Annotated in this window: 111 protein-coding genes, 1 pseudogene and 2 CRISPR repeat arrays (1 of these 114 cut by a window edge); of the genes and pseudogenes, 80 read left to right on the forward strand and 32 right to left on the reverse strand. The window is 64.4% G+C overall.

Features of this window, described 5'->3' with window-relative positions; translation table 11 throughout:
• Positions 1-334 carry the 5' end (the start) of an HD-GYP domain-containing protein gene (locus tag pbN1_RS09600; protein WP_169202655.1) on the reverse strand. It extends 923 nt beyond the left edge of the window, so 334 of the gene's 1,257 nt are visible here — the first part of the coding sequence; the start codon lies at positions 332-334; the stop codon falls past the left edge of the window.
• 387 nt (positions 335-721) lie between these two features.
• Here pbN1_RS09600 and pbN1_RS09605 point away from each other — a divergent pair, with 387 nt between their 5' ends.
• Positions 722-1,198 carry a hypothetical protein gene (locus pbN1_RS09605; protein WP_169202654.1) on the forward strand — a complete coding sequence of 159 codons (477 nt, stop codon included), beginning with the start codon at positions 722-724 and terminating at the stop codon, positions 1,196-1,198.
• A gap of 56 nt (positions 1,199-1,254) precedes the next feature.
• On the opposite strand, the gene pbN1_RS09610 is transcribed toward pbN1_RS09605, so the two are convergent.
• The 4 genes from pbN1_RS09610 to pbN1_RS09625 form a co-directional block, all read right to left on the reverse strand.
• Positions 1,255-2,196 carry a ribose-phosphate diphosphokinase gene (locus pbN1_RS09610; protein WP_169202653.1) on the reverse strand — a complete coding sequence of 314 codons (942 nt, stop codon included), beginning with the start codon at positions 2,194-2,196 and terminating at the stop codon, positions 1,255-1,257.
• Positions 2,197-2,282: 86 nt separating this feature from the next.
• Positions 2,283-3,503, reverse strand: coding sequence for an exo-beta-N-acetylmuramidase NamZ family protein (locus tag pbN1_RS09615; RefSeq protein ID WP_169119293.1), 1,221 nt, complete (start codon positions 3,501-3,503; stop codon positions 2,283-2,285).
• A complete protein-coding gene (locus pbN1_RS09620) occupies positions 3,500-4,102 on the reverse strand; it encodes a DOMON-like domain-containing protein (RefSeq protein WP_169119292.1) in 603 nt (200 codons plus the stop codon). Before pbN1_RS09620 ends, pbN1_RS09615 begins: the two co-directional genes overlap by 4 nt.
• An 8-nt stretch (positions 4,103-4,110) precedes the next feature.
• Positions 4,111-6,126 (reverse strand): TonB-dependent receptor plug domain-containing protein, encoded by a 2,016-nt coding sequence (locus pbN1_RS09625; protein ID WP_169202652.1) that lies wholly within the window; start codon positions 6,124-6,126, stop codon positions 4,111-4,113.
• Between the two features lie 357 nt (positions 6,127-6,483).
• Here pbN1_RS09625 and pbN1_RS09630 point away from each other — a divergent pair, with 357 nt between their 5' ends.
• On the forward strand, positions 6,484-6,708 hold the full coding sequence (locus pbN1_RS09630) for a glycine zipper 2TM domain-containing protein (RefSeq protein WP_169119290.1): 225 nt from the start codon (positions 6,484-6,486) through the stop codon (positions 6,706-6,708).
• A gap of 131 nt (positions 6,709-6,839) precedes the next feature.
• Entirely contained in the window at positions 6,840-7,604 is a 765-nt protein-coding gene (locus pbN1_RS09635) for a TerC family protein (protein ID WP_169202651.1), read from the forward strand.
• A gap of 98 nt (positions 7,605-7,702) precedes the next feature.
• On the opposite strand, the gene pbN1_RS09640 is transcribed toward pbN1_RS09635, so the two are convergent.
• On the reverse strand, positions 7,703-7,960 hold the full coding sequence (locus pbN1_RS09640) for a hypothetical protein (protein WP_169202650.1): 258 nt from the start codon (positions 7,958-7,960) through the stop codon (positions 7,703-7,705).
• Positions 7,961-8,111: 151 nt separating this feature from the next.
• On the opposite strand from pbN1_RS09640, the gene pbN1_RS09645 reads away from it, so the two are divergent.
• Positions 8,112-9,797, forward strand: a complete 1,686-nt coding sequence (locus pbN1_RS09645; protein ID WP_169202649.1) for a peptide chain release factor 3 — start codon at positions 8,112-8,114, stop codon at positions 9,795-9,797.
• Between the two features lie 146 nt (positions 9,798-9,943).
• Here pbN1_RS09645 and pbN1_RS09650 read toward each other — a convergent pair whose 3' ends face one another.
• Complete coding sequence (locus pbN1_RS09650) at positions 9,944-11,878, reverse strand: putative bifunctional diguanylate cyclase/phosphodiesterase (RefSeq protein ID WP_169202648.1); 1,935 nt, start codon at positions 11,876-11,878, stop codon at positions 9,944-9,946.
• Positions 11,879-12,658: 780 nt separating this feature from the next.
• On the opposite strand from pbN1_RS09650, the gene istA (pbN1_RS09655) reads away from it, so the two are divergent.
• From istA (pbN1_RS09655) to pbN1_RS09665, 3 genes are read left to right on the forward strand one after another with little or no spacing between them, the layout of a single operon-like run.
• On the forward strand, positions 12,659-14,158 hold the full coding sequence (gene istA, locus pbN1_RS09655) for an IS21 family transposase (protein ID WP_169204279.1): 1,500 nt from the start codon (positions 12,659-12,661) through the stop codon (positions 14,156-14,158).
• Complete coding sequence (istB, locus tag pbN1_RS09660; RefSeq protein WP_169204280.1) at positions 14,145-14,897, forward strand: IS21-like element helper ATPase IstB; 753 nt, start codon at positions 14,145-14,147, stop codon at positions 14,895-14,897. Before istA (pbN1_RS09655) ends, istB (pbN1_RS09660) begins: the two co-directional genes overlap by 14 nt.
• Positions 14,894-15,121: a hypothetical protein gene (locus pbN1_RS09665; protein WP_169204281.1), complete on the forward strand. Its 228-nt coding sequence runs from the start codon at positions 14,894-14,896 to the stop codon at positions 15,119-15,121. Before istB (pbN1_RS09660) ends, pbN1_RS09665 begins: the two co-directional genes overlap by 4 nt.
• 100 nt (positions 15,122-15,221) lie before the next feature.
• Here pbN1_RS09665 and pbN1_RS09670 read toward each other — a convergent pair whose 3' ends face one another.
• Together pbN1_RS09670 and pbN1_RS21145 are read right to left on the reverse strand one after the other, a co-directional pair.
• Positions 15,222-16,430, reverse strand: a complete 1,209-nt coding sequence (locus pbN1_RS09670) for a GAF domain-containing protein (RefSeq protein ID WP_169204296.1) — start codon at positions 16,428-16,430, stop codon at positions 15,222-15,224.
• Positions 16,431-16,500: 70 nt separating this feature from the next.
• Positions 16,501-16,665: a type I-F CRISPR-associated protein Csy2 gene (locus pbN1_RS21145; RefSeq protein ID WP_169204295.1), complete on the reverse strand. Its 165-nt coding sequence runs from the start codon at positions 16,663-16,665 to the stop codon at positions 16,501-16,503.
• Between the two features lie 273 nt (positions 16,666-16,938).
• Positions 16,939-17,332: a CRISPR direct-repeat array (repeat unit 29 nt; unit sequence GGGCCTATCCCCGCGGACGCGGGGGAAAC).
• A 262-nt stretch (positions 17,333-17,594) separates the two neighbouring features.
• Between pbN1_RS21145 and istA (pbN1_RS09680) the strand changes: the two genes are divergently transcribed.
• Both istA (pbN1_RS09680) and istB (pbN1_RS09685) read left to right on the forward strand, forming a co-directional pair.
• Positions 17,595-19,157 (forward strand): IS21 family transposase, encoded by a 1,563-nt coding sequence (gene istA, locus pbN1_RS09680; protein ID WP_210147730.1) that lies wholly within the window; start codon positions 17,595-17,597, stop codon positions 19,155-19,157.
• Positions 19,158-19,179: 22 nt separating this feature from the next.
• Complete coding sequence (gene istB, locus pbN1_RS09685) at positions 19,180-19,914, forward strand: IS21-like element ISAzo4 family helper ATPase IstB (protein ID WP_168954115.1); 735 nt, start codon at positions 19,180-19,182, stop codon at positions 19,912-19,914.
• 217 nt (positions 19,915-20,131) lie between these two features.
• Positions 20,132-25,653: a CRISPR direct-repeat array (repeat unit 29 nt; unit sequence GGGCCTATCCCCGCGGACGCGGGGGAAAC).
• 67 nt (positions 25,654-25,720) lie between these two features.
• Here istB (pbN1_RS09685) and cas2e read toward each other — a convergent pair.
• From cas2e to pbN1_RS09740, 11 genes are all read right to left on the reverse strand, one after another.
• Positions 25,721-26,005, reverse strand: coding sequence for a type I-E CRISPR-associated endoribonuclease Cas2e (gene cas2e, locus pbN1_RS09690; protein ID WP_244857228.1), 285 nt, complete (start codon positions 26,003-26,005; stop codon positions 25,721-25,723).
• A complete protein-coding gene (gene cas1e, locus pbN1_RS09695; RefSeq protein WP_169203896.1) occupies positions 25,989-26,882 on the reverse strand; it encodes a type I-E CRISPR-associated endonuclease Cas1e in 894 nt (297 codons plus the stop codon). Before cas1e ends, cas2e begins: the two co-directional genes overlap by 17 nt.
• Positions 26,876-27,613, reverse strand: coding sequence for a type I-E CRISPR-associated protein Cas6/Cse3/CasE (gene cas6e, locus pbN1_RS09700; RefSeq protein WP_169203895.1), 738 nt, complete (start codon positions 27,611-27,613; stop codon positions 26,876-26,878). Before cas6e ends, cas1e begins: the two co-directional genes overlap by 7 nt.
• On the reverse strand, positions 27,610-28,344 hold the full coding sequence (gene cas5e / locus pbN1_RS09705) for a type I-E CRISPR-associated protein Cas5/CasD (protein ID WP_169203894.1): 735 nt from the start codon (positions 28,342-28,344) through the stop codon (positions 27,610-27,612). Before cas5e ends, cas6e begins: the two co-directional genes overlap by 4 nt.
• 1 nt (position 28,345) lies before the next feature.
• Positions 28,346-29,545 carry a type I-E CRISPR-associated protein Cas7/Cse4/CasC gene (gene cas7e, locus pbN1_RS09710; protein ID WP_169203893.1) on the reverse strand — a complete coding sequence of 400 codons (1,200 nt, stop codon included), beginning with the start codon at positions 29,543-29,545 and terminating at the stop codon, positions 28,346-28,348.
• A 21-nt stretch (positions 29,546-29,566) separates the two neighbouring features.
• Entirely contained in the window at positions 29,567-30,151 is a 585-nt protein-coding gene (casB, locus tag pbN1_RS09715; protein ID WP_169203892.1) for a type I-E CRISPR-associated protein Cse2/CasB, read from the reverse strand.
• Positions 30,138-31,736: a type I-E CRISPR-associated protein Cse1/CasA gene (casA, locus tag pbN1_RS09720; RefSeq protein ID WP_244857229.1), complete on the reverse strand. Its 1,599-nt coding sequence runs from the start codon at positions 31,734-31,736 to the stop codon at positions 30,138-30,140. Before casA ends, casB begins: the two co-directional genes overlap by 14 nt.
• Before the next feature lie 23 nt (positions 31,737-31,759).
• Positions 31,760-34,369 carry a CRISPR-associated helicase Cas3' gene (gene cas3, locus pbN1_RS09725; protein ID WP_169203890.1) on the reverse strand — a complete coding sequence of 870 codons (2,610 nt, stop codon included), beginning with the start codon at positions 34,367-34,369 and terminating at the stop codon, positions 31,760-31,762.
• Positions 34,370-34,383: 14 nt separating this feature from the next.
• On the reverse strand, positions 34,384-34,563 hold the full coding sequence (locus pbN1_RS09730) for a hypothetical protein (protein ID WP_169203889.1): 180 nt from the start codon (positions 34,561-34,563) through the stop codon (positions 34,384-34,386).
• 303 nt (positions 34,564-34,866) lie between these two features.
• Positions 34,867-35,682, reverse strand: coding sequence for an IclR family transcriptional regulator (locus tag pbN1_RS09735; RefSeq protein ID WP_169203899.1), 816 nt, complete (start codon positions 35,680-35,682; stop codon positions 34,867-34,869).
• Between the two features lie 50 nt (positions 35,683-35,732).
• The gene (locus pbN1_RS09740; protein ID WP_210147695.1) at positions 35,733-36,545 is read right to left on the reverse strand and encodes an IS5-like element ISAzo23 family transposase; all 813 of its coding nucleotides are present in this window, start codon (positions 36,543-36,545) and stop codon (positions 35,733-35,735) included.
• A gap of 176 nt (positions 36,546-36,721) precedes the next feature.
• Between pbN1_RS09740 and pbN1_RS09745 the strand changes: the two genes are divergently transcribed.
• The 5 genes from pbN1_RS09745 to pbN1_RS09765 all read left to right on the forward strand — a co-directional run bounded on the left by pbN1_RS09745 (position 36,722) and on the right by pbN1_RS09765 (position 41,301).
• Positions 36,722-37,684, forward strand: a complete 963-nt coding sequence (locus pbN1_RS09745) for an MBL fold metallo-hydrolase (RefSeq protein WP_169204058.1) — start codon at positions 36,722-36,724, stop codon at positions 37,682-37,684.
• Between the two features lie 99 nt (positions 37,685-37,783).
• Positions 37,784-39,463, forward strand: coding sequence for an FAD-dependent oxidoreductase (locus pbN1_RS09750; protein ID WP_169204059.1), 1,680 nt, complete (start codon positions 37,784-37,786; stop codon positions 39,461-39,463).
• 11 nt (positions 39,464-39,474) lie between these two features.
• Positions 39,475-39,699, forward strand: coding sequence for a DUF2783 domain-containing protein (locus pbN1_RS09755; protein WP_169204060.1), 225 nt, complete (start codon positions 39,475-39,477; stop codon positions 39,697-39,699).
• Positions 39,700-39,724: 25 nt separating this feature from the next.
• Positions 39,725-40,276, forward strand: coding sequence for a VOC family protein (locus pbN1_RS09760; protein ID WP_169204061.1), 552 nt, complete (start codon positions 39,725-39,727; stop codon positions 40,274-40,276).
• Complete coding sequence (locus tag pbN1_RS09765; RefSeq protein ID WP_169204062.1) at positions 40,273-41,301, forward strand: fumarylacetoacetate hydrolase family protein; 1,029 nt, start codon at positions 40,273-40,275, stop codon at positions 41,299-41,301. The genes pbN1_RS09760 and pbN1_RS09765 overlap by 4 nt, the downstream gene beginning before the upstream one ends.
• A gap of 3 nt (positions 41,302-41,304) precedes the next feature.
• Here the strand turns inward: pbN1_RS09765 and pbN1_RS09770 are convergent, their stop codons facing one another.
• The 5 genes from pbN1_RS09770 to pbN1_RS09790 form a co-directional block, all read right to left on the reverse strand.
• On the reverse strand, positions 41,305-41,649 hold the full coding sequence (locus pbN1_RS09770; protein ID WP_169204063.1) for a DUF1840 domain-containing protein: 345 nt from the start codon (positions 41,647-41,649) through the stop codon (positions 41,305-41,307).
• 11 nt (positions 41,650-41,660) lie between these two features.
• On the reverse strand, positions 41,661-42,218 hold the full coding sequence (locus tag pbN1_RS09775; protein ID WP_169204064.1) for a hypoxanthine-guanine phosphoribosyltransferase: 558 nt from the start codon (positions 42,216-42,218) through the stop codon (positions 41,661-41,663).
• Positions 42,219-42,388: 170 nt separating this feature from the next.
• Positions 42,389-42,715, reverse strand: coding sequence for a YqjK-like family protein (locus tag pbN1_RS09780; RefSeq protein ID WP_169204065.1), 327 nt, complete (start codon positions 42,713-42,715; stop codon positions 42,389-42,391).
• Entirely contained in the window at positions 42,712-43,095 is a 384-nt protein-coding gene (locus pbN1_RS09785) for a phage holin family protein (RefSeq protein WP_169204066.1), read from the reverse strand. Before pbN1_RS09785 ends, pbN1_RS09780 begins: the two co-directional genes overlap by 4 nt.
• Positions 43,096-43,101: 6 nt before the next feature.
• Positions 43,102-43,416 (reverse strand): ElaB/YgaM/YqjD family protein, encoded by a 315-nt coding sequence (locus pbN1_RS09790; RefSeq protein WP_169204067.1) that lies wholly within the window; start codon positions 43,414-43,416, stop codon positions 43,102-43,104.
• Between the two features lie 210 nt (positions 43,417-43,626).
• Between pbN1_RS09790 and pbN1_RS09795 the strand changes: the two genes are divergently transcribed.
• The 3 genes from pbN1_RS09795 to pbN1_RS09805 all read left to right on the forward strand — a co-directional run bounded on the left by pbN1_RS09795 (position 43,627) and on the right by pbN1_RS09805 (position 46,025).
• Positions 43,627-44,385, forward strand: coding sequence for a GNAT family N-acetyltransferase (locus pbN1_RS09795; protein WP_169204068.1), 759 nt, complete (start codon positions 43,627-43,629; stop codon positions 44,383-44,385).
• Positions 44,386-44,546: 161 nt separating this feature from the next.
• Positions 44,547-45,224, forward strand: a complete 678-nt coding sequence (locus pbN1_RS09800; protein WP_244857230.1) for a lysophospholipid acyltransferase family protein — start codon at positions 44,547-44,549, stop codon at positions 45,222-45,224.
• A 210-nt stretch (positions 45,225-45,434) separates the two neighbouring features.
• Positions 45,435-46,025, forward strand: coding sequence for a hypothetical protein (locus pbN1_RS09805; RefSeq protein WP_169204069.1), 591 nt, complete (start codon positions 45,435-45,437; stop codon positions 46,023-46,025).
• Between the two features lie 272 nt (positions 46,026-46,297).
• Here the strand turns inward: pbN1_RS09805 and pbN1_RS09810 are convergent, their stop codons facing one another.
• On the reverse strand, positions 46,298-46,579 hold the full coding sequence (locus pbN1_RS09810) for a phosphatase PAP2 family protein (RefSeq protein WP_244857256.1): 282 nt from the start codon (positions 46,577-46,579) through the stop codon (positions 46,298-46,300).
• 20 nt (positions 46,580-46,599) lie between these two features.
• On the opposite strand from pbN1_RS09810, the gene pbN1_RS09815 reads away from it, so the two are divergent.
• Positions 46,600-47,673 carry an IS630-like element ISAzo30 family transposase gene (locus pbN1_RS09815; RefSeq protein WP_169204322.1) on the forward strand — a complete coding sequence of 358 codons (1,074 nt, stop codon included), beginning with the start codon at positions 46,600-46,602 and terminating at the stop codon, positions 47,671-47,673.
• Here the strand turns inward: pbN1_RS09815 and pbN1_RS09820 are convergent.
• Both pbN1_RS09820 and pbN1_RS09825 read right to left on the reverse strand, forming a co-directional pair.
• Entirely contained in the window at positions 47,655-48,119 is a 465-nt protein-coding gene (locus tag pbN1_RS09820) for a phosphatase PAP2 family protein (protein ID WP_244857231.1), read from the reverse strand. The two genes, pbN1_RS09815 and pbN1_RS09820, sit on opposite strands and share 19 nt — an antisense overlap.
• Before the next feature lie 55 nt (positions 48,120-48,174).
• A complete protein-coding gene (locus pbN1_RS09825) occupies positions 48,175-50,049 on the reverse strand; it encodes an LTA synthase family protein (protein ID WP_244857232.1) in 1,875 nt (624 codons plus the stop codon).
• On the opposite strand from pbN1_RS09825, the gene pbN1_RS09830 reads away from it, so the two are divergent.
• From pbN1_RS09830 to pbN1_RS09840, 3 genes are all read left to right on the forward strand, one after another.
• Positions 50,048-51,088: an IS630 family transposase gene (locus pbN1_RS09830; protein WP_169204321.1), complete on the forward strand. Its 1,041-nt coding sequence runs from the start codon at positions 50,048-50,050 to the stop codon at positions 51,086-51,088. The two genes, pbN1_RS09825 and pbN1_RS09830, sit on opposite strands and share 2 nt — an antisense overlap.
• Positions 51,089-51,347: 259 nt before the next feature.
• Positions 51,348-52,031 carry a response regulator transcription factor gene (locus pbN1_RS09835; protein ID WP_011237690.1) on the forward strand — a complete coding sequence of 228 codons (684 nt, stop codon included), beginning with the start codon at positions 51,348-51,350 and terminating at the stop codon, positions 52,029-52,031.
• Positions 52,021-53,289 carry a sensor histidine kinase gene (locus tag pbN1_RS09840; RefSeq protein WP_169204131.1) on the forward strand — a complete coding sequence of 423 codons (1,269 nt, stop codon included), beginning with the start codon at positions 52,021-52,023 and terminating at the stop codon, positions 53,287-53,289. Before pbN1_RS09835 ends, pbN1_RS09840 begins: the two co-directional genes overlap by 11 nt.
• A gap of 321 nt (positions 53,290-53,610) precedes the next feature.
• Here pbN1_RS09840 and pbN1_RS09845 read toward each other — a convergent pair whose 3' ends face one another.
• Positions 53,611-54,393: an exodeoxyribonuclease III gene (locus tag pbN1_RS09845; protein ID WP_169204130.1), complete on the reverse strand. Its 783-nt coding sequence runs from the start codon at positions 54,391-54,393 to the stop codon at positions 53,611-53,613.
• A gap of 32 nt (positions 54,394-54,425) precedes the next feature.
• On the opposite strand from pbN1_RS09845, the gene pyrE reads away from it, so the two are divergent.
• The 37 genes from pyrE (at position 54,426) to pbN1_RS10025 (ending at position 89,260) form a co-directional block, all read left to right on the forward strand.
• Positions 54,426-55,073, forward strand: a complete 648-nt coding sequence (gene pyrE / locus pbN1_RS09850; RefSeq protein ID WP_169204129.1) for an orotate phosphoribosyltransferase — start codon at positions 54,426-54,428, stop codon at positions 55,071-55,073.
• Entirely contained in the window at positions 55,051-55,686 is a 636-nt protein-coding gene (locus pbN1_RS09855; RefSeq protein ID WP_169204128.1) for a DUF4124 domain-containing protein, read from the forward strand. Before pyrE ends, pbN1_RS09855 begins: the two co-directional genes overlap by 23 nt.
• Before the next feature lie 91 nt (positions 55,687-55,777).
• Entirely contained in the window at positions 55,778-57,862 is a 2,085-nt protein-coding gene (locus pbN1_RS09860; RefSeq protein WP_169204127.1) for a molybdopterin-containing oxidoreductase family protein, read from the forward strand.
• Entirely contained in the window at positions 57,855-58,637 is a 783-nt protein-coding gene (locus pbN1_RS09865) for an NAD-dependent deacylase (protein WP_169204126.1), read from the forward strand. The genes pbN1_RS09860 and pbN1_RS09865 overlap by 8 nt, the downstream gene beginning before the upstream one ends.
• A gap of 38 nt (positions 58,638-58,675) precedes the next feature.
• Complete coding sequence (locus pbN1_RS09870; protein WP_210147708.1) at positions 58,676-58,885, forward strand: hypothetical protein; 210 nt, start codon at positions 58,676-58,678, stop codon at positions 58,883-58,885.
• 90 nt (positions 58,886-58,975) lie between these two features.
• Positions 58,976-59,107, forward strand: a complete 132-nt coding sequence (locus pbN1_RS20945; protein WP_280516181.1) for a hypothetical protein — start codon at positions 58,976-58,978, stop codon at positions 59,105-59,107.
• Positions 59,108-59,149: 42 nt separating this feature from the next.
• Positions 59,150-59,398, forward strand: coding sequence for a hypothetical protein (locus pbN1_RS09875; protein WP_169204125.1), 249 nt, complete (start codon positions 59,150-59,152; stop codon positions 59,396-59,398).
• Between the two features lie 115 nt (positions 59,399-59,513).
• A complete protein-coding gene (locus pbN1_RS09880) occupies positions 59,514-60,296 on the forward strand; it encodes an ArnT family glycosyltransferase (RefSeq protein ID WP_210147709.1) in 783 nt (260 codons plus the stop codon).
• Complete coding sequence (gene istA, locus pbN1_RS09885) at positions 60,220-61,779, forward strand: IS21 family transposase (RefSeq protein WP_169204294.1); 1,560 nt, start codon at positions 60,220-60,222, stop codon at positions 61,777-61,779. The genes pbN1_RS09880 and istA (pbN1_RS09885) overlap by 77 nt, the downstream gene beginning before the upstream one ends.
• Positions 61,780-61,846: 67 nt before the next feature.
• The gene (istB, locus tag pbN1_RS09890) at positions 61,847-62,581 is read left to right on the forward strand and encodes an IS21-like element helper ATPase IstB (protein WP_169204293.1); all 735 of its coding nucleotides are present in this window, start codon (positions 61,847-61,849) and stop codon (positions 62,579-62,581) included.
• Positions 62,582-62,963: 382 nt separating this feature from the next.
• Positions 62,964-63,725 (forward strand): molybdate ABC transporter substrate-binding protein, encoded by a 762-nt coding sequence (gene modA / locus pbN1_RS09895; protein WP_244857233.1) that lies wholly within the window; start codon positions 62,964-62,966, stop codon positions 63,723-63,725.
• Between the two features lie 18 nt (positions 63,726-63,743).
• Positions 63,744-64,415, forward strand: coding sequence for a molybdate ABC transporter permease subunit (modB, locus tag pbN1_RS09900; RefSeq protein ID WP_169203468.1), 672 nt, complete (start codon positions 63,744-63,746; stop codon positions 64,413-64,415).
• A 12-nt stretch (positions 64,416-64,427) separates the two neighbouring features.
• Complete coding sequence (locus pbN1_RS09905) at positions 64,428-65,129, forward strand: ABC transporter ATP-binding protein (protein ID WP_169203467.1); 702 nt, start codon at positions 64,428-64,430, stop codon at positions 65,127-65,129.
• Between the two features lie 110 nt (positions 65,130-65,239).
• On the forward strand, positions 65,240-67,273 hold the full coding sequence (locus pbN1_RS09910; protein ID WP_169203466.1) for a TonB-dependent receptor plug domain-containing protein: 2,034 nt from the start codon (positions 65,240-65,242) through the stop codon (positions 67,271-67,273).
• 9 nt (positions 67,274-67,282) lie between these two features.
• On the forward strand, positions 67,283-67,846 hold the full coding sequence (locus pbN1_RS09915; protein ID WP_169203465.1) for a DUF2478 domain-containing protein: 564 nt from the start codon (positions 67,283-67,285) through the stop codon (positions 67,844-67,846).
• A complete protein-coding gene (locus pbN1_RS09920; protein WP_169203464.1) occupies positions 67,843-68,895 on the forward strand; it encodes an iron ABC transporter substrate-binding protein in 1,053 nt (350 codons plus the stop codon). The genes pbN1_RS09915 and pbN1_RS09920 overlap by 4 nt, the downstream gene beginning before the upstream one ends.
• Positions 68,892-69,977, forward strand: coding sequence for a FecCD family ABC transporter permease (locus pbN1_RS09925; protein ID WP_169203463.1), 1,086 nt, complete (start codon positions 68,892-68,894; stop codon positions 69,975-69,977). The genes pbN1_RS09920 and pbN1_RS09925 overlap by 4 nt, the downstream gene beginning before the upstream one ends.
• Positions 69,974-70,771, forward strand: a complete 798-nt coding sequence (locus tag pbN1_RS09930) for an ABC transporter ATP-binding protein (protein WP_169203462.1) — start codon at positions 69,974-69,976, stop codon at positions 70,769-70,771. The genes pbN1_RS09925 and pbN1_RS09930 overlap by 4 nt, the downstream gene beginning before the upstream one ends.
• Positions 70,768-71,565: a class I SAM-dependent methyltransferase gene (locus pbN1_RS09935; RefSeq protein WP_169203461.1), complete on the forward strand. Its 798-nt coding sequence runs from the start codon at positions 70,768-70,770 to the stop codon at positions 71,563-71,565. The genes pbN1_RS09930 and pbN1_RS09935 overlap by 4 nt, the downstream gene beginning before the upstream one ends.
• A 71-nt stretch (positions 71,566-71,636) precedes the next feature.
• Positions 71,637-72,719, forward strand: a complete 1,083-nt coding sequence (locus pbN1_RS09940; protein WP_169203460.1) for a radical SAM protein — start codon at positions 71,637-71,639, stop codon at positions 72,717-72,719.
• Between the two features lie 21 nt (positions 72,720-72,740).
• On the forward strand, positions 72,741-74,969 hold the full coding sequence (locus tag pbN1_RS09945) for a TonB-dependent receptor (protein WP_169203459.1): 2,229 nt from the start codon (positions 72,741-72,743) through the stop codon (positions 74,967-74,969).
• A 7-nt stretch (positions 74,970-74,976) separates the two neighbouring features.
• Positions 74,977-76,035, forward strand: a complete 1,059-nt coding sequence (locus pbN1_RS09950) for a FecCD family ABC transporter permease (protein ID WP_244857234.1) — start codon at positions 74,977-74,979, stop codon at positions 76,033-76,035.
• Entirely contained in the window at positions 76,026-76,790 is a 765-nt protein-coding gene (locus pbN1_RS09955; protein WP_169203458.1) for an ABC transporter ATP-binding protein, read from the forward strand. Before pbN1_RS09950 ends, pbN1_RS09955 begins: the two co-directional genes overlap by 10 nt.
• Positions 76,791-76,803: 13 nt before the next feature.
• Positions 76,804-77,826: an ABC transporter substrate-binding protein gene (locus pbN1_RS09960; protein ID WP_169203457.1), complete on the forward strand. Its 1,023-nt coding sequence runs from the start codon at positions 76,804-76,806 to the stop codon at positions 77,824-77,826.
• 31 nt (positions 77,827-77,857) lie between these two features.
• On the forward strand, positions 77,858-78,931 hold the full coding sequence (locus pbN1_RS09965) for a hypothetical protein (protein ID WP_169203456.1): 1,074 nt from the start codon (positions 77,858-77,860) through the stop codon (positions 78,929-78,931).
• Positions 78,932-78,942: 11 nt separating this feature from the next.
• A complete protein-coding gene (locus pbN1_RS09970; protein WP_210147710.1) occupies positions 78,943-79,827 on the forward strand; it encodes a DUF364 domain-containing protein in 885 nt (294 codons plus the stop codon).
• A complete protein-coding gene (locus tag pbN1_RS09975; protein ID WP_169203455.1) occupies positions 79,827-80,600 on the forward strand; it encodes an energy transducer TonB in 774 nt (257 codons plus the stop codon). Before pbN1_RS09970 ends, pbN1_RS09975 begins: the two co-directional genes overlap by 1 nt.
• Before the next feature lie 8 nt (positions 80,601-80,608).
• On the forward strand, positions 80,609-81,319 hold the full coding sequence (locus pbN1_RS09980) for a MotA/TolQ/ExbB proton channel family protein (protein ID WP_169203454.1): 711 nt from the start codon (positions 80,609-80,611) through the stop codon (positions 81,317-81,319).
• A 41-nt stretch (positions 81,320-81,360) separates the two neighbouring features.
• Positions 81,361-81,780 carry an ExbD/TolR family protein gene (locus pbN1_RS09985; protein ID WP_210147711.1) on the forward strand — a complete coding sequence of 140 codons (420 nt, stop codon included), beginning with the start codon at positions 81,361-81,363 and terminating at the stop codon, positions 81,778-81,780.
• Positions 81,781-81,845: 65 nt separating this feature from the next.
• Entirely contained in the window at positions 81,846-82,517 is a 672-nt protein-coding gene (locus tag pbN1_RS09990) for a nitrogen fixation protein NifQ (protein WP_169203452.1), read from the forward strand.
• The gene (locus pbN1_RS09995) at positions 82,492-83,304 is read left to right on the forward strand and encodes a TOBE domain-containing protein (RefSeq protein WP_169203451.1); all 813 of its coding nucleotides are present in this window, start codon (positions 82,492-82,494) and stop codon (positions 83,302-83,304) included. The genes pbN1_RS09990 and pbN1_RS09995 overlap by 26 nt, the downstream gene beginning before the upstream one ends.
• A 188-nt stretch (positions 83,305-83,492) precedes the next feature.
• Positions 83,493-84,401 (forward strand): LysR family transcriptional regulator, encoded by a 909-nt coding sequence (locus tag pbN1_RS10000; protein ID WP_169203450.1) that lies wholly within the window; start codon positions 83,493-83,495, stop codon positions 84,399-84,401.
• Positions 84,402-84,584: 183 nt separating this feature from the next.
• Positions 84,585-85,010: a TIGR03757 family integrating conjugative element protein gene (locus tag pbN1_RS10005; RefSeq protein ID WP_244857235.1), complete on the forward strand. Its 426-nt coding sequence runs from the start codon at positions 84,585-84,587 to the stop codon at positions 85,008-85,010.
• Positions 85,007-85,954, forward strand: a complete 948-nt coding sequence (locus tag pbN1_RS10010) for a TIGR03756 family integrating conjugative element protein (protein ID WP_169203449.1) — start codon at positions 85,007-85,009, stop codon at positions 85,952-85,954. Before pbN1_RS10005 ends, pbN1_RS10010 begins: the two co-directional genes overlap by 4 nt.
• A 10-nt stretch (positions 85,955-85,964) precedes the next feature.
• The gene (locus pbN1_RS10015; protein ID WP_128701159.1) at positions 85,965-87,371 is read left to right on the forward strand and encodes an integrating conjugative element protein; all 1,407 of its coding nucleotides are present in this window, start codon (positions 85,965-85,967) and stop codon (positions 87,369-87,371) included.
• The gene (locus pbN1_RS10020) at positions 87,368-87,721 is read left to right on the forward strand and encodes a hypothetical protein (RefSeq protein ID WP_169203448.1); all 354 of its coding nucleotides are present in this window, start codon (positions 87,368-87,370) and stop codon (positions 87,719-87,721) included. The genes pbN1_RS10015 and pbN1_RS10020 overlap by 4 nt, the downstream gene beginning before the upstream one ends.
• 15 nt (positions 87,722-87,736) lie before the next feature.
• Entirely contained in the window at positions 87,737-89,260 is a 1,524-nt protein-coding gene (locus pbN1_RS10025; protein WP_169203447.1) for a conjugal transfer protein TraG N-terminal domain-containing protein, read from the forward strand.
• Positions 89,261-89,267: 7 nt separating this feature from the next.
• Here the strand turns inward: pbN1_RS10025 and pbN1_RS10030 are convergent, their stop codons facing one another.
• Positions 89,268-89,633 (reverse strand): DUF3742 family protein, encoded by a 366-nt coding sequence (locus tag pbN1_RS10030; protein ID WP_425305761.1) that lies wholly within the window; start codon positions 89,631-89,633, stop codon positions 89,268-89,270.
• A gap of 229 nt (positions 89,634-89,862) precedes the next feature.
• Between pbN1_RS10030 and pbN1_RS10035 the strand changes: the two genes are divergently transcribed.
• From pbN1_RS10035 to pbN1_RS10130, 21 genes and pseudogenes are all read left to right on the forward strand, one after another.
• The gene (locus pbN1_RS10035) at positions 89,863-90,621 is read left to right on the forward strand and encodes a type IV toxin-antitoxin system AbiEi family antitoxin domain-containing protein (RefSeq protein WP_169203469.1); all 759 of its coding nucleotides are present in this window, start codon (positions 89,863-89,865) and stop codon (positions 90,619-90,621) included.
• Complete coding sequence (locus pbN1_RS10040) at positions 90,614-91,534, forward strand: nucleotidyl transferase AbiEii/AbiGii toxin family protein (RefSeq protein ID WP_169203445.1); 921 nt, start codon at positions 90,614-90,616, stop codon at positions 91,532-91,534. Before pbN1_RS10035 ends, pbN1_RS10040 begins: the two co-directional genes overlap by 8 nt.
• A gap of 356 nt (positions 91,535-91,890) precedes the next feature.
• Positions 91,891-93,459, forward strand: coding sequence for an IS21 family transposase (istA, locus tag pbN1_RS10045; protein ID WP_210147712.1), 1,569 nt, complete (start codon positions 91,891-91,893; stop codon positions 93,457-93,459).
• A 22-nt stretch (positions 93,460-93,481) separates the two neighbouring features.
• On the forward strand, positions 93,482-94,216 hold the full coding sequence (istB, locus tag pbN1_RS10050; protein WP_011235905.1) for an IS21-like element ISAzo4 family helper ATPase IstB: 735 nt from the start codon (positions 93,482-93,484) through the stop codon (positions 94,214-94,216).
• Between the two features lie 207 nt (positions 94,217-94,423).
• Positions 94,424-94,516 (forward strand): annotated as a pseudogene (locus pbN1_RS21150) (Rieske 2Fe-2S domain-containing protein); the annotation flags it as partial.
• A gap of 138 nt (positions 94,517-94,654) precedes the next feature.
• Positions 94,655-95,482, forward strand: coding sequence for an RHO alpha subunit C-terminal catalytic domain-containing protein (locus pbN1_RS10055; protein WP_280516182.1), 828 nt, complete (start codon positions 94,655-94,657; stop codon positions 95,480-95,482).
• Between the two features lie 106 nt (positions 95,483-95,588).
• Positions 95,589-96,143: an aromatic-ring-hydroxylating dioxygenase subunit beta gene (locus tag pbN1_RS10060; protein WP_076600362.1), complete on the forward strand. Its 555-nt coding sequence runs from the start codon at positions 95,589-95,591 to the stop codon at positions 96,141-96,143.
• Between the two features lie 71 nt (positions 96,144-96,214).
• On the forward strand, positions 96,215-96,661 hold the full coding sequence (locus tag pbN1_RS10065; RefSeq protein WP_076600361.1) for a BphX family protein: 447 nt from the start codon (positions 96,215-96,217) through the stop codon (positions 96,659-96,661).
• A gap of 41 nt (positions 96,662-96,702) precedes the next feature.
• A complete protein-coding gene (locus pbN1_RS10070) occupies positions 96,703-97,032 on the forward strand; it encodes a non-heme iron oxygenase ferredoxin subunit (RefSeq protein ID WP_076600360.1) in 330 nt (109 codons plus the stop codon).
• Positions 97,029-98,003: an NAD(P)/FAD-dependent oxidoreductase gene (locus tag pbN1_RS10075; protein ID WP_169204274.1), complete on the forward strand. Its 975-nt coding sequence runs from the start codon at positions 97,029-97,031 to the stop codon at positions 98,001-98,003. Before pbN1_RS10070 ends, pbN1_RS10075 begins: the two co-directional genes overlap by 4 nt.
• Before the next feature lie 67 nt (positions 98,004-98,070).
• Positions 98,071-99,372 (forward strand): IS1182 family transposase, encoded by a 1,302-nt coding sequence (locus pbN1_RS10080; RefSeq protein ID WP_169204311.1) that lies wholly within the window; start codon positions 98,071-98,073, stop codon positions 99,370-99,372.
• Positions 99,373-99,531: 159 nt separating this feature from the next.
• A complete protein-coding gene (locus pbN1_RS10085) occupies positions 99,532-99,792 on the forward strand; it encodes an oxidoreductase C-terminal domain-containing protein (RefSeq protein ID WP_280516186.1) in 261 nt (86 codons plus the stop codon).
• 58 nt (positions 99,793-99,850) lie between these two features.
• On the forward strand, positions 99,851-100,684 hold the full coding sequence (gene bphB, locus pbN1_RS10090) for a cis-2,3-dihydrobiphenyl-2,3-diol dehydrogenase (protein WP_076600531.1): 834 nt from the start codon (positions 99,851-99,853) through the stop codon (positions 100,682-100,684).
• Between the two features lie 26 nt (positions 100,685-100,710).
• The gene (locus pbN1_RS10095) at positions 100,711-101,646 is read left to right on the forward strand and encodes a VOC family protein (RefSeq protein ID WP_210147713.1); all 936 of its coding nucleotides are present in this window, start codon (positions 100,711-100,713) and stop codon (positions 101,644-101,646) included.
• A gap of 171 nt (positions 101,647-101,817) precedes the next feature.
• The gene (gene dmpE, locus pbN1_RS10100) at positions 101,818-102,600 is read left to right on the forward strand and encodes a 2-oxopent-4-enoate hydratase (RefSeq protein ID WP_076600529.1); all 783 of its coding nucleotides are present in this window, start codon (positions 101,818-101,820) and stop codon (positions 102,598-102,600) included.
• Positions 102,601-102,794: 194 nt separating this feature from the next.
• The gene (locus pbN1_RS10105; protein WP_076600358.1) at positions 102,795-103,742 is read left to right on the forward strand and encodes an acetaldehyde dehydrogenase (acetylating); all 948 of its coding nucleotides are present in this window, start codon (positions 102,795-102,797) and stop codon (positions 103,740-103,742) included.
• 16 nt (positions 103,743-103,758) lie between these two features.
• Positions 103,759-104,793, forward strand: a complete 1,035-nt coding sequence (dmpG, locus tag pbN1_RS10110) for a 4-hydroxy-2-oxovalerate aldolase (protein ID WP_076600357.1) — start codon at positions 103,759-103,761, stop codon at positions 104,791-104,793.
• A 50-nt stretch (positions 104,794-104,843) separates the two neighbouring features.
• Entirely contained in the window at positions 104,844-105,701 is an 858-nt protein-coding gene (bphD, locus tag pbN1_RS10115) for a 2-hydroxy-6-oxo-6-phenylhexa-2,4-dienoate hydrolase (protein WP_076600356.1), read from the forward strand.
• A 180-nt stretch (positions 105,702-105,881) separates the two neighbouring features.
• Positions 105,882-107,258, forward strand: a complete 1,377-nt coding sequence (locus tag pbN1_RS10120) for an OmpP1/FadL family transporter (RefSeq protein ID WP_169202469.1) — start codon at positions 105,882-105,884, stop codon at positions 107,256-107,258.
• Between the two features lie 99 nt (positions 107,259-107,357).
• On the forward strand, positions 107,358-108,182 hold the full coding sequence (locus pbN1_RS10125; protein WP_076600354.1) for an alpha/beta fold hydrolase: 825 nt from the start codon (positions 107,358-107,360) through the stop codon (positions 108,180-108,182).
• Positions 108,183-108,766: 584 nt separating this feature from the next.
• Positions 108,767-109,666: a LysR family transcriptional regulator gene (locus pbN1_RS10130; protein ID WP_076600353.1), complete on the forward strand. Its 900-nt coding sequence runs from the start codon at positions 108,767-108,769 to the stop codon at positions 109,664-109,666.
• A 27-nt stretch (positions 109,667-109,693) separates the two neighbouring features.
• On the opposite strand, the gene pbN1_RS10135 is transcribed toward pbN1_RS10130, so the two are convergent.
• A complete protein-coding gene (locus pbN1_RS10135; protein WP_050417855.1) occupies positions 109,694-109,987 on the reverse strand; it encodes a helix-turn-helix domain-containing protein in 294 nt (97 codons plus the stop codon).
• A 103-nt stretch (positions 109,988-110,090) separates the two neighbouring features.
• Between pbN1_RS10135 and pbN1_RS10140 the strand changes: the two genes are divergently transcribed.
• Positions 110,091-110,732: a LysR family substrate-binding domain-containing protein gene (locus pbN1_RS10140; protein WP_076600352.1), complete on the forward strand. Its 642-nt coding sequence runs from the start codon at positions 110,091-110,093 to the stop codon at positions 110,730-110,732.
• Positions 110,733-110,817: 85 nt separating this feature from the next.
• Here the strand turns inward: pbN1_RS10140 and pbN1_RS10145 are convergent, their stop codons facing one another.
• Positions 110,818-112,686 (reverse strand): tyrosine-type recombinase/integrase, encoded by a 1,869-nt coding sequence (locus pbN1_RS10145; RefSeq protein WP_076600351.1) that lies wholly within the window; start codon positions 112,684-112,686, stop codon positions 110,818-110,820.
• Positions 112,687-112,721 lie beyond the last annotated feature (35 nt).

Here is a 112,721-nt window from a genome sequence, read left to right on the forward strand (position 1 = left end):
CGTGCGAAGGCAGCTGTTCTTCAATCGCTTTGCCCTCCTCGGTCATTGCCTGAGCGAGCTTCACTCCCTCTTGATTGTAAATTTCAGCAATGTCGAACAGTCCCCCTGCAAGGGCATCTGCGGCCTTGCGGGCCTTGTCGTCGGCATCCATGCCGCTCAGCGTAATAGCGCCGAAGTGATGCAGAAGGCGGCGTGACTCGTCGAGTGCAAGCCATACCGTTCCATCCTCGGTACGTTTATACGTGACCAACCACGCGACAGGACTGGCCAGCGCAGCGAGCAGCGCGCTGACGAGCGCAATCCGTACTGCGGTTCGCTTGTTGAACGAGTTCATGTTCTGCTCCCGACGAGTGGCTGTGCGCAGCCCGGCCGAAGACGTACCGGCCAAAGATTCCGATTTTTTCTAGCCGGGCGCGCCGTCTCGAATTCTTGCCGACTTCCGTGCCTGGGGCTTGTTGGATGGCGGCTAGCCGCAGCGTGTGAAGGGGCATGAAGCCTGCGCACGTAGCGGCGCTCACCGTTCATTTTGCGTTCAGCGTGAGCAGCGTAACGTTCAAACCTGATTCCACGGTAACTGGAAAACGTCATGAACTCGAAGGTCCGAAAGGCAAGAACGGGGAGTCGGTTTGCGGCCGCCGGCTCACCCGTTTCATCCCAGACCGCTTCCAGGCGGGCCCGAATTGCGGGACGGCCTTCAGTGGCAACAGAAAGGAGACAGGAAATGAACGCGAAATCTGCAAGAAAACTGGTCGTCGCGTGCGCGCTCGCGCTGAGCGGCGTTGCGGGCGTAAGCATCGGAGCAGTCGCTGCAGACTTTCAGGCACCGTCCACGCAGGCCGACGTCAAATGGCAAACTGACCCGGCGCTCGAGCAAGGCATGCTGAATATCCGGGCAGTCGTGGAACAGAGTCTCCCGCGGATTCGGGCGAACCAATTCGGCGACGAACACTACAATGCCCTGGGCCAGGCGATCGAAACGCAGGCCGCATACATTGTGAAAAACTGCAAACTCGAGCCTGCGGCAGACGCCGTGTTGCACGATCTTCTGCAGGACGTGTCGAGCGGCATCGACCGGGTCACCGCGAGGACGGCCGAGAACCAGCGCACCCACGGTGTCAGTTACATCATCGCCGCGCTGGACAACTACGGTCGCCATTTCGACCACGCCGGCTGGACGCCGATTAAGGTCGTGCCCTGAGGCGGCGGTCGGTGCCCGGCAGGACGGGCGCCACCGGTCGATCGCGGCCGTTTCCCCTACCCGAACAGCGCGCCGACGCTCTCGCCGCTGTGGATGCGTTCGATCGCCGCCGCGAACAGCGGCGCGACGGTCAACTGCGTGATCTTGTCGAGCCGCTTGGCCGGCGGCACATGCACGGTGTCGGTGACGACGATCGATTCGATCGGCGCATTGCGCAGCCGCTCGATCGCCGGTCCGCACAGCACCGCGTGCACCGCGCCGGCGTGGATCGAACGTGCGCCGGCCGCGCGCAGCGTGTCGATCGTCGCCAGCAGCGTGCCGCCGGTCGAGATCTCGTCCTCGAAGATCACCGCATCGAGCCCGGCGACCTCGCCGACGACGCGGCCCTGCTTGACGTCGGTGTCGCTGACGCGGCGTTTGTCGATGATCGCCATCGGAATGCCGAGCCGCTCCGAGAAGCGGCCGACGCGTTTCGCGCCGCCGGCGTCGGTCGCCACCGCGACCATCCGCGACAGGTCGTAGTGCTGGCGGAAATGCTCGGCGATCGTCGGGATCGCGGTGAGGTGATCGACCGGCACGCTGAAGAAGCCGTGCACCTGGTCGGCGTGCAGATCCATCGTCAGCACGCGGTTCGCGCCGGCGGTCGCGAGCATGTCGGCGATCAGCCGGCCGGTGATCGAGATGCGCGGCGCGTCTTTCTTGTCCGAACGCGCATACGAATAATACGGGATCACCGCGGTCACCCGCCGCGCCGAGGCGCTGCGCAAGGCGTCGAGCGTGATCAGCAGTTCCATGATGTGCTCGCTGACCGGCTCGGTGAAGGACTGCACGACGAAGACGTCGCGTTCGCGCACGTTGTCGAGGATCTGGACGCGCAGGTTGTCGTTCGAAAAACGCGAGATGTCGACGGGGCTCAGGCGCATGCCGAGGTGCTCGCAGATTTCCCCGGCGAGTGCGCGGTTCGAGTTGCAGGCGAAAATGCGGAGGGCGTCGTTCATCGCGTTTCTCGCTGGAAGCTGACGCGCGGATTGTAGGCTTTTCGGCTCGCGCCGCAAAAATTGTGCAACAAACCTGCGAGCCGCCGTCAGCGGTACAGCACAAACGCTTCGCGCTCCTGTTGCCACGCGGCTTCGTCCGGCTGCGCCAGCGCTTCGAGGTCCGCCGGGGTCGCGCCCGGATCGTCGACCCAGTCGCGCAGCAGTTCGCTGCCGTTGATCAGGTCGATCGCGAGGCGGTCGTGCTCGTATTCGTACGCGAAGTCGCGCCATAGCGGGTAGTCGGGCCACAGCAGGCGCAGCACCTTGAACGCGAGCGCCTGCAGGCGCCACGGGCGGAACGCGGCGTGGTCATAGTGTGCCGGGTCGTCGACGTGGATCTGCAGGCCGCTGCACAGGCGGCCGGCGTGCTTGTGGAAGGTCGGCTCGAACCAGCATTCGCGCAGCACGCAGCCGGCGAGCCAGTCGGGCGCGAGCGCGCGCATGCCGGCCCGCAGCGCGCGGGCGTCGATGTCCGGCGCGCCGAAGAGTTCGAGCGGGCGCGTCGTGCCGCGGCCTTCGGACAGCGTCGTGCCTTCGAGCATCACGGTGCCGGCATACGCGCGCGCCATCGACAGGCTCGGCGCGTTCGGGCTCGGGTTGACCCAGCTGCGCTCGCCCGCCGGCCAGCCGAAGCCAGGCGCGGCGTCGGGCTCCCAGCCTTGCATCGTGACGACCTCGCAGTCGACGTCGAGCCGCAGCGTCGTGATGAACCAGCGCGCGAGCTCGCCGATCGTCAGGCCGTGGCGCATCGGCAGCGGCCCGGCGCCGACGAAGCTTTCCCAGCCGGGGCGCAGCAGCAGGCCTTCGACCGGCCGCCCGGCGGGATTCGGGCGATCGAGTACCCACACCGTCTTGCCGTGCTCGGCAGCGGCTTCGAGCACGTAGCGCAGCGTCGTGATGAAGGTGTAGATGCGGCAGCCCAGATCCTGCAGGTCGACGAGCAGCACGTCGAAGCTGTCCATCATCGCGTCGGTCGGCCGGCGCACTTCGCCGTACAGGCTGAATACCGGGATGTGATGCAGCGGGTCGACGAAATCGGGCGACTCGACCATGTTGTCCTGCTTGTCCCCGCGCAGCCCGTGCTGCGGCCCGAAGGCGGCGCTCAGCTGCAGGTCGGGCAGGGCGGCGAGCGCGTCGAGCGAATGGACGAGGCTGCGGGTCACGGAAGCGGGATGCGCGAGCAGCGCGACACGGCGTCCGGCGAGCGGGCGGCGCAGCGCCGGGGTGTCGAGCAGGCGGTCGAGGCCGAACTGGATCGAGGGTTTCATGGGGTCCTTTGACGCAGCCGCGGAATGGCCGCGGCGGCGTGTCCGAGCGTGAGTGCGAAGCCCCCGCGAAGGTGAAAGTCGGGGGCCGCGCCGGGATGGCGCAGCGCCCAGTACGAGCACACGCCGTCGATGTCTTCGATGACCGCCGTCAGCCCGAGTTGCAGGCCGTCGATGCTGCCTGCGGGCAACGCGGCGGCGTGAACGTGGACGTCGAGATCGAGCCGGCCGCCGTCCGCGTGCATGACGATGCGCGGCGCGACCGCCGCCAGCGCGGGCGCGACCTCGTCGTCGCGCTCGCGGTAGGCGCGAAACGCATATGCCGCCCATTCGCCGGACGGCGAAAAATTGAATTCGCGGTAAGCCCCGGTGCCGGCCGCGGCGACGAAAAATTCGAAGCACGTATGCGCCCACAGGCCGTCGACGCGGGCGGCGGGGCGCGGCGACGGAATGCGCAGCCGCGCCAGGTCGCCTTGCAGCCGGTAGCGCAGGCCGAGCATGCCATCGGGCGCGACGCCGACCCGCACATCGAGCGCTTGGACTGCCGCGCACGGCGTTCGCGGATGGGGGAACAGCGCAATGGAATCGCCGGCGACGCTCATCGCGGCTGTCAGTCGAGCGCCAGCGCGATCGAGAGATAGACCTGCCGCGTTGCCGGATTGGCCACGCGCCCGCCATGCAGCATCTGCTCGCTGCCGTTCGCGATCTCCTGGTGGCGTGGCCCGAGGTTCAGCGCGCTCAGCGCGAATCGCAGCGGTTTTCCGCCGAGTCGCGTCTCGTAGCTCAGGTTTGCGTCGACCGTCGTATAGGACCGGGCGACGTAGCGCAAGCGCGGCACGTAGCCCTCGCCGCCGGCGAGCGGCCCGATGCGCAGCACGCTGAGCATGCTTTTCCAGCCCGTGCCGTAATCCTGCAGCCAGCTCAGGCTCGCGGTGTAGGGCGCCGCACGGGCTTCGAGGCCGCGGTCCCCGGCGTCGCGGTCGATGAGGCTGTGCGCGAGACGCAGTTCGGTTCCGCTACGCGGCCGCGCGACGAGCTGGTATTCGACGCCGCGCAGCGTGACCGGCCGGTCGAGGTTCTCGTAGCGTGTCGAGCCGAGAAAGCCGGCGAGGACCGGCGCCGGCAGCAGCTCGGGCTGCGGCACGCGCACCACGAAATCGTCGATGCGCTCGTTGAAGAGGCGCACGTCGAGCTTCGTGTTCCACGTTGCGAAGCGGCCGAAGTAACCGAATTCGACGGTATCGACGCGCGCCTGGCGCAGATCCCGATGCGGCAGGAACGGGCGGGCGAGGAGTTCGCCGCTGGCCGGGTCGATGGCGCGGATGTCGCCATGGCGTTCGAAGAGATTGTGCTGGCGCCAGGCGCGCGAATAGCCGCCGCGCAGCGTGTCGGTGTCGGTCGCCTGCCAGTTGGCGAACGCGCGCGGGCTGAAACGCGCCGGCGCGGTGGAATACTTTTCCTGGGCGCCGCCGAGGTTCAGCGTCAGTCGCGGCAGCGGGCGCCATTCGGCGTTGCCGAACAGGCGATACAGGCGTTGCGGAGCGGGGTTGCCGGTGAAGAACAGGAACGGCGCGTCGACCTCGTCGCGCCGCGCCCCGGTGCCCCACACCAGTTGCAGGGCCGGCGACGGCCTGCTGCGATGCTGCAGTTCGAGGTGGTTGCGCACGCTGTGCCGGTTGCGGTCGAGCGGTACGAGCGGGTAGCCCGGCGCGCTCGCAATCCATTCGTCCCGCACCCGTTCGTCGGTGCGGTAATAATTCAGCAGCCATTCCTCGCCGTCGTCGACGCCGTGGCGCCCCTTCAGGTGCAGCGTCGTGGTTTCGCTGCGCGCGTTGCGCGGGCCGTTGTTGCCGAACACCGAATCCGCGTAGCCCTCGCCGCGCAGTCCGGCGCTCGCACCGGCGCGCAGCATCACGCTGTCCTGCGACGACAATTGCCAGTCGCCGCGTACCGTGGCGATATCCATGTGGCGCGTGTCGTGCAGCCCGTCAAAGCCGTCGTCGCGCTGCGAAGCGGCGTTGATCCGCAGCGAAACCGGCGAGCCGCCGTTGCTCGTCCAGCCCGCTTCGGCGTCACGCACGCCGCCGCTGCCCAAGCGCAGCGCGCCGCGGGTGCCTGCGCCTTCGGCGCTGTGGCGCGTGATGATATTGATGACGCCGAGAAACGCATTGGCGCCGAAGCTCGCGGCGTTGGTGCCGCGCACGATCTCGATGCGGTCGATTTCGTCGAGGGTCAGCGGCAGCGCGCTCCAGTCGACGCCGCCGAACGCACTCGGCGTGATCACCGAGCGCCCGTCGATCAGCACCTGCATCTCGGTCGGGAAATCGTTCGACAGGCCGTGGTACGTGACCCACTGGGCGTGGCCGCGCTCCTGCCCGACCTGCATCCCGGGGACGAGCCGGAACACCCTGGCGAGGTCGCGGTAACCGGTGGCGGCGAGCAGTTCGCGGTCGATCACCGTGACGGCGCCGGGCGCCTCGTGCAGCGGCTGCGGCAGCCGCGACGCGCTGAGCACGTGCGGCAGTTCTTCGAGATAGGGCAATTCGCTGCCGGCGCCCGCGCACGTCGCGATGGCGCAACTTGCGAACGGCACCCAGAGGCATTGGGCGGTACGGGAAATCGTCATCGTGGTCGGGGCGGAGGGCTGCACAGCCGGCGGCAGCACGGCGCGAAGGATACCGCTTCTACTACGTCGAAGGTATGGGCGGCCGCCTCCCCATCCGTATTCGCACAGGCGCAGGGGGGCCGGCGTGACAAGAATAATGTAAATGTTGATTTCCTGCGCCGACCTCCGCGCGCCGCCCGGAGGCGCGCACGGGTCGCTGTATACCGCCGGCCGGAGCGCGAGTCCCGGAATTTCTGGTAACAAAAGCGGCTGGAAAACGGGAACGGCGTGTTTCCGCGTTCCGTCCGAAAAAGGAGCGGCGCGGATTGGGTCGACCGTCGCCGCCTGAAAACCTGCTTTTGCAGTCAGGAGGTCATCATGAACATCCGAACCGGTGTTTCGGCAATAGTGCTGGCGATCGCCGCCAGCGGTTGTGCAACGTGGGACAACATGTCGTCGCGCGAAAGGAGTGCCGTGATCGGCGCGGGTGTCGGCGGCACGGCCGGGGCAGTCATGAGTGACGGCGGGGTCCTCGGCACGGTCGGGGGTGCGGCGATCGGCGGTGTGATCGGCGACCAGATCGGCAAGCGGCGCCATCCTTGAGGTTTTCGCCGCTTGCGCGAAGGTGCGGTTCCGGCGCCGACCACGGGTGTCCGGCGCCGGGACCCGCGGTTCGGCATTTTCGACGACAACGTGTTGTATAGTCGGGCGCCATCGCATCCGCATGACACGCCATGATCGAACTCCTGACCGACCCGCAGCTGATATTCGCCTTCCTCACCCTCACCGTTCTCGAGTTGGTGCTCGGGATCGACAACATCATCTTCATCTCGATCCTCGTCGACAAGCTGCCGCCCGAGCGACGCGCCTTCGCCCGGCGGCTCGGCCTGTTCCTCGCGATGTTCATGCGCCTCGCGCTGCTGTCGCTCCTCGCCTGGCTCGCCGGCCTGAACACGGCACTGTTCGAGCTGTTCGGGCATGGTTTCTCGGCGCGCGACCTGATTCTGTTGCTCGGCGGCCTGTTCCTCGTGTGGAAGAGCACCGGCGAGATCCACCAGCTGATGGAAGGCGAGGAGGGCGAGGCGTCGAGCGCGGTCAAGGCGACGTTCGCCGCGGTGATCACGCAGATCATCGTCATCGACCTGGTGTTCTCGCTCGACTCGATCATCACCGCGATCGGCATGGTGAACAACCTCGCCGTGATGGTCGCAGCGGTCGTTGCGTCGGTCGGGCTGATGATGGTCGCTTCGGCGCCGATCGGCGATTTCGTCTCGGCGCACCCGACGGTGAAGATGCTGGCGCTGTCGTTCCTGATGGTCGTCGGCGTCGTGCTGATCGCCGAAGGCTTCGGCCACCACGTGCCGAAAGGCTACATCTACTCGGCGATGGCGTTCTCGGTCGTCGTCGAGATGCTCAACATCCGCATGCGCAAGCGGGCGGCGAAGCCGGTGGTGCTGCACGAGCCGTATGTTGCCGGCAAGGCGGGGGAGCGGGCCTGAGCGAAGCGGCGGAATCCCGCGCCCGGAGGGAGTCCCTCTGCGGCGCGGGGCGGGCCGGGGGATCCCGCCGCACAGCCGGCGGTGGCGATGTGGCGTCGTTAGCGCTGATCGTTCGCACCGCGCTGTTCGCGCTCCTCGCGGGCGACGGCCGACAGATCGCGCAAATACCACGCCGCGTACGCGAACCCCGCGACCGAGACCAGCGCCGTGAACAGCAGCGTGCGGTCGAACGGCAGCCCGGCGGCGAGATTGGCGATGATGACGTAGCCGAGGTAGCACGCGGCGACGAGGCCGGCGAGGATGCGGGTGAGGGCGAAGATCTTGCGCTGGCGCAGCGTCGGAGTGGCTCGGGACATGACGATATCGTCGAATTGCGGGAGGGCCGCATCATCGCAGATTTCCGCCCGCCTGCGCCAATCTGCTGCGATCCGGTAATTACTTGATAGAATTGGGCTTGTCCCCGCCCGGCCGCTCGGCTCGGCGGCTTTGTTTTTTTGCGAACCGACCATGGCCGACACTCCCTCCGCCACGCCCTCAGTGACCCCTTCAGCGACCCCCTCAGCGATCCCTTTTCCGCCTGAATTGCTGCGCGACGTCGAACGCCGCCGCACCTTCGGCATCATCTCCCACCCCGACGCCGGTAAGACCACGCTGACCGAAAAGCTGCTGCTGTTCGGCGGCGCAATCCAGCTCGCCGGCACCGTCAAGGCGCGCAAGAGCGCGCGCCACGCGACCTCCGACTGGATGGAAGTCGAAAAGCAGCGCGGCATCTCGGTGAGCAGCTCGGTGATGCAGTTCGATTACGCTGGGCACACCATCAACCTGCTCGACACGCCCGGCCACCAAGACTTCTCGGAAGACACCTACCGCGTGCTGACCGCGGTCGACGCGGCGGTGATGGTCATCGACGCCGCGAAAGGCGTCGAGACGCAGACGATCAAGCTGCTCGAAGTGTGCCGGCTGCGCAACACGCCGATCATCACCTTCGTCAACAAGATGGACCGCGAAGTGCGCGAGAGCTTCGATCTGCTGCAGGAGATCGAGGAGGTGCTGAAGATCGACTGTGCGCCGATCACCTGGCCGATCGGCATGGGCAAGACGTTCCGCGGCGTCTATCACCTGCTCGAAGACCGCGTGCTGCGCTTCGCTCCCGGCGAGGAAAAGCGCAGCGAGGCAGAAGTCATCAAGGGCATCGCCAACGCGCAGCTCGACGAGCTGTTCCCGCTCGAAGTCGGCAAGCTGCGCGAGGAAGTCGAGCTGATTCAGGGCGCGTCGCACCCGTTCTCGCTCGGCGACTTCCTCGCCGGCAAGCAGACGCCGGTGTTCTTCGGCTCCGGCATCAACAACTTCGGCGTGCAGGAGATCCTGCAGGCGCTGCTCGACTGGGCGCCGCCGCCCCAGCCGCGAGTGGCAGGCGTCACGGCGGCTGGCGTCAATGCGGCGGACACCCGCCTCGTGATGCCGGCCGAAGCACCCTTCACCGGTTTCGTGTTCAAGATCCAGGCCAACATGGATCCGAAGCACCGCGACCGCATCGCGTTCTTCCGCATCTGCTCGGGCCGCTACAGCTCCGGCATGAAAGTGAAGCACGTGCGCATGGGGCGCGAGATGAAGCTCGCCAACGCGCTGACCTTCATGGCCAACGAGCGCGTGCTGATGGAAGACGGCGTCGCCGGCGACATCATCGGCATCCACAACCACGGCCAGCTGCACATCGGCGACACGCTGACCGAAGGCGAAAACCTCGGCTACAAGGGCATCCCGTATTTCTCGCCCGAACTCTTCAGCGCCGCGCGCCTGCGCGACCCGCTGAAGTCCAAGCAATTGCAGAAAGGCCTGCAGGAGCTCGGCGAGGAAGGGGCGATCCAGGTGTTCGAGCAGGAAGGCGGCAACATGCTGCTCGGCGCGGTCGGCCAGCTGCAGTTCGAAGTCGTCGCCCAGCGCCTCAAGGACGAGTACAAGGTCGACGCGGTCTTCGAGTCCGCCGACATCCACACCGCGCGCTGGCTGACTTTCCCGGACGAAGTCACGCGCCGCAACTTCGAGCGCGAACAGGGCATGCGCGTCGGCAAGGATGTCGACGGCAACCCGGTGTATCTGGCGACGAGCCGCTACAACCTCGAAGTGACGATGGAAAAGTGGCCGAAAGTCGGCTTCCACGCGACCCGGGAACACGGCGAAAAGCTGAGCTGAAATCCGCGGCGCGTGCGATGGCGCGCCGCATGACGATCTTCATCAGCGCTCCGCGCTCAGACACGCCGCGATGCTGGTCGCGATTTCGCCGGCCATCAGGTCGGCCGTGCTCGCGACAGGAAGCGCATCACGCCAGCGCGCGCGAGTCACGAGACGACGCGGGCAGCCGGCGCGGACGCGCGGGGCGGTGGCCCGCCGCAGGGTACGAACAGCCGCTCGAAGGCTTCGGCGCTGAGGGGGCGATGGAAAAGGTAGCCCTGCCCCATCTCGCAGTGCTGATCCTTGAGGAATGCCAGCTGGTCTTCGGTCTCGATGCCTTCCGCGAGCACCTGCATCCCCAGTGCATGCGCCATGTCGATGATCGCGGTAATGATCGAGCGTTTGTTGGCCTCGCCGGCGATACCCCGCACGAAGCTCTGGTCCACCTTGAGTTCGTGGATCGGCAGGCGGCCGAGATAGGCCAGGGATGAATAGCCGGTGCCAAAATCGTCGATGCTGATGGCGATACCGTGCTCGGTGAGCCGGGACAGCATCTGGCTGGCGCCTTCCAGGTCTTCCATCAGCGACCCTTCGGTCAGTTCGAGACAGATCGCTGCGGGCGGCACCCCGCGGGTTTCGAGTAGTTCGCAGACGTGTTCGACGAAATGCGGTTCGCGCAGCTGCTGGGCGGCGACGTTGATCGAGATCCGGGGCGGCATGAGACCCTGACGGCGCCACAGGGCAATCCGGCTCAGCACCTTGGCCAGCACCTGCTCACTCAGCGTGACGATCAGTCCGGCTTCCACCGCCGCGGGAATGAAGCGCGCCGCGGGGACGTCGCCGAGGACTGGATCCTTCCAGCGCAACAGGGCCTCGGCGCCCACCAGCTCGCCGCCGGCCAGCGCGGTCTGTGGCTGATAGACGACCTCGAAGCGGTCGTTGTCGATCGCCGCCCGCAGGCCGGCTTCCAGCGTCATGCGCTGCTGCACCAGGGCCTGCATCTCCGCCGCGAAAAACCGGAAGCGATTGCGGCCCTGCGCCTTGGCCTCGTACAGCGCGGTGTCGGCGTTCTGCAGGAGGCCGGTCGCGGTATCGCCATCTTCGGGGAAGAGGCTGATCCCGATGCTGGCGGCGCCGGACAGTTCATGCCCCCGAATGCAGAAGGATCCCGACAGATAGTCGAGGGTATGCGCCGCGAGGCGACGGATCTCGTCGATCGTGAGGCTGCGCACGATGACGGCGAACTCGTCGCCGCCGGCACGGGCCAGGGTGTGGGCATCGCACAGGCAGCGCCGCAGGCGCTCGGCCACCTGTTGCAGCAACAGGTCGCCCACGTCGTGGCCGAGCGAGTCGTTGATGTCCTTGAAGTTGTCCAGGTCGATGAGCATCACCGCAAGGCTGTCCCGCCGCCGCCGCGCGTCGGCGATGCAGTCCGACAGGCGCTCCATCAGCAGCTTGCGGTTGGGCAGGCCGGTCAGCCCGTCGTGCATCGTCATGAACTCCACGCACTGCCGCGCGCTGCTGTCGCCGAAGATCGCGATGTAGCTCTGCACCTCCCCGTCGGCGCCCTTCACCGCATAGATCGTCAGCCATTCCGGAAAAATCTCGCCGCTCTTGCGCCGGTTCTGGATCTCCCCCTGCCAGCGGCCATGCTCGGCCAGGCTGAGCCATAATCGTTCGTAGAACTCCTGCGAATGGAGCCCGGACTGCAGGATGCTGGGAAGCTTGCCCGCGACGTCCTGGAGGCTGTAGCCGGTGATCCGCGTGAAGGCGGCGTTGACGGTCAGGATCACGCCCCGCGCATCGGTGATCATGACCCCTTCGTCGGCACGCCCCATCGCATCGGCCGCGCTCGGCGCCGTGGCCTGCAGGCCGGGGCGGCCGAGTTCGGTCGCCTGCGTGCACAGCGCCGTGATCCGACCGGCTTCGTCGAAGATCGGGAAGCGGACCGCAGCCAGGCGGACCTGACGGTAGCCGAGGTCGATCTCCTCCGCCGATTCGCTGTGGACGGTCCGCTCGACGGCCTCAAGATCCCGCGCGCGCATCTGCCGGGCCTGTTGTGAATGGCGGTCGAAATGCGCGTAAATCTGGCGCCGTGACATTGGCGGCGGAGCCGGTAGCGGTGTTTTGATTTACCGGGGATTCCGGTTTCAGGCGTGGTTCTGAATGGTGCGGCAGAGGGCGCGTTGGAAGGAGCCCGTAGGGCGACTGGAAACGCGCCCTTTGCCGCGCGGCCCCCGACGGGGAGCGGCAAGCGACAGGGATGACAGCTGAGTTCGAGATGCGGTAGAAAGACTCCGCCGAAGAGAACAGGCACGACGCCGGCCCAAACCGCCAAGTTCACACCGATGTCGTGCCCCACACCGTGCCGGGCACGGGTGCAGGGTGAGTATTCCACGAGTCGGAAGCCCCTGTCGACAGCTCCTTGGCGTGACTTGGACCGCCAATGGAATCCACGGGCCGATTCTTCCTCTGCGCGCGCTGCCGCGTGCAGGTATTGATTTGCAGCCCCTGCGACCATGGCCAGATCTACTGCGCCGGCGGCTGCGCGCCGACGGCGCGGCAGGACTCGATCCGCAGAGCGGGTCGGCGCTACCAAACGAGCCGCCATGGCCGCTTCACCCATGCCGAACGCAGCCGTCGCTACCGTGCGCGACAGAAGAACGTGACGCATCAGGGTTCCCCCGCGCCGGCGGCCGATGATCTACTGGCCGTGAGCTCGACGCCCATGGCGACGGCGTCATCGAAGGTGATCCAGACGACGTCCACGTCACAACACTGTCATTTTTGTGACTGTCCGTGTTCGGCGTTGGTCCGAATCGGCCCCTTGCGCCGTCGAGTTCCTCACACCGTCTGCCGACTAGATCGAAGAGGAACTGACCGTGACCATAGCCCCTGAGCTCGAAGCGCATATCCTTCGCTACTACCACGTCGAGAAATGGCGAACCGGCACGATCGCCCGCCAATTGCGCGTGCATCACGGCACGGTGCGCCGCGTCCTGGCGCAAGCCGGGCTGCCCAGGACCGGCGGCGTGCAGCGCCCGTCGCAGCTCGACGCCTACCTGCCCTTCATTGGCCAGACGCTGGAGAAATTCCCGACGCTGACCGCCAGTCGCCTGTACGCGATGGTGCGCGAACGCGGCTATGGCGGCGGCCCCGACCACTTTCGCCACCTGATTTCCCTGCATCGGCCTCGGCCGAAAGCAGAAGCCTTCCTGCGCCTGCGCACACTCGCCGGTGAGCAAGGGCAAGTCGATTGGGCGCACTTCGGTCACCTCGAGATCGGCCGTGCCCGCCGGCCGCTGATGGCCTTCGTCCTGGTCCTGTCCTGGTCGCGGCGCATCTTCCTGCGTTTCTTCCTCGATGCGCGCATGGAGAACTTCCTGCGCGGCCACGTCGGCGCCTTCGCCGCCTGGCAAGGGCTGCCGAGAGTCCTGCTCTACGACAATCTGAAGAGCGCCGTGCTCGAGCGCCAGAATGACGCCATCCGCTTTCACCCGACGCTGCTCGCGTTCGCCGGACACTACCGCTTCGAGCCGCGGCCGGTCGCCGTTGCGCGAGGAAATGAGAAGGGGCGGGTCGAACGGGCGATTCGTTATGCCCGCGAGAGCTTCTTCGCCGCCCGCAGCTTCGCGGACCTCGATGATCTGAACGCCCAGGCGCAAGCCTGGTGCGACGGCCAGGCGGCCGATCGGCCTTGCCCAGAGGAGCGCTCGATCAGCGTGCGCGAAGCCTTTGCCCGCGAGCAGCCCCGCCTGCTCGCGCTGCCGGAGAACCCCTATCCGACCGATGAGCACTTGACGGTGACGGCGGGCAAGACGCCGTACGTGCGCTTCGACCTCAACGACTATTCGATTCCGCACACGTATGTGCGGCGGCTGCTGACGGTCCGCGCCGATCCCTCGCGCGTGCGCGTCCTCGACGGCGGCGAGGTGCTCGCCGATCACCCGCGCAGCTACGATAGCCGAGACCAGATCGAAGATCCGGCCCACATCAAGACGCTGATCGAGCTCAAGCGCGAAGCCCGGCATCACCGCGGTCAGAACCACCTGGCTCAGGTCGCACCGGCGAGCCGGGACCTCTTGCTCAGCGCCGCCGAACGCGGCGCCAACCTCGGCACGATCACCTCGGGTTTGCTGCGGCTCCTCGATCGCTACGGCGCCTCGGAATTGCAGGCGGCCATCGTCGAGGCGCTGGCCGGTGGCGTGCCGCACCCCAACGCGGTGCGCCTGGCGCTCGAGCGCCGGCGGGAGGCGCGCCACGAGGCGCCCCCGGTCGCCACCTGCCTGCCGCCGCACGTCAAAGACAAGGACGCACCGGTCCAGCCGCACCGACTCGATACCTACGACACCCTCACTGGAGAGGACGATGAGCACGCTTGAAGCGTTGCGCCAGCGCGCGCACGCGCTGCACCTCCACGGCCTGCTGGCGCACTGGCCGGACGCGGCCACGGCGGGCTGGGTCGAGCCGCTGCTGCAGTGGGAAGAGGACGAGCGCAGCCGGCGCAGTCTCGAGCGCCGGCTCAAGGACGCGCATATCGGCCGCTTCAAGCCGCTGTGCGATTTCGATTGGCTCTGGCCCCGGCGCTGCGACCGCGCGGCGATCGAGGAACTGATGGCGCTCGACTTCCTCAAGGAATCGGCCAACGCCGTGCTGCTCGGCCCCAACGGCGTCGGCAAATCGACCTTGGCGAAAAATATCGCCCATCAGGCGCTGATCCACGGCCGCACCGTGCTCTTTACGACCGCCGGCCAACTGCTCGGCGATCTGGCCGCGCTCGATAGCGATTCGGCACTGCGCCGGCGACTGCGCCACTATGCCGCGCCGGATTTGCTGGCCATCGACGAGGTCGGCTACCTCTCCTATTCGAACCGCCACGCCGATCTGCTCTTCGAGCTGATCAGCCGCCGTTATGAGACGAAGAGCACGCTGGTCACCACGAATCGACCGTTCGCCGAATGGTCCGAGGTCTTTCCCAATGCCGCCTGCGTCGTCTCGCTCGTCGATCGCCTGGTGCACAACGCCGAAGTCATTGCCATCGACGGCGACTCCTATCGCCTGAAGGAGGCCAAGGAACGCTCGGAGCAACGGGCAAAGCAACGACGGAGGGCGAAATCATGAAGCCCTGGCTCCTGCCCTCCGGGCACCAGCGCGGCATCCCCTTCATCGTGCCCGACCACTGGACGCCCGAGCAGGCACTGGCCGTCGTCGAGTTGCTCGACGATCTGCGCGAACGCATCTGGGCGCATTACCAGATCCCGCTTCACGAGCTTATGCGTGAGGAGTACGCACCAACCCACGCCCCTGATCTGCGCCACACCGATACCGACGACCCGCCATTCTGACGACTGCCCGGCATCGCAACGCCAAACCACAAGGGGCCTACGAAGGCCCCTTGTGCTCTTTGCCGTCCGCACAGCATTTCGTCGCCAAGTAGCAGCGGATTTACACCGCCGCTAACACCTGTTCCCGCTCGAACAGCTGCGCATCGGTCCGACCCACGATGTCGGCGGATTTCATGCCGAACACCTCTTCGAAGCGGCGGTTCACGAATTCGTAGCGGCCATCCAGGTCCTTGAGAGAAACCAGCGAGGCCGTCTGGTCGATCATCGTCGCCAGCATCGCTTGCTGGCCGCCCGACTCCCTGGCCGGCACCGGCGCCGTTTCGGCCGAGGCGTTGCCCGGCGTCTGCGGCGAGACGGCGGGCAGCGGGATGGAGACGACGAATCCGAGCAGCCCGGCGCCCCGGAAGACGGGTTCGATGCGACTGGCGACGACCCAGTCCGGCAGTTGCGGCGGAGCCATCTCGGACGGTCCGCTGCCGACCGGAATGCGGGTGTCCGTACTCAGCGTGACTCCCCATGCGGCCAGCGCCGGCGCCGCCCGCTCGTTGACTTTGACCAGCCGGCCGCGGCCATCGAAGACGATCACGCCCTCCGCGGCGGACAGCCGCTGCACGGTCGCCTCCAACAACTGGAAGCGCCGCTCCAGTTCCATCTGCGCCAACCGGGCTTCGATGCTGTTCGCGGTGGTGGCGATCAACGGCAGGCTGTGCTGGCTGTAGTCGCGCCTGAGGCCGGAAAGGTCGAGCACGCCGAGGACCGATGCATCCACCGGGTCGCGGATCACGGCGGCGGCGCAGGTCCACCTTTGGACTTCTTCACAGAAGTGCTCGGACGCATGGACCTGGATCGGCTGCCCGAGGGCCAGGGCGGTGCCGATGGCATTGGTGCCCATGCTCGACTCCTGCCAGTTGTGGCCCGGCACCAGCCCCGCGCGCTGGATCGGGTCCCGCAGATGCGCGTCGCCTTCCACGTCGAGGATCGTGCCCTCGGGGTCCGTGAGGATCATCACCGTGCCGGTGTGGGCGAGAAATTCCCGGGCCTGGATCATGAAGGGGGCGCTGGCCGAGATCAGGCGTTCATTCCGGTTGCGCAATGCCTCCAGTTCGCCGCGCTCCACCGGCGGCCGCGCCCCGCCGCGCCCGGGATCCACCTGCCCGACGAGGCAGCGCCGCCACGAGTCGTCGATCGCGGGGCGCAGCGCGCGGGTCGTGCCACGGAATTGCCCGCTCAGGAGCTTCTCCCATGCGGCCTTGATCTGGGGATTGTTCTCCGGGTGAGACAACGAACTTCCCTGGATTGCTTTTTTCACGGTGTCACCCCGGCCGCTTGAAGCTGCCCTTCGATGAGATTGATGGCCCGCCGACGCTTCGGAAGAAGCATCATCCCTCGCGCAATTCGAACGCCGTCCGCAGCGGAAATTCCCTTGCTGCCCGGCAGCCTTGCGGGGGGAAGCCGCGCGTGAGGGAGCTGGAGATCGCGTTGGCGTTCTGCGTGCGCAGACGGGGAAGCACAAGCAGGCCTTGGCTTTCAGGAAATGTGCTCATCACGTCGCCTCACGCCCCTCGACATCTCCGCGCGGCAGCGGTTGCCCCAGTTCGGCGTTCAGCCAATTACCGAAACGCCTGCCGATCTGCGCAGGTCAGTCCATGTGTGAGGCCATGCGGAGCGAAAGTCGGCGTCGCCATCCTGCATCCATTCGAGCCGCGAGCGTTCATCCATGCGCAGCCCCAATATGCCGATCACGGACTGACCTCAATGTGCCGGTCATGAGGTGGCTCCAATGTGCCGGTCGGTGACACTCGATGACCGGTACCGGGCGGCCTATCCCCGCGGACGCGGGGAAACTCGGCCGAGCGGGCGACCACGCAGCCATCGTTGGGCCTATCCCCGCGGACGCGGGGGAAACACGCCCACATGCAACGGGGAATGTCTGCTGACGGGCCTATCCCCGCGGACGCGGGGGAAACTGGGCCTGGACGAATCGCGCGGGACTGCAAAGGGGCCTATCCCCGCGGACGCGGGGGAAACGAGCGGGCAGGGGATCGCGGCGGCTCGGGAAGGGGCCTATCCCCGCGGACGCGGGGGAAACGCCATCCGCGACCGGGAGCAGAAGACCGGAAAGGGCCTATCCCCGCGGACGCGGGGGAAACGCGCGGGCGTCGTCAGCTGGGGAGGGCAAACCGGGCCTATCCCCGCGGACGCGGGGGAAACATGGCAATATCCCGGTGCCGAACAGTACTGCGGATTCCGACCCAACGTGACCGCTGATTCCGAAATAGTGTGACCGGTGAATCCGCGGGTCGTGACCGCGGATTCCGATTTGATCGTGACCGATTTCGGCGAGTTGTCGGAATGGGCGGTCACGATGTCGGAATCGTCGGTCACGATCAAATCGGAACGGGTTTGTGAGGCCAAGCGTGGCAACGTCGTTTGTCAGGCCGGCTACCCTCGCGCGCTTTGCGCGGAGACGGGAATGCCGGCGGAGCGGATTGCCATGCACAAGATCAGGGAGCTGTTACGGCTCAAATACGACTGCGCGCTGTCGCATGAGCGCATTGCCCGCGCGCTGTCGATTTCCAAAGGCGTGGTCGCCAAGTATGTGAAGGCGGCCGAGGAGTGCGGCCGGCCGTGGGCCGAGTTGTCGGCGGCCGACGAGGCAGAGCTGCGCCGGGTGCTGGGGGTCGCCCGGCGTGGACGTGGCGCGAGCGTCGCGAATGTGCCGCCGGATCTGGCGGCGGTGCATCAGGGGCTCAAGCGAAAGAACGTCACGCTGGCGCTGCTGTGGGAAGAGTACGTGCAGACGGCCGGCGGGCCGAGCTATCAGTACTCGCGCTTTTGCGACCTGTACCGCGCGTTCGCCCGCACGCTCAAGCGCTCGATGCGCCAGGTGCACCGCGCCGGCGAGAAACTCTTCATCGATTACGCTGGCGACACGGTGCCGATCGTCGACGCCGACACTGGCGAGATTTCGCGCGCGCAGATCTTCGTCGCGGTGCTCGGCGCCTCGAGCTATACGTTCGCCTGCGCCACGGCGACGCAGTCGCAGGCCGACTGGCTGGGCTCGCTTGCCCGGGCGCTGGCCTTTATCGGCGGCCTGCCCGAGCTCGTGGTGCCCGACAATACGCGCTCGCTCGTCGGGCAGGCCGACCGCTACGAACCGCAACTGCAGCGCACCACCGCCGAGTTCGCCGCGCACTACGGCGTGGCGATCCTGCCCACGCGCCCCTACAAGCCGCAGGACAAATCCAAGGTCGAAGTCGGCGTACAGATCGTGCAGCGCTGGATTCTGGCGCGGTTGCGGCATCAGCGTTTCTTCTCGCTGGTGGAGCTCAACGGTGCGATCGCCGCGTTACTCGAGCCGCTGAACACGCGTCCCTTCCGGCGCCTGCCAGGCTCGCGCCGCGAAGCGTTCGAGACGCTCGACCGGCCGGCGCTGCGCCCGTTGCCCGCCACCGCGTTCCAGTTCGCCCAGTGGAAACGGGCCAAGCCCAATATCGATTACCACGTCGAGTTCGACGGGCATTACTACAGCGTGCCGTATGCGCTCGCCGGCCAACCGGTGGAGTTGCGCATCACCGCGAGCAGCATCGAATGCTTTGCCGCAGGCCGTCGCGTCGCGGTGCATGCGAGAAGCCACCGGCCCGGCGTCTACTCCACGCTCACCGAACACATGCCCGCATCCCATCAGGCGCATCGCCAGTGGTCGCCCGGCAAACTCATCGCCTGGGGCGCCACCGTCGGCCCGCACACCGAGCAGGTGGTCAGCCACCAACTCGAACGCATGCCGCACCCCGAGCAGGGCTACCGGGCGTGCCTCGGGCTGATGCGCCTCGGTCGCCAATACGGCAACGAACGGCTCGAAGCCGCGGCGACCCGCGCCGTCACCCTCGGGGCGATGCGTTACCGCAACGTCGCCTCGATCCTCAAGAGCGGGCTCGACCGCGCACCGCTCCCCACTCCCACTGCCGCTAGCCAAACCGAACTGGCGCTCCCCGCCGTGCACGAGAACCTGCGCGGGGCGCGCTACTACCACTGATTCCACCCACCGGAGAACATCGATGCTGATACAACACAGCCTGCAACAACTGCGCACCCTGCGCCTGGAAGGCATGGCCCGCGCCTTCGAGGAGCAGCTCACCCAGCCCGCCATCACCGCGCTCAGCTTCGAGGAGCGCTTGGCGCACCTCATCGATCGGGAGTGCCTGCTGCGCGACGGCAAACGCATCGATCGGCTGCTCAAGGCCGCCCGCATCAAAGCCGCTGCCGCCTGCCTGGAGGACGTCGACTACCGCGCCGGCCGGGGCCTCGAGCGCAGTCAGATCGCCGCGCTCGGCACCGGTCAATGGATTCGCCATCACCAGAACTGCCTCATCACGGGGCCCACCGGCAGCGGCAAGACCTGGCTCGCCTGCGCGCTCGCCAACGCAGCGTGCCGGCAGGGCCTCGCGGCCTACTACGTGCGTCTGCCGCGGCTCTTCGAGGAACTGCGCATCGCGCATGCCGACGGCAGCTTCAGCCGACGCCTGATGCAGCTCGCGCGCATGGATCTCATCGTCATCGACGATTGGGGCCTGGCCGCGCCGTCGGCGCAGGAGCGAAGCGACCTGCTGGAGCTGCTCGACGACCGGGTCGGCACGCGTTCGACCGTGATCACCAGCCAGCTGCCGATCGAGCACTGGCACACCTACCTGGGCGACCCGACCTTCGCCGATGCGATCCTCGATCGCGTCGTGCACGCCGCGCACAAGCTCGCCCTCAAGGGCGAGTCGATGAGAAGAAAGGAAAAGGCATGAGGCCGTGCGCGCGAGACGCCTTACCCACAGGCGCCCGCCCGCCAGCGCATGAGGCGCACTGGCGGCCGCCTGTGGATAAGCCTGCGCCGTGCCTCGAATCGAGCGTCATCGTGACCGACGCGGTTAGAATCTGAACACCACGCTTCGCGCGCAGACCCCACCGGTCACGTTCGTCGGTGCAGGCGGTCACGTTCGTCGGAATGCGCACAGTACAAGCGGGCCTATCCCCGCGGACGCGGGGGAAACACCGAGTAATACCCCGTCGAGTGCTCGCGCCCGGGCCTATCCCCGCGGACGCGGGGGAAACAATCCGTCCTTGACTCAGGCACGTGCGACGACGGGCCTATCCCCGCGGACGCGGGGGAAACGCCGGCTGCGATACGCTCATCTCGGTGAACCAGGGCCTATCCCCGCGGACGCGGGGGAAACAGGTAGATCGGTCCGCGGGCCGGCGCAGTGCCGGGCCTATCCCCGCGGACGCGGGGGAAACGCGATGGTGGGGAGCGCGCGGAGGCGTCGGCGGGGCCTATCCCCGCGGACGCGGGGGAAACGATCGGCGGTTGATCGCCGATGAAGGATTCGAGGGCCTATCCCCGCGGACGCGGGGGAAACTCATCTCGTCGTACGTCCGGGTCGCCGTGCCGGGGCCTATCCCCGCGGACGCGGGGGAAACAAGGCCGGCTTCATCGAAAGCCGCGCCGCGCAGGGCCTATCCCCGCGGACGCGGGGGAAACTCGACCTGATGGTCAATATCGTCGCGGACCTGGGGCCTATCCCCGCGGACGCGGGGGAAACAACGGTCAAATCGATCCGGGCGGCGGCGAAGGGGGCCTATCCCCGCGGACGCGGGGGAAACGCCTGCGGTGCGCTGTACGTCACACGCCGGTCGGGCCTATCCCCGCGGACGCGGGGGAAACACTGCCCTGCGACCTGGTTGGCCTTGTTGATGGGGCCTATCCCCGCGGACGCGGGGGAAACGAGGAATGGGCGCTGAAAGCCGGCTGCTTTCCGGGCCTATCCCCGCGGACGCGGGGGAAACGCTGCCGGCGATCTCGGCGCGGTAGTTCTCCAGGGCCTATCCCCGCGGACGCGGGGGAAACACCGCCATCCAGGCACCTCCTTGAGCGATCCAGGGCCTATCCCCGCGGACGCGGGGGAAACGGTTGGGCGGCGAGCCTGACGAGTGCTCGGGCGGGCCTATCCCCGCGGACGCGGGGGAAACGAGGCGCGCGCGCAGACGGCGCTGGATGATGAGGGCCTATCCCCGCGGACGCGGGGGAAACGCGATCTGGCTGCAGCGGGCGTGGGGCGTGGAGGGCCTATCCCCGCGGACGCGGGGGAAACATCATCGACAACGCTGGCGCCGAAGTCGGCGAAGGCCTATCCCCGCGGACGCGGGGGAAACGTGCGCGGCGGTAACGAATTGCTCCCAGACAGGGGCCTATCCCCGCGGACGCGGGGGAAACTTCATCCACTGTTTTTCAACTTTCTATAGGGGGGGCCTATCCCCGCGGACGCGGGGGAAACGCCAGATCGTCGATGATCATGCCGGGGGCGAAGGGCCTATCCCCGCGGACGCGGGGGAAACTCCCCCAGCCATCTGCCGCCGGGTTTTTCGGGGGGCCTATCCCCGCGGACGCGGGGGAAACTTGATATAGGCCACCGCATTGCCGAGCTTCAGGGGCCTATCCCCGCGGACGCGGGGGAAACGATCGGCAGGCGCTCGCGCTGGCGGGCTAATCGGGCCTATCCCCGCGGACGCGGGGGAAACTGACGGTTGCGCCTGAGATGTGCGCGAAGATCGGGCCTATCCCCGCGGACGCGGGGGAAACGGGAAGGTTGGGAAGTAGCAGTGTTTGTGCGGGGGCCTATCCCCGCGGACGCGGGGGAAACACCGCCAGCGTGCCGCCGCGCATCATCGACTGGGGCCTATCCCCGCGGACGCGGGGGAAACTCCAGATCCCGACGCAGGTGATCGATCAGCCGGGGCCTATCCCCGCGGACGCGGGGGAAACGCCTTATCGCCGACGCATGATCTTGGCCACGTGGGCCTATCCCCGCGGACGCGGGGGAAACCTCGGCGCGGTCGCGCTCTTCCTGCCCGTGGAGGGCCTATCCCCGCGGACGCGGGGGAAACGCCGAGCAGATGGAAGTGGCGCACCTGGTCGAGGGCCTATCCCCGCGGACGCGGGGGAAACACACGGCGCGTAACGAGCGCGCTTTTGCTCCAGGGCCTATCCCCGCGGACGCGGGGGAAACACCGCCTGGGCCGTCGGCCGCGGCGAAGAGATGGGCCTATCCCCGCGGACGCGGGGGAAACATCAAGCCGGCGCCTTGCCTCGATCTGGCCGAGGGCCTATCCCCGCGGACGCGGGGGAAACCCGTCGCCTATGCCAACGATGCGAACGCCCGCGGGCCTATCCCCGCGGACGCGGGGGGAAACGCGGCCTCGCGGGACATTCTTGGGACGCTGCCGGGCCTATCCCCGCGGACGCGGGGGAAACATCCCGCATGAACCGTTTCACGGCGAGCGCATGGGCCTATCCCCGCGGACGCGGGGGAAACGAAGAGCAGCGATTGCTCGCGCCGATTCGGCAGGGCCTATCCCCGCGGACGCGGGGGAAACACGCACGGATATTCCGGGTGACGCAGCATCGGGGGCCTATCCCCGCGGACGCGGGGGAAACCTCGCCCCGCGTGCGCCGGTCACCATCGCGACGGGCCTATCCCCGCGGACGCGGGGGAAACACACGGCGCGTAACGAGCGCGCTTTTGCTCCAGGGCCTATCCCCGCGGACGCGGGGGAAACATTTGGTTTCGGCGTTCATGCTGCTTCCTTGAGGGCCTATCCCCGCGGACGCGGGGGAAACTCTCGCCCGCCAGCTGCCGACGCTGTGGTCACGGGCCTATCCCCGCGGACGCGGGGGAAACCCGGAGCAGGCCAAGCGGGGGATGCCGGAGCCGGGCCTATCCCCGCGGACGCGGGGGAAACATCTGCTCCAGGTTGTCCCGCAATCCATCGAGGGGCCTATCCCCGCGGACGCGGGGGAAACAGCCACAGGGCTCAGCGCATCGGCCATGGACTGGGCCTATCCCCGCGGACGCGGGGGAAACGTCGCCCGGCTATGGCCCGGCAGCGAGGGGATGGGCCTATCCCCGCGGACGCGGGGGAAACCGTACGGCGCCATCATGTTCAATGCCGTGCTTGGGCCTATCCCCGCGGACGCGGGGGAAACAAGGACGAACGGCTCGCCGTGCTCGCGGTCGGGGGCCTATCCCCGCGGACGCGGGGGAAACGCGACGGTCTCGCCGAGCAGCATCAGCTTGAGGGGCCTATCCCCGCGGACGCGGGGGAAACGGGCGATGGTGAGTTCATAGTCGGCGGCCTCCGGGCCTATCCCCGCGGACGCGGGGGAAACCATAAAGCCGCGCCAGTCGCCTCACCTCCAGCGGGCCTATCCCCGCGGACGCGGGGGAAACTCGCCCACCTCGACAAGCACAAAGCGATCGGAGGGCCTATCCCCGCGGACGCGGGGGAAACCGCTCGGAGCCGAGGAGATGCTCGAGCTTGGTGGGCCTATCCCCGCGGACGCGGGGGAAACTGGACGCCGAAATCTTCAAGGACTGCCTGCAGGGGCCTATCCCCGCGGACGCGGGGGAAACTTCGTCGGCAAGCTCGCTGCCGTGCAGCGCGAGGGCCTATCCCCGCGGACGCGGGGGAAACTCGCGGCGAGACGCCGAGCATCTCAGCGAGACGGGCCTATCCCCGCGGACGCGGGGGAAACAAATGGAAACTGGTATTTCCGCGAACGGTCGCGGGCCTATCCCCGCGGACGCGGGGGAAACCTCGGCCGGAATCAGCTTCCCGCGGCGCTCCGCGGGCCTATCCCCGCGGACGCGGGGGAAACGAAGTACAGACGTCTGGACGGGAGCGGCCGACGGGCCTATCCCCGCGGACGCGGGGGGAAACACTTCTACAACTTTTCGCATATGGACAGCCTCGGGCCTATCCCCGCGGACGCGGGGGAAACGGGGGATTTGTCGTTTGGCGGTGGCACGTATCGGGCCTATCCCCGCGGACGCGGGGGAAACAGGCGGCGCACACTCGCCGTTTTCATTGATTACGGCCTATCCCCGCGGACGCGGGGGAAACCGCGGTATCGGTCGCGCCGGCGCCGCCGCCCAGGGCCTATCCCCGCGGACGCGGGGGAAACGGCATGACCCGCATGGAAACACGAATCCTGTCGGGCCTATCCCCGCGGACGCGGGGGAAACGACGGCGTCGATCTCTGCGTGCGTCTTGGAGAGGGCCTATCCCCGCGGACGCGGGGGAAACGATTGCAGGAATTTGCCCGCGAGCATGGGCCGGGGCCTATCCCCGCGGACGCGGGGGAAACTTGAAACCTGCAAAGAGCATGGAATTGCGATGGGGCCTATCCCCGCGGACGCGGGGGAAACACATCCGCCTGGGCGCCGAGGAGCGCGGCGGCGGGCCTATCCCCGCGGACGCGGGGGAAACCACGGGTGATCGCCTGCAGTGCCGGGCTTCCAGGGCCTATCCCCGCGGACGCGGGGGAAACGTCGGTGAATTCCTGCCAGTCGGGAATATTGAGGGCCTATCCCCGCGGACGCGGGGGAAACTTCCGTTGTCGTGGTGCTACTCGACCCGTCCGGGGCCTATCCCCGCGGACGCGGGGGAAACACCGGAAAGGGGGTGCCGGAGTGCATCGCGAAGGGCCTATCCCCGCGGACGCGGGGGAAACTCGACCAGACCGGACCGGTACAGCTCCGGCCAGGGCCTATCCCCGCGGACGCGGGGGAAACAATGTCGCCGGCTAGTCCAGATTAAACGAACGGGGCCTATCCCCGCGGACGCGGGGGAAACGGATCGAGTGCGGTTTGAATGATGCCGTGCTCGGGCCTATCCCCGCGGACGCGGGGGAAACGGCGCCGCGCACGCAGCGCAGCGCGACATCCAGGGCCTATCCCCGCGGACGCGGGGGAAACTTAGGGTTTGGGAGGCGCAGCGGGTGCCGCGCGGGCCTATCCCCGCGGACGCGGGGGAAACGTGGTGGAGGATTGACAGACGGTGACCCGCCACGGCCTATCCCCGCGGACGCGGGGGAAACGACACGAGGCCGACGAAGCCGGACACGATGATGGGCCTATCCCCGCGGACGCGGGGGAAACCATACAACCGCTTCATGTCGTACTCCGCGCCCGGGCCTATCCCCGCGGACGCGGGGGAAACATTCCAACCCGCAGAATCTGCACCGCGATTTTGGGCCTATCCCCGCGGACGCGGGGGAAACTTCGAGGATGCTTTCCGGCGTAGCCTTTTCCGGGGCCTATCCCCGCGGACGCGGGGGAAACCGCTCACCGCTTTCTTTGCCACGAAAATTCCGGGGCCTATCCCCGCGGACGCGGGGGAAACCGTTAACAAACCTACGGGGTGACGAAATGAAAGGGCCTATCCCCGCGGACGCGGGGGAAACTGCACCCGACCACGTACTGCCAAACGCATACGGGGCCTATCCCCGCGGACGCGGGGGAAACCAACAGCGTCAGCCTGATAGCCGGAAATCGTGGGGCCTATCCCCGCGGACGCGGGGGAAACGGTCGGCCCGGGACGTGTCCAGAAGGTGAAACGGGCCTATCCCCGCGGACGCGGGGGAAACGAAGTCGGGTTCGTCACGACGGACGACGGCCTGGGCCTATCCCCGCGGACGCGGGGGAAACTCTTGTGGATAGTATTTTGATCCAAAAGGAGAAAACGGAAAACTCATTCAAGTTTTTAAAGTGCGGATTACAACATCTTTTTCACCAACCACGTGCCGTCGACTTCTATGAGTTGGCGAGGCGGTTCGCCCAAGGATTCTATTCCGACGCCGCCCGTTTCATTGACGTCGCGCCACACCATCGTGATGCTCCCGCGTGGCTCTTCACTGTGCCAACTCGACAACACGTCCCACGTTCTGCTGCGAACACCCGGGTTCATGCGAGGCGACACATACACGGCCGGTGCCACTTCGAGCATGATCGACGCCAAGAAGCCGCGATAGCGGTCGGCGACGTCACGAGTCACGATCATCACCAACGCCATCGATTTCCTCAGTGCGTAAGACTTGTTTGATCTTGTCGATCATGGCCGGAATGACGGACTGCTTGCGAAACACCGTTGACGCCTCTCGCCTTACCAAGCGATCTATGCTGTCCGTGTGTCCAGCCAACGCCTTCTGGGCAGCCGAGAAAGCGATTTGTAGCGTGACGGTGTCGCGGAACAGATCGGCAATATCGAGAACGAAGGCTTGCCCCGAATCTTCATGAATAAACCCGAGTTGTGGGATCGCCGCGAGTGACTGCACCGCGATCGCGGCGGCGCCTTGTACTGCTGTCGCGGCGTGGTTGATTGCTTGATTGGGGATATCAGCCGCGAGGGGATTGTTCCGGTCATAGTGCCGCCCATCCCAGTCGATTCCGTATTTTTCGGCCATCAAGCGGTAGATCGCCTTGACTCGGGCGCCTTCGATACCCCGTAGCGTGTCCAGGTCGCGATGAGGAAGAACCTCGCCGAGACGCAGCGCGTACATGTGACGGGCGACGCTGACGCGGCGGCGAGGGGCGCCCCATAGTTCGGCTTGGCGTCGGGCAACATCGGAACGATCCGGTAGCAAGGGAGGCGCCGTATAGGTGCGCACGCCGTCCTGTCCCACGGCGGCCATCAGCGTGCCGTGACGTGCCAGCAAGCGCAGCGCGTCGTGAGTGACACTGCTTCCCGGTCCGAGCAGGATCATGGACACGGCTTGATGAGGCACCTGGAGAATGTGGGGCGTCAGGGAGTCCTTGCCGGCTACGAAATGCAAGCAGCCATCCACCACGCAGAGTTCTCCGCGTTCCAGCCAGATCAGGCCGTGTCGATCCGCATGCGGAACGCGGGCTGTTTCCAGCCCGAGTCGTCCCTTCAACATGTAGACGCAGGTCTGAGGAGCAGCATGCCAAAACCGAACGCCCGGTGGCGGCCGACTCCCCGTGCCAGCAAGCCTGCGAAAGCTTCCACGTCGCCCACCTCCAACTGGCCTTTGAACACGGTATCCGGGCCGCAGACGAAGCGCGTATGGCGTTTGCCGGTGCCGTTTGCACCCGTTTTTCGCATTACCCGGGTGAGTCGAAATGCGTCCATTCGGGCTTCGATGATTCGCGCCGCACCGTCCGGCGAAAGCTGCTTCGCCAGCCAGCCGGTGTAGATCGTTGCCCGCTCGGCGAGCGTGTCATGTTCCGCGGTTGGCGCAGATTCCGAATCCTCGCCGATGGCGTGCAGGAATGCATCCCGCTCGCGTCCGTCCTTGGCGCGGACCACGGGGCGTACCCGCACTTCGAAAGCCAGACGTTGCCCCGTGTTCCAGACGGTCGGAAAGGGGCGGGCGTCCAGTTCATCCAGCCCAAGGGCGCGGGCGACATCCGGTGCGGCCATTTGCGCGTGCAAGCGCAAAGCGTCAAGGTCGGCGGACGTGTATGCGAGCAAGCCCTGTCGGCCGCCCAGGTAGCGAAGTGGCTTGGGGGCCAGCTCGCCGAAGGCGGCGTGGAGCAGCGCGTGGAATGCGTAGCCGTAGTCGCCGTCCGGGGAGAGCAATTCGTGGCGAGTCGCCCAGGTGGCCAAGGCTGCGGGGTCCGGTTGCAGGCGCAGTAACTGGAAGGTCATTGACGGACTCCGGATGCTGTAAAGCTGCCTTCTCGTACAGGGCGCCATCCGCCGTGTACGCCGCTGACCCAATTGCGCTCGTCGCACAGATCGATTCGGCGGTCTCCGGCCAGCGTGCCTTCGCCGTCGGGCCATTGCAGTCGAAAGCGAAGGTCGAGATCGGGAAGTTGAGCAGTTTGCAAGGCGTGCAGCATGTTGTCAGCTTCCTGCCAGCCGGCGAAAACCCGGCAACTGGGCAGGCAGCTTTTGCGGCCGATGAACAAGGGGCGGGCAGGACGATCGAGCGCGTCGGCCAGTTCGCCCAAGGTCGGCGACTCGTCAGCCGACTCCAGGCGCAGCGCAACAAGGACGTTCAGGCTGGCGTGATAGTCGCGATAACGTTGCCAAGTGAGTGATTTTCGCCCGTCCGGCTGCATCGAATAACTGGGACTCGCAGCGCGGCCTTCCGGCTGGCCGAAGGTTGTCCAGCCCTGGTCCTTTTCGAAAAGCTGGGCGGTTTGGTATTCGCGCATCCGCTGAACGTCACTATCCAGCCGAGCGCCGACTATCAGCCGGCTCTGCAGCCGATCGTGCCGTTCACTTTCCTCCCGCCGCCAGCCCAAGGCATTGGCGAGCAGACCGGTGATCATCGAAAGCGCGGGAAACTCGCGAATCACGCCGTAGTTGTCGATGGTCTCTCCGCCGAAAGCCATCAGCGGCGCCTGCAGACGCATGAGCAGATGCCGCGACATGTCAGCATTCCCCTTGCTGCACGATATCCCTTGCCCAATCGGCCAGTTTGTTCAGGTTGGTCCGTTCGGCGCCAGCCACTTCAACCGGGTCGAGCGCCAGGAAGCGGCGGGCCAATGGTGCGCCGTAGGCTTCGTCCATGGCGGCGATTTCGTCGGACAGGCGGGCGACGGTCCGCTGCCGGATGGTGCCGGAGTTGTGTTTGTCCTCCAGCGGCAGCGCGTCATGAAAGGCTCCGGCCAGGCTGCGGGGTTGCCAGTCGCCGGCCTCCACGAGGACGAATTTCGCCCAGTCGAAGGGTGCGGTAGAGCCGCGCTTCGCGCCGGGGCTGACGGTGGCGATCAGGTGCAGCAGATGTTGCACGACGCGTCCCGCCAGCTCGCGGCGCGCCGGCGGCGTGTCTGGAGAAAAGCAGTCCTGGACGGCGATGCCTTCCAGGTTTTCAATCAACTGTGGAACGTCCACGACGACGTAGCCGTAGTAAAGGCCGGAAGCGAGTTCGGTGTCGAAAATGCCGGCAGAGCCCAGTTCGCCGGCTTCATGAAGCAGGTCGTCAACTACGGTGAAATAGTCGTTCTCGACTTGCGCTGGATGAACGGTGAATGCATGGGCGACATAGATGGAGGCATCACGGCTGGCCAGTATATCGGACGTCACCATGCGCCCGAACAGCGCGGATTCCAGCCCGCTGCCGTGCTTGAGCGCCTCGATGTTCTTCTTCTCGTCCTTCAACGCCTTGGCGACGTCGGTCTTGAGTACTTGTTCGTCTGCCGCGGATTCGGCCAGTTCGGTGCAGCGCTTGACCAGATAGTCAATTTCGGCCTTGCCTAGCAGGACGGCCTGTCCGGTCTTCAGTGCATCTTCCCCCTTCTTGTCTTTACCGCCTTTGTCGAGCAGGCCCGCATCGCGCAGCGCTTCGGCGGCCGCCTGAGCCATTGCCGCAGATATTCCGTTTTCCTGAACTCGCTTGCTGATATGTTCCAGCGTGGCACGGGAGCGAATCGCCATCGGTACGTCGAGACGAGACAGCGCGAACTTGTCGTCCGTGACCCGCCAATGCCGCTTGAGGCACTGCGAGGAGATACGGGTGCGCACCGCATTGCCGAGGGGCAGACGCTTTGCGAGCCCTGCGTCGTCACGGTTGAGCAGTGCGGCGGGGTAGGTGTGCAGGGTATGAATCTGAATGAAGCGGGGCAGGCGCATGATCTGACTCCAGTCCGTCGATTAATGTTTGGGTTTTCTTGCTTCGGCTGAAAAATAACGTCCGGCGATTCGCAATCGGATGGCCTCGGCCTCTTCCTCGTCGCGTCCCTGGTTCAGGATCAGGCCGCCCAGATCGTGCCAATTGGGGGCCTTCTCCTTGCTGGCCAGCAGGCGCAACAGGCGCGGAAGCAGTTGCCGGAACGCATCATCACGAGCGGTCAGCAGCTTGGTGACGCGGGATTCGGACACACCGGCATCACTGAGCTGGATCCCGAGGCTTCGGCTACCGTCGTGCCCGGCCAGAGCAATGCCGTGAGCAATCAGCGCCCACCGTTGCCAGGTGTCCGGGTGCCAGTTTTCGGGGGCCAGATCGGCGTATATAAGCGCCCGCGACAGGGCAGCGATTTCATGCGGACGCAGTTCTCCGTCCGGATCCAGGCGGGCCAGGGCTGCGCGTTCGCCGTTGTCGAGCCCATGTGAATCGCCCTGATAACAAGCCGAGCGTCCCACTATTCTGGCCAGTCGGGAGATCGGACCTTCCGTCCGTGGCGTGGCCCCGGTATCGGACTGAGGTTGGCCCCGTGGATCGGCGTCATGCGTGCTCATGTGCAGGCTCCTTGTCGATGGATGGTTGGCGGAGATGGTTGGCGAGGACCGGCAGTGCCTTGCTGTTCCTGAGGCCCGCGTGGAAACGCGACAGGGCCGCCGCTCGGGCTCGATAACGCTGTTCGCAAGCCTGCGGTCCTGCTGTAAAGGCACTTATCAAGACGACTTCGGCACGTTCGGCCATGGAGAGGAGCCATCGCAGGTGTACTTCGTCAGGGGTCTCGGATTCGATTTCGTCATTGAGCGCATTAAAAAACCTGGCGTCCTCGCCTTGCTCAAAGGACTTGATCAAAGCGGCTGCCTTCTTGTTGGTGCTTTCTGGAATGTCGCTGGGATTACTGCGCTGCTTGCCGCCATCGAACAAAGTGATAACGGAATTCCTGAGTAAGTACGCCATCTGCCCAATAGCCTGAACTCGCTCTTCAGCAACTTTCGCGAGACGATCGCGTTGCTGTTGAAGCAGCATCTTGTGGACCGTGGGTGAAATCGGTATGCGACGCTCGTGGTAACCCTCTGTCTTCCCCTTGCCGCGCGTTACTCCTTGCGCCAACACCTCCAAGCCCTTAGCTCCGTCACTTGTCACTGGAATTTGTGCGATTGGACGTGTGAACTTGGCACCAAACATCAACTCGGCGGCTAATCGGTAGTCGAAGCCACGCGAGCTGATTGAGAGCGCCTTACCTTCGACCGTATTGATCGGTGTCCAAGGATCGCCGGTCATGCCGTTACGCTGGTCGGCGGCTATCCGGGCAGACTTGCTGCCTGTCGTGATCGCGAAAATCGCTTGGTTGTGATCCCCGAGGGTAAGGCGGACTCGACGGCAAATTTCAATGTAGAAGGGATCCAAAGAGGCAAAGCTCCGACTGCTTTCGCCGCTCCACACTTCCAGCCATAGAAGACCAACACCGTCTTTGTCCTGTAAACCATGGTGCTCGACGACTGAGGCTCGATTTGCCAACAGGGTCCGGACATCCCTTTTCCAGCGCTGTCCCCAATCGCCTTTGGGCACTATGCCGATCGCAGGTCGGTTGGCGAATCCGCCAAACATGCGGGAAATGCCGTAATTGCCCGCGCCAAGGAAACCCTCTTGTGTTTGAAGGCTGATCAGGGCCATCAACCAATCGTCGACTTTGGCTTGTCGCATCCGAGCCGATTTCAGATCGTGGTTCTTCGAAGTGACCAACATGTCCAGCTCGTCGGCGGCATGGATAACGTTTTTCCAAGCATCGACGTTTCCATTCGGAACCGGCGCCTGCATGAAAGCCGGCCTGTCATGCGGCGCGACCAGGCACCAGGCGGCACCATCCGGGTGGTCGGGTGTAAGGTCGAGCAGCGCAGCCTTCCATTCGCCTTCGGTCCGGAACGGCTCGTCCGCCCCCAGACGATGCAGCGCCATTGCGGCTAGTTGCACGAGGAAGGCGTGCCACGGATGGCGTTGATGGGGGCGCAGGGCAGGGAAATCCCGGATCTCGTCATGTACCAACGCCACCAACAATCCCGGCAGGCTGTATGCCCGAGGCTGGCCGTTGGCGATCAGCCGTGTGCGGATCAGCGGCTCGTCAAGCAAGTTGTATTGCAGTGTCACGGCGGATCTCCTGCAGCAAGCGTTCATTTGTCATTGATGCGTTCCAGCCCCAGGCGGCTATAGCTGAATCGGGCGTCGCCCAGCCGAAAGGTGATGCGGTTTTCATTGCAGATAATGCCACTTGGTTCGGTGTCGGGAGGCAATTTTTTCGGGAGTAGGTGATGGCGTATCGGCAGCTCCCTGAGGGGAAAGCCGAAGGGGCCTTGATCGATCTTGAAATGGACGAGGCGGTCCTGGGCACCGAGCCGGGTGGCAATCCGGACGTCCGAAGGGAACGAAAATTCGCCAAACACTTGCTCGACATCCAGGGCGTGTAGATGCGCCACCGCCTTTTCTGCGCTCGTGTCCCCTTCGATCTGCTGGCCCACCTTTTTCCAGGCCTCGCCTTTTTGTTCCTGGAGAATATTCAGCTTTTCGGGGTGAGTGGCGGCCTCGACGAGGTAGCGGTTGTCATCCGGGATGGTCACTTCAGGCCGTTCCGCGATGAGTGCGCGGGTAGCTTCGAGAATGCGGAGATCATCATAGATACCCCCTCCATTGTGAAAACGTCCCAGCCCGTGCCGAGATCTAATCAGCATAGGGGCTAAATCGTGGCTGGCCGGCGTCAATATGCAGGCTTGGGCGGACCGGAAGGGGGCGGGGCGTTCCGCGGCGGATCGCACGTGACGGTGCAGGCGGCCAACGCGCTGCAGCAGTACGTCCATCGGACACAGATCGGTGATCAGCAGATCGGCGTCGATATCCAGGCTCTGTTCCAGCGTTTGGGTGCCGACGACAATGAGCGGGCCGGCGGGGCGTGTCTTGCCAAGCTGGGTTTCGATCGCCGCATCGAGCGCCGGGCGGTCCTGGCGGCTGAAGCGGCTGTGATGCAGCGTCGGGATGCCGTTGAGGCTGAATAGCCAGTGCTGATCGGGTATGCGTTGCTCGAGCGCAGTCAGCGTGGCGACGGCCGCAGGAACCGTATTGCGGATGATCAGTACTTTTGCACCTTGCGTGGCCGCCGCGATCGCCACTTCAGCGATTTGCTCTGGAGTGTCGATGATGTCACGAGGTGTCCAACTGACCTTCTTGGACTGGCCGGTTGGCGCAGCACAGCGGATAGCCCGATTGTCGGAAAGCGCTGGGTACGGCGTCACGCAGGCCGCCTCGAACGACATCCGTTCGGACGGTCGCCGTTGCGCGTGGGTGCCCAGCGCAAGGTAGCGGCTGCGGGCACTTGAACCCAAGGTGGCGGAAAGCAGCAGCGCATGGCCGCCGCTGTTCAGGTGCGTCTTGAGGAGATGCTCCAGCAATACTGTCATGTACGCGTCGGAAGCGTGGACCTCATCAACCACCAACAGACTGCGGGCAAGGGTCGCGGAGCGCAGATGGGCGTGGCGAACTTGCAGGGCGCCAAGCAGTGCCTGGTCGATCGTGCCGACCGCAACCGGTGCCGCGAGAAAGCGCTTGGCGGATTCGGCAGCCCAGCGCTGGTGGGCCTTCTGGTCGGCCGGATCGTCGTTCCATTGAACTTCGAAATCGGCGAGGAGTGAGGCTTCGGCTCCATCTGCACTGATGTAGCCGGGCAGGGCACGGACGGCGAGTGGTGGATTCTCCGGCCACAAGCGCCGGAGGGTGTTCTTCACGCGCTCGTAGATTTGGGTCGCGGCAACCCGGGTGGGGAGGGCAAAGTACAGGCCGTCCACCAACCCCGCCTGGAAAAGGTGGACGTAGCGCCACAACGCGGCTTCGGTCTTGCCACTGCCGGTTTCTGATTCGAGGATAAGGAGCGGGCCGAGCGTGTCGTCGCTCATCTTTTCCTGAATAGGGCGCGGCGCGGGTACGTCGAAAGTATGGGTAAAGCTTGGGGCGCAGGCGGCCAGTGTGCTGCGCCATGCTTCGCCGTCCAGGCCGATGGTAGCGATGGCCTTCGCCGACATGGCGGGGGCTTCGTTTGCCCGATTTTCGCCTGCCTTGGTAAAGGGGAAAAACCGGGTGTCGGAGCCGAGCCAATCGGCCAATTGCACAAGACCCGCGAAAAGGTGTGCGAACGCGGGCGGGTCGGGAAGCGATTTTCCGCCCGATTCGAACGCTTCGGGGCTAAACGCCAACGCGCGGGCAGCGATTTCCGCCAGCGTGGCGACGGGGGAGTACGTGTCCGGGATGGATTTCCATATTGCGGGTAACCGCGTGGCGGTATCCTTGATCGGGCGCCCGTGATGGCTAATGCTGGCGATCAGCAAAGAATTGCAGGCGTCGCCCCACAGACATATCTGCTCCGTCAGCGGCGCAAGCGCCTCGCTGGCTGCAGGTTCGTCAAACAGCTTGAACGCTTCGACGCCATGGCCTGCGTGAACACGGACAGGCCAACCAGGTGGGATGTCTCGTTCGTTCTTCCAGCGCTTGGCCTGGAAACCGCTGTTAGCTTTGCCGATGTCATGGAGAAAGACCAATGCCGCCAAACGAGCAATATCCTGGTTGGTGAGCTTGCGGGTAGCGGCCGCCTCGAGTGCCCTGCGAACTGCACGGCAACGACATAGAGCGACGAAGCAGGCAGCCACATCTGTCATGTGATCGATAAGCGTATGCGTCCCAGTAATTTGGCCGTGATCGTCACGGTCAAGCTTGCCAAATGCCTCGATCCTTACTGCCATGTCTGGACTTCCTGTCAAATAACGGAAAAGCGGTCGATATATCGCAAAAACATATGTTCTGCGCCGATCCGCCTCGCGTGTTCCGGGCTGAAACGCAGCTTTGCCCGCTGCGGTTCGTTGGCCGCGAACATGCCGGGGCCGAGGCCGGTGTTGAGAGTCTTGTTCGGGACGTTTTTGGCAGCAGTTTCGAGCACTTCGACTGCCCGGATGCTGTCCGGCGAAGTTGCGCCGCGCGCCGCGCAGGCGACTCTAGGCGGCGCAGCAGGGCCGAGCCGCTGTTCTTGAAGAGGATGAGCGTCGTGCTGCGCTGGCCGACGCCGATGATCAGCACGCGGCAACGGACCCCAACGGCGCGCCGCTGGTCGAGCAGCGCGCGGATGCGGACGATGCGATCGGTCTGGCTCACGGCAACCTCGCGGGTGGGGTTGCGTGATCGTAGCGATTCCTACGGCATTTTGCGATGACTTATGGCTTTGCTCTTTGCATAGATGTGCGAGTCAGCCTTCCGTCTTCCCAAGCCGCGCCGAGATCGACTCCGCGCAGCCCCGCAGTTTCTCTGCCAGCGGGCCGTGCCAGTCCGCATCGAAGTTGTCGGCGGCGCCCATCGCGGTGATCGTCAGCGCGATGTGGCCGTTGTGGTCGAAGACCGGGGCGCAGAATGCGTTGATGCCGGGGATCGGCTGGCCGACGGCGCGGGCGAGGCGCTGGCGGCGGATTTCTTCGAGCTCGTCGTCGAGCTGTCTTCTCGTCAGGCGCAGCGACGGGTCGGCGGCGCGGGCGAGATGGGCGAGCTCTTCGGCGATCAGCGTTTCGGTCAGGCGCGCCGGCAGGAATGCGGCGAAAACGCGGCCGGTCGCGGAGGTGACGAGGTTCATCACCGTGCCGACGCGCATGTTCACGTGCACCTGGCGGCTGCATTCCTCGATGCTGACGACCGTCGCGCCCTGGTTGCCCCAGACGGCGATCGCGACGTTCTGGCCGATGTCGTCGGAGAGCTTCGCGGCTTCCGGCGTCGCGACGCGCAGCGGGTTGAGGCCGTGCAGCGCCGACAGGCCCAGCTGCAGCGAGAACGTGCCGAGCCCGTAACGGCCGGTGAGCGGGTCCTGTTCGATCAGGCCGAGCTTGCCGAAGCTGACGAGGTAGGGGTGGGCCTTGGCCGGCGGCATGCCGGCTGCGCGGGCGAGGTCCTTGAGGATCATCGGTGCGCCGTGGCGCACGAGCGCCTGCAGCAGCGCGCCGCCGACTTCGATCGACTGGATGCCGCGGCGGTCGCCGTTGCGTTCCGCAGGGCGGGTGGCGATCGGCTCGGCCATTTGCTCGTCTTTCACTGTTCTCTCCTGTGCGGCGCGAATCTTAGTGCGTGTTATGAACTTGCTTCCAGTGCCAGCCAGAACGCGGCCTTGGGCAGCATGAGGATGCAGAAGACGACGAAATGCAATCCGGCCAGCACTTGCGGCATCCGCTCGAAATCCCGACTCAGTCGTCTGAATCGGGACAGCCACCCGAAACTGCGCTCGACGACCCAGCGCCGGGGCAGCAATACAAATCCCTTCTTCGCCTCGGGAAGTTTGACGATTTGAAGATCGATACCCGCCGCCTTGGCCGCTTTCCGAGCTTCGTCGCCCGTGTAGCCTTGGTCGGCCCACGCCACTTTGACCGTTTCACCCGTGGCTTGCTGCACCGCCTCGCACAGGTCCTTGACCTGCGCGCGCTCCTGTTCATCGGCCGGCGTGACGGTCAGCGCAATGAGTTGCCCCAGCGTATCCACGGCCATATGTACTTTGCTGCCCCGACGCCGCTTGTAGCCGTCGTAGCCGGCACGCGGCCCGCTTTCGCAGCTGCTTTGCAGCGTTCGCCCATCGAGAATCACGGCACTGGGCTGGGCCTTGCGACCGTCGCCGACTCGGATGATCGAACGCATGTCGCTCACCATCGCCTCGAAACAGCCCGCATCGTTCCAGCGGCGAAACTGCTGATACACCATCTGCCAGGGCGGAAAATCATTCGGCAAGAGTCGCCATGGCGCGCCGGCCCGAGCCAGCCAGCGCAACGCGTTGAACACTTCGCGCAAGGGGTAGCTGCGCTGCGGCGCCTGCTCGGTCATCAGCGTCAGATACGGCGCCACGAAATGCCACTCCTCTTCACTGACATCGCTCGGGTAGGGTTTTCTGCTCACAGTGATCAAAAAACATCAACTATATCAGCTGCATAAGTTCATAACACGCTCTAGCAGCGAGGGCGGAAAAGACGTGCCCTCCGGCGTGGGTAAATTTAACAATAGCGAATCGATTGACTAATAACAAATCGTCGACTACGCTTTGTCCATCCCGCCGCACTTCAAGGAGTCCGTTCATGAACACCAAGGTTTTCGCTTCGCAAGCCGACCTCGAAGAGAAGCAGATCAGCTTCGACCAGCTTTCCGATCACGCCTGGGCCTACACCGCCGAAGGCGATCCGAACACCGGCATCATCGTCGGCGACGACGGCGTGATGATCATCGACGCGACCGCGACACCCGTGATGGCGCAGGGCGTCATCGCGAAGGTGCGCGAGATCACCGACAAGCCGATCAAGTACGTCGTGCTGACGCATTACCACGCCGTGCGCGTGCTCGGCGCGTCCGGCTACAAGAGCGAGGGGCTCGAGCAGATCATCGCCAGCCGCGACACGTATGACCTGATCGTCGAGCGCGGCCAGCAGGACATGGATTCCGAGATCGGCCGCTTCCCGCGCCTGTTCGACGCGGTCGAGAGCGTGCCCGGGCTGACCTGGCCGACGCTCACGTTCCAGGGTGAGATGAGCCTGTGGCTGGGCAAGCTCGAAGTGAAGATCATGCAGGTCGGCCGCGGCCACACGAAGGGCGACACGGTGGTGTGGCTGCCGCAGGACGGCGTACTGTTCTCGGGCGATCTCGTCGAATACGACGCGGCGTGCTACACCGGCGACGCGTATCTGGCCGACTGGCCGGCGACGCTCGACCGGCTGGCCCAGTTCGGTGCGGCAAAGCTCGTGCCGGGCCGCGGTCCGGCGCTGAAGACGCCGGAGCAGGTCGAGCAGGGGCTCGCCTACACGAAGGCTTTCGTCATCGCCTTGTACCGCAGCGCGCAGGAGGCGGTCGCGCAGGGCATGGACCTGAAGGCAACGATGGAACTCACGCGCAAGCACATGGATCCGCATTTCGGCGAGGTGTTCATCTACGAGCACTGCCTGCCGTTCGACGTGACACGCGCGTTCGACGAGGCGTCGGGCATCCGTGATCCGCGCATCTGGACCGCCGAGCGCGACCAGCAGATGTGGCACGCGCTGCAGCAATAGCCGCCGCACCCCCGCCCCGACAGACGAGACAGACGACAGGCCGGTGACCGCCCGCAGAAGGTGGCGTCGGCCGATCAAAAGCAGAGAGGAGGAGAACCCGTGCTCAGCACGTACAACTATCCGAAGTTCGAATACCGCAGGCCGCCAGAGCTTGCCGGGCAGCGCGACGGGCATTATCCGGTCGTCGTCGTCGGCGCCGGCCCGGTGGGCCTTGCCGCAGCGATCGACCTGGCGATCCAGGGGACGCCGGTCGTGCTGCTCGACAATGACGACACGGTGAGCATCGGCTCGCGCGGCGTGTGCTATGCGAAGCGCGCGCTCGAGATCATGGACCGGCTCGGCTGCGCCGAGGAGATGGTGCAGAAAGGCGTGTCGTGGAACGTCGGGCGCACCTTCTTCCACGAGGAAGAAGTGTTCAACTTCAACCTGTGCCCGCAGCCCGACCACCACCGCCCGGGCATGATCAACCTGCAGCAGTACTACCTCGAGGAATACCTCGTGCGCCGGGCGCAGAGCCTGCCGAACATCGACCTGCGCTGGAAGAGCAAGGTCATCGGCGTGGCCGACGACGGCGAGCGCGTCGCGCTGCGTGTCGAGACACCCGACGGCGCATATTCGCTCGACGCCGACTGGCTGGTCGTCGCCGACGGCGCGCGCAGTCCGATCCGTCACATGATGGGGCTGGAAGTCGAAGGCAAGATCTTCATGGACCGCTTCCTGATCGCCGACGTCGTCATGAAGGCGGATTACCCGGCGGAACGCTGGTTCTGGTTCGATCCGCCGTTCCACCCGAACCAGTCGGTGCTGCTGCACAGCCAGGCCGACAACGTGTGGCGCATCGACTTCCAGCTCGGCTGGCACGCTGACCCGGAAGAGGAGAAGAAGCCCGAGAACGTGATCCCGCGCATCAAGGCGATGCTCGCAGCGAAGGGTAATGAGGAGCGCGAGTTCGAGCTCGAATGGGTCAGCGTGTATACCTTCCAGTGCCGCCGCATGCACGAGTTCCGCCACGGTCGGCTGCTGTTCACCGGGGATGCCGCGCACCAGGTGTCGCCGTTCGGCGCGCGCGGGGCGAACTCGGGCATCCAGGACATCGACAACCTGGTGTGGAAGCTGAAACTGGTGCTCGACGGCAAGGCGCCGCAGACGCTGCTCGACACGTATTCGGAAGAGCGCGTGTTCGCCGCCGACGAGAACCTGATGAATTCGACGCGCTCGACCGATTTCATCACGCCAAAGAGCGCGGTCAGCAAGACGTTCCGCAACGCGGTGCTGGGGCTGGCGAAGGACTACCCGTTCGCCCGCGCGCTGGTCAATTCCGGCCGCCTGTCGGTGCCCAGCTTCCTCACCGAGTCGCGCCTCAACACGCCCGATGCCGATGCCTTCGCCGGCGTCATGGTGCCGGGCGCGCCGCTCGACGACGCGCCGTGCGAGACGCCGGGCGGCGAGCAGTGGCTGCTGCAGGCCACCGGCAACCGCTTCCAGCTGCTCTATTACATGCCGGACGCAGCCGGCATTCCCCCTGCGGACGCGGCGGCCCTGGCTGCGCTGGCCGACGCGCCGGTCCCGATCGAAGCCCTCGTCGTCGCCGAGCGCGGCACCGCCCCGGGCGGCCTGAAGACGCTGATCGACAGCCGCGGGCGCATTCGCGAGCGCTACGACCTGCAACCGGGCACGACCTACCTCGTGCGGCCCGACCAGCATGTCGCGGCGCGCTGGCGCACGTTCGACGCCGGCCTCGTTCGTGCCGCGCTCGACCGCGCAACCTGCAACGCCTGAAGGAACGAAACATGAGCCTCAACACCGATTCGAACTTCTTCACTCCCGGCAAGCGCTATTTCCGTGCGTTCAGCCCCGGCGACGACTTCTACGAGGCGCTGATCGAGACGCACCGCGACCTCACCGCCGAGCAGAGCGCGATGGTCAATGCGCGTCTGATCCTGCTGCTCGCGAACCATATCGGCGACATCTCGGTGCTGCGCGAAGCGATGAAAATCGCCCGTGACGGCGCGTGATGCGCCTTCCGCCCAGGAGAACCTTATGCTGATCAAGAAAATCCACCACGTCGCGTACCGCTGCCGCGATGCGAAGGAAACCGTCGAGTGGTACGAAAAGCACCTCGGCATGAAGCTCGTGCTTGCGATCGCCGAGGACGAAGTGCCGTCGACGAAAGCGCCGGACCCGTACATGCACATCTTCCTCGACGCCGGCCAGGGCAACGTGCTGGCGTTCTTCGAACTGCCGACCAAGCCGCCGATGGACCGCGACCGCAACACGCCGGACTGGGTGCAGCATCTGGCGATGGAAGTCGGCTCGGTCGAAGAGCTGCTCGCGGCGAAGGCACGGCTCGAAGCCGCCGGCATCGAGGTCGTCGGCCCGACCGATCACACGATCTTCAAGTCGATCTACTTCTTCGACCCGAGCGGTCACCGGCTCGAACTCGCGGCGAACACCGCCACGCCGGAAATGCTGCAGAAGCTCGACGCGGTCAAGCGGGAGATGATCGAGGAATGGTCGCGCACCAAACAGGCGCCGCAGCACGCACGCTGGATGCACGACGGCAGCATGAACCGGGAAGGGGGCGCACGATGAAGCTCGCGACGCTCAAGCGCGGCGGGCGCGACGGCACGCTGGTCGTCGTCAGCCGCGACCTCACGCGCTGCCAGCCGGTCGCCGCCATCGCGAAGACGCTGCAGGCGGCGCTCGACGACTGGGACGCCGTCGTCGACGACCTCGATCTGGTCTACGACTTGCTCAACCACGGGCGGGTCGGAAAATTCGGCCGGCATGTGATCCCGTTCGACCCGGCGCAGTGCCATTCGCCGCTGCCGCGCGCGTACCAGTGGGCGGACGGTTCGGCGTACGTCAACCACGTCGAGCTCGTGCGTCGCGCCCGCGGTGCCGAGCTGCCCGAGTCGTTCCAGACCGATCCGCTGATGTACCAGGGCGGCTCGGACAGTTTCATCGGCCCGCGCGATGACATCGTCGCGGCGAGCGAGGACTGGGGGATCGACTTCGAGGCCGAAGTGGCGGTCATCACCGGCGACGTGCCCCTTGGCGCCTCCGCCGACGAATGCGCGCTGAAGATCCGCCTGCTGATGCTCGTCAATGACGTTTCGCTGCGCAACCTGATTCCGGCCGAGCTCGCGAAAGGCTTCGGTTTCTTCCAGTCGAAGCCGGCCTCGGCGTTCTCTCCGGTCGCGGTCACGCCGGACGAGCTCGACATGGCGTGGCACGACGGGCGCGTGCATCTGCCGCTGCGCGTGACGCACAACGGCCAGCCGTTCGGCTGCCCGAACGCCGGCGTCGACATGACCTTCAACTTTCCGCAGCTGATCGCCCATGTCGCGAAGACGCGCGAGCTCGAAGCCGGCTCGATCATCGGTTCGGGCACCGTGTCGAACAGGCAGGGCGGGCTGCACGGTTCGAGCATCGAACACGGTGGCGTCGGCTACTGCTGCCTCGCCGAAGTGCGGACTTACGAGACGATCGAAACCGGCACGCCAAAGACGCCGTTCATGCGTTTCGGCGATCGCGTGCGGATCGAGATGCTGACCGCGCGCGGCGAGGACGTGTTCGGCGCGATCGAGCAGACGGTGGTGCCGCTCGATCGCTGACGGTCAGACGCCCCACACGACCGGTACGCCGTCCTTCAGCGACGATTGCAGCATGTCGAGCAGCGGCCACGCGCGCTGGGCGAGACCGACCGGCGCGCCCATGCCGGTCTTGCCCGCGGCGGCGGCGGCCTCCTTTTCTTCCTCGGTCTCCTCGTCACGCGCAGCCTGCCGTGCCTTGTCCTCGTCGATCGCGACGCGCAGCCGCTCGATCGCGTCGGGCAGTTGTTCGACGGTGACGATGCCTTTCACGTCTTCCGGATCCTTGCCGAGGATCGCGACCAGCTTCTTCGCGACGTCGGCGAACATGATGACGTCGGCGGCGGCGTCCGATTTGAATGTGTACAGCATCGCAGATCTCCTCAAAGTCCCTTCACTGCGTATATCCCCGGCGCGTTGCGCCAGTAGCCCTTGTAGTCCATGCCGCAGCCGAACAGGAAGCGGTCGGCGACGTCGATTCCGGTGAAATCCGCCCGCATCCCGGGGTAGGCCTTGCGGTCGTGCACCTTGTGCGCGAGCACCGCGGCCAGCACTTCCTTCGCCCCTTCGGCGCGCAGGTACTGCAGGATCGCGTGCAGCGTGTGGCCTTCGTCGAGGATGTCGTCGAGCACCAGCACGGTGCGCCCGCGCAGGTCGGACGTCGGGCGCACGCGCCAATCGAGCTGCGTGCCCTTCAGCGCATGGCCGTAGCGCGTCGCGTGCAGGTAGCTGACTTCGAGCGGGAAGGGCAGCCGCGGCAGGATGCGACCGGCGAGGATCAGTCCCCCGTTCATCACCGTGTACACCATCGGATTGCTGCCGGCCAGCTGCGCGGTGATTTCCGCCGCCATGCGCGCAAGCGCAGCATCGACCGTAGTGGCGTCGGCGAGGCAATCGGCCTCCTCGCGGGCGCGGATGATTTCGTCCATATCGACCGGCATTGCAGCAGCCTCCTGAAGCATTACGAAAACGTCGGATCGGCCATTCTACCGGGCGATGGCCGCGGTTCCCGGTTCAGCGCGGGCCAGCGGGCGGCTCCTGCCTGACAAACCGGTCCGCTACGTGAGGCTGCAGCCGGCACCGGAAGTTTCGCGGGCGGGAGCCCAAATCGCTACAGGCGGGCGGCGCGCCAGCGCTCGAACGCCCCGAGCGCGGGTGCGAACCGCTGGCCGAGCTTCCTGAAAACGATCCAGCCGAGCCACGCCCGGCGCGCCACGCGCAAGGTCGCGCGCGGCCTGACGAGCGCCACGATCAGCACCACGGAAGACAGCAGCGGGACGTGCTCGCGCGCCCAGCGCACCTGGTCGCGCGCCCGGTCGACGAGGTCGAGCGCGGATTCGATGCCGCGCAGGTGCCGGAGCATTTCCGTGCGCTGCTGGTCTGCCCGGATCTGCAGCCGCTGCTTCTTCAGCGCCAGTTCGACGAGCTTGGGGTTCATTCCTTGTGCCGCACCGCTTCGCGATCGCGCGCGAGTTCAGCGAGGCTGGCCGCGAACAGCCGGGTGCCGCGCCGCAGATCGGCGGCGGCGTTGGAGGCGGTGAACAAGCCCGCGCCGAACAGGGCCGCAGTGCCGAGCCCGAGGGCGAGGAGGCGATGCTCTTCCCAGAACAGGACGGTGAGGAAAATCGCCAGGAACACGATGCCGAATCCGACCAGCACCGCGGTGAGCACGATGTTCAGCAGCAGGCTGGCGAGGCGCAGCTTTTCTTCCTGCACCTCGACGACGAGCAGTTCGAGCCGCGACTGGACGATCCCCAACCCCGAATCCAGGAGGCCGCGCAGGCTGGCGGCCAGACGCGGCCTCGAATCCTCCGGCATCGGGTATCAGCGACGCCCGGCCAGCAGGCCGAGCAGGAACGCGATGCCGGCGGCGACGCCGACCGATTGCCAGGGATTCTTGTGAACGTAGTCGTCGGTCGCAAAGGCGACTTTCTTCGTCTGTTCGCGTAGCGCGGATTCGGCATCCGCGATGCGGTCCTTGGCCGTGACCAAGCGGTCGCCCAGCCGCGTGCGTACATCGGTGAGCTTCTCGCCTGCCTGGCCGGCGGTCAGTTTCAGCAGTTCCTCGGCATCCGCGATCACCACCTTGAAGTCTGCGACGAGCTTGTCGCGGGACACCGTATCGGTTGTATTCAGCATGTTGCTATCCCCTCTTCAGGTCATGACATCCGCGCGGACGCGCGAGCTAAGTACACGCTAGCTCCATTCCCAAATGAAGGCAAATCGTGAGTGAAATGATGCATTCGGGGAGTGCGCCGGATTGACGTCACGCGACCGTAACGGCCGCGTCACTGCGCCGCAATGCACGGTTTCGAGAATGCCGGCATCGAACGGCAGGAGGTCAGCGTCATGCTCCAGAAACGGCACGTACCCGCGAAGCGCGCGGCCCGCAATCTCCATGTCGGGCTCGCCGGCTGCGAGACCGAGATCATCGAGGCGCAGAAGCTGCGCTACCGGATCTTCGCCGACGAGATGGGCGCCCGCCTGTCATCCCGCACGCCGGGCGTCGATCGCGACCTCTACGATTCCTTCTGCGAGCACCTGATCGTGCGCGACGAGGATGCCGGTCGCATCGTCGGCACCTACCGTATCCTGTCGCCGTCGGCAGCGCGCCGCGTCGGCGGTTACTATTCCGAGAACGAGTTCGACCTGACGCGTCTGCACCATCTGCGCGACCGGCTCGTCGAGATCGGGCGCTCGTGCATCGATGCCGAATATCGCACGGGCGCGGTGATCACGCTGCTGTGGGCGGGTCTCGCGCGCTACATGCAGGAGAACGGCTACGATTATCTGATCGGCTGCGCGTCGGTGAGCATGGCCGACGGCGGCCACGGCGCGGCCAGCCTCTATAATCGGCTCAAGGACGTGCATGCATCGCCGCTCGAATACCGTGTGTTCCCGCGCTGCCCGCTGCCGCTCGATCGGCTGCGCGGCGACCTCGACGCCGAAGCGCCGGCGCTAATCAAGGGGTATCTGCGCGCCGGCGCGTGGATCTGCGGCGAGCCAGCCTGGGACCCCGATTTCAACACCGCCGACTTGCCGATCCTGCTGCCGATGAACCGCGTCGACGGCAGATACGCCCGGCACTTCCTGGGACGCACAGACTGAACGCTTCCACCTTTCCCGTCCCGACGAGCCGCCTCGTCCGCGCGTGGCGGCTCGTCCGCGTCGGGCTTCATCTCGCCAGCGGCGCGGCGACCGTCCTGACGGTATTTCCGCTGGTCGGCGCCTCGACCCGGCTCGCGCTTCGGCAGCGCTGGTCGCGCCGGATGCTGGCTGTCCTCGGCATCGAGCTGCGCGCCCACGGTGCCGCGATCGAGCCGGGATGCCTGCTCGTCGCGAACCACATCTCCTGGCTCGATATCTTCGTGATCAACGCGCTCGTGCCGTCGGCCTTCGTCTCGAAGGCCGAGGTGCGCGGCTGGCCGCTCTTCGGCTGGCTCGCGGCGAAGAACGAGACCGTGTTCCTGCGCCGGGGCAGCCGCGGCCACGCGAAGATCATCAACGCCGAGATCGGCGCGCTGCTCGACGCCGGGCGCAATGTCGCGATCTTCCCCGAAGGCACGACGACTGACGGCAGCCAGGTCCTGCATTTTCACGCCGCGCTGCTGCAACCGGCGATTGCATGCGGCCACGCGGTGCAGCCGGTCGCGATCTCCTACCGCCGGCCGGACGGCACGTTCAGCCGCGCGCCGGCCTACGACGGCGATGTGACGCTCGGCCAGTGCCTCGTCGCAATGCTCGCCGAGCCGCGGATCGTCGCCTGCACGCTCGCTGCCGAACCGTTGCCGTCCGGTCCCGGCTCGGATCGTCGCAGCCTCGCGCAGGCCGCGCGCGCTGCCGTTGTCATCGGTATCGGGCGGGAATACGCTCCGATCGAACGCCCGCCGCGCGTCGAGGAGCGAAGCCATGACCGGGTTTCCGGCGGAAGTCCCGTTCAACCCTGAGGCGCGCAGAAGCAGAGTCAATGGTCTGACTCCGGCGGGCATTATGCAGCAGGGGGTGTCCGGTCGAGGCCCCGGCCACCGTGACGTCCCGCGTCGCCCCGAGACTTTCGCCCGCGCCGCGTTTATCATCGCATCGGCATAATGCCGCTCGCACACGCCCGCCCGCTGCGGCGCTCTTTTGGTCCACCGTCCGCCAGAAGGAAAAAGAACATGTCGAAACGCAAGGCCCTGCTGCTCGCCGTCGGCCTGCCCTTGTCCGTCACCGCGCTGGCCGCCGCGGCCGAGGCGCCGGCTTCCGCGCTGTGCGTCAAGGGCCGGGCGGTCAGCGTGCTGTACGGCGGCGACTGGTATCCCGCCAAGGTGCTCGACGGCCCCGACCGCATGGGCACCTGCCTCGTCTCCTACGACGGCTACGGCTCCAACTGGGACGAATGGGTCAATGCGAAACGCATGCGGTCCGCGGCAGCCAGGCAGGCGCAGACCGTTTCGACCGACCCCGCGACAGCGCCGGCAAGCGCCGGGTCGGACGCCGTTCCCGCCGGAAAGTACGGCTGCTACACCTTCGACAACGGCCAGCTCAACTATGCCTATACCGACGTCGTCATTCAGGCGGACGGCCGCTACGCGGTGGGCGACAAGGGCGGGCGCTATACCCTGTCCGACGGCGGCGCGATGCGCTTCACCGGCACCATGGCAAACGCCACCGGCAAGTTTACGGTGAAGAATGGCGGCAAGCCGCAGATCGATCTCGTGTTCAACGGCGACGCGCGGGCGTCGATGAGCTGCCCGAAGGCGCGCTGAGCGAAGGTCCGACATGCAGCACTTCGCCTCGCGGCGCTTCCTGTTGCCCCTCGACATCGCGACTGCCCTGCCCGTGCCGGCTGGCGCAGGCGCCGAACCCGCTGGGCGTCGAGTGGGCCGGCATCACCGGACGCCTCGAGCTGGTCATGCTTGCGGCCGATGCGTTCGCCGCATCGGATAAATCGTGGTTCGAATCCGGCCAGACAGGCTACCTTCCAGGCGCTTTTTTTACCCGCCCATGAAGCGGGTCGTGCATCGCCAGCTGTCGTACCCTACCGGGTGGGAACCGGGGCTTGGGCAGGGCGGTACAGAACCAGTCGATAGGTTCCCAGGCAAATCACCCAATCGAACAATAGTGTCCAGATGTTATGGGATAGGAAGTGAGCGCCCTGCATCATGCGCCCCACCGAAAATACTGTTCCCAGGCTCAAGGCCAGAGCAAGCGCATATCTGGCCGCACGCGGCCGACGGTCACGCAGGAAAAAGAACACGGCGATCAGCGAGAAGCCTGCGGAAGCGCGGCCACCCGGCCAGCAGCGTCCGGGTTTACTCAGAAGGCGGGAAGTAAGGCGACATGGTGGGGAACTTTCGCCGTCCTGGCGATCCGATGAGGATGAAACGAGACGGACGAAAACTGGATCACGGGACGCTGGAAACGATTCGTAGGATGGCCATTGAGCGGGTGCGGGAAGGCGAAGCGCCGAGCCAGGTGATCGCCAGCTACGGATTTCATCGCAGCGTGATCTATCGCTGGCTGAAAGCGGCGGCGGGCCGCGGCCATGGGCTGCGGGCGCTGGCGTCGCATCCGATCACTGGACGGCCCCCGAAACTCACCGCGCAGCAGGCGCGGCAGGTATTGCGCTGGATCGACGGGCACTCGCCGATGGAACATGGCTTCGACACCGGGCTGTGGACACGGGGCTTGGTACGGGACTTGGTGCAGAGCAAATTTGGCATCACCCTGAGCCTGTCCTCGATTGGTGCGCTGCTGGCGCGACTGGGCCTGACGGTGCAAAAGCCGCTGCAGCGCGCTTACCAGCGTGATCCGGCGGCGATTGAGCGCTGGCAGCACGAGACCTATCCGGCGCTGATGCGGCGCGCCAGGGAAGAGAAAGCCGAGATTCTCTTTTGGGACGAATCCGGCTTTCGCGCCGACGCCGTGCAGGGCAGGACTTGGGGCGCCAAGGGTCGCACACCGGTGGTCGCGGTGCCCGGGCAGCGGCAAAGTATCAGTGCGGCCTCGGCCGTCAGCATGAAGGGCGGCTTCTGGTTCGCCATCTACCCTGGGGCATTGAACGGCGAACTGTTTGTGGACTTGCTCAGGAAGCTGATGCACCGCCGCAGGAAGCCATTGCACCTGGTGCTCGACGGACTGCCCGCCCACAAGAAGGCGGGGGTCAAGACGTATGTCGCCAGCACGCAAGGCAAGCTGACGCTGCATTTCCTGCCGGGCTATGCCCCCGACCTGAATCCGGATGAACTGGTGTGGAGCCACGCCAAGCGTACCGGCAACGCCCGCCGGCCCCTGCAAAAAGGCGAGACCCTGCAAGAACGTGTGCATGACCAGTTGGCCGATATCGGCAAGCATCCCGCCTTGGTGCGCTCTTTCTTCAAGCATCCCAGTGTCGCCTATATTTCCGCCTCATGAGTAAGGGTTGGGGTTCTCTCGCTCAACAAGGGAGTGTAGGTTTCCGAGCCGCCAAAATCTCTCAGACTCCAGGGGCAGTGAACTGCCGTCAGTGTCTTCAAGGGCGTAACGATGCTGGTGGAAACGACCAAGGCCAGCACCAGATAGCCGAGCGAGCGGCGCCGGACTTTAAACCTTGTCGGCAACAAGCTCAGCAGGAATCCCGCGATAGCCAGTATCCCGACGGTGATGACCGCTTGCTTTGCGCGGTCGTGAAGCACGTCCTCAAGAAACCAGCTGTGTTTGCCGATGAACCCAGTCTGTGAAGTGTAGAACAGTTTAGAGATCGCAAAATCGATACCGGTCGGGTCGCTTGCCAACAGGAGCAGCATTAACGCGAGCGGAATACCCAGGCCGAGGTAAAAGTTGAACGGCCTGGATATGTCCGAATTGGCAACGGAAGGCATAGCGATATTTTTGGCGACACCCGGACTATGGGCGCCAGTATGGTGGTAGATATTGTCAGCGCTGGCTGAGCTGGGTCGGGTTCTGTCGGCCAGGCTGCCAGCTCAGCAGCCCTTGCGAGTAGTCGTAGCTTGCTCCCTGGTAATAGGCGACATCACGTCGAACCAGCGGATCTTCGAGCCCGGCATTCGACTCATGGGTCATTTGAAGCGCGTCGTCGTGACGGCGCACCGCGCGACGAGGGCTCAGAATCGCCAGATCCTTTCCATCGAACAGCCCCAGGTTTTGGTAGTTGCCGATCAACGCGCGGCCTGGCGCAGCGTCGTCCCGCAGCACGTTGCGTCCGAAGAAGGTTGAGACGTAATCCATGTTGAGGAGGCCAAGCAGGGTCGGTGCGAGATCGATTTGACTGGCCAAACCCGAGAACTCACGGGGCTCGACGAACTTCGGTGCGTAGATGAGTAGCGGGATGTGGTAATTGGCCACGGGCAGGTCTTCCGTTCCGGCGCTTCCGGCTGTGTGATCAGCGACGAAGATGAAAACGGTCTGATCGAACCAGGGTTTCCCGCGTGCCTGGTCGAGGAATCGGCCAATGGCGTAGTCGGTATATTTCACCGCCCCTGCGCGACCGTCTCCCGAGGGAATGTCTATACGCCCTTCCGGATAGGTGTACGGCCGATGGTTGGACGTCGTCATCAGTTGCAGGAAAAATGGCTTTCCGGCGGAATGATCCGAATCCGCCTCTTTGATCGCTTGGGTATACAAGTCTTCATCGGACATGCCCCAGGCGTTCTTGAAATGGATATCCGCTTCGGCGACGCTGCTCTGATCGACGATGCGATAGCCATTGCCGCCGAAGAAGGCATTCATGTTGTCGAAGTAACCGCGCCCACCGTATAAGAAGACACTGTCGTAGCCCTGCGCATTGAATTGTTGTCCCAGGCTGGCAAAACCACTTTCCCGGCCAATTCGCTTGACGATAGAACGTCCGGGAGTTGGCGGGATCGCGAGCGTGATGGCTTCGAGCCCGCGATCGGTACGCGTACCGGTGGCGTAGAAGTTATTGAAGAACAGGCTTTGTTTGCGCAATTTGTCCAGGTTCGGCGTCAGGTTGCGTGCGTCACCAAAGCTGCCCATGTATTTGGCACTCAAGCTTTCGATGGTCACCAGCACCACGTTCAGCGCCACAGGTATGCCTGGGTTGTCGATAGCCCGGCGTATATCCAGGGGATCGGTGCCGATGAAGCGGCCGTTGGGTTCGCTCACCTCCTGGCGAAGCTGGTCGGCCACCTCGGGCAGGGGCAGCGTCGCATAAAACCCGGGATATTCCAGTTCGTTGTTGCGGAACGCCGCGAAGAACTGGTAGGGGCCATTGGCAGCCAGCTCCCGTTGATAGGCATTGCCGCCGATACCGCGGGGAAATTCCTGGCTGACCCCCAGCCCGATCATCACTGCAATGATCGACAACCCGCCCAGCTTCTGCCAGGTGTGACGCCATGGCAGCAGGGGTGCGCGCACGGCGGCGTCGATAATATTTCGCAGCAACGCCGCACCCGCGACCGCCATCAGTGCCAGCAACGCCAGCAGCGGATAAACGGGATAGGACTCGAGAATGTTGTTGACCACTTCATCCGAATAAACCAGGTAGTCCACCGCGATGAAATTGAAACGTACGCCGAACTCATCCCAGAATAGCCATTCGGCCACGGCAGTGAACAACATGGCGAACAGGCTGATCGCCACCAATACATGCAGGAACTGAAGGTGCCAATGCGTCTGCCAGATACGCCGCGGGCACAGCAACAGATAAAGCGACAACGGCAACGCCGCGAAAGTCAGAAAGGCGAGATCATAGATGATGCCTATGCCATAGACGGCGAACAGTTGGCTATTAACCCGGCAATCAAATAGATTTTGATATAATTCGGGCATGGAAAAGATCGACGCCCGCAAGCTCCCGCCCGAAGCACTGGAGCACATTCGCCGCCAAGCATTTGTCCTGCGAAAGCAAGGTTACGCGTGGGCGCACATCGCTGAGGTGTGCGGGGTTCATGTCGGCACCGTGTTGAAATGGGCGCGTCGCGCCCAAGCCGACAGCGTCGATACGGTGATCAAGGGCGGACAACGTGGCCGTCGCCATGGCTCGGGGCGAACACTGACGCTGGTTCAAGAGGAGCAGTTGCGCTTGAAGATCATTGGCTCGAATCCCGCCCAGCTGCAGCTCGAATTCGCGCTGTGGAATCGCCGCGCGGTCATGCTCGCCATCAAGCAGCTCTTCGGTATCGACATGCCCATTCGCACTGTCGGCGAGTACCTTCGGCGTTGGGGCTTCACCCCGCAGCGGCCGGTCAAGCGCGCACTCGAGCAGGATCCGGCCCGGCTCAAGGCGTGGCTCCAGGAGGAGTACCCGCAGATCGTCACCCGTGCCAAGGCCGAAGATGCCGAGATTTACTGGGGGGACGAGACTGCCATTCGCCAGGACGCGAACTGGGTGCGCGGCTACTCGATGGCGGGGATGACGCCTGAGCTTCGACTGCCGGCCGGTCGCCATGGATCGACGTCGATGATCTCGGCGATCACCAACCAGGGCTTGGTGCGCTTCTCGTTCTTCGAAGGGGCCATCGATGCCGAGCGTTTCATCGTCTTTTTGAAAGATCTGATTAAGGACGCTCAGCGTAAGGTGTTCCTGATCGTCGACAACCTGCGCGTGCATCGCGCCAACCGTGTCCGAGAGTGGGCCGCCGAGAACGCCGAGAAGATCGAACTGTTTTACCTGCCGCCGTACGCGCCTGAGCTCAACCCCGACGAGTATCTGAACCGGGATCTGAAGACGACGATACGCTCCGGGCCAATTGCCAAGACCGCCGCCGCACTTCTTGAAAAGGCGCGAACCTGCATGGAGCGCATTGCTGCGATGCCGGATCGAGTGCGTTCGTATTTCAGCCATGAGCACGTTCGGTACGCCCAGTAAATTAGCTATTTGATTGCCGGGTTAATAACGCTGACGCCGGCATCATTGAAATGGCCGACGAGGAGCACGCTGCGGGTCAGCAAGAACAACGCCAGCCAAATAGTGAGAATTAGCGAGAGGTAGCGGAGCTGAGCAGATCGGGGCCAGAGCATTGTATGATTTGTTGTGGATGAACGGGCCGCAGTCTGCCGACGAACGCGTGAGCTGTTCGTAAAAGCGCTGTGAAAAAAACATCATTCCTCCTGTCGTGAGCCCGCCTATGCGCATTCTCGTTATCGAAGACAATCGTGACATTCTCGTCAACGTGCTCGACTATCTGCAGCTCAAGGGCTACATCGTCGACTGTGCCCAGGACGGGTTGAGCGGTTTGCACCTGGCGGTGACCGAGCAGTACGACTTGATCGTCCTGGACATCATGCTGCCGGGTGTCGACGGCTATCAGGTGTGCAAGCGTCTTCGCGAGGATGCGGGGCGTGACACGCCCATCATCATGCTCACGGCGAGGGATGCCCTGGATGATCGTTTGCGGGGCCTCAATGCCGGGGCTGACGACTACTTGATCAAACCCTTCGCTCTGTCGGAACTGGTTGCACGCATCGAGGCAATCCTTCGGCGAAGCCAGGGGAGCCGCACGCGACTTCTACAGGTCGGTGATCTTTCCCTTGACGTGGATACGCTGCAGGCCACCCGTGGCGGGCGGGCGCTCAAGCTCAACCCGATCGGCTTGAAGCTGCTCGAAATCCTCATGCGAAGAAGCCCGGCTGTGGTTCGTCGAGATACGCTCGAGGAAGCCCTATGGGGGGAGAACCTGCCGGAAAGCGACAGTCTGCGCAGCCATATCCATCAGCTGCGCCAAGTCCTCGACAAACCTTTCGCAAAGCCGCTGCTGCATACCATTCACAGCGTTGGTTATCGCCTGTCGGAGAGATCCGATGCTGTCTAAACAACCCTTTGCACGCCGTATCGTCATTGCTTTCACGCTAATGACCCTGGTTGTAAGCGGAATATTTTCGCTAGGTATCGTTGGCATCGTCCATTCCATCGAGCGGCATCTTGTTTCCGAGGAGCTCAATCGCGAAATGAACCTCGTGCTTCACGATGTCGGACAGGGGCTGCCTCCCCGACTCGATTCCAGCACGCGCTTTTTTGCCACGACTTCTTCCGAATCCCGGATTCCGGAGCTGTTCTCGGAAACCCCGCCAGGTTTCGCCGAGGTGGTGGACGGCGAAGACGCCTTTTATGTCTACACGCGCGAGATCAGGGACCAGCGTTATCTGCTCGTGCAGGAGCAACACGAGTTCGAAGCGCGGGAGCAGGCCTTGTTCGATGTAGTGCTGGCCGGTTTTCTGCTTAGCGTCGCGGGAGCTTGGCTGCTCGGCCGATTGATGGCGCGCAAGGTCATGGCGCCAGTGACAAGGCTGGCTCAGCAAGTCCAGCATCGGGACCAGCTTCATCCGGTCGCACCTCCTTTGGCGGCGGAATACTCCGACGACGAGATTGGGCATCTTGCCTCCGCGTTCGACAGCGCGCTCGGGGAATTGCAACTTTCGTTGGAGCGCGAGCGCCTATTCACTAGTGATGTCAGCCATGAACTGCGCACTCCCTTGATGATCGTCGCGACCTCCTGCGAGCTCCTGGAAGCCGTATCCCTGCCTCCCCGCGAAAGGGATCTGGTAGCACGCATCGGCCGCGCGGCCGAGGAGATGGGTGATCTGGTCCAGACTTTCCTGACGCTGGTGCGAATGAGGCCTGAAGAAGTTTCTCTGGGCGGAGAGGCTTCATTGGCGAGCGTTGCTGCGGAGCAAGGCGAGCGCTGGGGGACACCGATGCGCGACAAGGGTCTCCAGTTCGAGTTTCTTGAGGAGGGTAACGACGGGGCGTGTTACAACCGCACCTTCCTGCGCACCGTAATGTCCAATTTGCTGCGTAATGCGCTGCATTACACAGATTCTGGTACGGTGCGTCTGGTTCTGCAGAAAGGCGGGTTCCGCGTCGAGGATACCGGCCTGGGAATTCCACTGGATCAACAGGATCGTATTTTCGAGCCGTTCGTGCGCGGCGAGCGTGCGCGGGGTGAAGGTTTGGGCTTAGGACTCTCGCTGGTGAGGCGAGTCTGCGCACATCAAGGATGGACGATCAGCGTAAGTGACCTCTTGCCCCGAGGGAGTTGTTTCCTCGTCGTGCTGGATCATGCGCCCTGAAGATTTTCACAGGATAGGCCCGGCTTCGCTCAGGACAGGCTTGTCGAAGGGCCATCACAGGGCTTTCGACAGGCTCAGCCCGAACGGTATTTCGTTGCCGCGTTAATAGCCTGCATGGCCGTATCGTCCAGACACTACGACGAATCAGGCCCACCTGAACCTCTTTTGTGAATATGGCGAATGAGCCAACCGCGTCGACGATGGCTGGTGGTGTGAGGCAATCTCCTTCCTGCTCGGTGAACCCCGTTGACCGGGCTTGGAATATCGGCAGATCTGCGCGTATGCCGTTTCCGGCGGTAACGTGGAAGTCCCCGCGAGCCGTCAGAAGCTGAAATCGTAATCGACAGCCAGGGGCGCGTGGTCGCTGAAGCGCTCCGCTTTGTAGACCGCGGCCGACTTCGCAGTCGCGGCGATGCCCGGCGTCGCGATCTGGTAGTCGAGGCGCCAGCCGACGTTCTTCGCCCACGCCTGGCCACGGTTCGACCACCACGTGTAGCCTTCGCCGCCGGCGTCGGGGTACAGCCGGCGATAGACGTCGACCCACGCCTGCTCCTCGAGCACGCGGCTGAACCAGGCGCGCTCCTCGGGGAGGAAGCCGGAATTCTTCTGGTTCGACTTCCAGTTCTTCAGGTCGATTTCCTTGTGCGCGATGTTCCAGTCGCCGCAGACGATGATCTCGCGGCCGCAAGCGCGCAGCGTCGCCAGATGTGGCAGGAAGCGCTCCATGAAGCCGAATTTGATCTGCTGCCGCTCCTCCGAGCTGGAGCCGGACGGCAGGTACAGCGACACCACCGACAGCGGGCCGAAATCGAGCTGCAGGAAGCGGCCTTCGGCGTCGATGTCGGCGATGCCGAGTCCTTCGACGATGCGGTCGGGCTGTCGCCGGGTGTAGAGCCCGACGCCGCTATAGCCTTTCTTTTCGGCGTGGTGGAAGTAGCCGGTGTAGCCATCCGGCGTGCGCACCGCGTCGGTGAGGTCGCCGGCCTGTGCCTTGAGCTCCTGCACGCAGACGACATCGGCGTCCTGCGCGGCGAGCCAGTCGAGGAAGCCCTTGCTGACCGCCGAGCGGACGCCGTTGAGGTTGAGGGTGATGACGCGTAACATTCTGCCGGATAAGCTCAAAGTGGATGCAAGACGTGGATTTTAGCCGGGATTTCATTGCATTGGCCTGCACCAAAGGGGTGCTGCGCTTCGGTTCGTTCGTGACCAAGGCCGGGCGCAATTCGCCGTATTTCTTCAACGCCGGCCTGTTCGACGACGGCGCGTCGTTCCGCGAGCTGTGCGGCTTCTACGCGCGGGCGATTCAGGCTGCGGGCGTGCCGTGCGACATGCTGTTCGGTCCGGCATACAAAGGCATTCCGCTTGTCGCCGGGGTCGCGATCCGGCTCGCCGAGCAGGGCGTGAACCTGCCTTTCGCGTTCAACCGCAAGGAAGCGAAGGACCACGGCGAAGGCGGTACGCTGGTCGGTGCGCCGCTCAAGGGCCGCGTGCTGATTCTCGACGACGTGATTTCCGCCGGCACGTCGGTGCGCGAGTCGGTCGAACTGATCCGCGCCGGCGGGGCTGTCCCGGCCGGTGTGGTGATCGCCCTCGACCGCATGGAGCGCGGCAAGGGCGCCCAGTCGGCGGTCGAGGAAGTGCGCGCGAGCTTCGATATTCCGGTGATCGCCGTGGCGACGCTCGACGACCTCATCGGCTACCTCGGCGACAGCCCGGAACTCGTCGCGAATCTCGACGCGGTGCAGGCCTATCGCGACACGTATGGCATCTGTTCGCCGCGCTGAGCTGCTGTGCATGGTGCTTTTGGCGCTGCCGCCCGTGGTCGCCGCCCAGAGCGAGCGCACGATCTATTGCTGCGAGGACGCGAATGGCAGGCCGGTGTGCGGCGATGTGCTGCCGACCGTCTGCTATGGCCGCGCCTATCGGGAAATCAGTCCGCAGGGCACCGTGCGCAGGCATATCGCGGCGCCGCTGACGAGTCGCGAGATCGCGCAGCGCGATGCCGAGATGCAGCGCCGCAAGGACGAAGAGGCCCGCCTGCTCAAGCAGCGGCGGCTCGACCAGGCGCTGCTCGAGACGTACACGAGCCTCGAAGACATCGACAACCGCCAGGACCGCGCGATCGCGGACATCCGCGGCGAGATCGAAACGGCGCGTGCCCGCGAAACCGAGCTGCTGGGCGAGCGCAGGCGCCTTGCCGAAGAGGCCGCGGCTTACCGCGGCAAGGATCTGCCGCGCAATATCGTGGTCGCACAGCAGAGCGTCGATGGCGAACTCGCGGCGCAAAAAAGCATCATCGATGCGAAGATTCGCGAAACCGAGGCGGTGCACGCGCGTTTCGCCGCCGACCGGCGTCGCTACGCCGAGCTGATCGCGGCCGGAGAAGGGCACCGCTGAACGTTCTCCGCGGGGCGCCGCACGACGCTGCGTTCGCTGCGCGCCGGCCCTGCGGCGCGCGCGATGCATGTGACGGTTTTCAGGAGAACTGATGAGCCAGCCCGTTGAAAAGGTGGTCCGCGCGGCCTGCCCGCACGATTGTCCCGATACCTGCGCGATGGAAGTGACCGTCGCCGACGGCCGGGCGGTGAAGATCCGCGGCGCCGACGACCTGCCGTTCACGAACGGCGCGCTGTGCCCGAAAGTCGCGCGCTACCTCGAACGGGTGTATTCGGACCAGCGCCTGCTGCACCCGATGAAGCGCGTCGGCCGCAAGGGCGAAGGCCGCTTCGAGCGCATCGGCTGGGACGAGGCGCTCGACACGATCGCCGCAAAGTTCGGCGCGATCGCCGCCGACGATGCGCGCGGCATCCTGCCGTACAGCTATGGCGGCACGCTCGGCTTCGTGCAGGGCGGCAGCATGGATTTTCGCTTCTTCCATCGCCTGGGCGCGTCGCTGCTCGATCGCACGATCTGCTCGTCGGCGGGCGTGGCCGGCTGGAAGGCGACGATCGGAGCAATGGTCGGCACGGACCCGGAAGCGCTCGTCGACGCGAAGCTGATCCTGATCTGGGGCGCGAACCCGGTGGTGTCGAACCTGCACGGCTGGCGCTACCTGCAGGAGGCGAAGCGACGCGGCGCGAAGCTCGTCTGCATCGACCCGCGGCGCACGCAGACCGCGGAAAAGTGCGACGAGCATCTCGCGCCGTGGCCCGGCACCGACGGCGCTCTTGCGCTGGCGATGATGCAGGTGCTGATCGATGATGACCTGATCGACCGCGACTACATCGCAGCGCACACGCTCGGCTTCGACGCGCTCGCCGAACGCGTGAAGCCCTGCACGCCGGAATGGGCGGCGCCGCTGACCGGCCTTTCCGCCGATGCGATCCGTCGCCTTGCGCGCGAGTACGGCAGCGTCAAGCCCGCGGCGATCCGCCTCAATTACGGGCTCAACCGCTGCGGCGGCGGCGGCATGGCGGTGCGCAACGTCGCCTGCCTGCCGGCGCTGACCGGCGCGTGGCGCCATCCCGCCGGCGGCGCGGTGCTGTCGACGTCCGGCAATTTTCCGGTCGACCAGCAGGCGCTCGAGCGGCCGGACCTGTACCCGCACGCGCCCGGCCGCCCGCCGCGCACGATCAACATGGCGACGATCGGCGACGCGCTGCTCACCGTGGACGACCCGCCGATCCGCGCGATCTACGTCTACAACTCGAATCCGCTCGCGGTCGCGCCGGACAACCGCCGGGTGCGCGAAGGCTTCGCGCGCGAGGATCTGTTCTGCGTCGTGCACGAACTCTTCCAGACCGACACCGCCGACTACGCCGACATCCTGCTGCCGGCGACGAGCCAGCTCGAGCACCGCGACCTGCACAAGTCCTACGGCCACCTGTACGCGGTCGACAACCAGCCGGCGATCGCGCCGCTCGGCGAGGCGAAGCCGAACACCGAAGTGTTCCGCCTGCTCGCCGCGCGGCTCGGCTTCACCGACCCGGCGCTCGCCGAGTCCGACGACGCGATCGCCGCGGCGGCGTTCAAGCGCCGCGACAACCGTGTGTATGGGCTGGAACGCGGCCTTGCCGGGCAGGGCTGGGCGCGCCTGAATCTGCCGCGGCCGTTTGCGCCGTTCGCGAAAGGGGGTTTCTTCACGCCGTCGGGCAAGTGCGAATTTTTCTCCGCCAGCCTTGCCCGGCAAGGGCACGACCCGCTGCCGGCGTGGGTGCCGCCGCACGAGTCGCCGGTCAGCAACGCGGCGCTCGCGGTGCGCTATCCGTTGGCGATGATTTCGCCGCCGGCGCGCAACTTCCTCAACACCAGCTTCGCGAACCTGCCGCGCTTCACCGAGCAGGAACGCGGCCCGTCGCTCGAGATCCACCCCGCCGACGCGGCAGCGCGCGGCATCGTCGAGGGCGACCGGCTGCGCATCTTCAACGAGCGCGGCGCATTCCACGCGCGCGCAGTGCCGACCGATCGCGTGCGCCCCGGCGTCGTCGTCGCGCCCTCGGTGTGGTGGCGCAAGCTGTCCGGTGATGGCGAGAACGCGAACGCGGTGACATCAAAGGCGCTGACCGACATGGGCGGCGGCCCGACGTTCTATGACTGTCTCGTCGAGGTCGCAAAGGACGCGCACGATGACTGATGCGCAGACTTTCGATGCCGTCGCCCGCCTCATCGCCGATGCCGGCCGCATCCTCTTCATCACCGGCGCCGGCATCTCGGCCGATTCCGGCCTGCCGACCTACCGCGGCATCGGCGGGCTCTACCACGAGCGCCTGACCGACGACGGGCTGACGATCGAAGAGGCGCTGTCGGGCGAGATGATGGAGGCGCGCCCCGAGGTCGCGTGGAAGTACATCGCCGAGATCGAGGCCAACTGCCGCGGCGCCGCGCCGAACATCGCGCACCGCATCATCGCCGCGCTGGAGCACGAGCGCCCCGGCGTGTGGGTGCTGACGCAGAACGTCGACGGCCTGCACCGCGCGGCCGGATCGCGCAACCTCATCGAGATCCACGGCAGCGTGCATCGCCTGCGCTGCACGGAATGCAAGCACGCGCGCTCGGTGCCCGACTATTCGGGGCTGCGGATTCCGCCCGGCTGTCCGGTGTGCGGCGGGGTGTTGCGGCCGGACGTCGTGCTGTTCGGCGAAATGTTGCCGGAAACCGGCCTGCGCCGGCTGGAGGCGCTGCTCGACAACGGCGTCGACCTCGTCGTGTCGATCGGCACCACCAGCGTCTTCCCGTACATCTCCGGGCCGATCTGGTGGGCCGATCAGGCCGGCGTGCCGAGCGTCGAGATCAACCCCGGCGAAACCGGAGTCAGCGAGATCGTCACGCACCGTCTGCGCCTGCGCGCGGCGGAGGCGATGCCGGAACTGTGGCGGCGCCTGCATCCGGAGCGGCCGCTGGAGGATTGAGCCCGAAGGCCGTAAGGGGAGTTGTCTTACCCGAGCCCATGCATGCAGTGTGGAGCCTGCCGCCCGATGACAGCGACTACTTGGCGCGCTGGAAAGCCATCAAGATCGCCTTCGCCAAGACGCTACCGAAGACCGAAGAGCTGTCCGCGGTTCGAGCCGCCAGGGGCGAACGGGGCATCTGGCAATGGCCGGCACGACACCCCTGGCGAACAATCCGGGAAGGGGTGATGTTGCGTTGCAAGATCTGACCCCTATAGTTTTTTTGACCCCTATAGTTTTTTGACCCCTATAGTTTTTTCAACCTGCTCCGCAACGCCCTGCATTACACGGAACGCGGCATGGTGCGTCTCGTCCTCGAGGACGGCGGCTTTCGTGTCGAGGATACCGGTGTTGGCATCCCGGCGGTGGGGGCAGCTGCTCCCAGGTTCGGCTGCGCGAGCCATCTTGACGTTTTTTTTATATTGATTTGACGTCGCCTTGATGCCTTACCCTTTAGATTGGCAGGCACCGCCTTGGAAGTGCTCGTCATCATGCCAACGCGTAGTCTCATCCAGTTCGACTTCTCGCGCAAACGTGACCGCGAACATGCACAGGGACATCTGAAGTATCGGCCCAGCCTCGCCCACCGCCTTTCCAACTGGCGCAATATGCAATTGGCCCGCAATGCTCTCATGCGTGCCGGCGATCCTGCTCTGGCCCTCGACCTGACGGCCGGCCGTAATTCTGGCCGTCCCAACTCTCTATCCGCATGTGATACCTGAAAGTAATTGTCGGGACATTGCTCCAATCGTTACGGAATAGCCGCGTCCCCGCCCCCCATACATGTCCTCCGCCTGGCGCTGTGCCAGCAGCACCATGTCCTGAGGCAATTGACCGATGAACATCAGAGTCGATAAATCCGAAGAGGCGCTGTCTGCCGCCGCCATCATGGGGTTAGTGGTGCTGCTATGCTTCTGGGGGATCGACGATATCCCATTTCTCAGCGTCAACGAAGCGCGCCGCGCAGTAACCGCCCGCGAAATGTACGAGAGCGGTCAATGGCTGCTGCCATACATGAACGGCAAGCTATACCTGGCCAAACCCCCGCTATTCAACTGGCTGACGTTGCTGCCGACACTGCTTCTCGACACGGTGTCAGAGTTGGGGCTGCGCTTGCCTTCGGCCGTGTTCGCGCTGTCTTCCTGCTCCGTTGTTTATGTCCTGGGCAAACACTTGGGCGGGCGACGGGTCGGTCTGTACGCAGCGATGATCCTGGCGGCCAATACCGGCTTTAGTCTGTTCGCCCGTCGCGCGGAAATCGAGATGAGCCTGACCGGGCTGAGCCTACTGTCCCTGCTGGCTGCGTGGCACTACTGCGTATTCCGACCCATCGTGACCGCCCATTCCGAGAAGGGTGTGACCGGTGATTCCGAGGTCGTGACCGGCGATTCCGATTTGATCGTGACCGATTTGGGCCGCCGTCGGAATCACCGGTCACGTTGTCGGAATCGTCGGTCACGATCAAATCGGAACGGCCTGTGCGGCCAGCGTGGCAACCACCTTTGTCACGGCTACCCTTGCGCGCTTTGCACGGAGCGAGGGGATGCCGGCGGAGCGGATTGCCATGCACAACATCAAGGAGCTGTTACGGCTCAAGTACGACTGCGCGCTCTCGCATGAGCGCATCGCGCGCGCGCTGTCGATTTCCAAGGGCGTCGTCGCCAAGTACGTGAAGGCGGCTGAGGCCAGCGGCGTGAGCTGGGCCGAACTGGCGGCGGCCGACGAGGCGCGCCTGCGCGCACTGCTGGGCGGGACGCCGCGTCCGCGCGGGACGGCGGTGGGCTACCGGATGCCCGATCTCGCCGGCGTCCATCAAGGCCTCAAGCGCAAGAACGTCACGCTCGCACTGCTGTGGGAGGAGTACGTCCAGGCGACGGCCGGGCCGACCTACCAGTATTCGCGCTTCTGCGACCTCTATCGGGACTTCGCCAAGGGGCTCAAACGCTCGATGCGCCAGGTGCATCGCGCCGGCGAGAAGCTCTTCATCGACTACGCGGGCGACACGGTGCCGATCGTCGACGCCGAGACCGGCGAGATTTCTCGGGCGCAGATCTTCGTGGCCGTGCTCGGGGCCTCGAACTACACTTTCGCCTGCGCCACGGCCACGCAGTCACAAGCCGACTGGCTGGGGGCGCTGGGGCGGGCGCTGCGTTTCATCGGCGGCGTGCCCGAGCTGATCGTCCCCGACAACACCCGCTCCATGGTCGGCGAACCGGACCGATACGCGCCGCAATTGCAGCGCACCACTGCCGAGTTCGCCCAGCACTACGGCGTGGCGATCCTGCCCGCACGCCCCTATAAGCCGCAGGACAAGAGCAAGGTGGAGGTGGGCGTACAGATCGTGCAGCGCTGGATCCTGGCGCGGCTGCGGCACCGGCGCTTCTTCTCGCTGGCCGAGCTCGACGTGGCCATCGCCGAGCTGCTCGAGGATCTCAACGCACGCCCCTTCCAGCGCCTGCCGGGCAATCGTCGCAGCGCCTTCGAGACGCTCGACCAGCCGGCGCTGCGTGCGCTGCCCGCCACGCCGTTCCAGTTCGCCCAGTGGAAGAAGGCCAAGCCCAACATCGACTATCACGTCGAGTTCGACGGCCACTACTACAGCGTGCCCCACGCGCTGGTCGGGCAGGTGCTGGAGCTTCGCGTCACGCTCTCGAGCATCGAGTGCTTCGCCGGCGGACGCCGCGTGGCGGTGCATGCCCGCAGCCACCGGCGCGGCGCCTTCAGCACGCTCACCGAGCACATGCCAGCCTCGCACCAGGCCCACCGCCAGTGGTCGCCCAGCAAGCTCATCGCCTGGGGCGCCACGGTGGGGCCGCACACCGAGCGCGTGGTCGCCTTCCAGCTCGAACGCATGCCGCACCCCGAACAGGGCTACCGCGCCTGCCTGGGGCTGATGCGCCTGGCCCGCCAGTACGGCAACACACGGCTGGAGGCCGCCGCCACCCGCGCCGTCGCGCTCGGGGCGATGCGCTACAAGAACCTCGCCTCGATGCTCAAGACCGGGCTCGATCGCGCACCGCTGCCGGCGAGTGCGCCGCAACAGGCCGAACTCGCCCTGCCCGATGCGCACGCCAACCTGCGCGGTGCGCACTACTACCACTGATCCGCAGCGCCGTTACGCCGTAACGGCTCGACCCACCCCATTAACCACCCGCACCGGAGAAACCACGATGCTCACCCACCCCACCCTCGACCAACTGCGCGCCCTGCGCCTGGAGGGCATGGCGCGCGCCCTCGAAGAACAACACGCCCATCCCGCCATCGAGGCGCTCACCTTCGACGAGCGCCTTGCCCAGCTCATCGACCGCGAGCTGCTGCTGCGCGACAGCAAGCGCATCGAGCGCCTGCTCAAGGCCGCCCGTATCAAGGTCGGCGGCGCCTGCCTGGAGGATGTCGACTACCGCGCCGGGCGAGGGCTCGAGCGCAGCCAGTTCGCCGCGCTGGGCACCTGCCACTGGATCCGCCAGGCGCAGAACTGCCTGATCACCGGCCCCACCGGCAGCGGCAAGACCTGGCTCGCCTGCGCACTCGCCAACGCCGCCTGCCGCCAGGGGCTGTCGGCCTACTACGTGCGCCTGCCGCGCCTGTTCGAGGAGCTGCGCCTCGCCCACGCCGACGGCAGCTTCAGCCGACGGCTCATGCAGTTGGCCCGGCTCGACCTGATCGTGATCGACGACTGGGGCCTGGCGGCGCCTTCGGCGGCCGAGCGCAGCGATCTGCTCGAGCTCCTCGACGACCGGGTCGGCAGCCGCTCGACGGTGATCACCAGCCAGCTGCCGATCGAGCACTGGCACGCCTACCTCGGCGACCCGACCTTCGCCGACGCGATCCTCGATCGCATCGTGCATGCCGCGCACAAGCTCGCCCTGAAGGGCGAATCGATGCGAAAGAAGGCCACGGCATGAGGCCGCGCGTGCTGTACGGCTTACCCACAGCCGGCCGCCCGCCAGCGTGTGAGGCGCGCTGGCGGCCGCCTGTGGATAAGCCTATGCCATGCCCCGAAATGACCGTGATCGTGACCGACGCGGTTAAACTCTGAACACCACGCTGGCGCGCACAGAGCACCGGTCACGTTCGTCGGTATGAGCGGTCACGATCGTCGGAATGCGCAGTGCCATCGCGGTTCGGTGTCGATCCGGGGGGCCAATTTGGAGGGGAAGTACCTCATTTTGATGGTGTGGGCCGATCGTCCAACGTGATCCTTCAAGGGCTGTTGATGTATATCAATTCGAAAGCGCAATATCTAAGTGTATATTGCGCTTTCGAAAACAAGCCCATGAGACCGCCGTGTTGACTCCCACATCCGTGAAAAAAGGCCTTGTCGTGCTCGCCGCCCTCGTCGCGACCGGCCTGGCGCATGCCGGCGAGGTGACGGTGTCTGCCGCCGCCAGCCTGACGAACGCCTTCAAGGACGTTGCCCAGCGCTATGAGGCGCAGCATCCCGGCTCAAGGGTCCTGCTGAATTTCGGCTCCTCCGATGCGGTGCTGCAGCAAATGGCCAAGGGGGCGCCTGTCGATGTCTTCGCCTCTGCGGACCAAGAGACGATGGACATGGCAGAGGCGCAGGGCTTGGTTGTCCGCGGGGAGCGGCACGACTTTGCCCGCAATGCCCTCGTACTGGTGGTCCCAAGTGACAGCAGGCAGTCCCTCGGCCGCCTGGACGACCTGATGCAGCCCGCTGTGCAGAGGGTCGCTATTGGCAACCCCGCGAGCGTTCCCGTCGGCCGGTATGCCAAGCATGCGCTGGAGGCGGCCAAGCTGTGGTCCGACGTTTCGTCAAAGGCGGTCAGCACCCAGAACGTTCGCCAGTCGCTCGACTACGTGGCGCGTGGCGAGGTGGATGCGGGTTTTGTCTATGCAACTGACGCGGCGGTCATGAAAGACAAGGTGCGTGTGGCTTTCGAGGTGCCGCTGGATGTCGCGATCGCGTATCCGATCGCGCGGACGGTGGGGAGTACGAACGCCGAGGAAGCCCAACGATTCGTTGCCTTCGTGCTGTCGCCGACCGGGCAGGCGATCCTTGGCAAGTATGGCTTCCAGAAGCCGTGAGCCGGGTCTCGATAACACATGGAGTCGGCATGGACGGCGCTGGCCCTCTCATTGAAGGTCGCCGGCTGGGCTACGGCGATCGACCTGGTGCTAGGCGTTGCCGTGGGTTACCTGCTGGCGCGCACGCGCTTCCCCGGGCGAGATCTGCTCGACACGCTGCTGACACTGCCAATGGTGATGCCTCCGACCGTGCTGGGCTATTACCTGCTGGTGATGATCGGGCGGCGTGGCTGGCTGGGGGCGTGGTTGCACGAGCAGTTCGCGATCAACTTGATCTTCACTTGGCAGGGCGCGGTGATCGCGGCCTCCATCGTGGCTTTCCCGCTCGTGTTCAAGCCCGCCCGCGCAGCCTTCGAGGCCGTGGACGGGCAACTGGAGCAGGCTGCGCGGGTGCTGGGTATCCCCGAGGTCGCCGTATTCTTCCGCGTCACCTTGCCGCTGGCGTGGCGTGGCATCCTGGCCGGCTTGCTGCTGGCCTTTGCCCGTGCACTGGGCGAGTTCGGAGCGACCTTGATGGTGGCCGGCAGTATTCCCGGCAAGACACAAACGCTGTCGGTGGCGGTATACGAAGCGGTCCAGGCCGGACAGGACGATACCGCCAACCTGCTCGTGCTCATCACTTCGGTGGTGTGCGTGGTGGTGCTGCTGGCGGCGGGGCGGCTTGCTCCCGGCCGCGTTGCCAGCCGCTAGGGAGGCCGCGCGATGCAGCTTGACCTAGACGTTCGCAAGACCCTGCGGTCCGGCCAGCGGGTGTTCCATCTCGATGTACGTCTTCAATCCAGCAGCCAACGTATCGTGATCCTAGGCCCGTCCGGTTCGGGCAAGAGCCTGACGCTCAAGGCCATCGCTGGCTTGCTGCGCCCGGATTCTGGCCATATTCGCCTTGACGGGAAGGTACTGTTCGACGCTGCAAAAGGCATTCATCTGCCGCCCCAGGGGAGAGAAGTGGCCTACGTCTTCCAAGACTACGCCCTGTTTCCGCACCTGACCGTGCGGCAGAACATTGCCTTTGGGCTGACGCGAGGGTGGTTCAACCCGCTGGCGCATGTCCGGCACGAAACGGTCGAGTACTGGCTGGATGCGTTCCAACTCGCCCATCTCGCCCACCAGTTCCCGGTTGAACTGTCGGGTGGGCAGCGCCAGCGCACTGCGCTGGCACGGGCCTTGGTGGCGAGACCGCGCGCCCTCCTGCTGGACGAACCTTTCGCCGCACTCGATCCGACCTTGCGCATTGCGATGCGCGAGGAGTTGGGAGAACTCCAGCAGCGGCTGCAGGTGCCGATGGTGCTCATCACGCATGACCCGGAAGACGCGGTGGTCTTCGGCGATCACGTCCTGAGCCTGCAAGACGGGCGCTTCGCCGTCGAGGCCGGGGAAGGGGCGCTGGAGGTCTTGCATGCGTGAGCCGCCCATTCGGCTTCGCCACCTGAACAGCGGCCAGGGGAAGGTGTCGCCACTTTTTTTTGCCAATCGTTATATATAAGTTGCTATTGCGAACCAAGGGAGAAATATTGATGTTCAGGCCACCGAGAAATCCATCCTTTCCACGAACGCGACGGGCTGCACTGGCAACGGCCGTTGCCGTTGCGAGTGGCTGCACGGCGGCATGGGCACAGGAAGGGCGCGGCGCAACGCCGTTCGAACTGGGCGCCATCCAGGTGACGGTTCCGCGCCTCGCTCTCGGCGAGATCGCGCCGGAGCAAGTCTCCTCGGTGGTCACGCGCGAGGACATCCAGACGTTCAACCGCGAAACCGTGGGCGAAGCCGTCAATCTGCTCTCCGGGGTGACGGTGTCGACCAACTCGCGCAACGAGCAGACGGTTTACCTGCGCGGCTACGATCCGCGCCAGGCGCCGTTGTTCATCGACGGTATCCCGGTCTATGTGCCCTATGACGGATATGTCGACTTTGGTCGCTTCGACACCGGCGACCTCGCCGCGATACAGGTCGCCAAGGGGTTCAGCTCCGTGGCCTACGGCCCCAACACGCTGGGCGGCGCCATCAACCTGATCTCGCGCAAGCCGGGCAAGGCCTTCGAGGGTGACGCGAGCATCGGTTTCGGCGAGGATGGTGCCCGCCGGGCGGCGGTCAATCTCGGCAGCAACCAGGGCGTCTGGTACGTGCAGGCCGGCGTTGCCCATCGCGAAGCCGATGGCTTCAGGCTGTCCGACGACTTCAGGCCGACCGCGACGGAGGACGGCGGCCGGCGCGACAACGCCTACTACAAGGACAGCAAGGCCTCGTTGAAACTGGGTCTGACCCCCGGAGGCGGCGACGAATACGCGCTGACCTACATCAAGCAGGACGGCGAGAAGGGCCAGCCGCCGTCGACCGACCCGACCGCCGCGCGTTACTGGCAGTGGCCATACTGGGACAAGGAGAGCCTGTACTTCGTCTCGCGCACCGCGTTGGGTGCGCATGAGACGCTGAAGCTGCGCCTCTTTGCCGACTGGTTCGACAATGAGGTGAACAGCTACACCGACGCGACCTACGCCATGCTCAAGACGAGCGGTTCCGGCAGCGTGTCCACCGGCCGCAGCATCTATCACGACAAGACTCATGGCGGCGCTGTGGAACTCGAGTCGCGGCGCTTCGAGGGCCATCTGGTGCGCTTCGTCGCCCAGACGAAGAGCGACCGGCATGAGGAGCGCGACGGTGACGATGCCCTGGGCGCGGATTTCGAGGACACCCTGCGCTCGCTGTCGGTCGAGGACGGCATCTCGATCGGTGACAAGACGTTGCTGTCAATCGGCCTGGCCCATCACGAACTCGAACCGGAAAAGGTGTTCAGCAGCGGTGGCACCTTCACCCTGCCGCGTCGCCAGCGCGCCACCGATGCGCAGATCGGCCTGTTCTACGATCTGACGCCAACGGCGCGACTGTACGCGACCGTGGCGGAGAAGACCCGCTTGCCCACCCTCAAGGATCGCTACTCCATCCGCCTGGGCCGTTTCATCGAGAACCCGGACCTCGAGGTCGAACAGGCGCGCAACTACGAGATCGGCTACCAAGGGCAGCCCTGGGCCGGTGCCCAGGCGGACGCCGCGATCTTCTGGAGCGATATCGAGGACAAGATCCAGAGCGTCAACCTGAATGGCGCGGCCAGCTGCAGCGCCGCCAACCAATGCCAGATGCAGAACGTCGGAAAGGCGCGAATCAAGGGCATCGAGCTTGGCCTCAAGACACCGCTCGGCGCACGCTGGGAGATCGGCGGCAACGCGACCTGGATGGATGTGGAGAACGTCAGCGATCCAGCGACAAGGCTGACGAAAATCCCGGAGACGAAGGTCATCCTGCATGCGCTGTGGCGGGCCGCGGCGGCGGTGGACATGATCGCCTTCGCCGAGCATGACAGCGGCCGCTGGGCCAGCGACACGGTCAAGCTGGACGGGTTCACCACGCTGAATCTCAAGATGGTCTGGCGACCGATGAAGGATCTGTCCGCCGAGCTGCGGGTCAACAACGTCACCGACCGGAACTACGAACTCGAGGCGGGCTTTCCTGCGCCAGGGCGCATGTGGTTCGCCAGTCTGGACTACCGGTTCTGAGGACGGACGATGGCAACCTTGACAGCCCATGCCGCCGGGCCGGCCCTCTCGCCGACCAACACCAGCCCCATCGCCGCAATCGTTCATCTCGAGCACGGCGTCGCCGACGGCGTCCTCGCCGACTTTGCCTTTGCCCTGCGCCAGGCGGGCCGGCGGGTCCGGGGGGTGGTTCAGCAGTCCACGGGCGGTACGGGCAAGGAGGCGACGATGCTCGTCGATCTCGACCAGGGAACTCGCTTCCCCCTCTTCCAGCGCCTCGGCGCGGGCGCCGGCTCGTGCAGCATCGACCAGCACGGCGTGGCTGCCGCGAGCGTGGTCCTGCGCGGTGCGCTCGATGCGGCCCCCGATCTCGTCGTGGTCAATCGTTTTGGTGCGCTGGAGGCGGCGGGCGAGGGATTTGCCGACGAGATGCTGGCCCTGATGAGCGAGGGTATTCCCCTGCTCACCGTCGTCGCCGAAGCCTATCGATTCGACTGGCAGCACTTCACCGGCGGCGCTGGTGTGGAACTCGACCCGAGCCGGGAGGCGCTCGATGCCTGGTTCGCCGGCCTGCAACGGGGTAGCGGCCAGTGAAGCGGCGCGACCTCTTGCGTGCACTGGCCATCGCGCCCTGGCTGGCCTTGGTGCCGGCAGGGGCGCGGGCAAAGGCCGGTGTCGGGAGCACAATCGCCGCTGCCTACGGCACCCTGCCGCCGCCGCAGGCGATTCGCCGCGTGTTCGCCGCCGGCGCGCCGGCCAGCGTGCTCCTGAGCGTGCTCGCACCGGAGAAGCTGATCGGCTGGCCGTTCAAGGTGTCCGAAGAGGCGCGCGCCTGGCTGGCGCCGGTGGTGCGCGCGCTGCCGCAGGTCGGCCGCCTCGCCGGTCGCGGCAGCACGGCGTCGAACGAGGCGCTGCTGCAAATGAAGCCGGACGTCATCCTCGACGTCGGCACCGTCGACGCGACCTACCTCTCCGCCATGCAGCGAGTGGCCGAGCAGACCGGATTGCCGTGCCTGCTGGTGCAGGGACGCATGGCCGACCACCCGGCGCAGTTGCGCGAGGTCGGCCGACTGCTCGGCGTGGCGGCGCGCGGCGAGCGCCTCGCCGCCTGGGCCGAAGAGACCCTCGCGCTGGCGGAGCGCGCGCGCAACGAAGTGCCGCCCGGGGCGCGTCCGCGCGTCTATTACGGGCGTGGCGGCGATGGCCTTGAAACCGGGCTGGACGGATCGATCAACATGGAGGCGATCGAGATCGCCGGTGGCCGCAACGTCGCCGCCGAGTCGGGGCGCGGCGGGCTGACCAAGGTGTCGCCCGAGCAGATCCTCGCCTGGGATCCGGAGGTGATCGTCACGCAGGATCGCGAGTTCGCCCGTGGCGTGCTCGCCGATCCGCTGTGGCGTCCGGTCGCCGCCGTGCGGGCGCGTCGCGTGCACCTGGCGCCGAGCCTTCCGTTTGGCTGGCTGGACGGGCCGCCGGGTGTCAATCGCCTGGTCGGTGTACGCTGGCTGATCGAGCGCCTCCATCCCGGCCGGGCGGGGGGCGAGGCTGCCCTTCAGACGGCTGCCCGCGACTTCTACCGCTTGTTCTACGGCATGGAGCCAGACGGGGCGGGTCTCAGCGCCATGATCGGCGGCCCGGCATGAATGACGCTCCAGACCTTTCCCGTGGCCCGTCCACGCACGGAGCCGGTGTCGCCGCGGCGGTCAACGCTGGCGCGCCGTGCCGCCCCGCGGCGGCTTGGCTGGCGGGTGCCGCCGCGTTGCTGGCGGTGCTCGCCGTGGCCTTCGCGACCGGCAAGTTTCCGGTGGCACCGGCCGACCTGCTGCGTGCGCTGGTCGCGCGCCTGTCCGGCAGCGAGTCCGGCTTGCCCGAGGCCGTGGAAACCGTCATCTGGAACATCCGCCTGCCGCGCGTCGCCGCCGGTGTCGTCGTCGGCGCCGTGCTAGCCGCAGCGGGCGCCGCCTACCAGGGCATGTTCCGCAACCCGCTGGTGTCGCCGGACATCCTCGGGGTCTCCGCTGGTGCCGGTCTGGGCGCCACGCTCGGCATCTACCTCGGCCTGCCGCTCATCTTCGTGCAGGTCGTCGCCTTCGGCGGCGGCATCATCGCCGTCGCCATCGTCTACCGCCTCGCTTCGCTGGTGCGGCGCCATGATCCGGTGCTGGTCCTGGTGCTCGCCGGCGTCGCGCTCGGTGCGCTGCTTGGCGCCGGCATCTCACTGGTCAAGATCCTTTCCGACCCGTATACGCAGCTGCCGACGATCACCTTCTGGCTGCTCGGCGGACTCAACCAGGTGATCTCGCGCGACCTGGCGACCACCGCGCCGGCGATGCTCGCCGGCTTGCTGCCGATGGCGCTGCTGCGCTGGCGCATCAACCTCCTTGGCCTCGCTGACGAAGAGGCGGCAGCGCTCGGGGTCGACGTCGGGCGCCTGCGCCTGGTTCTCGTCACCGCCGCAACGCTGTCGACCGCCGCTGCCGTCTCGCTGGCCGGTATCGTTGGCTGGGTCGGGCTGGTCGTGCCGCATGTCGCGCGCCTGCTCGTCGGCCCTGACTTCACCCGCCTGCTGCCGGCCTCGCTCATGCTCGGGGCCGGCTTCCTCGTCGCGACCGACACGCTGGCCCGGACGATCGCGCCGATCGAGCTGCCGCTCGGCATCCTGACGGCGGTGGTGGGCGCCCCTTTCTTCCTGTGGCTGTTGGCGCGCACGGGGAGGCCGGCATGAGCGTTGCCATCGAGGCCTGCGATCTTGCGATCGGCTACCACGGCCGCCGCGTCGGCACCGACATCTCGCTCGGCATCGACAAAGGCGAGGTGCTCTGCCTGCTCGGCCCGAACGGCAGCGGCAAGACAACGCTGTTCAAGACACTGCTCGGCCTGCTGCCGCCGCTTGCCGGCACGGTGCGCGTACTCGGCGAGCCGGTCGCTGGCTGGTCGCGCGCGGCGTTTGCGCGCAAGGTCGGCTATGTGCCGCAGGCGCATGCCGGCATCTTTCCGTTTACCGTCGAGGACATCGTGCTGATGGGCCGCGCAGCGCGCATCGAGCGCTTCGCCACTCCGTCGCGGCATGACCGTCAGCTCGCTGCCGACTGCTTGGCAGCACTCGGCGTCGCCCACCTGCGCCAGCGCACCTACACCGAGATCAGCGGCGGTGAGCGGCAACTGGCGCTGATCGCCCGCGCGCTGGCGCAGGAGCCGGCGCTGCTGGTGATGGACGAGCCGACGGCCAGCCTCGACTTCGGCAACCAGGTCCGCGTGCTCGAACACGTGTGCCGTCTGCGCGAACGCGGCATTGCCGTGCTGATGTCCACGCACCAGCCGGAACACGCGCTACGCGTTGCCGATCGTATTGCGCTGCTGGCACCGGGCCGGCTGGTCGGCATCGGTGAGTCGTCCGAGGTGGCGACGCCCGCTGCGCTTGCCGCGCTGTACGGCGTCGATGCGACCGCCATTGCCGGCAGCCTGCCATCGATTCCACTCCGGCTGCCACGCCGTCCTGCCGAAGAGAACGCCCCATGAGCATCGCCGCCATCGATTTCGGCCGCCTCTACCGCGACCACCATGCCGCCGCCAACCGCAACCCGAAACCCGCAAGTGTCTGGGACGTCCGTGCCGCCGAGATGAGCGACAAGGTGCACAAGAGCCGCTATGTCGAGGACTTCATCGGCCGCATGGATCTTACCGGTGCGCATTCGCTGCTCGACGTCGGCTGCGGGCCCGGGACCATCTGCCTGCCGCTCGCCGGCCGGCTGCAACGTGTCATCGGCCTCGACTTCAGTCCGCGCATGCTCGATGCCTTGCGCGAAAACGCAGCAGCGCTCGGGCACGACAACGTCGAGGCCCTGCAACTGGCGTGGGAGGACGACTGGTCCGCCGTGCCCGCGTGCGACATCGTCGTCGCCTCGCGCTCGACGACGGTCGCCGACATGGAAGCGGCGCTGCACAAGCTGAACGACAAGGCCAGGCGCCGCGTGTACCTGACCCATCTCGTCGGTGGCCGCTTCATCGACCCGGCGGTGATCGACATCATCGGCCGAGACCTGCCGCCGTTGCCGGACTATGTCTACATCGTGAATATCCTGTACGGGATGGGCATCCATCCCCGGCTCGACTACATCGAGCATGAAGGCCGGCTGGCCGGCGCCACCAGTTTCGACGAATTCGCCCGACGTGTCTCCTGGGCGCTCGGCGAGCTCTCCGATGACGAGCGTGCCCGCCTGCGCACTTGGCACGGGCGTGTCGCGCCGAGCCTCGGTGCTGCTGGGTCGCCGATGCGCTGGGCATTCATTTCCTGGGAAAAGACATCGCGATAGTTGGCAGGCGTCAGTTTCAGACCGCTCACGCCGATCGCTATACACAAGTTGCTATTTCGAGACCAAAACCGATGAACGACCTGCTGGACCACCTTGACACCTCCGCAGCGGCCCGCGATCTGGCTCCTGTCGAGGAAGGCCTGCCCGCCGACTGCAACACGCGTGATGTGCTCGACCTCTATCGACGCTCCGCCGATCCCCGTGTCGCCCCGGCCATCTTCCGCCACGCCGCAGACCTGCGCGACCGCCATGTCGGCCGCAGCCCCTGGTGGTCGGCCGGCGTCTCGGCCATCGTGCCGTGCGAGCTTGAGCCGCTGTGCACCTACTGCACCTTCTTCAGCCGCAAGGCGGTGGCAACCAGCGACATCGTGTCCGCCGTGCGTGCCATCGCCGACCTGGGCATCCGCCATCTTCACCTGTCCGGCGGCACGCGCTTGCCGGTGAAGGGCGAGCCGATCAGCGGCTACGACCGCTACCTGGTCGACCTCGTCGTCGCCATCCGAGATGCAGCCGATGTCGAGATCGAGGTCAATGTCGGCCCATCGCTGACGCGCGGCGGGGTCCGCGCGCTCAAGGAGCTTGGCGTGGCCGCTGTGACCAGCTCGCTGGAGGTGCTGAACGCCGAACTGTTCGCGGCATTCAAGCCGGGCGACAGCCTGAAAGGGCGAATCCGCCTGATGGAGCTGTGCGAGGAAGAGGGCATGCCTATCCGCTCGATGATGCTGGTCGGCCTCGGTGAAACGGACGCGGATCGCATCGACCACCTGTTGTTCCTGCGCCGCTTCTCCATGCTTCGCCACCTGCGCCTGTCGCGGTACATGCCCTTCCCCGGTACCGCGTCCGGCGGCGTGCGCTGCTCGCCCTGGCCGGTGGCACGCCTCACGGCGATTGCGCGCCTGCTCTATCCGACCCTCGATCTCGGCCTGGCGGCCGGCAACGATCCCGACGACATGGCCCTGTGGTGGCTTGCCGGCGGCGGCAACCAGGTCATCGGCGCCACCGCGTCGATGAAGGACCCGCGCGGCAAGGCCGGCGGGGAAGCACGTGCGATCCCGGTCGGCGAGCGTGTCGTGGTGCACGACAACATGGCCCGGGTGACCCGCTATCTCGGCGAACTCGGCCTGACTCCGAGCTTCGCTCCCCAGTCTTCCTGAAACCAACCGATGGAGTCCATCTTGCGTACCCGCATGCGTTCCCCCTTGGCTGCCGCCGTCGCCGCGCTATGCGCGGCCGGCCCGGCTCTCGCCTCTGACGCCACGCTCACCGAAGTGGTTGTCACCGGCGCCCACGAAGCCCCCCTGACACAACCCGATCCGCAGCCCTGGGCGCACAGCCAGGTCTCGCGCGAGGGCGTCGCCATCCTCGGCGGGCCGGCGCAGACCAACCCGTACCGCCTGCTCGACCTGATGCCCTCGGTCAGCGCGGAGTCGGCCGATGCCTATGGCTTGAACTCGCGCGGTGGCCGCAAGCTCAACCTGCGCGGCAAGGGTGACTTCCACTTGACGCGCAACATCGAGGGCGTGCCCCTGTACGGCATCGTCGGCAACAACGACCTGTTCGACCTGGAGAACGTCGCCGGCTTCGAGCTCTACCGCGGAGGCATGCCCGCCAACGCCGGGCTTGGCGTGTCCAACAGCACCGGTGCGCTCGACATGACGCTGCGTCGCCCCGAGGAACTTCCTGGTGTCGAGATCCGCCAGGGCTTCGGCTCGGACAACTTCCGCCGCACCTTTGCCCGCATCGACAGTGGCCGGTTCGGCCCGGCGGATACCGCGCTGTTCGTGTCGGCGTCGGACATGGAGGCCGACAAGTGGAAGGGGGCTGGCCAGACGCCCGGCGCGCGCCGCAACTTCACCGTGGGCCTCGCCCAGCCGTTCTCCAACGGGGCGCGCTTCGAACTGTTCGTCGCCTCCAACCACATCGAGGGGCACGACTACCGGGCGATGAACTACGCGCAGGTCCAGGACAAGTCCAACTGGCGCAGGTTCGACTACGACGAAGATCTCACCGCCGGCCGGCTTGCCCGATACTACGATTTCAACCGCAACGAGTTCGACGACGTCGGCGTCATCGCGAACCTGGTCCTGCCGGTCGGCGAGGCGGGACGTTTCACCCTTCGCCCGTACTGGTGGGACAACGACGGCTATTTCCTGTTTTCGTCGTCCGACACCAATGTCCGCCGCTGGGATGTCGAGCACGAGCAGAAGGGGCTGGTCGCCCAGTATGACCACAGGTTCTCCCCGGCGCTCGACCTCACCGTCGGCTACTGGTGGATGGACATGGAGTCGCCGCCGCCACCCGTCTACCAGAAGAACTACACGGCACAGGCAGATGGCAGCCTGACCTATGCCGGCTGGGCGCTGCTGTCGAAACATGGCAGGCACGAGTTCAACAGCCCCTTCCTGCAGCTGACAGGCCGCAGCGGCGCCACCACGATCTCGGGCGGCGTGCGCCTGCAGCAGCAGTCGCAGCCGTCGTTCTCCTACTACGCCACCGCCGGCCTTCCCGACGTCTCCTACGACGCGGTGTGGGCTTTCAACCCGGCCGTCGACCCCTGGATGCGAGTTTCCGGCAAGACCTACCGCGAGTGGCTGCCGAACCTGTCGCTGCGCCACGAACTGCGGCCCGACATGGCGCTCACCGCCGCCTACGGCCGGCGTATCGGCCGGCCCGACTGGGGGCCGGTCGCATCCACTTATAGCAGCAACAAGGCCAAGTTCGTCGCACAGAACATTACCCTGCAGGATGTCTTCTCCGGGCTGAAACCGGAGATCTCCGACAACCTCGACCTCGGCCTGCGCTACGAGGGGGAACGGCTCTCGCTCGCGCCCAACCTGTACTACGCCCGGACCCGCGACAAGGAGGTCAGCGTCTACGACCCGGGCGTGGACGTGACCTACTACCAGAGCGTCGCCAAGGCCGTCGGCTACGGCGCGGAGCTGGAGGGCAGCTACCGCTTCGACGGCGGGCTGTCGGCGGTCTTCGCCCTGTCCTGGAACCGCTTCGCCTTCGACGGTGACATCCAGGCCAAGGCAGGCGCCGTGACGGGCACCGACGGCAAGCAGGTGCCCAACGCGCCGCGCATGCTGGCCAAGCTGGGCGTCGACTGGCGCAGCGGCAACTGGAATGTCTCGCCGGTGGTGCGCTACGTTGGCAAGCGCTACGGCGACACCCTCAATAAGCAGAAGATCGACGGCTACTTCCTTGCCGACCTGCATGTCGGCTACCAATGGAAGAACGTCGCCATGCTGCAGGAGGTCGGCATCGGCCTGTCGGTGTTGAACCTGTTCGACAAGCGCTACATCGGCCAGATCTCCGCCAGCGACTTTGACCTCAATGCCGGCACGACCTACTACGCCGGCGCACCGCGGACGGCCGTGATGACCGTCAGCGCCAGGTTCTGAGGCCAACGTGAGCGGGCAGGTGGGTAGCATCGTCGATGGCGGGGGCCGGGTGGCCGGCCGCTGGCGCGGGTTGGGTTTCATCACGCCACTTGCGTTCGCGGTGCTGGCGAGCGCGGTGTTCTCGATGGGGTTCGGCCACTACCCGCTCGCCCCGTCGGAAGTGCTCGCGGTGTTGTGGGCGGCGTTGACCGGGACCGAGTCGGGACAACCGCCCATGGCGGAGACCGTCGTGCTGGCGGTGCGCTTGCCGCGCGTGCTCGCCGCCATGCTGGTCGGAGCCAGCCTGGCGGCGGCCGGCGCCGCCTACCAGACCTTGTTCCGCAATCCGCTCGCCTCACCGGCCATCCTCGGCGTCTCGTCTGGCGCCGGCTTCGGCGCGGCGCTGGCCATGCTGCTCTCGGGTAGCGCGCTCGCCGTGCAGGGTGCGGCCTTCGCCGGCGGCCTGCTGGCGGTCGGTGCGGCGATGCTCATCGCCGGGCGTCTGGGCAAGGGTTCGGCGCTGGTGATGGTGCTCGCCGGCCTGGTCGTGTCGGCCCTCTTCCAGGCACTCACCTCCGCACTGAAGTACGTCGCCGATCCGCTCGACACGCTACCGGCCATCGTTTTCTGGTTGCTCGGCAGTCTCGGCCGCGTCGGCACGCATGATCTGGCCTGGGCGGCGCCGTTCGCTCTGGCGGGCATGCTCGCGCTGTTCCTGCTGCGCTGGCCGACACAGGTGCTGGAGGCCGGCGACGACGAGGCGCGCACCCTGGGCGTGCCGGTGCGCGCGCTGCGCCTCGCGCTGATCGCCGCGGCGACGCTGATGACCGCCGCCGCCGTGTCGATCTCCGGCATCGTCGGCTGGGTCGGCCTGCTGGTGCCGCACCTCGCGCGCCTCATCGTCGGCCCGGCCTACGCCGCGCTGCTGCCGGCCTCGCTGCTGCTCGGCGCCGGCTACCTGCTGTTGGTCGATAACCTGTGCCGCAGCGCCTTTGCCGCCGAGTTGCCGCTCGGCATCGTCACTGCTGTGCTCGGCGCGCCGGTGTTCGTCGCCGTCCTGGCCAAGGCGAGGCGGACATGGTCCTGAGCGTGGCTGACCTCGTCTATCGCCGCGCGCCGAGCGAGGCGCCGGTGCTCGACGGCATTGACCTGTCGCTCGCAAGGGGCGAGATCCTGTGCCTGCTGGGGCCCAACGGCACCGGCAAGACGACCCTGCTGCGCTGCCTGGTCGGCGCACTGCGGCACGAGCGTGGCGAGGTGCGCATCGACGGCGAATCCGGCGTCCCTCCCCGGCGTCTCGCCCGCGCGCTCGCCTACGTGCCGCAGGCGGCCGGCGACAGCGGCCTGACCTTGCTCGATGTCGCGCTGATGGGCCGCACGCCGTACCTGCCGCCCCTCAGCCTGCCCGGCCGCCACGATGAGCGGGTCGCGCGCGAGGCGCTGATGCGGGTTGGCATCGCACATCTGGCACAGCGGCCGTTCAACCGCGTCAGCGGCGGCGAGCGCCAGCTCACGCTGATCGCCCGTGCGCTGGCCCAGCAGCCGCGCCTGTTCATGATGGACGAACCGATGGCCAGCCTCGACCTCGGCAACCAGGCCCGCGTGCTGCGCGTGATCCGCGATCTCGCCGCCGATGGCATGGCCGTCCTTGTCACCACCCACCAGCCCGAGCACGCGTTCCTGCTTGGCGCGCGCGTCCTCGCCCTGGCCGGCGGCCGCATCGCCGCCGCCGGTGCGGCGCGGGACGTGCTGCACGCGCACACGCTGACCGCCCTGTACGACACGCCGGTGGAGGTCATCGCCCATCGTGGCGCACCGGCGGCCTGCATTCCGCGCCTGTGAAAGGAGACTTGTGATGTTGTTCCGCTTCCTGCCGTTCCTGGTCGCTTTCGTCGCCGCCATCGCCCAGGCCGCGCCGCCGCGCGTGGTGGAGGACATGGCGGGCGACGAGGTTGCCCTGCCCGCGCGGGTCGAGCGTGTCGCCACCATTGGCGCGGTGCCAGTGCTCAACGGCCTCGTCTTCGCCGTCGGCGAGGGCCGGCGCATCGTCAATGGCCTGCCGGAGTTCGCCCGCAAGCCGCGCTGGGGCTACCAGGCGGTCTTTGCCCCGCACACTGCCGCGCTGCCCACGCTCCAGAACCACGACCGCACGCCGAACCTGGAGGCCCTGCTCGGCGCGGCGCCCGACGCGGTGCTGACCATGGATCGGGCGAGCGCCGACGCCCTGCGCCGTGCCGGCCTGCCGGCGCTCTACCTCGCCTGGCGCCAGCCCGAGGATGTGAAGACGGCGGTGCGCCTGCTCGGCCGCGTCTTCGACCAGCCGCAGGCCGCCGAGCGCTACGCCGAGCGCTTCGACCGCATGCTCGCGGACGTTGCGGCGCGCCTGCGCGACGTGCGGACACGACCGCGCGTGCTCTACTTCAGTCCGAAGACGCTGACGCAACCTCATCTGGTGGTCGAATGGTGGATCCGCGCGGCGGGCGGCGAGAGCGTCACCGACGACGGCCGCACCGTCGAATCGCGCAGCTTCACCCTCGAGCAACTGCTCGCCTGGAACCCCGACATCCTCATCGTCGCCAGCCACGAGGAGGCGGAGACGGTGCGCCGCGAGCCGCGCTTCGCCAACCTGGCCGCCGTGCGCGCTGGGCGCATCCTGGTGGCGCCCAGCGGCGCCCACACCTGGGGCAACCGCACCTCCGAACAGCCGCTCACGGTGCTGTGGGCGGCGAAACACTTCCACCCCGAGCGCTTCGGCGACATCGACGTCGTCGCCGAGACGCAAGCCTTCTATCACGACATTTTCGGCGCCGACCTCTCTGCCGCGCAGGTGCGCGAAATCCTCGATGGCGGCCCCAGGACGACCCTGGCCGCGCGTTGATTCCAATGCTATCGATACCAAGGAGCATGAAATGGACATGACCACGATGAAGTTCGATCTCGCCAGCCTGGAGGCTCCGCCCGCAGTCGCGGTGCTGGACCGCGTCGCCGGAGGGTTCAAGGCCTTCCAGGCCCTGCGCGCGGGCTACGGCAGCGGACTGTTCGACTGGCTGGACCGCAACGGGCCCGCCGAGCGGGCGGTCATCGCCACGGCCCTGAAACTGCGCGGCGCGCATCTGGCGGGCTTCCTCCAGTCCCTGGAGGACCTCGGCCTCGTGTCGCGCCAGGGCAGCGTGTACGCCCTGGTTCCCGAGATGCGCGAGGTGCTCGTCGCCGGCAGTGCCTGGTGCCAGGCAGCGACGATCGAGCGCCTTTTGGCGCCGGAATGCGGCTGGTCAGATCTGCGCGGCTTCCTGTCCGAGGACTGGACGGCGGCGAGCGTGCCCGTGTCGCCATCCCCAAGGCTGCACCCCTTCCTGGTGGAGGCGCGGCTTCTGGCGACCCGGCTGGCGGCGCGGGAGAGGGAACTGCGCGGTGGCGCCAAGCCGCGCCGCCTGCTGTGCTTCGATGGCGGCGGTGGCATAGCGGTGGCGGCCATCTGCCTTGCGCAACCCGGGTTGGACGCGTCCGTCATCGTTGCGCCGGGCGCCGTGCGGGAGGCGACGGAACTGCTCGACGCCTGCGGCCTGGCTGAGCGATGCGTTGTCCATCCCGGTTCTCCGCTCGAAATATCCGTGCCGGCAAGCTACGACCGCGTGGTGCTGTTCCACGCGCTCTACCCCTTGCGCAAGTCCATGGGTGACGCGCTTGCAGCCGTTGCCGCGCGCCTGGCGCCGGGTGGCGAATTGTGTTCGGCCCACTGGTTTTGCCTGGAGGCCTGCGAGACCGCGCCAGGTGGCCTGCGCGACCTGGACCGGGCGGTGCTGACCGACAGCCATCCGCTCTGCCATGTGGAGACCTTCGGCGAGCGATTTGTCGCGGCCGGGCTCGGCGACGAGGGGCGGGAGGACATAGACGGCCCCTGCGGCCACCTGAAGCTGCATTTCGCCTCTCGTGCCCTGGACCCCGTGGTGGTTTCACCGTACCTGCGCTGCTCGCGTTGCTGAGGAATGTCGACATGAAGACAGCGAACGACATGATCCCGAGCCGAATGGCCGACTGCCCGCCAGCCACCTTGCTCGCCGACCTGCACGCGACCGTGGTCGAGCGCCTCGGCGCCGAGGCCGAGTCGCTGACCTTCGAACGCGCCGTCCTCGGCATCTTCTTCACCGGCGTCAAGCTCGCCAACGGCGCCGGCGGCCTGTGCGCGACGCCGATCAAGAGCGTGCCCGAGGCCGTCTGCTGCCCGAGCTCGGCGAAGGCCATGCCGATCCCTGGCAAGATCGCCGGCCGCAAGGCGGTACAGGTGCTCGACGACCTCTACCGGCCGCAGGACCTGCGCCGGACGCTGGCCATCGCTACCTTGAACGCGCTCGCCGAGACGCTGTGGATGCGCGACGGCGGGCCGGCCGGCGCCGAGGTGAGCGACGGCGATGCCTTCGACGCGCTGGTCATCCCGCCCGGCGCGCGCGTCGCGCTGGTCGGCGCCTTCCCGCCGTACATGCGCGAGTTGCGCCGGCGCGGCCAGCCCTTCCACGTGCTGGAAATGGACCCAGCGACGCTGAGGCCCGAGGAAATGCCGTTCTACGCGTCGGCCGACCGGGCGCCGGAGCTCGTGCCGAAGGCCGACGTCTTCATCACCACCGGCACGACGCTGATCAACGGCACGCTCGACGGGCTGCTGCGCCTGCTGCGGCCGGGCGCCGAGGCGGCGGTGATCGGGCCGACGGCGACGCTGATCGCCGAGCCCTTCGCCCGGCGCGGTGTCACCGCCGTCGGCGGCACGCGCGTGCGAGCCCCGGACGAACTGCTCGAACTGCTGGCCGAAGGGGGCTCCGGGTATCACTTCTTTGGCAAGACAGTCGAGCGCGTCACCCTGCGCCTCCCACCGCTGCAGCAGTGATGTCGGCGATGGAGGAGTACCTCTGCGGCAGCGGCAAGCCGGGCCAGGAGAAGGCACCGGTGGCGGCGTGGCGCTGGCGGCGACCGCTGCTGCAGTGGTCCGGGGTCGGCCTCGCGCATGCTGCCCTGCTCGGCATCGTGCTGCAGGTGTCGCCACAGGCAAGGCAGGCGCTGGGTCATGTGATCGAGGCCAGCCTGGTCGTCCCGCGACCGGTGGCCGTGGCGGCCGCGCAGCCGACGGCCGTGGCGGCCGCGCAGCCGACGGCCGTGGCGGCCGCGCAGCCGACGGCCGTGCCGGAGCCGACACCGACGCCGCCCAGGCCGCCGAAGGAGAGCACGCCGGCGCCAAGAGCACCGCGGCCAGCGACGCCGCGACCGATCGCGGCACCGCCCGCCGAGGCGCCGCCGTCCTCCGATGTCGCGTCGGAGCCTGCCGCCGAGCCGGCGTCGGCGGTCGTATCGGTGCCCACCGCCGTTCCCGCCGCACCTCCGCCGCTGGTGCTGCCGGTCTTCAATGCCGACTACCTCGACAACCCGGCGCCGCTGTACCCACCGATGTCGCGCCGTCTCGGCGAAACGGGCCGTGTCCTGCTGCGCGTGCTCGTTTCGGTCGACGGATATGCCGATCAGGTCGAGGTCGGGACCTCGTCGGGGTTCGAGCGGCTCGACGCCGTCGCGCGCCAGGCGGTCGTCCGCTGGCGCTTCGTTCCAGCACGTCGGGGCGACGAGAGGGTCGCCGCGTGGGTGCTGGTCCCGATCTCCTTTGTCATGTGAGTCCCGCCATGTTCGAAAGCTCTCTGGGTATTGCCCATTTCCTGACGCAGGCCGACACGGCGGCGCGCGTCATTCTCATCGCGATGTTGCTCGCCTCACTCGCCAGCTGGGGGATCATCGTCGATCGACTGGTCGCGCACTGGTTGCAGCGGCGACGGCAGGTGGTGTTCCTTGCGCGCTTCCGGCGTGTCCGCGCCTTTGAGGAACTGGGCGCGGTCCTCTCCGCAGGTGCTGAGGATGCGTGCGCCCGCCTGGCGCGCCTGGCGATCGAGTCCGCCCGGCATTTCTCGGCGCACGGGGAGGCCGGTGGACGCCAGGAGTTCCTGGTACGGGCGCTGCGACAAGGCATCGAGGAGGAGGCGGAACGGCTCGAGCGGGGGCTGACGCTGCTCGCCTCGGTCGGCTCGACCGCGCCCTTCGTTGGCCTGCTCGGTACCGTCTGGGGGATCTATCACGCCCTGATCGCCATCGGCCTGTCGGGGCAGGGCACCCTCGACAAAGTGGCCGGCCCGGTCGGCGAGGCGCTGATCATGACGGCCATCGGCCTTGCCGTGGCGATCCCGGCGGTGCTCGGCTACAACGCGCTGACGCGGCGCAACCGTGTCGTGCTCGGCCGCCTCGATGCGCTCGGCCACGACTTGCTTACGCTGGCGCTTACCGGCGCGCCGCTGCGGCGAGGTGCCGCCGAGGCGCCTGCTCGCATCGCGAGGGCTGTGTGATGGGGCTGGGCACGCTGGGTTCGGGCGGCGCCGGACGCCCGATGGCCGAGATCAACATCATTCCGCTGGTCGACGTGATGCTGGTGCTGCTCGTCGTCTTCATCGTCACTGCGCCGCTGCTCACGCATGCCGTCAAGCTCGAATTGCCGCAGGCGAGTAGCCGCCCCAATGTGGCGCCTGCCGAGCATATCGAGATCGCGGTACAGCGCGATGGACAGATGCATTGGAACGGCGAGGCGGTGTCTCGCGCTGAGCTGGAACGACGCGCGTGGCAGCTTGCCGAAAGGGCGGCGGACACCGAGATCCACCTCAAGGGAGATGCCGCGGTGCCCTATGGGGAGATGGCCTGGACCTTGTCGGCGCTGGCGCGGCGCGGGCTGACGCGCGTCGGGTTCGTCACCGATCCCGGCGAGGCCGTGGCGCCCGATCGCGGGGCAGGCGGTGCCGGGGCGTTTCCATGATGCGCAATGGTCCCAGTCCATGGAGCAGAGCAACTTTCGTGAACCCGCCTGGAAGGAGCAAGGCAATGAAGATCGTACGAACCAGCCCGCGATGGCCGGCGCCATCCCAATCGGGCATGTCCCGCCGGATGCCTGGCCGTGACCGGGAGGATGCTGGCGCGGCGCGCGACCATACCCTGATGCTGCGGGCGATATCGGGTGTTCTGCGGAACGCCCAGTGTGGCGAACTTCCAGTGTTCGCGTGGACGCTCGGGCTCCCGCAACAGGCCCTGCTGGAAATGGTCGAGCGATGCTTCCCGGAACTCGGTGCGCTGGAGGGGTTGTCAGATATGCAGTATGCGAGCCTCAAGGCGGCGCAGCCACCGTACTTCCAGGCGCTGGTGGCCCTGTTGATGACGCGGCGTACCGCGGGCGTGGATGAACACGTGGCCACGTGGCTTGCACATGCGATCGCGGCGGCATGCCACGGTGAACGCCATTTGTGGGAAGACCTGGACCTTGGCGGACGCGACGACGTGTCGCGCCTGCTGGAGCGGTACTTCCACCCTTTGTACCTCGCCAACTCACGAAACCTGCGCTGGAAGCGGTTCTTGTTTGCCGAACTCGGTGCCGTCCTGGGGAGAACGGACTGCCTGCCTCCCGGGTGCCATCGGTGCGACCAACACCGGGTATGCTTTCCCGAGTCCAAGGCACAAGGGGTGAGCGTACACGATGGAATCGACCAAGAAGAGCATTGAGCTGCAAGGCTCGGTATGGATGACGGTGGGCGGCGAGAATTTTGGCGGTCCCGGCCGGATCGAGCTGCTGGCCAGGATCGCCGAATGCGGTTCGATCACGCAGGCCGCCAAGGCGATCAAGATGAGCTACAAGGCCGCATGGGATGCCATCGACACCATGAACAACCTGGCCGGGGAGCCGCTGGTCGAGCGCCTGGCAGGCGGCAAGGGCGGTGGCGGAACCCGGCTGACTCGCCGGGGCGAGCAACTGGTCGAGAACTTTCGCCTTGTCCAGCGGGAGCATCGGCGCTTTATCGAGCAATTGGCCCAGCAGGCCGATGACATCGCAGATGACTATTTGTTGATCAGGAGGATGAGCATGAAAACCAGTGCCCGGAACCAGTTTCTCGGCAAGGTCACCTTGGTGAAGCCGGGGGCGGTGAACGACGAGATCGAACTGGAGGTGGCCGGGGGCCAGAAGCTGGTCGCCATCGTGACGCACGAAAGCACCGAGAGCCTCGGCCTGCGCGTCGGGGCCGAAGCCTTCGCCTTGGTCAAGTCGTCATCGATCATCCTGGTCACGGATGACGATGGCGCACGCTTCTCGGCCCGCAACCGGCTCACAGGAACGATTGCCCGCGTCCAGACCGGCGCAGTCAACACGGAAGTCGTGCTTGACCTGCCAAACGGGGCTTCGGTGGCCGCGATCGTGACCAATGAGAGCAGCGCGGCCCTTGGGCTGGCGGCGGGTAAGACGGCGTCGGCCATCTTCAAGGCGTCGAGCATCATCCTCGGGGTTCCGGCCTAGCTTCGCATGGCTTTCTTGTTTTTGGGGGAGCGCCTTGGCTGGCGGCATGCCTACCGCCTTGGCGCGCCCCCTTGCTCCGCCATTCCGACGTGGCTACTGCGGTTGCGGCGAATGGCCCATTTGCGGTTCGCAATCGTCGCGCCGCATCCCGGTTCGGGAGTCACTCGTTGAACGGATGAGTGACGCCCATGGACCTGCGACGCCTGCGTTGTTTCGTGGCCGTAGCCGAGGAGCTGCATTTCACGCGCGCGGCCGCGCGTCTTCACATCGAACAATCACCGCTGTCGCGCACGATCAGGCAACTGGAAAGCGACGTCGGCGCCTCGTTGTTCGAGCGCGGCGGGCGGGGTACGCACCTGACTTGGGCCGGGCAAGTCTTGTTGCGAGATGCCAGGCGCGTTTTCGCGGTGCTGGAGCAGGCCAGGATCAATGTCAAGGCGGCTGCGACAGGCTACCGAGGCATGCTCCGCATCGCGCTTTCGGACGGTATCGCACAAACCCGGCTCACGGCGCTGCTGGCCTTGTGCCGTGAAGAGGAACCCGACGTAGGGATTCGCCTGTTCGAGACACCGTTCGCTGCGCAAGTGCGCGGTATGCGTGATGACTCGTTCGATGCGGGTTTCGCCCAGTCCGACGAGGCCGGTGAAGGCATCCACTGCGAAACGCTCTGGTCCGATCCGCTTGTGGCTGCCATTCCCAATCGGCATCCATTGCTGGCCTTCAAGCAGATCCCGTTGGAGGAATTGCTGAAGTATCCCCTCGTGATGTACCACCCGGAGGCATGCCATGGCGCGAGCCGGCAAATCAAACGGATCCTGCGTTCCACGGATATCCGGCCGAACATCGCAGAGCGTGCGGTGACGCTGGAGTTGATGTTGACGCTGGTCGCCGCCGGCTACGGCCTGGGCTTTGCTACGGCCTCTCAAATCTCGATCTGCCGACACCCGGAGATCGTCACTCGGCCCCTGGCCGATGGGTCGGCGAGGATGACTACGTTCCTGTTGCGTCCGCACAGAGAGCCGTCCGAACCGCTGCAACACTTCGTCGACCGGGCCCGACTCTTACGTGACAATTCCTGCCTGTCTGAACAGGCGTAGCCGGTGCGTTCAAGTCTCGCAGTTGCGGCAGTCCCGTGGGGGCTTTTCGCAGGCATCCAGGGTCCCGCTCAGGCACCTTTCCCGTGGGCTTGAAACAGGGAGCGCTACTGTCCGCATTGTTCGTGGTACGTGCAAGCGTCATGGGTTGTACTGCCGGGAGTCATCAACCCATTGGCGATGCGGATGCGTGTCTTTCTGGCCTCGTTTGGATGTGCTCCGACCATCCTGTCCCTGTTGTTGACGACAGGAGTCGCCACAGCAGCGGATGTTTGGGCTATTACCGTGTCCGGCCACTCCTTGCGGGGATCTCAGGCAACTGACTGTGTCATCGAACCGGTCCCACCAGCTTGCCGCGAAGAAGAACTTGACGCCGGGTTTCCCGAAGATTCGAATTGGGCAGCGGCCCTCGTCCCGCAAGGCCTGAAGCAAGGTGGCTCCGAGCTGCAGCGCAGGCTCGGCACAGCGTACCAGGGCATCGTCGATGCCTGGGGGCTGGGCATCGCCAGGATTCCCGCGGTGGTCGTCGATCGACGCAACGTCGTCTATGGCGAGCCCGACGTGGCACGCGCCGTCGCCCGTATCGATGCCCACCGGAGCGCACGGCCATGACCCTGCCGACCGCGCCGTCCCGGCGCCTGCGGACGGCCATGGCCTCGCTGCTGCTGTGCGGCGCCACATCGACCTTCGCCCTGGATACGGCGACCATCGTTTCCTCGGCCGTGTCGCCGAGCTGTCTGGAGTACCGCGTCGTCGGAATCTGCTACTGGCTGTACTGCACGCCATTCGGCTGCTCGGTTCGCACCTCCGTCAAGGTGCGTCACTACGTCCCCGATGCGGTGGTGTCGAGCTACTCGAACACCGGCGAAAACCCGTGGCTGGAAGTCAGGGCGATGAGCATGCCCAACCCGACCGCCAAGGCTGGCGGTGACGGCACGACCAATCACGACAACGAGAACAACCTCGCCAAGTTCAAGAACGCCGATGTCATCGGCCATCCGGCCGGGATGGTGTTCAGCCAGTTCGCCAGCGCCTCCGGCTACACCTGCGAAGGCGCGGGCACGGCCTTCATGCCGTATCTGCTGAGCACGCTCGACACGATCGCCTGGCGCTACAACATCCCGGAAGCGTTCTACCCCGAAGCGCTCATCCCCGGCCGGCGCGAAATCGGTACGCGCACCGGCCTGAACCTCTGGGGCAACGTGTATCCCCGCGGTGGCTTCCTGCACCAGACCGACGATCACAAGAGCGGCGCCGTGGTCGCGCAGCGCGCGGGCGACATCGTGACGCGCCGCAACCAGATTCACGTGTACCAGCCACTGCTGGCCAACGCCCGCGACGGGTACTGGCCGGCCGGCGCGTTGATGGAGACCGACGCCTCGACGGGCAAGTGGCAGGAGCTGACGCCCACGCTCTCGAACAGTTGCGTGGTCTTCCCGCACAGCCGCACCCGCGTGCAGGCCCAGCAGGGCGACTACGCCTGGGCCTTGTGGCGGCCGTACTCCTGCTGCCGGCGCCGTGGCCAGGTCTTCCTCGGCAGCGTCGATTTCATGTGAGGAACCCACGATGAACGCCTCCCTCCCTGACTTCCTGCGTCGCGCGGGGTCGCACCTGCGGGCCGCGCTGCTCGTGGCGGCCATCACGCTGGTCGTCGGCGTCGCCTGGGCGCAGACCCGCATTGATCCCAATGGCGTGAACGTCAGCGGCAGCGTGATCGGCGACGACGTGCTCTACAGCATCGGCGGCGGCCGGGCCGTGTCGATGGGTGGTGCCGGCAACATGCAGAGCATCGGCGTGGGGATCGGCTGGAACAGCAACCTGATCTGCGGCGACATGAGTATCACTACCACGCTGCAGAACCAGTTGAACGGCATCACCAACGGCTTCCAGACGATCATGTCGAACGTGATCCAGAACGCTACCGCTGCGGTGGCGTCACTCCCGGCTCTCATCATCCAGCGCGCCGATCCGGGCCTGTACAACCTACTCACCAACGGCATCCTGCAGGCGCGCCTGGACTTCGACCGCTCGAAGATGACGTGCCGCGCCATCGCCAACCGCATGGCGGACATGGCCGGCGGCCAGGCGGGCTGGGATCAGCTCGCCGAAGGCATGGCGCTGCGCGATGCGGTCAGCAGCACCGATGCGGTGTCGGCCATCGAGCAGGCCGAGTCCAACCGGGGCAACAACGGCGTGCCCTGGGTTGGCGGCAGCAATGCCGGCGGCAACGGCCAAAGCTCGATCAAGGTGGTCAGCGACGTGACGCAGGCGGGCTACAACCTGCTCAACGGCCGCAGCGTCACCGATACCTCGTCGATCCCGAGCAGTGCCTGCGGCAACCGCCTGACCTGCCAGACCTGGTCTTCGCCGCAGGCCGCGGCCGCGTGGGCGACCCGCGTGCTGGGCGAGCGCGAGCAGCGCACCTGCGAGAGCTGCACCAAGACCCAGACCATGCCGGGTGTCGGCCTCACGCCGCTGATCCAGGAGGAGTACGAGACCAAGCTGCAGGCGCTGCACGAGTTGGTGACGGGCGCCCGGCCCACGACGGCCGCCAACCTCGACGCGGCGGGCAGCAACTCGCTGCCGATCACGCGCGGCGTGATCGAGGCGCTGCGCGACGAGCCCGATCAGGACGTGCTGGGCCGGCGCCTCGCGTCTGAGGCTGCGCTGTCCAGCGTGCTGGAGAAGGCCCTGCTGCTGCAACGCACGTTGCTGACCGGCAAGAAGGAGCCGAACGTCGCCGCCAACGAGCTGGCCGTGCAGGCGGTCGACCAGGAGAACAGCGCGCTGGAGCAGGAGATCAACAACCTCAAGACTGAGCTGGAACTGCGGCGCACGCTGGCCGGCAACTCGGCGATGGCGATCATCCAGCGCCACAGCACCCGCGCTGCCGGCTCGCGCGGCGTCTTCGAGGGCGACACCACACGCGACCGTCTGCGGGAAGTCCAGAAGCCGCGGAGCGGTACGCCATGAGCCGGCTGACCTGGCTGCGGCTGCCATGGCTGTTCAACCGCCGCGTCGGCGTGGCGCTGCTGTGGACCTTGCTGGTGGTGGCCGCCGCGGTGGCGGTGAACATCGCCGGCATCCACGTGGTCGGCGGCGTCGAGGGCTGGCAGCACTGGCTGCAGGCGCACGCCGGCCACTTCTTCGTGTGGCGGCTGTGCCTCTACGGAGCGACGGCCTACGGCTGGTGGTGGATGCGCCGGCGCCTGTTGCGGCGGGAGCCGTCCCGCGAGACGCATCAGCGCCTGCTGCGCACGGAGATAGCGGCCGTGATCGCCGTGGTCGCGCTGGAAGCCAGCCAATTGTTGCAGCACGGCTGAGACCGGGAGGCAGGCATGACGCTCTACACCACGGACTACCTGGAGTATTACCTGACCCTGGTGGCTTGGGTGGTCAACAACGGCATCTGGAGCATTCTCGTGGCCAGCGGCGTGTTCGCGCTGCCGTTCGTGGCCATCGTGATCCAGGAATGGCTCAAGGCCCGCAGCGAAGGTGCGGACGAAGGCAACAAGGGCGTGCTGTCGTCGATGCGCATCGAGAACCGGGTGTGGGTGGCGATCGTGGTCATCATGTTCGCCGGCATCCCGTTCATCCCGGTGGATCTCGCCACGATCAAGTTCGACACCACGCGCTCCGCGCAATGCCAGGTCAACGTCCCGCTGCCCAACGACACGGGCTGGTCCAACGTCTACACGGCGCTCAACGACCAGAGCGCGCTGGTGCCGGTGTGGTGGTTCTTCATGCACGCCATCTCGAAGGCGGTCACAGGCGCCGCGGTGGCAGCGATTCCCTGCGGCACCGACTTGCGTCAGATTCGCATGGATGTGGATGCCACGCGCATCGACGATCCGGTGCTGGCACAGGAGGTCGCCGATTTCACGCACGACTGCTACGGGCCGTCGCGCGCCAAGCTGTTCATGAACCGGCCGACGCTCTCCGACGAGCAGATGAACGACGTGACCTGGATCGGGTCGAGTTACTTCCTCGACACGCCCGGCTTCTACGACACCTATCGCTCTAAGACCCCACGCACGGCCTGGCCCTACGACGCGACCCGCGATGCAGGGCTGGTACAGGTGGACAGCGGCGGCGGCTATCCGTCCTGCCGACAGTGGTGGGCCGATGGCGGCCAGGGACTGCGCAGCCGGCTGCTGGCGCAGGTCGCCCCGGACCTGCTGACCCGCATCGGGCGCTGGGCGGGCTTCCTGTCGCAGAGCGAGGTCAATGACTCGGTGATCCGCGCCGTGGTCTCACCGCGACAGCAGAAGATGAACCAGGGCGCCGTCTACACCGATTACGGCGGCCAGATCGACAAGACGCTGCCGAACGTCGTCACGCGCGGCGCGGGCGACCTGGGGCTGACCGTGGGCTCGCTGGCCTTCTTCCCCGCGATGGACGTGGTGCGCCAGGCGCTGCCGATGGTGCTGACAATGCTCAAGATGGCGCTCGTCATCTGCATCCCGTTGGTGCTGCTGATCGGCACCTACGACCTGAAGACGGTGATGACGGTGAGCTGCGTCCAGTTCGCGCTGTTCTTCGTGGACTTCTGGTTCCAGCTCGCACGCTGGATCGACAGCACGATCCTGGATGCGCTCTACGGATGGGGGTTTGGCGCGGACAGGCCGCACACGAACTTCGATCCGCTGATCGGTTTGAACAACGCCTTTGGCGACATGCTCCTTAACTTCGTCATGGCGATGATGTTCATCGTGCTGCCGACGTTTTGGGTCATGGCATTGGCTTGGGCAGGCGTTCGCACGGGAAATATCGTGCAGGGGTTGTCCACCGCCACCTCGGACGCCAAGGGCGCTGGGGGGCGTGGCGCTGGTATGGCAATGAGCGCCGTATCGAAGAAGTGACCGCCGTTCAGTCGTCGTCGGTCACATGCGGGTCGATGCGCCAGTCGCTCTTGTCATAAAGCCCGAAGCCGTTGGGGCCTTCCCTCCATTCGGGTTGCGGTTCCTCTTGATCAGGGTCGTCGTGCTGCACGAGCCATGCAGCAGTCACCGCAAAGGCAAGCAGCAGGGCCAGCCAGAACGCGGAGTAGAGCAGCGCACCGAGCACGGTGAGCTTGACGATCCAGAGCACCGCCGTCGCCGCGCCCGCAGGCACCCCGCGCGTCACCAGCCAGCCGGCGACACGCTGCTCGCGGCGCAGGTATCCACGCCAGGCACGGCCAGCCCCCCGGCCCAGCCGGTGGCTCCAGCGCCCGTTGTGCGTGTTGGTGGTCATGCTCATATGCCTCGGCTTCAGTGGTGCCTCACCTCGCGGAGCGGCCGGTCGTGGCCTGCCCTCCAGCATAGACCGCGATCAGGAGGGTGGGTTGCGGCCGGCAGAGCCGGGTTGGCTCGGGTCGCAGGTCGATTAGATTTTGCACGATAAATCAAACCTTATGCTACTTTCCATGCACGTTCTTGCAACGGCTCTAGGGGCCGATTGGATTATGTGCTATTTTTATAACATGGATGGAAATTTTCGGCACCAGATAATCAAGCGACTGCAGGCGGGACTCCCTCGCGGGGCGCCGTTCGACCTTGCCACCCTGAGCCAGTTCGGGGTGTCGCCCCAGCTCGCCGCCCACTATGCCGACGGCGGGTGGCTCGTGCGCCTGGCCCATGGCGTCTATGCCTTCCCGAACGATGAGTTCGGGGTCTACGGTGCGCTGAAGTTCCTGCAACAGCGCGTGCCCGGCCTGCATGTCGGCGGCAAGAGCGCCCTGGCCCTGCAGGGCGTGCGGCACAACCTGGGCAGCCGGGAGACGCTGGTGCTGTGGGGGGACGGTCGCTTCGCGTTGCCGGCCTGGTTCACCTCGCGCTTTCCGGCCCGCTACGTCCACGCCCGCCTGTTCGACTGGCCGGACACGGCGCTGCCCGGCAAGACCCTGACCACGCCGCCTGGCTTGCCCGAGGCTCTGCGGGTGGCAGCCCCCGAGCGTGCCGTGCTGGAGCTGCTGTACGAGGCCGGCGTCAAGCAGAGCCTCGAAGAGGCCCGCAACCTCTTCGATGGACTGCGTTCCCCCCGCAAGGACTTGCTCGGGCAACTGCTGTCCTGCTGCGCCAGCGTGAAGGCCGTGCGCCTGTTCCTGACCTGGGCGCGCGAGACCAGCCTCGTGGATGTCGATGCCCTGCTGGAGCAGTACCCGGTTCGCACCGGCAGCAACACGCGCTGGATGAGCCGGCTCGATGACGGCACCTTGCTTAGCCTGAAACCTCATGGATAAGACCTACGCGGACACCGTTCGCCTGCTGCTGGCCGTCGCGCCCGACGTGTTCGCCAACGACATCTTCGCCATGAAGGGCGGCACGGCCATCAACCTCTTCGTGCGGGACATGCCGCGCCTGTCGGTGGACATCGACGTGGTGTACCTCCCGTGGCAGACGCCGCGCGACGAAGCGCTGCAAGCCATCAACCAGGAGCTGGCCGCCATCGCCACGCGCGTTGCGCCACTGGGCGTGCAGACACGCCTGGTTCGCGCCAAGGATCTGGGGGACACTAAGCTGATCGTCGAGAACGACGCCAACCAGGTGAAGATCGAGGTCAACGTCGTGTTCCGCGGCAGCGTGCTGCCCGTCGAGCGGCGGCCGCTGAGCGCCAAGACCAGCGATCTGTTCGGCGTCGAGTTCGAGCTGCCGGTTCTGGCACCGGACGAGCTGTACGCCAGCAAGCTGGTGGCCGCGCTGGATCGGCAGCACCCCCGCGACCTGTTCGACGTGTGGCAGCTCTTTGAGTCGGGCGACATCAGCGACGGCATGGTCGAGTGCTTCGTGGTCTATCTGGCGGGTCACAACCGGCCACCCCACGAAGTGCTGTTCGGCAACGACAAGGACATCGCCGGCGAGTACGAGCGGGCCTTTGTCGGCATGACGGAAGTAGACTGCTCCCTGGAGACACTGCTCGACGCTCGCACCAGGCTGCGGCGCGAGCTGCCACAGCGACTGAGCACCGCGCACAGGCGGTTTCTGAGCGGGCTGGCGCGCGCAGAGCCGGACTGGTCGCTGGTGCAGTGCCAGCATGCCGCGCAACTGCCGGCACTGCGCTGGAAGCTCGCCAATCTCGAAACCTTCCGCAAGCGCCGCCCCGACGACTTCGCAGCGCAATCAGCCGCCCTCGACACCGGCTTGGGCCAGAGCTGACGAACACCCCTGCAGCTTCCGGCTTGCCGGGATTGCCCCATGCCGCATTCATCGTGGCACCCGCGAAGCTGCGGCCCTATACCCAAAGGCTTCCGACAAAGGCCAAAGGCCAAAGGGCTGGGTGCGGATTCCGACCCAACGTGACCGCTGACTCCGAAATAGTGTGACCGGTGAATCCGCGGTCGTGACCGCGGATTCCGATTTGATCGTGACCGATTTCGGCGAGTTGTCGGAATGGGCGGTCACGATGTCGGAATCAATGGTCACGATCAAATCGGAACGGGTTTGTGAGGCCAAGCGTGGCAACGTCGTTTGTCAGGCCGGCTACCCTCGCGCGCTTTGCGCGGAGACCGAGGATGCCGGCGGAGCGGATTGCCATGCACAAGATCAGGGAGCTGTTACGGCTCAAATACGACTGCGCGCTGTCGCATGAGCGCATTGCCCGCGCGCTGTCGATTTCCAAAGGAGTGGTCGCCAAGTATGTGAAGGCGGCCGAGGAGTGCGGCCGGCCGTGGGCCGAGTTGTCGGCGGCCGACGAGGCCGAGTTGCGCCGGGTGCTGGGGGTCGCCCGGCGTGGACGTGGCGCGAGCGTCGCGAATGTGCCGCCGGATCTGGCGGCGGTGCATCAGGGGCTCAAGCGAAAGAACGTCACGCTGGCGCTGCTGTGGGAAGAGTACGTGCAGACGGCCGACGGGCCGAGCTATCAGTACTCGCGCTTTTGCGACCTGTACCGCGCGTTCGCCCGCACGCTCAAGCGCTCGATGCGCCAGGTGCACCGCGCCGGCGAGAAACTCTTCATCGATTACGCGGGCGACACGGTGCCGATCGTCGACGCCGACACGGGCGAGATTTCGCGCGCGCAGATCTTCGTCGCGGTGCTCGGCGCCTCGAGCTATACGTTCGCCTGCGCCACGGCGACGCAGTCGCAGGCCGACTGGCTGGGCTCGCTCGCCCGGGCGCTGGCCTTCATCGGCGGCGTGCCCGAGCTCGTGGTGCCCGACAATACGCGCTCGCTCGTCGGGCAGGCCGACCGCTACGAGCCGCAACTGCAGCGCACCACCGCCGAGTTCGCCGCGCACTACGGCGTGGCGATCCTGCCCGCGCGCCCCTACAAGCCGCAGGACAAGGCCAAGGTCGAAGTCGGCGTACAGATCGTGCAGCGCTGGATTCTGGCGCGGCTGCGGCATCGACGTTTCTTCTCGCTGGGAGAGTTGAACGAGGCGATCGCCGCGTTACTCGAGCCGCTGAACACGCGTGCCTTCCGGCGCCTGCCAGGCTCGCGCCACGAAGCGTTCGAGACGCTCGATCGGCCGGCGCTGCGCCCGTTGCCCGCCACCGCGTTCCAGTTCGCCCAGTGGAAACGGGCCAAGCCCAATATCGATTACCACGTCGAGTTCGACGGGCATTACTACAGCGTGCCGTATGCGCTCGCCGGCCAAGCGGTGGAGTTGCGCATCACCGCGAGCAGCATCGAATGCTTTGCGGCGGGCCGCCGCGTCGCGGTGCATGCGAGAAGCCCCCGGTACGGAGCGTTCACCACGCTCACCGAGCACATGCCCGCATCCCATCAGGCGCATCGCCAGTGGTCCCCGGGCAAACTCATCGCCTGGGGTGCCACGGTCGGACCTCACACCGAGCAGGTGGTCAGCCACCAACTCGAACGCATGCCGCACCCCGAGCAGGGCTACCGGGCGTGCCTCGGGCTGATGCGCCTCGGTCGCCAATACGGCAACGAACGCCTCGAAGCCGCGGCGACCCGCGCCGTCACCCTCGGGGCGATGCGTTACCGCAACGTCGCCCCGATCCTCAAGAGCGGGCTCGACCGCGCACCGCTCCCCACTCCCACTCCCACTGCCGCTAGCCAAACCGAACTGGCGCTTCCCACCGTGCACGAGAACCTGCGCGGGGCGCGCTACTACCACTGATTCCACCCACCGGAGAACATCGATGCTGATACAACACAGCCTGCAACAACTGCGCACCCTGCGCCTGGAAGGCATGGCCCGCGCCTTCGAGGAGCAGCTCACCCAGCCCGCCATCACCGCGCTGAGCTTCGAGGAGCGCTTCGCCCAGCTCATCGATCGCGAGATCCTGCTGCGCGACGGCAAACGCATCGACCGGCTGCTCAAGGCAGCCCGCATCAAGGCCGCTGCAGCCTGCCTGGAGGACGTCGACTACCGCGCCGGGCGCGGGCTCGAGCGCAGCCAGATCGCCGCGCTCGGCACCGGGCAATGGATCCGCCATCACCAGAACTGCCTCATCACCGGGCCCACCGGCAGCGGCAAGACCTGGCTCGCCTGCGCGCTCGCCAATGCCGCGTGCCGGCAGGGCCTCGCGGCCTATTACGTGCGTCTGCCGCGGCTCTTCGAAGAGCTGCGCATCGCGCATGCCGACGGCAGCTTCAGCCGACGCCTCATGCAGCTCGCGCGCATGGATCTCATCGTCATCGACGATTGGGGCCTGGCCGCGCCGTCGGCGCAGGAGCGAAGCGACCTGCTGGAGCTGCTCGACGACCGCGTCGGCACGCGTTCGACCGTGATCACCAGCCAGCTGCCGATCGAGCACTGGCACACCTACCTGGGCGACCCGACCTTCGCCGATGCGATCCTCGATCGCGTCGTGCACGCCGCGCACAAGCTCGCCCTCAAGGGCGAGTCGATGAGAAGAAAGGAAAAGGCATGAGGCCGTGCGCGCGAGACGCCTTACCCACAGGCGCCCGCCCGCCAGCGTATGAGGCGCGCTGGCGGCCGCCTGTGGATAAGCCTGCGCCGTGCCTCGAATTGACCGTGATCGTGACCGACACGGTTAGAATCTGAACACCACGCTTCGCGCGCAGACCCCCCGGTCACGTTCGTCGGTGCAGGCGGTCACGTTCGTCGGAATGCGCACATTGAGCGCTCAACTTATGGTAATGCAAAGTCCTTTACTTGCACCTATCACGGCTGGGCGTACGACATTGCAGGCAATCTTGTCAATGTTCCGTTTGAAAAGGAAGCCTTCTGTGACAAGAAAGAAGGGGACTGTGGTTTCGAAAAAGCCGACTGGGGTCCGCTGCAGGCGCGGGTAGATACCTACAAGGGTTTGGTATTCGCCAATTGGGATGCAAAGGCGCCGGCCTTGATGGACTATCTCAGTGACGCCACGCCATATATGGATGTGATGCTGGACCGTACCGAGGCTGGGACTGAAGTGATTACCGGGATGCAGCGGACCGTTATTCCATGCAATTGGAAATTCGCAGCCGAGCAGTTTTGTAGCGACATGTATCACGCGTGCACTATGTCGCATGTGGCCGGTGTCGTTTCCAGCCTACGTCCCGATCAAGACCTATCCGACGTAAAGCTGCCTGTCACTGGGAACCAATTCCGTGCAGCGTGGGGTGGTCATGGAACGGGGTGGTTCAATGACGACTTCTCCCTGCTGTACGCAATTATGGGGCCTAAAGTTGTGGACTATTGGACAAAGGGTCCGGCCGCTGAACGTGCACAGGCGCGGCTCGGTAACAAACTGCCTGCGAACCGCATGGTTGCTCAGCACATGACCATCTTCCCGACCTGTTCATTCCTGCCGGGCATCAATACTGTTCGTACTTGGCATCCACGTGGACCGAACGAACTCGAAGTCTGGTCGTTCATCGTAGTCGATGCTGATGCCCCCGAGGAAATCAAGGATGAATATCGCCGAATGAATATCTTGACCTTCAACCAGGGTGGAACTTTCGAGCAGGACGATGGTGAAAATTGGGTTGAAGTGCAGCGTGTTTTGCGGGGGCATGTGGCCCGCAGCCAACCCTTCTGTGCATCAATGGGTGTCGGTAAACCAAATGCAAACAATCCAGATTTCCCAGGGAAGACTAGCTACGTCTACGGCGAGGAGGCTGCGCGCGGCTTTTATCACCATTGGAGCCGCATGATGTCCGAGCCGAGTTGGGAAACCCTCAAGCCGTAATTTACTACCGGCCACATTGCTATTCGTTCCGCACTAACCAAACAGATCAACTTGTCAGGCCAGTCTTGCTGATACTTCGATCCAAACGAAATGATGGAGACGTTCCATGTCCATAGAATTGACACAACCGTTTAATTATCTCGAAAAGCCTGTGAGTCTTGAGCTCCAAAACGCAGTCGAACAGTTTTACTATCGGGAAGCGCAACTTCTTGATCATCGTAAATATCAAGAATGGTTAACCCTGCTCACTGAGGACATCCATTATTGGGTTCCAATTCGGACCACTCAGACCACAAAAAATTCGAACCTGGAGTACTACGGTCCGGGATGTAACGCCCACTTCGACGAAGACCACAGTCGATTGACTGCCCGTATCCGTGGCAGGTTGTCAGGCCTTAACTGGACCGAAGACCCCCCTTCCCGATCCCGTCACATGATCACTAATGTGATTGTGCGCGAAGTGTCAGCTGAGAAGCTCGAAGTGAGTTCCGCCTTCTTGTGCTATCGCAATCGTCTTGAACGAATGACTGACATTTACGTCGGGGAGCGTCGCGATATTCTCCTACGGGCAAATGATGGTCTGGGTTTCAAGATCGACAAGCGCACAGTATTGCTCGATCAAGGCACGATCACGGCCAACAATCTGAGCATGTTCTTCTAAGGCTGGGGTATCGGAGAACCGACGACAGGGTTCGCACCGGGGGTGTGAATCCTGTCGTTCAGGAGGAAGCAATGAACGATAAAGCAATCCGCTGGTTCCTGGCTGCAATCGGCATTTTTTATTTACTAAATTTTTTGGGACTGCTTCCTGCCCGTAGTGCTGCCGTCCTGATGCTGATGTACCCCTCTGTCGGAAATGGCTTTCAAGGGGAACTCATGATGCTACTTCAGGATGCGTGGCTCGTGGTCGGGATGCAGCTTGGCGCTGTGGGGGTGCTCGCTCTTTGGGCCCTGCGCGAACCCATTCGCTATGCAGGCATTATTCCTGTCGTTGTGTTCATCGAGATTTTCGACGCAATGTGGGATGTCTATAGCATGGTCTTAAGTAGCGAGACCCTGTGGTTTGGGCTTACTACACTTGCTATTCATTTGGTGTGGATCATATGGGGAATCAGCCTCTGGCGCCAGGTAGGCGACCGCTTGAGTCAACCCCGTGCTGTTGATGCAGAAAGAAATTGAGCGGATTGAAAAGTTAAGTCCAATCTACGAGGTAAGGAATTATGGGTTTTGAGAAAGTTTGTGAGGTTAGTGATATCCCTGTCGGCGAAGCGCTCAAAGTTTCTGGCGAAGAATTCGATGTGGCGATCTTCAATGTAGACGGAGAACTATTTGCAACACAAGATCGTTGCACTCACGGCGATTGGTCTCTGTCCGAAGGAGGGTACTTGGACGGGGATGTCGTTGAGTGTTCGCTGCACTGCGGGAAATTCTGCGTTCGGACAGGAAAAGTCAAGGCATATCCACCGACTGAACCGCTGAAAGTCTTTCCGATACATGTAGAAGGAAATGCTGTTTACATTGATTTTAGCGCCGGAGATATTGCCCAATGATCAAGAGTATCGTCATTGTTGGCGCGGGACTCGCCGGGACAACGGCTGCGCGCGCCCTTCGTGCAAGGGGATATGCCGGGCGGATTCATCTGATCGGCAATGAATCCCAGCTGCCCTATGATCGCCCATCATTGTCAAAAGGGGTTCTAGGGGGGGCGCAGGAGATACCGCCTCTGCTGATGGAGGCCGCGTGGTTTGAGAGCGAAGGGATTGAACTGCATCTGGGCGACCCCGTATTTGCGATCAACGCCAAGGAGCGCCTTGTAACCCTGCACTCAGGTTTGAGCCTGGACTTCGACCGGCTTTTGTTCGCCACCGGAATGCGACCGCGCAAGCTGTCTATTCCTGGCGGCAATCTGGAAGGCGTGTTCAGCCTTCGCAACTTCGCGGATTGCGCCGCGTTACGCCAGGCCTTCACGGTGGCGAAATCGCTCGTAATTATCGGTGGCGGTCTGATCGGCTGCGAAGTGGCGACCTCCGCGCGCAAAGCGGGACTTGAAGTCACGATCCTGGAATGCGCCGATGAGTTACTGACGCGCGTTCTAGGCCGGCAAATTGGCGCGTGGTGCCGCGAGCAACTCGAGGCAATGGGCGTTCGCATCGAATTGAATGCGCATATTTCGCATCTTAGCGGTGAGCGCAGTGTGCGTTCGCTGGTGTTTGCTGATGGCAGAGAGGTGGAAGCCGAACTCGTATTGGTCAGCATTGGCGGCGATCCGGAAGATACCCTGTTGAATGCAGCTGGCGTCGCCTGCAATCAAGGCGTAGTTGTCGATGCGTGCGGACAAACATCATCGCCCGATATTTACGCCGCTGGCGACGTAGCTGTGTGGCCCCTAAGGCACGGGGGCCGCCGCGCGCTAGAGACCTATATCAACTCGCAGCAACAGGCGGAAGCGGCGGTAGCCGCGATGCTAGGCGAATACAATCCGGTGCCCCAAGTCGCTACATCGTGGACCGAGAGGCTGTGAAAAATCCCCGGCCAGTTATATGTCTTTGGTATAATCAGGTCTTGCTACGAGGTCTGGATTTGCGCCGATGACGAAGACGCGAGCACGGGTGCTGCGGCCCAACCGGGGGCAGATGGAGTTTCGGGCGAGTGACCTGGAGTCACTGCTGCCGGAGGGGCATCGGGCGCGCCTGGTGTGGGCGTACGTCGAGCGGCAAGACCTGTCACGGTTCTACGCCGGGATTCGTGCGGTCGATGGCGGGGTGGGCCGCTCGGCAATCGCGCCGGAGATTTTGCTGGCGCTGTGGTTGTACGCCACGCTCGACGGGGTGGGCAGCGCGCGGGCGGTGTCACGGCTGCTCGAATCGCATGACGCCTACCGCTGGTTGTGCGGCGGTGTTCAGGTCAATCACCACACCCTTTCGGACTTTCGCAAGGATCAGGGCGAAGGGCTGGACGAGTTGCTGAGTGTGAGCATCGCCAGCCTGATGGCGGCCGGGGTGGTCAAGCTCAAACAGGTGGCGCAGGACGGGATGCGGGTGCGGGCGAGCGCCGGGGCGGGCTCGTTTCGCCGCAAGGAGAAGCTCGAAGGCTACCTGGAGGCGGCGCGCGCGGCCGTGGCGCGGCTCAAAGCCGAGGCGGAGGCGGACCCGGCGCAGGCCGAACGGGCGCGGGAAGCGGCCCGGCTACGGGCGGCGAAAGAGCGTGAAGCGCGTCTTGAGAAGGCGCTGGCGCGGCTGCCCGAGATCGAAGCGATCAAGCAGCGGCAAGGCAAAAACCCCGACCAGGCGCGCGCGTCGATGACCGATGCCGAAGCGACGGTGATGAAGATGGGCGACGGCGGCTTTCGGCCGGCGTACAACCCGCAACTGGCGAGCGACGCCGACTCGCTGGTGATCGTGGGGGTCGAGGTGGCCACCGTCGGCAGCGACCAAGGGCAGATGGTGCCGATGATCGAGCAGGTCACCGCGCGCTGCGGTCAGCTGCCCGAAGCTTGGTTGGTCGATGGCGGCTACGTCGGGCACGAGCAGATCGAGCAGGCGAGCCAAAGCACCGTCGTTTATGGGCCGGTGCCGCAACCCAAGGACAAGGCGGTCGATCCGCACCAGGCGAAGGCCAGCGACAGCGAAGCGGTGGCGGCCTGGCGGCAGCGGATGGGCACGGACGAGGCCAAGGTCATTTACAAGCGGCGAGCGGCGACGGCCGAATGCGTCAATGCGCACAGCCGCAACCGCGGCCTGCAGCAGTTCCGGGTGCGGGGTCTGGCGAAGGTCAAGTGTGTGATGCTGATCTTTGCTTTGGCGCACAACCTGATGCGCATGGTCAGCCTCGCACCGGAATTGCTCGGGCTAGGGACAGGTGCGTCCGCAGTTCCCGGAATCGGGGTTTAAGGGGCGAAAAATGGGGAAAAACGCCAAATGAACGGTCGATAGCGCTACAAATGATGCAAAAAACCTCTCGCGCCAAGCAAAACGGCGTCAACCTCGCTCGCGCGTCTAATCGGTCCTGCGAACGAAAGATTCACAAACTCCGAGATCGCAGGGCACCGCATCCAGATGATTGGGGATATGCAGGGACCCGGTGAATATGTGCAGCGCGGCGAGTTCGAACCCAATCAGCAAACCGTGCTGTTCCGGGTTTTGGACGGCAAGGCGCTGGCTGCGGTGGCGATTAATTCGACCAAGGACTTCGGTGGCGTAAGCCGTTTAGTGATGTCCGAAATAGAGATAGTGCCTGACCACCTCGCTGATACGGATATCAGCATCCGCGAACTACTCAAGGGGAATGCGGCGCGAACCGTAACCGCCTAGATGATGACTACGGACAAAATATGGAATGTATGTCGCGCTTCAATTTGGGGATAGCAAAATGAATCTGAAAGATCAGGTTGTCTTTATTACAGGCGGTGCATCTGGGCTTGGTCGTGCGCTCGTCGAACGCTTCGTTACAGAAGGTGCAAAGGTAGGGGTGCTCGACAGATCCGAGAAAGGCATCCAAGAACTAGAGTCGATGCATCCAGGGCGGGTGATCGGAGTCGCGGGTGATGCCCGCTTGCTGGCTGACAATAAAACCGCAGTCCAGCGGTGCGTGGATTCCTTTGGAAAGATCAATACTCTGATTCCCAATGTTGGAATCTGGGATTACAACACCCCGTTGGTGGATATCCCAGACGAAAGGATCGATGAGTCTTTCGACGAAATCTTTCAAATCAATGTCAAATCCGGTCTCCTCGCGGTGAAGGCTGCTCTTCCTTATCTCGTTTCGAGTCGGGGGGGGGTGATATTCACGATTTCAAATGCTGGCTTTTATCCCAATGGCGGCGGCCCGCTATATACCGCATCGAAGCATGCACTGATTGGTGTTGTAAAAGAGCTTGCTTTTGAACTGGCCCCCTATGTCCGCGTCAATGGTGTAGCGCCTGGAGGCATGGCAACGGATTTACGCGGCCCGCAATCGTTGGGCATGGGGGATCGTTCCATTTCGAGTATTCCGCTTGGCGAATTACTTGAATCCGTCCTCCCAATTGGTCGAATGCCCGATGTGAGGGAGTACACCGGAGCGTATGTATTTTTTGCCAACCACGGAGATGCAGCTCCAGCCACCGGCGCTGTTCTCAACTACGACGGTGGGATGGGCGTTCGCGGCCTCTTCTCTGCAGTTGGTGGCAAAGATCTTGAAGAGAAACTGAAACTACAGAAGTGATTCATAACTAACCAAGGAGAAATAGGATGGAGATCAAGGCATTGGGTTATATGGGGTTTTCCGTAAACGATGTTCCGGAATGGCGGCGGTATCTCACCAAGCTGGCCGGTTTGATGGAAACGCCATGCTCAACAGATGAACAGGCCCGTTTTCGAATGGATTCGAGAAGCTGGCGTATTGGCGTAGAACAAGGCGACTTGGATGATCTGGCATTTGCAGGATTTGAAGTTGCTAATCCTAGTGCTCTAGAAAAAATGCGTGTCCGACTTCAGGAAGCTGGAGTAAAAATCATAAGCGATGTTGGCGATCTCGCGAAAAAGCGCGATGTGCTTGATCTGATTGCCTTCAAAGACCCGTTCGGCATGCAAATAGAAATCTTCTATGGCGCGGGGGATTCCTACGAAAAACCCTTTGTTTCGCCAACCGGCGTAACAGGCTTTCAAACGGGAGACCAAGGGTTGGGGCACTATTTTTATGCCGTTCCAGATGTTGTCAAGGGTTTGTCATTTTACGTTGACGTGCTTGGCTTTAAATTGTCGGACGTAATCGATATTCCTTTAGGTCCGGATATGACGGTACGTGGCCACTTTCTGCATTGCAATGGACGTCACCATACCATGGCAATCGCTGAAGCCCCCATGCCTAAGCGCATCCACCATTTCATGCTCCAAGCCGCCACGCTGGATGACGTTGGGCATGCATGTGATCGTTTGGACGGTTTTGATGACCAAACTACCGATTCCAATCTTGGAGTTGCTGAAGAAAAGCCCAATAGCTACCTGACCACCACTATTGGCCGGCATGTAAACGACCATATGGTTTCATTTTATGCCCGGACGCCATCAGGATTCGAAATGGAATTTGGTTGGGGCGCTCGTGCTGTTGACGATTGCAACTGGACAATGACCCGCCACAGTCGCACAGCCATGTGGGGGCACAAGTCGCTCCGGAAACAAAAATAGCGTGTGATCAAACTATTCTTCCCAAACGGTGGATTTTCAGATGTTTGGGGGGAATAGGAAAACGCCTTTAGGACAAAGTGATAGCTGAATGATTTTCTAAACAAAAGCTATCGGTCTATGACGGCAGACGGGTGATTTACTAAAGTTCCGAATAGGAGATTGAATGGCATGATGGATGAAGATATTGTCACCAAGCTGGGAGACGAGCTTTACGACGCATTATGTGCAAAAAGAATGCTCGAGCCTTTGAGCAACCGTTATCCCGGTATCTCAGTTGATGACGCTTACAGAATTCAGTTACGGATGATTTCCTGCCGCCAAAAAGCAGGAGAGAGAATTGTTGGAAAGAAAATTGGAATCACAAGTCGGCCTGTAATGGATCTGCTCAAGGTCTATCAGCCTGATTTTGGGTATTTGCTCGATGGAATGTCTATCTGTGACGGAGCGCGCATTCCAATTGAATCGCTTATTCAGCCCAAAATTGAAGGCGAAATTGCCTTTGTGTTAAAGCGCGACTTGATGGGGCCAGGAATCAGCGCAGCCGACGTCCTTGCGGCTACCGATTTTGTTATGCCTTGCTTTGAAATTGTCGATTCGCGTATTCGGGACTGGAAAATCCAGATACAGGATACGGTAGCAGACAACGCTTCCTGCGGCCTATTCGTGCTCGGAAACACCATGGCCGATCCGAGGAAGCTTGATCTAACAACTTGTGGCATGGTCTTGGAAAAAAATGGTGAGATTGTGGCGACAGGAGCAGGGGCGGCGGCGTTGGGGTCTCCTATCAATGCTGTAGTTTGGTTGGGGAATACACTTGGTGGCCTGGGAATTCCACTTAAGGCAGGAGAAATTATTCTTTCTGGGGCGCTTGCGAGTATGTTTAGTATTCATGCAGGCGACCATTATCGTGTGGCAATTGGAGGTATCGGTAGTTGTTCCGTCTCCTTTGTCTGACTGGATAGCCATTGACGTGGGGTTATTGGACGCCACTAAGTCACTATGCCACTCCGTGTGTTGCGGTATTCCTCAGCAATACTGATTTCCAATAGGCTAAGTTTGCAGGGGGACGTGCCATGCAAATAACGCCACCGCCAAAAGAATTGTGTATATGTGCATGTCAAATCTATGCTTTATGAATTGGAGTTTTAATGAACAAGATTAAGTGCGCCCTGATCGGCCCGGGCAACATCGGCACCGATCTTCTGTACAAACTTAAGCGCAGCCCCTTCCTCGAACCGGTGTGGATGATCGGCATCGACCCCGAATCCGAAGGCCTCAAGCGCGCCGCCGACATGGGCCTCAAGACCTGTGCCACCGGCGTCGATGGCTTCCTGCCGCATGTCCTCGCCGATAGCATCCAGATCGCCTTCGATGCGACCAGCGCCTACGTCCATGCCGAGAATAGTCGTAAGCTCAATGAGCTCGGCGTCCTGATGATCGACCTGACGCCGGCGGCCATCGGCCCCTACTGCGTGCCGCCGGTCAACCTCGTCGAGCACGTCGGCAAGCGCGAAATGAACGTCAATATGGTCACCTGCGGCGGACAAGCCACCATCCCGATGGTCGCTGCCGTCTCCCGTGTCCAGCCGGTCGCTTACGGCGAAATCGTCGCCACTGTCTCTTCGAAGAGCGCCGGCCCCGGCACCCGCAAGAATATCGACGAATTCACCCGCACGACCGCCGGTGCCGTCGAAAAGGTCGGCGGCGCCAAAAAAGGCAAGGCCATCATCATCATCAACCCGGCCGAACCACCGCTTGTCATGCGCGACACCGTGCATTGCCTGACCGAAACCGCGCCCGATCAGGAAAAAATAACTGAATCCATCCACGCCATGATCAAGGAAGTCCAGAAATACGTGCCGGGCTATCGCCTGGTCAACGGCCCAGTATTCGACGGCAACCGTGTGTCCGTCTACATGGAAGTCACCGGACTCGGGGATTTCCTCCCGACCTACGCCGGTAACCTCGACATCATGACTGCTGCCGGTGCCCGTACCGCCGAAATGTTCGCCGAAGAAATTATTGCTGGTCGCCTCACCCTCGAACCCAAGGTTGCTACCGGTTCCCCCAAACTGGCCGGTTGCGGTTCCAACTGATACGGAGAAAATAATCATGACCGCCAAAGGCAAGACCGTTACCGTCCACGACATGACCCTACGCGACGGGATGCATCCCAAGCGCCACCTGATGAGCCTCGACCAGATGGTGTCCATCGCCACCGGCCTTGATGCCGCTGGCATTCCGCTGATCGAAGTCACCCACGGCGATGGCCTCGGTGGGTCATCGGTCAACTACGGATTCCCGGCCCATACCGATGAAGAATACCTCGGCACCGTCATCCCCAAGATGAAGAACGCCAAGGTCTCCGCCCTGCTGCTCCCCGGCATCGGCACCGTCGACCACTTGAAGATGGCGCGCGACCTCGGCGTCAACACCATCCGTGTCGCCACCCACTGCACCGAGGCTGACGTCTCAGAGCAGCACATCACCATGGCCCGCAAGCTCGGCATGGACACCGTCGGTTTCCTCATGATGAGCCACATGAACAGCGCCGAAGGCCTGGTCAAGCAGGCCAAATTGATGGAAGGCTACGGCGCCAACTGCATCTACGTCACCGACTCGGCCGGTCACCTGCTGCCGGAAGGCGTCAAGGAACGTCTCGGTGCTGTGCGCGCTGCCCTCAAGCCGGAAACCGAACTCGGCTTCCACGGCCACCACAACCTGGCCATGGGCGTCGCCAACTCCATCGCCGCCATTGAAGTCGGCGCCAACCGCATCGATGCTGCTGCGGCCGGCCTCGGTGCCGGTGCCGGTAATACGCCGATGGAAGTCCTGATCGCCGTGTGCAGCCTGATGGGCATCGAAACCGGTGTCGATGTCGCCAAGATCACCGACGTTGCCGAAGACCTCGTGGTGCCAATGATGGACTTCCCGATCCGCATCGACCGTGATGCGCTGACCCTGGGTTATGCCGGGGTCTATGGCTCCTTCCTGCTCTTTGCCAAGCGGGCATCCGCCAAGTACGGCGTGCCGGCCCGCGACATTCTGGTCGAGCTGGGCCGCCGCGGTATGGTCGGCGGGCAGGAGGACATGATCGAGGATACCGCCATCACCATGGCCAAGGATCGCTCTATTGCCTCCGCATAATGCCACTTGGCGCTGAGCCTTTTATATATTTAACAGGGGGAGAGATGCAAATGAATCAATATACGGAATCTACAACCAGCAGGTTTGCCAAGATCAACGAGAAGGGATTTGAAGACTTCCAGGTTCATTTCAACGAAGCTGGCGACGGCGAGGCCGTCATCATGTTGCACGGTGGTGGGCCCGGGGCAGGTGGATGGAGTAACTATAGCCGCAATCTGGGCCCGCTGGTTCAAGCAGGTTATCGCGTGATTTTGAAGGACTCACCAGGATTTAATAAGTCTGACCCCGTCGTAATGGACGAACAGCGAGGTCTGGTGAACGCACGCGCCGTCAAGGGTTTGATGGATGCCCTAAACATCGAAAAAGCGCACCTGGTGGGCAACTCGATGGGGGGGGCCACCGCACTGAATTTTGCCATCGAATATCCGGAGCGCATCGGTAAGCTCATTCTGATGGGGCCGGGGGGGCTTGGCTCGAGTCTTTTTTCCGCGATGCCCATGGAAGGCATCAAATTGCTTTTCAAGCTGTATGCCGAGCCTACGCTTGAAAATTTGAAGCAAATGCTATCGGTATTTGTTTTTGATCAGACCCAGATCACCGATGAACTGATTGAGGGCCGCTGGCGGGCGATTCAGCATAATCAAGTACACCTTCGAAATTTTCTTGTCAGTACGCAACGCGTGCCATTGAGTGCTTGGGACGTTACATCGAGATTAGGAGAGATCAAGGCAGGAACGCTTGTCATCTGGGGGCGCGACGACCGCTTCGTACCTCTTGACCATGGATTGAAGTTGGCTTGGCACATCCATGATGCGCGCTTGCATGTCTTGCCTCGGTGCGGTCACTGGGCGCAATGGGAACATGCTGAAGAGTTTAATCGCTTGTTGATCGATTTCTTACAACATTGACACCAAAGGGGGCCCGATTGACCACTTTACTACGTAACCACCGGTTACGAACGAGAAGTAAGAATTTCGGATTTTCGAGATCAATAATCAGAAGCAATTAAACAGAACAGGAAGTAAGCCACCGCTTAGAAAAAACGGGGTTGATTTCTTTAATTAACATATAAAAATGGAGGAGGCTGTATGCAATTCAATCTTAAATCTAGTGTAATGGGCGTTGCTCTAGCAGGGGTATCCTATACTGCCTTGGCGACAACAAGCGATGTTTATCGCTTTGTCGGTCATGGTCCAGTTTCTGGGGCATTGGGTGGGGCCGCTACAGCCTTTGACGTCGGTGCGGCCGGCATGATGACAAATCCCGCTACCTTATCCCTTGGCAAGCCTGGGGAGGAAATGCACCTTGGAATGGACGTCATTTTTACAGATATATCAATCAAGAACACCGCGACGGGCGAATCCGCAAAATCCAAAGAGCATTCCAGCAACCGAGGACCCTATGCGGCTCCGCAAATGGCATATGCTTATCGTGCCGAACGATTTGCATTCGGTATTGGAGCCTTTGCACGTGGCGGAGTAGGCACAGAGTACGGAAAGGATAGCTTTCTTTCACGTGCAACAGGTGGATTGGATACGGGTTTGGAAAATTCAAGTCGCTTATTGACACTAAATATACCCATGGCCGCAAGCTTTCAGATGACTGATAGTCTTGCCGTTGGCGCAAGCGTGGATGCAGTGTGGCAGGGACTGAATTTAGATATGCTCCTCGGGGCCGATCAAGTGGGTTCCCTAATTGGCGCCGGGCGTGCGCAGGGAAGTTTGATCCCTGTGCTTGGAGGGTTGCCAGATATGCGTGGTGCGCATTTGAGCTTCACCAAGAATGAGCCAATTGCGAGTGGCACCGACGCCTGGGGCTGGGGAGGGAAAATCGGCCTGACGTACAAGGTCAGCAAGGATACGATCCTAGGTGCTTCGTACGTTCTTGAAACACATCTTGATGACATGACTGGGAGTGCTACCCTTACCGCAATTGACGGCTTGGTAGGCCAAGTCAAGCTAGATGGAAAGATTCGTATTAAAGACTTCCAATCGCCGGCACAATTGAATTTCGGAATAAGCCATCGTTTTGACGATCAGTGGATGGTCGTGGCGGATATCTCCAGGGTATTCTGGAAACATGCAGTAAAAGATATTCATGTCTCCTTTGTTTCAAACGCTGGTCAAAATATCGATATTGATCTGCCTCAAAACTATAAGGACCAGACTGCATTGTCGTTGGGTGTCGCCTACACTTCCGGAAAATGGACATTGCGCGGAGGTGCTCGTGTTACTACACAGGCTTTGAGATCGGACACGGTATTGGCTGTAATCCCTTCCATTCCAAATAGATTCGGGACTCTTGGCTTTGGTTACCAACTTACACCTATGAGTAGTTTTGATTTTGCTTGGACTCATTCATTTAAAAAGACGATGCAAAACTCTTCATTGCCAAACACGTCTGCTCCTATCGAAATAAATCACGCCCAAGATAGTGCCACTTTTGCCTTCACTTATCGTTTTTAGGTTTGATATTAAGTTGAAATTGTCATGGTTGTGCAAATCTTAAAATTACAAGATTCTACCTGTTTTAATATTTTATGGTGAATTAACTAGGAAATTGAAATGACCAACGTAGAAATTGGAAAAGAAATCGTCGCTGCTGGAATTAAGACCAATTATCACGAGCTCGGAACAGGAGATCCTGTTTTTCTTATTCACGGATCGGGTCCAGGTGTCAGCGCTTATGCAAATTGGCGCTTGGTGTTGCCAACACTGGGGCAATTATTTCGCGTCATAGCACCGGATATGGCGGGGTTCGGTTTTACAGAGCGCCCGAAGAATTACATCTACTCAAAGGATAATTGGGTTGGGCACATCATAGGTATGCTTGACGCATTAAAAATCGAGCGTGCAGATTTTATTGGGAATTCTTTCGGTGGTGCCCTTGCAATCGCAACCGCCGTTAAGCACCCCGAACGCGTTGGCCGTTTGGTCTTGATGGGCGCAGCAGGAACACATTTTGAACTTACCCCTGGGCTGGATGCAGTTTGGGGTTATACGCCGTCAATTGAAAAAATGCGCAACCTGCTGGATATATTTGCCTTCGATCGTTCGCTTGTGAATGATGAACTTGCAAAACTGCGTTATGAGGCAAGCATTCGGCCAGGCTTTCAAGAGTCATTCGGCAGTATGTTCCCCGCTCCTCGGCAGCGCTGGGTTGACGCACTGGCGAGCTCGGATGAGCAAATTCGCAACCTCGCGAATGAGGTGCTTTTGATTCACGGCCGTGATGACCAGGTGGTACCACTGTCAAGCAGTCTTCGTCTTTTTCAACTATTGGAGAACGTCCAGTTGCATTCTTTTGCTCGCTGTGGGCACTGGGTGCAAATTGAAGCCGCCAATGACTTTTGTAGATTGGTTGTAGACTTTCTTAGCAAGCCGCATTGATTGAGCGTTCTGCGCATCCGGCGAAATTTCTTCTTCCAGATAATTGGGTAATGCGTCCGAATTGATTGGAAGGAGAAATCGAGTTGATGGTCTCATGAAGGCGTTACCGCTGGTTGTGGAACCAAGTCCTTCTTATACAAGACTCACATAGCCTCATCGTGTATCGCCTGCATGGTCGTGGTCGCGTCCAATGAAAGGGCTGTTTTAGTTGCGAAGGAAAGTCGCCTTCCTTTGCGCTCTTCCGCCCCGCGTCCCGTCTGACTCGGAAGGCTGTGCAGATCTACTGTGGTATCGCTACCGACCGCGCCTATCCACCACGTACCGGCCCGTACAGCCATATCGATCTGACGCACGCCTTGGCTGTTATTGAACGGGTCAAACATACCTGGTTCGGAACGGCTTGGACGCGAGGCTGCGAGCAAATCCCATTGGGTTCCCGTCTAGTATTTCAGTAGCGCCTGACGAGTAATTCATCGCTTCTGGATAGGCGGTCCAACCGACAGTCCTCGTGATTTGACTAGAACTGCAAGTATCCCGAGGCTGCAAGTGGAACCGTACGGTAACATCACGATGGAGGACAAACCATGGAGTTGCGCCACCTTCGCTGCTTCGCTGTCCTGGCGGAGGAACTGCACTTCACCCGTGCTGCTGAAAGGCTGCATATCGAGCAGTCCCCCCTGTCCCGTACCATCAAGGAGCTCGAAGACGAACTTGGCGCACTGCTATTCGATCGTGACCGCCGCGGCACACGGCTGACACAGGCCGGTGCAGTTTATCTCCAGGATGTGCTTCGGTTGTTCTCGACGCTGGAACTTGCCCGTGAAAACGTAAAAGCGGTTTCGTCAGGCTATCAGGGGATTCTTCGCATCGCCGTCCCCTGCGGCTGCATCGATCCGCGGCTATCTGGCTTTCTCGCACGCTGTCGCGAGGAAGATCCGGAAGTCGAGATACGTTTGACAGAAGCGACGCTGGCCGAGCAGGTGCGCGGACTGCGTTCGGGCAGCTTCAATGTGGGGTTTGCACATACCACCGACGTCGGGGATGGAATCGTTGCCGAACCGATCTGGATTGATCCGCTGGTCGTGGCCGTATCGGCACGGCATCCGCTGCTCGTTCACAAGCAGGTGCCCTTGGAGGAGTTGGTGCGTTATCCGCTCGTAATGGCTGATCCCCGGTTGTTCGGGCGGAGCAATTGCGAGCTGGATCGATTGCTGCACACCGCGACGGGCAAACCCGGCGCCGTCGAGCACGTCGCCTCGATGGACATGATGCTGACGCTGGTCGCAGCCGGTTATGGCGTTGGGTTCGCGAACGCTGCACGAATCAGAGTTTGTCATCGCCCCGACGTGGTGACTCGTCCTCTCGCGGCCCAAAATGTCACCCACACCACGTACCTGTTACGACCGGACAGTGGCGCGGACACCCCTTGCGCCATACCTCTGGACCGCTTTATGGCGCGTCTACACGCTCAAATCGACGAGTAACGGGCAAAGCCCGGTGCCGTTCACCGGTTACGTCTTTGGCCCCGAGCGCAGGTTATCCTCCGTCACAGCGATCAGATCAGCGGCACTTCTGTTCAGAGCCCCGGCGATTCTGAGGATCAGCGCCAGCGTGGGCATGTGCTCACCCCGTTCTATCTTTCCCATGTGGGAGCGCTCGATTTCCGCCAACGACGCCAGCTCCTCCTGAGCCATTCCCTGTTCCATCCGTGCCGCACGAACCGCCAGGCCGAAGGCCAGCGCAGGCTCAGGTTCGTAGGTGGTCGATCCGACAGGGCGGCCTCGCTGGACAGTACGCTTTTGCATCGGCAAAAGCGTCGAATATCGCGATACTTTTAACCACGTTAAATTTAACTCTTTGCTATGATGCTTGCTGCCACGGTCTGGCCTCCATCACGAAATGGCATCCATGAGTGCCCCCAGCCAATCGTCGATACTCAAACTCGCCGTTTCGGCTGACGCGCTGTCGCCACAGCTGGCGACCCTACTTGCCCTGCAACGTGCCGAGGAGCCGGAAACCCTCGTCCTGCTGCAGGAGGTCACTGCCGGCGATCTGGTCCGTGGCCTGGAAAACGGCGATTGCGACATGGGCATGGCGGTGAGGGCGACGTCAACGCACCTGGCGTTGGACACTCAGCCACTTTGGGGTGACGAACTGGCTTTGGCGGTTCCGTTACGCTCGCCGCTGCTTGCCCACGTCGAGGTGTCATTGGATGCGCTGCTGCACTATCCACTGGTTCGGTGGTGCCCACGGGCATGTGAAGCGCTGAGCCAGCAGGTTGATGCTGTCATTGGGCCTGAAGACCGTTCTGCCCGGGAGGTCAATTCCTTCGAACTCATGGCTCTGCTGGTGGCGGCAGGCTACGGTGTCGGCATTGCGCCCCGATCGCGCATCGCGCAGGCACGTGGCTGGGGTGTTGCCATGCGCCCCCTGGCCGACGGTCCCTATCTCATCCGAACCCAGTTGCTGCTGCCGTCGCGAGGGTGTGTGCCGGCTGTCGAGAGGTTTGCCGAACGGGCGGCGAAGATCACGGAGACCAGGTCGGCGTGATCAGGCGTCCATCGTACGTTCGCGTGTTTCCAGACGAAAGCGGCACGCGGCATCTTGCTGTGCAAGTTCGCCATCGCGCGTATCGCTAGGCGTACCGGGACAGTTGTGGAGTCCGACTATCGCGTTGCACCACCCTTTCGCTGACAGCGCTGCATACCAGATGAACGACGAGGTGAAGATTCTCCAGCGTCACTGCCTCGATGGGGGACTGCCCTTGGAAGAGATCGCTCGGCCGTGTGAGTGCATGGTAGATGTGCCACGTGTCGATTCCCGGGGGCATCTGCTTGAGGATGGTCTGGATCAGGCGGCGCTTGAGCGGATCGAGCTGCCAATCCGGCACGCGCTGTCCCCGGTTGCCCAGGCTGATCGACAGGAGGTTGCCGGCCTGGATTTCGTAAGTGATCCAGCGACGGGACTTGCCTGCGAGCTTGGCATAGTCGGCGACCGACAGGTTGTGCGGAGCCTCCAGAATGTCGAGCAGGATCATCCGCTCGCGCTGGACGTTGGAGATGGCCGGCTCGATCTTGGGCACGCGCACTGCGGAAAGGCGCTGCACCGGAGCCGTGGCCAGCGCCATGGCCCCCTGGAGCGGTTGCGACACCACCAGCGTGGGAGCAGCCCTGGCCGCCGACAACGGTTGCGCCTCCGCTTCGGTGGCGACCACGGGAAAGCCATCCAGTTTAATGGACAGCAGCGTACTGGCCGCTTCGACCTGCCCCTGCTCGAACAGGTCCAGCCGGTCCGCCCAGTCCTGCATCATGCGTCGGCGCTGCTCCACATACTTGGCGTGGTTGTAGGTTGCGCGAACCTGGTTGGGATCGACGTGGGAAAGCTGTGCATCCACCCATTTCTCGGGATACCCCAGTTCGTTGAGTGCGGTCGAGATGGTTCCGCGGATGCCGTGGCCGGTCAGCCGGCCCTTGTATCCCAAGCGATGCAGTGCCTTGTTGAGGGTGTTCTCGCTGATGCGCTGCTTGAGGCTCTTGTCCCCCGGGAACAGGTACGTCTGGGCTGGCTTGAACTGGTCGAGCATGTGCCGAACGATCTCGATCGCCTGCACGGACAGCGGCACGATGTAGGGTGGGATGTCCTCCGGCCGGACGTTCTCCTTCTGCATCTTCAATTCCAGCTGTTTCACCACCTCCGGCGGGATGATCCACAGGCCATCGTCGAGGTGGAACTGTTCTGGCGTCGCCAGCCGCAGTTCCCCGGTCCGCACGCCGGTCAGCAACAGCAGGCGGAGGCCAAGCTGCGTTTTCAGCTTGCCGGGGTACTTGCGCAGCAACTGCAAGAACTCGGGCAATTCGGGCATGCGCAGGAAGGGGTTGTGGCGTACCGGCGGCTGGGGCATGGCGACCACATCCAGGTCGGAGGCCGGGTTCTGTTCCAGGCCCGGCACGATCACGAGGGCATACCGGAAGAGTTGGTTGAACCAGGTGCGCACCTTCTCGGCGATGGATGGCGCGCCGCGCTTCTCGATGCGGCCGACGATTTCAAGTAGGTCGGCGCGGGTGATCTCGTAGATCGAACGCTTGCGCAGGCTCGGCAGGATGTCGTTCTTGAAGATGCGCGGGATCATCGACAGCGTGGTCTGCCGGCCTTTCTTGAGGCGCCCCTGCGCCCGGAAGGCGAGCCACTTGTCGTACACCGCCTCAAAGGTGTTCTGCTCGGCCTGGGTGGCGATGTGCCGATCCTTTTCTCGCTGCCGCTGTGGGTTGATGCCTTTGGCCACCTGCGCCCGCGCGTTGTCGCGGCGCTCGCGCGCTTCGCGCAGGCTGATCTCCGGGTACGTCCCCAGGGACATCCGCTTCTGTTGGCCCAGCCAGGTGTAGCGGAAGTGCCAGGACTTGGTGCCCTTGTCCGAGACCGCCAACGAGAGGCCGTCGAAATCGGGGATCGTGTAGTCCTTTCCGGTGGCCTTTGCCTGCCGGACGAACATGTCGGTGAGTGCCATGCTTGCTCCTGAACAGAGTCAGGAGTCAGATGCTC

It is taken from the genome of Aromatoleum bremense (assembly GCF_017894365.1).
Lineage (GTDB): Bacteria > Pseudomonadota > Gammaproteobacteria > Burkholderiales > Rhodocyclaceae > Aromatoleum > Aromatoleum bremense.

What these genes read in the sequence shown, in the direction of transcription:
- pbN1_RS09625 (WP_169202652.1), bottom strand. Translation starts at nt 6,126, where the DNA reads ATGACGATTTCCCGTACCGCCCAATGCCTCTGGGTGCCGTTCGCAAGT.
- pbN1_RS09870 (WP_210147708.1), top strand. Translation starts at nt 58,676, where the DNA reads ATGCATGCAGTGTGGAGCCTGCCGCCCGATGACAGCGACTACTTGGCG.
- pbN1_RS09755 (WP_169204060.1), top strand. Translation starts at nt 39,475, where the DNA reads ATGAGCCTCAACACCGATTCGAACTTCTTCACTCCCGGCAAGCGCTAT.
- pbN1_RS09820 (WP_244857231.1), bottom strand. Translation starts at nt 48,119, where the DNA reads ATGCCTTCCGTTGCCAATTCGGACATATCCAGGCCGTTCAACTTTTAC.
- pbN1_RS09765 (WP_169204062.1), top strand. Translation starts at nt 40,273, where the DNA reads ATGAAGCTCGCGACGCTCAAGCGCGGCGGGCGCGACGGCACGCTGGTC.
- pbN1_RS09640 (WP_169202650.1), bottom strand. Translation starts at nt 7,960, where the DNA reads ATGTCCCGAGCCACTCCGACGCTGCGCCAGCGCAAGATCTTCGCCCTC.
- pbN1_RS10010 (WP_169203449.1), top strand. Translation starts at nt 85,007, where the DNA reads ATGACCCTGCCGACCGCGCCGTCCCGGCGCCTGCGGACGGCCATGGCC.
- pbN1_RS10020 (WP_169203448.1), top strand. Translation starts at nt 87,368, where the DNA reads ATGAGCCGGCTGACCTGGCTGCGGCTGCCATGGCTGTTCAACCGCCGC.
- istB (WP_011235905.1), top strand. Translation starts at nt 93,482, where the DNA reads ATGCTGATACAACACAGCCTGCAACAACTGCGCACCCTGCGCCTGGAA.
- pbN1_RS09645 (WP_169202649.1), top strand. Translation starts at nt 8,112, where the DNA reads ATGGCCGACACTCCCTCCGCCACGCCCTCAGTGACCCCTTCAGCGACC.
- pbN1_RS09970 (WP_210147710.1), top strand. Translation starts at nt 78,943, where the DNA reads ATGAAGACAGCGAACGACATGATCCCGAGCCGAATGGCCGACTGCCCG.
- pbN1_RS10070 (WP_076600360.1), top strand. Translation starts at nt 96,703, where the DNA reads ATGGGTTTTGAGAAAGTTTGTGAGGTTAGTGATATCCCTGTCGGCGAA.
- pbN1_RS10000 (WP_169203450.1), top strand. Translation starts at nt 83,493, where the DNA reads ATGGACCTGCGACGCCTGCGTTGTTTCGTGGCCGTAGCCGAGGAGCTG.
- pbN1_RS09990 (WP_169203452.1), top strand. Translation starts at nt 81,846, where the DNA reads ATGAAGATCGTACGAACCAGCCCGCGATGGCCGGCGCCATCCCAATCG.
- pbN1_RS09800 (WP_244857230.1), top strand. Translation starts at nt 44,547, where the DNA reads ATGCTGGCTGTCCTCGGCATCGAGCTGCGCGCCCACGGTGCCGCGATC.
- cas5e (WP_169203894.1), bottom strand. Translation starts at nt 28,344, where the DNA reads ATGTCGCGGCATCTGCTCATGCGTCTGCAGGCGCCGCTGATGGCTTTC.
- pbN1_RS10065 (WP_076600361.1), top strand. Translation starts at nt 96,215, where the DNA reads ATGAACGATAAAGCAATCCGCTGGTTCCTGGCTGCAATCGGCATTTTT.
- pbN1_RS09760 (WP_169204061.1), top strand. Translation starts at nt 39,725, where the DNA reads ATGCTGATCAAGAAAATCCACCACGTCGCGTACCGCTGCCGCGATGCG.
- pbN1_RS10055 (WP_280516182.1), top strand. Translation starts at nt 94,655, where the DNA reads ATGGACTATCTCAGTGACGCCACGCCATATATGGATGTGATGCTGGAC.
- pbN1_RS09935 (WP_169203461.1), top strand. Translation starts at nt 70,768, where the DNA reads ATGAGCATCGCCGCCATCGATTTCGGCCGCCTCTACCGCGACCACCAT.
- pbN1_RS09780 (WP_169204065.1), bottom strand. Translation starts at nt 42,715, where the DNA reads ATGAACCCCAAGCTCGTCGAACTGGCGCTGAAGAAGCAGCGGCTGCAG.
- casB (WP_169203892.1), bottom strand. Translation starts at nt 30,151, where the DNA reads ATGAGCACGCATGACGCCGATCCACGGGGCCAACCTCAGTCCGATACC.
- cas2e (WP_244857228.1), bottom strand. Translation starts at nt 26,005, where the DNA reads ATGATCGTGACTCGTGACGTCGCCGACCGCTATCGCGGCTTCTTGGCG.
- cas7e (WP_169203893.1), bottom strand. Translation starts at nt 29,545, where the DNA reads ATGCGCCTGCCCCGCTTCATTCAGATTCATACCCTGCACACCTACCCC.
- istB (WP_168954115.1), top strand. Translation starts at nt 19,180, where the DNA reads ATGCTGATACAACACAGCCTGCAACAACTGCGCACCCTGCGCCTGGAA.
- cas1e (WP_169203896.1), bottom strand. Translation starts at nt 26,882, where the DNA reads ATGTTGAAGGGACGACTCGGGCTGGAAACAGCCCGCGTTCCGCATGCG.
- pbN1_RS09955 (WP_169203458.1), top strand. Translation starts at nt 76,026, where the DNA reads ATGGTCCTGAGCGTGGCTGACCTCGTCTATCGCCGCGCGCCGAGCGAG.
- pbN1_RS10060 (WP_076600362.1), top strand. Translation starts at nt 95,589, where the DNA reads ATGTCCATAGAATTGACACAACCGTTTAATTATCTCGAAAAGCCTGTG.
- pbN1_RS09965 (WP_169203456.1), top strand. Translation starts at nt 77,858, where the DNA reads ATGGACATGACCACGATGAAGTTCGATCTCGCCAGCCTGGAGGCTCCG.
- cas6e (WP_169203895.1), bottom strand. Translation starts at nt 27,613, where the DNA reads ATGACCTTCCAGTTACTGCGCCTGCAACCGGACCCCGCAGCCTTGGCC.
- pbN1_RS09620 (WP_169119292.1), bottom strand. Translation starts at nt 4,102, where the DNA reads ATGAGCGTCGCCGGCGATTCCATTGCGCTGTTCCCCCATCCGCGAACG.
- pbN1_RS09910 (WP_169203466.1), top strand. Translation starts at nt 65,240, where the DNA reads ATGTTCAGGCCACCGAGAAATCCATCCTTTCCACGAACGCGACGGGCT.
- pbN1_RS09930 (WP_169203462.1), top strand. Translation starts at nt 69,974, where the DNA reads ATGAGCGTTGCCATCGAGGCCTGCGATCTTGCGATCGGCTACCACGGC.
- bphD (WP_076600356.1), top strand. Translation starts at nt 104,844, where the DNA reads ATGAATCAATATACGGAATCTACAACCAGCAGGTTTGCCAAGATCAAC.
- pbN1_RS09915 (WP_169203465.1), top strand. Translation starts at nt 67,283, where the DNA reads ATGGCAACCTTGACAGCCCATGCCGCCGGGCCGGCCCTCTCGCCGACC.
- pbN1_RS09635 (WP_169202651.1), top strand. Translation starts at nt 6,840, where the DNA reads ATGATCGAACTCCTGACCGACCCGCAGCTGATATTCGCCTTCCTCACC.
- pbN1_RS09840 (WP_169204131.1), top strand. Translation starts at nt 52,021, where the DNA reads ATGCTGTCTAAACAACCCTTTGCACGCCGTATCGTCATTGCTTTCACG.
- pbN1_RS09855 (WP_169204128.1), top strand. Translation starts at nt 55,051, where the DNA reads ATGGCATCTGTTCGCCGCGCTGAGCTGCTGTGCATGGTGCTTTTGGCG.
- pbN1_RS09860 (WP_169204127.1), top strand. Translation starts at nt 55,778, where the DNA reads ATGAGCCAGCCCGTTGAAAAGGTGGTCCGCGCGGCCTGCCCGCACGAT.
- pbN1_RS09975 (WP_169203455.1), top strand. Translation starts at nt 79,827, where the DNA reads ATGTCGGCGATGGAGGAGTACCTCTGCGGCAGCGGCAAGCCGGGCCAG.
- pbN1_RS10140 (WP_076600352.1), top strand. Translation starts at nt 110,091, where the DNA reads ATGAGTGCCCCCAGCCAATCGTCGATACTCAAACTCGCCGTTTCGGCT.
- pbN1_RS09770 (WP_169204063.1), bottom strand. Translation starts at nt 41,649, where the DNA reads ATGCTGTACACATTCAAATCGGACGCCGCCGCCGACGTCATCATGTTC.
- pbN1_RS09805 (WP_169204069.1), top strand. Translation starts at nt 45,435, where the DNA reads ATGTCGAAACGCAAGGCCCTGCTGCTCGCCGTCGGCCTGCCCTTGTCC.
- pbN1_RS10145 (WP_076600351.1), bottom strand. Translation starts at nt 112,686, where the DNA reads ATGGCACTCACCGACATGTTCGTCCGGCAGGCAAAGGCCACCGGAAAG.
- bphB (WP_076600531.1), top strand. Translation starts at nt 99,851, where the DNA reads ATGAATCTGAAAGATCAGGTTGTCTTTATTACAGGCGGTGCATCTGGG.
- pbN1_RS09980 (WP_169203454.1), top strand. Translation starts at nt 80,609, where the DNA reads ATGTTCGAAAGCTCTCTGGGTATTGCCCATTTCCTGACGCAGGCCGAC.
- pbN1_RS10025 (WP_169203447.1), top strand. Translation starts at nt 87,737, where the DNA reads ATGACGCTCTACACCACGGACTACCTGGAGTATTACCTGACCCTGGTG.
- modB (WP_169203468.1), top strand. Translation starts at nt 63,744, where the DNA reads ATGGAGTCGGCATGGACGGCGCTGGCCCTCTCATTGAAGGTCGCCGGC.
- pbN1_RS09940 (WP_169203460.1), top strand. Translation starts at nt 71,637, where the DNA reads ATGAACGACCTGCTGGACCACCTTGACACCTCCGCAGCGGCCCGCGAT.
- pbN1_RS09630 (WP_169119290.1), top strand. Translation starts at nt 6,484, where the DNA reads ATGAACATCCGAACCGGTGTTTCGGCAATAGTGCTGGCGATCGCCGCC.
- cas3 (WP_169203890.1), bottom strand. Translation starts at nt 34,369, where the DNA reads ATGGCAGTAAGGATCGAGGCATTTGGCAAGCTTGACCGTGACGATCAC.
- pbN1_RS09835 (WP_011237690.1), top strand. Translation starts at nt 51,348, where the DNA reads ATGCGCATTCTCGTTATCGAAGACAATCGTGACATTCTCGTCAACGTG.
- pbN1_RS09665 (WP_169204281.1), top strand. Translation starts at nt 14,894, where the DNA reads ATGAAGCCCTGGCTCCTGCCCTCCGGGCACCAGCGCGGCATCCCCTTC.
- pbN1_RS10080 (WP_169204311.1), top strand. Translation starts at nt 98,071, where the DNA reads ATGACGAAGACGCGAGCACGGGTGCTGCGGCCCAACCGGGGGCAGATG.
- pbN1_RS09775 (WP_169204064.1), bottom strand. Translation starts at nt 42,218, where the DNA reads ATGCCGGTCGATATGGACGAAATCATCCGCGCCCGCGAGGAGGCCGAT.
- pbN1_RS09995 (WP_169203451.1), top strand. Translation starts at nt 82,492, where the DNA reads ATGGAATCGACCAAGAAGAGCATTGAGCTGCAAGGCTCGGTATGGATG.
- pbN1_RS09785 (WP_169204066.1), bottom strand. Translation starts at nt 43,095, where the DNA reads ATGCCGGAGGATTCGAGGCCGCGTCTGGCCGCCAGCCTGCGCGGCCTC.
- pbN1_RS09745 (WP_169204058.1), top strand. Translation starts at nt 36,722, where the DNA reads ATGAACACCAAGGTTTTCGCTTCGCAAGCCGACCTCGAAGAGAAGCAG.
- pbN1_RS09865 (WP_169204126.1), top strand. Translation starts at nt 57,855, where the DNA reads ATGACTGATGCGCAGACTTTCGATGCCGTCGCCCGCCTCATCGCCGAT.
- pbN1_RS09795 (WP_169204068.1), top strand. Translation starts at nt 43,627, where the DNA reads ATGCTCCAGAAACGGCACGTACCCGCGAAGCGCGCGGCCCGCAATCTC.
- pbN1_RS09650 (WP_169202648.1), bottom strand. Translation starts at nt 11,878, where the DNA reads ATGTCACGGCGCCAGATTTACGCGCATTTCGACCGCCATTCACAACAG.
- pbN1_RS09925 (WP_169203463.1), top strand. Translation starts at nt 68,892, where the DNA reads ATGAATGACGCTCCAGACCTTTCCCGTGGCCCGTCCACGCACGGAGCC.
- pbN1_RS10135 (WP_050417855.1), bottom strand. Translation starts at nt 109,987, where the DNA reads ATGCAAAAGCGTACTGTCCAGCGAGGCCGCCCTGTCGGATCGACCACC.
- pbN1_RS10035 (WP_169203469.1), top strand. Translation starts at nt 89,863, where the DNA reads ATGGATGGAAATTTTCGGCACCAGATAATCAAGCGACTGCAGGCGGGA.
- pbN1_RS10105 (WP_076600358.1), top strand. Translation starts at nt 102,795, where the DNA reads ATGAACAAGATTAAGTGCGCCCTGATCGGCCCGGGCAACATCGGCACC.
- pbN1_RS09825 (WP_244857232.1), bottom strand. Translation starts at nt 50,049, where the DNA reads ATGCCCGAATTATATCAAAATCTATTTGATTGCCGGGTTAATAGCCAA.
- pbN1_RS10120 (WP_169202469.1), top strand. Translation starts at nt 105,882, where the DNA reads ATGCAATTCAATCTTAAATCTAGTGTAATGGGCGTTGCTCTAGCAGGG.
- dmpE (WP_076600529.1), top strand. Translation starts at nt 101,818, where the DNA reads ATGGATGAAGATATTGTCACCAAGCTGGGAGACGAGCTTTACGACGCA.
- istA (WP_169204294.1), top strand. Translation starts at nt 60,220, where the DNA reads ATGCCGGCGGAGCGGATTGCCATGCACAACATCAAGGAGCTGTTACGG.
- pbN1_RS09905 (WP_169203467.1), top strand. Translation starts at nt 64,428, where the DNA reads ATGCAGCTTGACCTAGACGTTCGCAAGACCCTGCGGTCCGGCCAGCGG.
- pbN1_RS10015 (WP_128701159.1), top strand. Translation starts at nt 85,965, where the DNA reads ATGAACGCCTCCCTCCCTGACTTCCTGCGTCGCGCGGGGTCGCACCTG.
- pbN1_RS09605 (WP_169202654.1), top strand. Translation starts at nt 722, where the DNA reads ATGAACGCGAAATCTGCAAGAAAACTGGTCGTCGCGTGCGCGCTCGCG.
- pbN1_RS10130 (WP_076600353.1), top strand. Translation starts at nt 108,767, where the DNA reads ATGGAGTTGCGCCACCTTCGCTGCTTCGCTGTCCTGGCGGAGGAACTG.
- pbN1_RS10005 (WP_244857235.1), top strand. Translation starts at nt 84,585, where the DNA reads ATGCGTGTCTTTCTGGCCTCGTTTGGATGTGCTCCGACCATCCTGTCC.
- pbN1_RS09610 (WP_169202653.1), bottom strand. Translation starts at nt 2,196, where the DNA reads ATGAACGACGCCCTCCGCATTTTCGCCTGCAACTCGAACCGCGCACTC.
- pbN1_RS10095 (WP_210147713.1), top strand. Translation starts at nt 100,711, where the DNA reads ATGGAGATCAAGGCATTGGGTTATATGGGGTTTTCCGTAAACGATGTT.
- pbN1_RS10075 (WP_169204274.1), top strand. Translation starts at nt 97,029, where the DNA reads ATGATCAAGAGTATCGTCATTGTTGGCGCGGGACTCGCCGGGACAACG.
- istB (WP_169204293.1), top strand. Translation starts at nt 61,847, where the DNA reads ATGCTCACCCACCCCACCCTCGACCAACTGCGCGCCCTGCGCCTGGAG.
- pbN1_RS09615 (WP_169119293.1), bottom strand. Translation starts at nt 3,503, where the DNA reads ATGAAACCCTCGATCCAGTTCGGCCTCGACCGCCTGCTCGACACCCCG.
- pbN1_RS20945 (WP_280516181.1), top strand. Translation starts at nt 58,976, where the DNA reads ATGGTGCGTCTCGTCCTCGAGGACGGCGGCTTTCGTGTCGAGGATACC.
- pbN1_RS09790 (WP_169204067.1), bottom strand. Translation starts at nt 43,416, where the DNA reads ATGCTGAATACAACCGATACGGTGTCCCGCGACAAGCTCGTCGCAGAC.
- pbN1_RS10030 (WP_425305761.1), bottom strand. Translation starts at nt 89,633, where the DNA reads ATGACCACCAACACGCACAACGGGCGCTGGAGCCACCGGCTGGGCCGG.
- istA (WP_210147730.1), top strand. Translation starts at nt 17,595, where the DNA reads ATGCCGGCGGAGCGGATTGCCATGCACAAGATCAGGGAGCTGTTACGG.
- pbN1_RS09830 (WP_169204321.1), top strand. Translation starts at nt 50,048, where the DNA reads ATGGAAAAGATCGACGCCCGCAAGCTCCCGCCCGAAGCACTGGAGCAC.
- pbN1_RS09880 (WP_210147709.1), top strand. Translation starts at nt 59,514, where the DNA reads ATGAACATCAGAGTCGATAAATCCGAAGAGGCGCTGTCTGCCGCCGCC.
- pbN1_RS21145 (WP_169204295.1), bottom strand. Translation starts at nt 16,665, where the DNA reads ATGAGCACATTTCCTGAAAGCCAAGGCCTGCTTGTGCTTCCCCGTCTG.
- istA (WP_210147712.1), top strand. Translation starts at nt 91,891, where the DNA reads ATGCCGGCGGAGCGGATTGCCATGCACAAGATCAGGGAGCTGTTACGG.
- pbN1_RS10040 (WP_169203445.1), top strand. Translation starts at nt 90,614, where the DNA reads ATGGATAAGACCTACGCGGACACCGTTCGCCTGCTGCTGGCCGTCGCG.
- pbN1_RS09960 (WP_169203457.1), top strand. Translation starts at nt 76,804, where the DNA reads ATGTTGTTCCGCTTCCTGCCGTTCCTGGTCGCTTTCGTCGCCGCCATC.
- pbN1_RS09735 (WP_169203899.1), bottom strand. Translation starts at nt 35,682, where the DNA reads ATGGCCGAGCCGATCGCCACCCGCCCTGCGGAACGCAACGGCGACCGC.
- pbN1_RS09815 (WP_169204322.1), top strand. Translation starts at nt 46,600, where the DNA reads ATGGTGGGGAACTTTCGCCGTCCTGGCGATCCGATGAGGATGAAACGA.
- pbN1_RS09985 (WP_210147711.1), top strand. Translation starts at nt 81,361, where the DNA reads ATGGCCGAGATCAACATCATTCCGCTGGTCGACGTGATGCTGGTGCTG.
- pbN1_RS10125 (WP_076600354.1), top strand. Translation starts at nt 107,358, where the DNA reads ATGACCAACGTAGAAATTGGAAAAGAAATCGTCGCTGCTGGAATTAAG.
- istB (WP_169204280.1), top strand. Translation starts at nt 14,145, where the DNA reads ATGAGCACGCTTGAAGCGTTGCGCCAGCGCGCGCACGCGCTGCACCTC.
- dmpG (WP_076600357.1), top strand. Translation starts at nt 103,759, where the DNA reads ATGACCGCCAAAGGCAAGACCGTTACCGTCCACGACATGACCCTACGC.
- pbN1_RS09845 (WP_169204130.1), bottom strand. Translation starts at nt 54,393, where the DNA reads ATGTTACGCGTCATCACCCTCAACCTCAACGGCGTCCGCTCGGCGGTC.